The 90,034-nt window shown below is 61.6% G+C and carries 87 protein-coding genes and 1 pseudogene (1 of these 88 only partly in view); 61 read left to right on the forward strand and 27 right to left on the reverse strand.

Annotated features, from left to right (window positions below):
- The 4 genes in view from ctaD to EO99_RS0107015 are tightly spaced (at most 4 nt apart) and all read left to right on the forward strand, a layout consistent with a single transcriptional unit that may run on beyond the window.
- Positions 1-1,690 carry the 3' portion of a cytochrome c oxidase subunit I gene (ctaD, locus tag EO99_RS0107000; protein ID WP_029617929.1) on the forward strand. The gene continues 821 nt to the left of window position 1, outside the view, so the window shows 1,690 of its 2,511 coding nt (coding positions 822-2,511); the start codon falls outside the window, past its left edge; the stop codon is at positions 1,688-1,690.
- A 4-nt stretch (positions 1,691-1,694) separates the two neighbouring features.
- Positions 1,695-2,078: a hypothetical protein gene (locus tag EO99_RS0107005; RefSeq protein ID WP_029617930.1), complete on the forward strand. Its 384-nt coding sequence runs from the start codon at positions 1,695-1,697 to the stop codon at positions 2,076-2,078.
- Positions 2,075-2,710: a cytochrome c oxidase assembly protein gene (locus EO99_RS0107010; protein ID WP_029617931.1), complete on the forward strand. Its 636-nt coding sequence runs from the start codon at positions 2,075-2,077 to the stop codon at positions 2,708-2,710. Before EO99_RS0107005 ends, EO99_RS0107010 begins: the two co-directional genes overlap by 4 nt.
- Complete coding sequence (locus tag EO99_RS0107015; protein ID WP_037111210.1) at positions 2,707-3,762, forward strand: c-type cytochrome; 1,056 nt, start codon at positions 2,707-2,709, stop codon at positions 3,760-3,762. The genes EO99_RS0107010 and EO99_RS0107015 overlap by 4 nt, the downstream gene beginning before the upstream one ends.
- Before the next feature lie 199 nt (positions 3,763-3,961).
- Here EO99_RS0107015 and EO99_RS0107020 read toward each other — a convergent pair whose 3' ends face one another.
- On the reverse strand, positions 3,962-4,228 hold the full coding sequence (locus EO99_RS0107020; protein WP_029617933.1) for a hypothetical protein: 267 nt from the start codon (positions 4,226-4,228) through the stop codon (positions 3,962-3,964).
- 108 nt (positions 4,229-4,336) lie between these two features.
- Between EO99_RS0107020 and EO99_RS0107025 the strand changes: the two genes are divergently transcribed.
- From EO99_RS0107025 to glgX, 3 genes are all read left to right on the forward strand, one after another.
- On the forward strand, positions 4,337-4,597 hold the full coding sequence (locus tag EO99_RS0107025) for a hypothetical protein (RefSeq protein WP_235776779.1): 261 nt from the start codon (positions 4,337-4,339) through the stop codon (positions 4,595-4,597).
- 20 nt (positions 4,598-4,617) lie between these two features.
- On the forward strand, positions 4,618-4,821 hold the full coding sequence (locus tag EO99_RS0107030) for a hypothetical protein (RefSeq protein WP_162179296.1): 204 nt from the start codon (positions 4,618-4,620) through the stop codon (positions 4,819-4,821).
- 69 nt (positions 4,822-4,890) lie between these two features.
- The gene (gene glgX, locus EO99_RS0107035) at positions 4,891-6,969 is read left to right on the forward strand and encodes a glycogen debranching protein GlgX (RefSeq protein ID WP_029617936.1); all 2,079 of its coding nucleotides are present in this window, start codon (positions 4,891-4,893) and stop codon (positions 6,967-6,969) included.
- Between the two features lie 95 nt (positions 6,970-7,064).
- On the opposite strand, the gene glgA is transcribed toward glgX, so the two are convergent.
- Both glgA and EO99_RS25575 read right to left on the reverse strand, forming a co-directional pair.
- Positions 7,065-8,543, reverse strand: coding sequence for a glycogen synthase GlgA (gene glgA / locus EO99_RS0107040; RefSeq protein ID WP_051679737.1), 1,479 nt, complete (start codon positions 8,541-8,543; stop codon positions 7,065-7,067).
- 265 nt (positions 8,544-8,808) lie between these two features.
- Entirely contained in the window at positions 8,809-9,114 is a 306-nt protein-coding gene (locus EO99_RS25575; RefSeq protein ID WP_037111213.1) for a DUF2934 domain-containing protein, read from the reverse strand.
- 151 nt (positions 9,115-9,265) lie between these two features.
- On the opposite strand from EO99_RS25575, the gene EO99_RS0107045 reads away from it, so the two are divergent.
- Positions 9,266-9,490, forward strand: a complete 225-nt coding sequence (locus tag EO99_RS0107045; protein ID WP_029617938.1) for a hypothetical protein — start codon at positions 9,266-9,268, stop codon at positions 9,488-9,490.
- Positions 9,491-9,556: 66 nt separating this feature from the next.
- Here EO99_RS0107045 and EO99_RS0107050 read toward each other — a convergent pair whose 3' ends face one another.
- From EO99_RS0107050 to EO99_RS0107065, 4 genes are all read right to left on the reverse strand, one after another.
- The gene (locus EO99_RS0107050; protein WP_029617939.1) at positions 9,557-10,054 is read right to left on the reverse strand and encodes a YciE/YciF ferroxidase family protein; all 498 of its coding nucleotides are present in this window, start codon (positions 10,052-10,054) and stop codon (positions 9,557-9,559) included.
- Positions 10,055-10,144: 90 nt separating this feature from the next.
- Positions 10,145-10,330: a hypothetical protein gene (locus EO99_RS25580; RefSeq protein WP_037111218.1), complete on the reverse strand. Its 186-nt coding sequence runs from the start codon at positions 10,328-10,330 to the stop codon at positions 10,145-10,147.
- 28 nt (positions 10,331-10,358) lie between these two features.
- Complete coding sequence (locus EO99_RS26240) at positions 10,359-10,751, reverse strand: BON domain-containing protein (RefSeq protein WP_051679738.1); 393 nt, start codon at positions 10,749-10,751, stop codon at positions 10,359-10,361.
- A 61-nt stretch (positions 10,752-10,812) separates the two neighbouring features.
- Positions 10,813-11,397: a cysteine hydrolase family protein gene (locus EO99_RS0107065; RefSeq protein ID WP_029617941.1), complete on the reverse strand. Its 585-nt coding sequence runs from the start codon at positions 11,395-11,397 to the stop codon at positions 10,813-10,815.
- Between the two features lie 120 nt (positions 11,398-11,517).
- On the opposite strand from EO99_RS0107065, the gene EO99_RS0107070 reads away from it, so the two are divergent.
- Positions 11,518-11,850: a hypothetical protein gene (locus EO99_RS0107070; RefSeq protein ID WP_029617942.1), complete on the forward strand. Its 333-nt coding sequence runs from the start codon at positions 11,518-11,520 to the stop codon at positions 11,848-11,850.
- Here EO99_RS0107070 and EO99_RS0107075 read toward each other — a convergent pair whose 3' ends face one another.
- Both EO99_RS0107075 and EO99_RS0107080 read right to left on the reverse strand, forming a co-directional pair.
- On the reverse strand, positions 11,851-12,060 hold the full coding sequence (locus EO99_RS0107075; protein WP_139014996.1) for a hypothetical protein: 210 nt from the start codon (positions 12,058-12,060) through the stop codon (positions 11,851-11,853).
- 145 nt (positions 12,061-12,205) lie between these two features.
- Entirely contained in the window at positions 12,206-12,406 is a 201-nt protein-coding gene (locus tag EO99_RS0107080) for a hypothetical protein (RefSeq protein WP_029617944.1), read from the reverse strand.
- A gap of 118 nt (positions 12,407-12,524) precedes the next feature.
- On the opposite strand from EO99_RS0107080, the gene ku (EO99_RS0107085) reads away from it, so the two are divergent.
- Positions 12,525-13,328, forward strand: a complete 804-nt coding sequence (gene ku, locus EO99_RS0107085; RefSeq protein WP_029617945.1) for a non-homologous end joining protein Ku — start codon at positions 12,525-12,527, stop codon at positions 13,326-13,328.
- A gap of 3 nt (positions 13,329-13,331) precedes the next feature.
- Here the strand turns inward: ku (EO99_RS0107085) and ligD are convergent, their stop codons facing one another.
- Complete coding sequence (gene ligD / locus EO99_RS0107090; RefSeq protein WP_029617946.1) at positions 13,332-15,869, reverse strand: DNA ligase D; 2,538 nt, start codon at positions 15,867-15,869, stop codon at positions 13,332-13,334.
- A gap of 3 nt (positions 15,870-15,872) precedes the next feature.
- Positions 15,873-16,748 (reverse strand): non-homologous end joining protein Ku, encoded by an 876-nt coding sequence (gene ku, locus EO99_RS0107095; protein ID WP_029617947.1) that lies wholly within the window; start codon positions 16,746-16,748, stop codon positions 15,873-15,875.
- A 216-nt stretch (positions 16,749-16,964) separates the two neighbouring features.
- Here ku (EO99_RS0107095) and EO99_RS0107100 point away from each other — a divergent pair, with 216 nt between their 5' ends.
- The gene (locus EO99_RS0107100) at positions 16,965-17,426 is read left to right on the forward strand and encodes a sigma-70 family RNA polymerase sigma factor (RefSeq protein ID WP_081852002.1); all 462 of its coding nucleotides are present in this window, start codon (positions 16,965-16,967) and stop codon (positions 17,424-17,426) included.
- 28 nt (positions 17,427-17,454) lie between these two features.
- Positions 17,455-17,964 (forward strand): superoxide dismutase family protein, encoded by a 510-nt coding sequence (locus EO99_RS0107105; protein ID WP_037111221.1) that lies wholly within the window; start codon positions 17,455-17,457, stop codon positions 17,962-17,964.
- A gap of 21 nt (positions 17,965-17,985) precedes the next feature.
- Here EO99_RS0107105 and EO99_RS0107110 read toward each other — a convergent pair whose 3' ends face one another.
- The gene (locus tag EO99_RS0107110) at positions 17,986-18,708 is read right to left on the reverse strand and encodes a glutathione S-transferase (RefSeq protein ID WP_029617950.1); all 723 of its coding nucleotides are present in this window, start codon (positions 18,706-18,708) and stop codon (positions 17,986-17,988) included.
- A gap of 269 nt (positions 18,709-18,977) precedes the next feature.
- Here EO99_RS0107110 and EO99_RS0107115 point away from each other — a divergent pair, with 269 nt between their 5' ends.
- Positions 18,978-21,323: a glucose/quinate/shikimate family membrane-bound PQQ-dependent dehydrogenase gene (locus EO99_RS0107115; protein WP_029617951.1), complete on the forward strand. Its 2,346-nt coding sequence runs from the start codon at positions 18,978-18,980 to the stop codon at positions 21,321-21,323.
- Between the two features lie 60 nt (positions 21,324-21,383).
- On the opposite strand, the gene EO99_RS0107120 is transcribed toward EO99_RS0107115, so the two are convergent.
- The 3 genes from EO99_RS0107120 to EO99_RS0107130 form a co-directional block, all read right to left on the reverse strand.
- Positions 21,384-21,659, reverse strand: a complete 276-nt coding sequence (locus tag EO99_RS0107120) for a BON domain-containing protein (RefSeq protein WP_029617952.1) — start codon at positions 21,657-21,659, stop codon at positions 21,384-21,386.
- Positions 21,660-21,700: 41 nt separating this feature from the next.
- Positions 21,701-23,644 (reverse strand): hybrid sensor histidine kinase/response regulator, encoded by a 1,944-nt coding sequence (locus EO99_RS0107125; RefSeq protein ID WP_029617953.1) that lies wholly within the window; start codon positions 23,642-23,644, stop codon positions 21,701-21,703.
- A 129-nt stretch (positions 23,645-23,773) separates the two neighbouring features.
- Complete coding sequence (locus tag EO99_RS0107130) at positions 23,774-24,694, reverse strand: LysR family transcriptional regulator (protein WP_029617954.1); 921 nt, start codon at positions 24,692-24,694, stop codon at positions 23,774-23,776.
- A 171-nt stretch (positions 24,695-24,865) separates the two neighbouring features.
- Here EO99_RS0107130 and EO99_RS0107135 point away from each other — a divergent pair, with 171 nt between their 5' ends.
- The 11 genes from EO99_RS0107135 to EO99_RS0107185 all read left to right on the forward strand — a co-directional run bounded on the left by EO99_RS0107135 (position 24,866) and on the right by EO99_RS0107185 (position 36,224).
- Positions 24,866-26,071, forward strand: coding sequence for an ABC transporter substrate-binding protein (locus tag EO99_RS0107135; RefSeq protein WP_029617955.1), 1,206 nt, complete (start codon positions 24,866-24,868; stop codon positions 26,069-26,071).
- Between the two features lie 6 nt (positions 26,072-26,077).
- A complete protein-coding gene (locus EO99_RS0107140; RefSeq protein WP_029617956.1) occupies positions 26,078-26,860 on the forward strand; it encodes an ABC transporter ATP-binding protein in 783 nt (260 codons plus the stop codon).
- Position 26,861: 1 nt separating this feature from the next.
- Positions 26,862-27,563 (forward strand): ABC transporter ATP-binding protein, encoded by a 702-nt coding sequence (locus EO99_RS0107145; protein ID WP_029617957.1) that lies wholly within the window; start codon positions 26,862-26,864, stop codon positions 27,561-27,563.
- A 3-nt stretch (positions 27,564-27,566) separates the two neighbouring features.
- Positions 27,567-28,454, forward strand: coding sequence for a branched-chain amino acid ABC transporter permease (locus tag EO99_RS0107150; RefSeq protein ID WP_029617958.1), 888 nt, complete (start codon positions 27,567-27,569; stop codon positions 28,452-28,454).
- 106 nt (positions 28,455-28,560) lie between these two features.
- Positions 28,561-29,457 (forward strand): branched-chain amino acid ABC transporter permease, encoded by an 897-nt coding sequence (locus EO99_RS0107155; RefSeq protein WP_235776781.1) that lies wholly within the window; start codon positions 28,561-28,563, stop codon positions 29,455-29,457.
- Positions 29,458-29,554: 97 nt separating this feature from the next.
- Positions 29,555-31,150 carry a GMC family oxidoreductase gene (locus EO99_RS0107160; RefSeq protein ID WP_029617960.1) on the forward strand — a complete coding sequence of 532 codons (1,596 nt, stop codon included), beginning with the start codon at positions 29,555-29,557 and terminating at the stop codon, positions 31,148-31,150.
- A 15-nt stretch (positions 31,151-31,165) separates the two neighbouring features.
- Positions 31,166-32,245 carry an enoyl-CoA hydratase/isomerase family protein gene (locus tag EO99_RS0107165; RefSeq protein ID WP_029617961.1) on the forward strand — a complete coding sequence of 360 codons (1,080 nt, stop codon included), beginning with the start codon at positions 31,166-31,168 and terminating at the stop codon, positions 32,243-32,245.
- A 173-nt stretch (positions 32,246-32,418) separates the two neighbouring features.
- The gene (gene cysP / locus EO99_RS0107170; protein WP_029617962.1) at positions 32,419-33,405 is read left to right on the forward strand and encodes a thiosulfate ABC transporter substrate-binding protein CysP; all 987 of its coding nucleotides are present in this window, start codon (positions 32,419-32,421) and stop codon (positions 33,403-33,405) included.
- A gap of 75 nt (positions 33,406-33,480) precedes the next feature.
- Complete coding sequence (gene cysT, locus EO99_RS0107175) at positions 33,481-34,302, forward strand: sulfate ABC transporter permease subunit CysT (RefSeq protein ID WP_029617963.1); 822 nt, start codon at positions 33,481-33,483, stop codon at positions 34,300-34,302.
- A gap of 3 nt (positions 34,303-34,305) precedes the next feature.
- Positions 34,306-35,205, forward strand: coding sequence for a sulfate ABC transporter permease subunit CysW (gene cysW / locus EO99_RS0107180; RefSeq protein WP_029617964.1), 900 nt, complete (start codon positions 34,306-34,308; stop codon positions 35,203-35,205).
- Complete coding sequence (locus tag EO99_RS0107185; protein WP_029617965.1) at positions 35,202-36,224, forward strand: sulfate/molybdate ABC transporter ATP-binding protein; 1,023 nt, start codon at positions 35,202-35,204, stop codon at positions 36,222-36,224. Before cysW ends, EO99_RS0107185 begins: the two co-directional genes overlap by 4 nt.
- Positions 36,225-36,298: 74 nt before the next feature.
- Here EO99_RS0107185 and EO99_RS0107190 read toward each other — a convergent pair whose 3' ends face one another.
- Both EO99_RS0107190 and EO99_RS0107195 read right to left on the reverse strand, forming a co-directional pair.
- Positions 36,299-37,735 (reverse strand): NAD-dependent succinate-semialdehyde dehydrogenase, encoded by a 1,437-nt coding sequence (locus EO99_RS0107190; RefSeq protein WP_029617966.1) that lies wholly within the window; start codon positions 37,733-37,735, stop codon positions 36,299-36,301.
- 252 nt (positions 37,736-37,987) lie between these two features.
- The gene (locus EO99_RS0107195; protein WP_029617967.1) at positions 37,988-39,175 is read right to left on the reverse strand and encodes an acyl-CoA dehydrogenase; all 1,188 of its coding nucleotides are present in this window, start codon (positions 39,173-39,175) and stop codon (positions 37,988-37,990) included.
- Positions 39,176-39,271: 96 nt separating this feature from the next.
- On the opposite strand from EO99_RS0107195, the gene EO99_RS0107200 reads away from it, so the two are divergent.
- The 13 genes from EO99_RS0107200 to EO99_RS26245 all read left to right on the forward strand — a co-directional run bounded on the left by EO99_RS0107200 (position 39,272) and on the right by EO99_RS26245 (position 52,561).
- On the forward strand, positions 39,272-40,189 hold the full coding sequence (locus tag EO99_RS0107200) for a LysR family transcriptional regulator (protein WP_029617968.1): 918 nt from the start codon (positions 39,272-39,274) through the stop codon (positions 40,187-40,189).
- Between the two features lie 150 nt (positions 40,190-40,339).
- The gene (locus EO99_RS0107205) at positions 40,340-41,389 is read left to right on the forward strand and encodes a dipeptidase (protein ID WP_029617969.1); all 1,050 of its coding nucleotides are present in this window, start codon (positions 40,340-40,342) and stop codon (positions 41,387-41,389) included.
- 46 nt (positions 41,390-41,435) lie between these two features.
- Positions 41,436-43,046: an ABC transporter substrate-binding protein gene (locus EO99_RS0107210; protein WP_029617970.1), complete on the forward strand. Its 1,611-nt coding sequence runs from the start codon at positions 41,436-41,438 to the stop codon at positions 43,044-43,046.
- 65 nt (positions 43,047-43,111) lie between these two features.
- Positions 43,112-44,131: an ABC transporter permease gene (locus EO99_RS0107215; protein WP_408002863.1), complete on the forward strand. Its 1,020-nt coding sequence runs from the start codon at positions 43,112-43,114 to the stop codon at positions 44,129-44,131.
- A complete protein-coding gene (locus EO99_RS0107220) occupies positions 44,128-45,060 on the forward strand; it encodes an ABC transporter permease (protein ID WP_029617972.1) in 933 nt (310 codons plus the stop codon). Before EO99_RS0107215 ends, EO99_RS0107220 begins: the two co-directional genes overlap by 4 nt.
- The gene (locus EO99_RS0107225; RefSeq protein ID WP_029617973.1) at positions 45,057-45,902 is read left to right on the forward strand and encodes an ABC transporter ATP-binding protein; all 846 of its coding nucleotides are present in this window, start codon (positions 45,057-45,059) and stop codon (positions 45,900-45,902) included. Before EO99_RS0107220 ends, EO99_RS0107225 begins: the two co-directional genes overlap by 4 nt.
- Entirely contained in the window at positions 45,899-46,648 is a 750-nt protein-coding gene (locus tag EO99_RS0107230) for an ABC transporter ATP-binding protein (protein ID WP_029617974.1), read from the forward strand. The genes EO99_RS0107225 and EO99_RS0107230 overlap by 4 nt, the downstream gene beginning before the upstream one ends.
- Positions 46,649-46,749: 101 nt before the next feature.
- Positions 46,750-48,273, forward strand: coding sequence for an ABC transporter substrate-binding protein (locus EO99_RS0107235; RefSeq protein WP_029617975.1), 1,524 nt, complete (start codon positions 46,750-46,752; stop codon positions 48,271-48,273).
- Positions 48,274-48,286: 13 nt separating this feature from the next.
- Positions 48,287-49,234 carry an ABC transporter permease gene (locus EO99_RS0107240; RefSeq protein ID WP_029617976.1) on the forward strand — a complete coding sequence of 316 codons (948 nt, stop codon included), beginning with the start codon at positions 48,287-48,289 and terminating at the stop codon, positions 49,232-49,234.
- A complete protein-coding gene (locus tag EO99_RS0107245; protein ID WP_029617977.1) occupies positions 49,231-50,052 on the forward strand; it encodes an ABC transporter permease in 822 nt (273 codons plus the stop codon). Before EO99_RS0107240 ends, EO99_RS0107245 begins: the two co-directional genes overlap by 4 nt.
- Positions 50,053-50,075: 23 nt before the next feature.
- Positions 50,076-51,470 (forward strand): amidase, encoded by a 1,395-nt coding sequence (locus EO99_RS0107250; protein WP_029617978.1) that lies wholly within the window; start codon positions 50,076-50,078, stop codon positions 51,468-51,470.
- A gap of 255 nt (positions 51,471-51,725) precedes the next feature.
- Positions 51,726-52,061 carry a DUF883 family protein gene (locus EO99_RS0107255; protein ID WP_051679739.1) on the forward strand — a complete coding sequence of 112 codons (336 nt, stop codon included), beginning with the start codon at positions 51,726-51,728 and terminating at the stop codon, positions 52,059-52,061.
- Between the two features lie 5 nt (positions 52,062-52,066).
- Positions 52,067-52,561, forward strand: a complete 495-nt coding sequence (locus EO99_RS26245; RefSeq protein ID WP_162179298.1) for a hypothetical protein — start codon at positions 52,067-52,069, stop codon at positions 52,559-52,561.
- A gap of 4 nt (positions 52,562-52,565) precedes the next feature.
- On the opposite strand, the gene EO99_RS0107265 is transcribed toward EO99_RS26245, so the two are convergent.
- A complete protein-coding gene (locus tag EO99_RS0107265; protein WP_029617981.1) occupies positions 52,566-53,321 on the reverse strand; it encodes a Crp/Fnr family transcriptional regulator in 756 nt (251 codons plus the stop codon).
- A 137-nt stretch (positions 53,322-53,458) separates the two neighbouring features.
- Between EO99_RS0107265 and EO99_RS0107270 the strand changes: the two genes are divergently transcribed.
- The gene (locus tag EO99_RS0107270; RefSeq protein WP_268871293.1) at positions 53,459-53,812 is read left to right on the forward strand and encodes a response regulator; all 354 of its coding nucleotides are present in this window, start codon (positions 53,459-53,461) and stop codon (positions 53,810-53,812) included.
- Here the strand turns inward: EO99_RS0107270 and EO99_RS0107275 are convergent.
- Together EO99_RS0107275 and EO99_RS0107280 are read right to left on the reverse strand one after the other, a co-directional pair.
- On the reverse strand, positions 53,809-54,372 hold the full coding sequence (locus EO99_RS0107275; RefSeq protein WP_029617983.1) for an RNA polymerase sigma factor: 564 nt from the start codon (positions 54,370-54,372) through the stop codon (positions 53,809-53,811). The two genes, EO99_RS0107270 and EO99_RS0107275, sit on opposite strands and share 4 nt — an antisense overlap.
- On the reverse strand, positions 54,369-54,548 hold the full coding sequence (locus tag EO99_RS0107280; RefSeq protein ID WP_029617984.1) for a NepR family anti-sigma factor: 180 nt from the start codon (positions 54,546-54,548) through the stop codon (positions 54,369-54,371). The genes EO99_RS0107275 and EO99_RS0107280 overlap by 4 nt, the downstream gene beginning before the upstream one ends.
- Positions 54,549-54,717: 169 nt before the next feature.
- Between EO99_RS0107280 and EO99_RS0107285 the strand changes: the two genes are divergently transcribed.
- Positions 54,718-55,512: a response regulator gene (locus EO99_RS0107285; RefSeq protein WP_029617985.1), complete on the forward strand. Its 795-nt coding sequence runs from the start codon at positions 54,718-54,720 to the stop codon at positions 55,510-55,512.
- Between the two features lie 328 nt (positions 55,513-55,840).
- Positions 55,841-56,797, forward strand: coding sequence for an HWE histidine kinase domain-containing protein (locus EO99_RS0107290; protein ID WP_235776780.1), 957 nt, complete (start codon positions 55,841-55,843; stop codon positions 56,795-56,797).
- A gap of 284 nt (positions 56,798-57,081) precedes the next feature.
- Here the strand turns inward: EO99_RS0107290 and EO99_RS0107295 are convergent, their stop codons facing one another.
- The 3 genes from EO99_RS0107295 to EO99_RS0107305 form a co-directional block, all read right to left on the reverse strand.
- The gene (locus EO99_RS0107295; protein ID WP_029617987.1) at positions 57,082-57,996 is read right to left on the reverse strand and encodes an ABC transporter permease; all 915 of its coding nucleotides are present in this window, start codon (positions 57,994-57,996) and stop codon (positions 57,082-57,084) included.
- On the reverse strand, positions 57,989-58,999 hold the full coding sequence (locus EO99_RS0107300; RefSeq protein ID WP_029617988.1) for an ABC transporter permease: 1,011 nt from the start codon (positions 58,997-58,999) through the stop codon (positions 57,989-57,991). Before EO99_RS0107300 ends, EO99_RS0107295 begins: the two co-directional genes overlap by 8 nt.
- 153 nt (positions 59,000-59,152) lie before the next feature.
- Positions 59,153-60,862: a peptide ABC transporter substrate-binding protein gene (locus EO99_RS0107305; RefSeq protein WP_029617989.1), complete on the reverse strand. Its 1,710-nt coding sequence runs from the start codon at positions 60,860-60,862 to the stop codon at positions 59,153-59,155.
- Positions 60,863-61,186: 324 nt separating this feature from the next.
- Between EO99_RS0107305 and EO99_RS0107310 the strand changes: the two genes are divergently transcribed.
- From EO99_RS0107310 to EO99_RS0107365, 12 genes and pseudogenes are all read left to right on the forward strand, one after another.
- Positions 61,187-62,350, forward strand: coding sequence for a M20 aminoacylase family protein (locus tag EO99_RS0107310; protein WP_029617990.1), 1,164 nt, complete (start codon positions 61,187-61,189; stop codon positions 62,348-62,350).
- A 30-nt stretch (positions 62,351-62,380) separates the two neighbouring features.
- Positions 62,381-64,240 carry an ABC transporter ATP-binding protein gene (locus EO99_RS0107315; RefSeq protein WP_029617991.1) on the forward strand — a complete coding sequence of 620 codons (1,860 nt, stop codon included), beginning with the start codon at positions 62,381-62,383 and terminating at the stop codon, positions 64,238-64,240.
- A 99-nt stretch (positions 64,241-64,339) separates the two neighbouring features.
- Complete coding sequence (locus EO99_RS0107320) at positions 64,340-65,293, forward strand: sugar-binding transcriptional regulator (RefSeq protein WP_029617992.1); 954 nt, start codon at positions 64,340-64,342, stop codon at positions 65,291-65,293.
- A gap of 142 nt (positions 65,294-65,435) precedes the next feature.
- Complete coding sequence (locus tag EO99_RS0107325) at positions 65,436-66,749, forward strand: ABC transporter substrate-binding protein (RefSeq protein ID WP_029617993.1); 1,314 nt, start codon at positions 65,436-65,438, stop codon at positions 66,747-66,749.
- A gap of 138 nt (positions 66,750-66,887) precedes the next feature.
- The gene (locus EO99_RS0107330; protein ID WP_029617994.1) at positions 66,888-67,760 is read left to right on the forward strand and encodes a carbohydrate ABC transporter permease; all 873 of its coding nucleotides are present in this window, start codon (positions 66,888-66,890) and stop codon (positions 67,758-67,760) included.
- Positions 67,761-67,769: 9 nt separating this feature from the next.
- The gene (locus tag EO99_RS0107335) at positions 67,770-68,594 is read left to right on the forward strand and encodes a carbohydrate ABC transporter permease (protein WP_029617995.1); all 825 of its coding nucleotides are present in this window, start codon (positions 67,770-67,772) and stop codon (positions 68,592-68,594) included.
- An 11-nt stretch (positions 68,595-68,605) separates the two neighbouring features.
- Positions 68,606-69,604 (forward strand): ABC transporter ATP-binding protein, encoded by a 999-nt coding sequence (locus EO99_RS0107340; RefSeq protein ID WP_029617996.1) that lies wholly within the window; start codon positions 68,606-68,608, stop codon positions 69,602-69,604.
- Between the two features lie 19 nt (positions 69,605-69,623).
- Positions 69,624-71,105, forward strand: coding sequence for a mannitol dehydrogenase family protein (locus EO99_RS0107345; RefSeq protein WP_029617997.1), 1,482 nt, complete (start codon positions 69,624-69,626; stop codon positions 71,103-71,105).
- 13 nt (positions 71,106-71,118) lie between these two features.
- On the forward strand, positions 71,119-71,829 hold the full coding sequence (locus EO99_RS0107350; RefSeq protein ID WP_029617998.1) for an HAD family hydrolase: 711 nt from the start codon (positions 71,119-71,121) through the stop codon (positions 71,827-71,829).
- Positions 71,830-71,881: 52 nt separating this feature from the next.
- Positions 71,882-73,462 carry an FGGY-family carbohydrate kinase gene (locus tag EO99_RS0107355; protein WP_029617999.1) on the forward strand — a complete coding sequence of 527 codons (1,581 nt, stop codon included), beginning with the start codon at positions 71,882-71,884 and terminating at the stop codon, positions 73,460-73,462.
- A 57-nt stretch (positions 73,463-73,519) separates the two neighbouring features.
- Entirely contained in the window at positions 73,520-74,266 is a 747-nt protein-coding gene (locus EO99_RS0107360) for a sulfate transporter family protein (RefSeq protein WP_051679741.1), read from the forward strand.
- A gap of 86 nt (positions 74,267-74,352) precedes the next feature.
- Positions 74,353-74,823 (forward strand): annotated as a pseudogene (locus EO99_RS0107365) (DEAD/DEAH box helicase); the annotation flags it as partial.
- A gap of 785 nt (positions 74,824-75,608) precedes the next feature.
- Here EO99_RS0107365 and EO99_RS0107370 read toward each other — a convergent pair.
- Entirely contained in the window at positions 75,609-76,805 is a 1,197-nt protein-coding gene (locus EO99_RS0107370) for a hypothetical protein (RefSeq protein ID WP_029618002.1), read from the reverse strand.
- A 107-nt stretch (positions 76,806-76,912) separates the two neighbouring features.
- The gene (gene recQ / locus EO99_RS0107375) at positions 76,913-78,772 is read right to left on the reverse strand and encodes a DNA helicase RecQ (protein ID WP_029618003.1); all 1,860 of its coding nucleotides are present in this window, start codon (positions 78,770-78,772) and stop codon (positions 76,913-76,915) included.
- 166 nt (positions 78,773-78,938) lie between these two features.
- On the opposite strand from recQ, the gene EO99_RS27335 reads away from it, so the two are divergent.
- From EO99_RS27335 to EO99_RS0107390, 3 genes are all read left to right on the forward strand, one after another.
- Positions 78,939-79,118, forward strand: a complete 180-nt coding sequence (locus EO99_RS27335; protein WP_156034663.1) for a hypothetical protein — start codon at positions 78,939-78,941, stop codon at positions 79,116-79,118.
- Between the two features lie 13 nt (positions 79,119-79,131).
- The gene (locus tag EO99_RS0107380; protein WP_029618004.1) at positions 79,132-79,626 is read left to right on the forward strand and encodes a hypothetical protein; all 495 of its coding nucleotides are present in this window, start codon (positions 79,132-79,134) and stop codon (positions 79,624-79,626) included.
- A gap of 197 nt (positions 79,627-79,823) precedes the next feature.
- Positions 79,824-80,189 carry a hypothetical protein gene (locus tag EO99_RS0107390; RefSeq protein ID WP_029618005.1) on the forward strand — a complete coding sequence of 122 codons (366 nt, stop codon included), beginning with the start codon at positions 79,824-79,826 and terminating at the stop codon, positions 80,187-80,189.
- Positions 80,190-80,368: 179 nt separating this feature from the next.
- On the opposite strand, the gene EO99_RS0107395 is transcribed toward EO99_RS0107390, so the two are convergent.
- Together EO99_RS0107395 and EO99_RS0107400 are read right to left on the reverse strand one after the other, a co-directional pair.
- The gene (locus EO99_RS0107395; protein ID WP_051679742.1) at positions 80,369-81,049 is read right to left on the reverse strand and encodes a nucleotidyltransferase domain-containing protein; all 681 of its coding nucleotides are present in this window, start codon (positions 81,047-81,049) and stop codon (positions 80,369-80,371) included.
- Between the two features lie 26 nt (positions 81,050-81,075).
- On the reverse strand, positions 81,076-81,987 hold the full coding sequence (locus tag EO99_RS0107400) for a WYL domain-containing protein (RefSeq protein ID WP_029618007.1): 912 nt from the start codon (positions 81,985-81,987) through the stop codon (positions 81,076-81,078).
- A gap of 250 nt (positions 81,988-82,237) precedes the next feature.
- Between EO99_RS0107400 and EO99_RS0107405 the strand changes: the two genes are divergently transcribed.
- The 6 genes from EO99_RS0107405 (at position 82,238) to EO99_RS0107435 (ending at position 89,568) form a co-directional block, all read left to right on the forward strand.
- Complete coding sequence (locus EO99_RS0107405; protein WP_029618008.1) at positions 82,238-83,803, forward strand: adenylate/guanylate cyclase domain-containing protein; 1,566 nt, start codon at positions 82,238-82,240, stop codon at positions 83,801-83,803.
- The gene (locus EO99_RS27125) at positions 83,796-85,637 is read left to right on the forward strand and encodes a ThiF family adenylyltransferase (protein ID WP_081851997.1); all 1,842 of its coding nucleotides are present in this window, start codon (positions 83,796-83,798) and stop codon (positions 85,635-85,637) included. The genes EO99_RS0107405 and EO99_RS27125 overlap by 8 nt, the downstream gene beginning before the upstream one ends.
- A complete protein-coding gene (locus EO99_RS0107415) occupies positions 85,634-86,566 on the forward strand; it encodes a TIR domain-containing protein (RefSeq protein ID WP_029618010.1) in 933 nt (310 codons plus the stop codon). The genes EO99_RS27125 and EO99_RS0107415 overlap by 4 nt, the downstream gene beginning before the upstream one ends.
- Before the next feature lie 43 nt (positions 86,567-86,609).
- Positions 86,610-87,095, forward strand: a complete 486-nt coding sequence (locus EO99_RS0107420) for a hypothetical protein (protein WP_029618011.1) — start codon at positions 86,610-86,612, stop codon at positions 87,093-87,095.
- Between the two features lie 346 nt (positions 87,096-87,441).
- Complete coding sequence (locus EO99_RS0107430; protein ID WP_156034665.1) at positions 87,442-88,011, forward strand: hypothetical protein; 570 nt, start codon at positions 87,442-87,444, stop codon at positions 88,009-88,011.
- Between the two features lie 582 nt (positions 88,012-88,593).
- Complete coding sequence (locus EO99_RS0107435; RefSeq protein ID WP_037111240.1) at positions 88,594-89,568, forward strand: hypothetical protein; 975 nt, start codon at positions 88,594-88,596, stop codon at positions 89,566-89,568.
- Positions 89,569-90,034 lie beyond the last annotated feature (466 nt).

Genomic DNA, 90,034 nt, shown 5'->3' on the forward strand with positions numbered 1-90,034 from the left:
GGCCATCGCGCTGATGGCTATGATCGTTCCGACATTCGCGCAGCGGCCGATCGTCGGCTATTCCTGGATCGTGCTGGCGGCCGTGGGAACGGGCTTTCTCAGTTTCGGGCTCTGGGTCCACCACATGTTCGCGACCGGCCTGCCGCAGATCTCGCTCGCCTTCTTCTCGGCAGCCTCGGAGGCGGTGGTGATCCCGACCGGCGTGCAGATCTTCGTCTTCATCGCCACCATGCTGGCGGGTCGTGTGATCTTCTCGGTGCCCATGCTGTTTGGCGCCGGCGGGCTCGTCATCTTCGTGATCGGCGGGCTGACCGGCGTGATGGTGGCACTGGTGCCGTTCGACTGGCAGGCACACGACACCTATTTCATCGTCGCCCATCTGCATTACGTGCTGATCGGCGGCATGCTGTTTCCGGTCGCTGCGGGCATCTATTATTACTATCCGTTCGTGACCGGGCGGCGCTTGAGCGACGCCTGGGGCAAGGTCGCCTTCTGGCTGATGTTCACGGGCTTCAACATCGCCTTCTTCCCGATGCATTTTTCCGGGTTGCGCGGCATGCCGCGGCGGGTGTTCACCTATCCGGGCGACATCGGCTGGGACTGGTTCAACCTGATCTCGACGATCGGTGCCTTTATCTTCGCGACAGGCGTGCTGACCGTCGTCGCCGACATCTTCCGGCCCAAGACCAAGCTCGGTGACCTCAACCCCTGGAGGGCCGGCACGCTCGAGTGGACGAATGATCCCGAGGAAAACTGGGGGATGCGATCCGTCCCGATCATCACCAGCCGCTATCCGATCTGGGACCAGCCCAATCTGCAGAACGACATCGAGGCAGCACGTTTTTATCTGCCGGATGCCAAGTCGGGGCGCCGCGAGACGCTGGTGACCTCCGTTCTGGATGCCAAGCCGATCCAGTGTCTGCGGGTTGGAGGCACCTCGTATGTCACGATCATTGCAGCCGTTGCCCTCGGTGGGGTCTTCATCGCCCTGACGTTCCACTGGTGGGCGGTGACCATCGTCTGCGGCATTCTCACCCTCATGGCCATCCTCTACTGGCTCTGGACGGGGACGGCGGAGATTCCCGAGGCGCCAGATATGGATGTCGGGATGGGTGAGCGCCTGCCGATCTACGTGTCCGGTCCTGCCTCCGTCGGCTGGTGGGCGATGTTCATCACCATGGTCGGCGACGGCACCGCCTTTGCCAGCCTCATCTTCGGCTATTTCTTCTACTGGACCATCCACAGCGATTTCACCAATGGCCTCGAAGGGCCGGGGATGTTCTGGCCTCTGGTCGCCATCGGCCTCTTCCTGGTGTCCTGGGCTCTGATGCTGGCCGCGCGCTCCCTGAACCGGGCCGACAGGATCGGCGGGGCGCGGGCTGCGATTGTTGCCGCTTTCGTGGTGACGGTGGCCGCCTCCGTCGCGGGTCTCCTCGGTCCCTATGTCCACGGGATGCAGCCCACGGCTCACGTCTATCCGGCCACCGTCTGGATCATCGCCATCTGGACGGTCGTGCATGCGGGGGTCGGCTGCATCATGCAACTCTATTGCCTGGCCCGCAGCTTTGCCGGCATCATGACGGCGCGCTACGATCAGGACATCACCAATGTCATGCTCTATTGGCACTTCCTGACGATCACGGCGCTTGTCGCCTTTGGCGTCATCGGCCTGTTTCCGGTGGTGAGGTGAAGCCATGAAGCGTCTGTTGCCTGCGGAAGTCGAGACGCTGTGGACCTTGTTTACGGCCCCCGTGGTGTGGGCGGGGCACTTCGTCATCTGCTATGTCGCCGTCGCCATCTATTGCGAGAAGGCTCTCGTCTGGGACGTCGACTTCGACCACGTGCGGCTGGCGCTCGGCCTGTTCACGCTGCTGGCGCTGGCGATGATCGTGCTGTCGGCCTACCTTGCCTGGCGGCAGTGGGGCTTTGGATCGGGTGAGCCACCCCACTCCGGACCAACCGACCGCGACCGCCGCCGGTTCCAGGGTTTCGCCACACTGCTTCTCTCCGGCTTGAGCTTCGTCGCTGTGTTTTACACGGCGATCCCGCTGATCTTCATCGCGGGGTGCCACCTATGAAGAAGGCTGCCTTGGTCGCCGGACTGCTGCTGCTGGCGGTTCTCTGGCTGGGGATACTGGCGTTCGGGGAGCGGGATTCCTTCTCGATCCACATGATTGTCCATATGGGCGTGGTCGCCGGCGCGGCGCCGCTGATTGCGCTTGGCCTTTCCGGTTCGCGGTACGACCTGACGATCCGCTGGCCCTGGTTCACGCCGGTGCTGGCGTCCATGGTCGAGCTGGTCGCGGTCTGGGGCTGGCATCTCCCGGCGGCGCGCGCACTGGCGGAAGCATCCTGGCTGGTAACCGCGCTCGAGCAGGCGAGCTTTCTCGCCGCCGGCGTGCTGCTCTGGCTGTCGTGTCTCGGCGGAGCGCTCGACGGGCGGGAGGGGCGGCGGCTTGCCGGTACCTTTGGATTGCTGTTTACCTCCATGCACATGACCCTGCTCGGTGCGCTGCTGGCGCTCTCGCCCCGGCCGCTCTATGGCAGTGCCGATGTCTCCTGCTTCGGCGTGCCGCTGAGCGCCGCTGTTGACCAGCAGGCGGGCGGCGTGGTGATGTTGCTGGTCGGTGCCATCGTCTATCTTCTCGGCGGGGTTACCCTGCTCGCAACGACGCTGGAGCCATCCACCCCGTCTGGAGGTCGACCTTGATCATCCGCTGGAAATACCTGTTGGCGGCTCTCGTCGCGGCTCCCTTCCTGGCTCTTCTCATCGGCTGGTCCGGTATCATCGGTATCGGCGCCAGTTCCGGGCACTGGGCGGTGACCGACTGGTTCCTGCACTGGGTGATGCGCAATTCCGTCCGCACGGCTGCGCTCTCGGTCGAGGCTCCGCCGCTCGACGACCCCGCCCTGCTGCCGCCGGCGGCCGGGCACTACGAGATCGGTTGCGCCATGTGCCACGGATCTCCGGCACGCCCGCGCTCCGATGTTTCGCTGTCGATGCTGCCGTCGCCGCCCGACCTTCAGACGGTGGTGCCGTCCTGGACGGACGAGCAGCTGTTCCAGATCGTCCAGCACGGCGTGCGCTTTACCGGCATGCCGTCCTGGCCGACCCAGCAGCGGCCTGACGAGGTCTGGGCGATGGTCGCCTTCCTGCGCGAACTGCCAGAGATGGATGACGCCCGCTACTACCAGCTCTCGGGCCTTCATGAGCCTCCGATGGAAGGGGAAGTGGGAGGTCTGCCGCTCACCTGCGAGAGCTGTCACAGCCAGCAGAAGCTGACCTCCGGAAGCCTCATTCCCAACCTTGCCGGCCAGTCGGAAGCCTATCTGCTGGAAAGCCTGAAGGCCTACGTCAATTCCGAACGCGCAAGCGGAATCATGCAGGCGGCCATCGGCACGCTTGAGGAGGATTCCTTTGCGGAACTTGCCAGCTACTACGCGGGCCAGCAGCGCGCCGAGCGCCCGGCACCGTCAGTCGACCCGGCGCTGGTCGAACGGGGGAGGGTGCTGGCTGAACGGGGAAGACCGGAGGACAAGATCCCCGCGTGCCTGTCCTGCCACGAGAAGCCCGGTGCAAATCCGGTCTATCCGAAACTGTCGGGGCAGAGCGGTCCCTATCTCGAGCAACAGCTTCGCCTGTTTTCCGAAGGCGTGCGAGGCGGGACGTCGTACAGCCACCTGATGACCGAGGCGGCGAAAAATCTGCAAGAGGATGATATTGCGGCTGCGGCCGCATACTTCGCGCAGCGGCCCGATTGAGCCGCTGCCTTGTCGGCTTCAGATCGGCACGACCATCATGTAGCAAGCGGCGACAACCATCACCAGACCCGCTGCTTCGACCCATTCCCTGACCATGACTGCCTCCGTTGTTGGCCTGCTCCATGAACGGCCTCCGGGGGGATCATGTTCCACAGAATGGACATAAAGATGACACGTGCGCCTTAAATGTGAAGAAAGTTTAACCTTTGTCTGCGGCAGCCCTGGCCCGGGCCGCTTCCAGCACGGTCCGAAGCTCTCGCGCCGCGGCATTGGCAATGGCAAATCCGTCGCCCGGAATTACCCCCGGATCTTCCTCGTGATCCTTGTAGGTGGCGTCGTCGCGCAGTCGTGACAGGAACCGGTCCGTTGTGACCGCGCCGCCGATCATGGCGGCCAGCATGTCGATCATCAGCTCCCGGTGCGCGCTGAGGCGCCCTTCGAGCTCCTCTGTGGTCAGTGCGGTCATGGCTCTCTTCTCCCTCTGTACCCGTTTGGCAATAAATAGGCGCGTATCGGGAAAGGGAACAATGGCGGGGCGCCTAAGTTTACCGACCTGAAGAATGGAGTGATGTCCGTGAGTGACCCTGCGAAGTCCAGCGAACGACCGAGCGAGCGCGACGTCCGCGACAGGCTGATTCTCGCGCTTTACGCGCAGCTGAAGGCCGAGCGGCAGACGCGGGAAGCACTGGAATATGTGATCCGCAACGGCGCGCTTTCGCCGGAGGTGCTGGCGGCGGTGGCAGGCGACCCGGTACCCGTCACTTCTTCGGAGGATGTTGCGGCGGTGGAAAAGGTGGTTGCGCTGGACGCCAGGCGCCGGGCTTCCGCCGCATAGGATTAATGGAGACGATGAACATGATGCGCGTACTGCTTACGATTTCGATGGTCGCATTTCTGGCTGCCTGCAGCGAGGAGGGGAGCAGCACCAATGATCCGATCGACAACACGCCCATCGATACACAGGGCACAGCTCCCACGGATCGCGACCCGACACCGCAGACCGGAACCGGCGGCCAATCGCCCGTCGACGATTCCCCGACCGGCACCGAAAAACGATAAATCGCCTGCACCCGAAGGAACGAATGTTGCGCCGCCCCATTGTTAGTGGGTTCCGCACAGGGGTGACGCATGGATACCAAAAATAACAACTTCACGATCTCATCGGGTAGCTGGGAACAGCTCGGCGCGACCTATGATGGCGAGGGGACGAACTTCGCCCTGTTCTCGGCGCACGCCGAACGGGTGGAACTCTGCCTCTTCGACAGCAGCGGCAAGATCGAAATCGGTCGTCTCGAGCTTCCCGAGTACACCCACGAGGTCTGGCACGGCTATGTGCCCGGACTGAAGCCCGGCATGCTCTATGGCTACCGTGTCCATGGCCCGTTTGATCCGGAATCCGGCCACCGGTTCAACCCGAACAAGCTGCTGATCGATCCTTACGCAAAGGAACTGGTCGGCGAGGTCGAGTGGAACGAAGCCCATTTCGGATACGACCTCCAGCACGAAGACAAGGACCTGACGTTCGACGAACGTGACAGCGGACCGTTCACGCCGAAGGGCCGCGTCATAGATACCAATGGTCATGAGCAGAATACGGTTATCCGCCCCAACGTTCCTTGGCCGAAGACCATTGTCTATGAAACCCATGTGAAGGGGTTCACGCAGCTGAACCCGGCCATTCCCCTGGACCTCAGGGGAACGTTCGACGGCATGGGGCACAAGGCCAGCATCGACTACATCAAGAGCCTCGGCATCACCTCCGTCGAACTCATGCCGGTCCACTACTTCCCGGACGACCAGCACCTGCTCGAAAAGGGGCTGCATAATTTCTGGGGCTACAACACCCTCGGCTTCTTCGCGCCTGCGTCCCGCTACTACGGTCCGCGCGGCTACGACGGTTTCCGGGAGATGGTCCGGAACTACCATGATGCCGGCCTCGAGGTCATTCTGGATGTGGTCTATAACCACACGGCGGAAGGCAACGAGCTTGGTCCGACGCTCTCCTTCAAGGGCATCGACAACTTCTCCTATTACCGGACGCTGACCGACCAGCATCGCTACTACATCAATGACACGGGCACCGGGAATACCGTCAACACGTCGCATCCGCGCGTCCTGCAGATGGTTCTGGACTCGCTGCGCTACTGGGTCCAGCACATGGAGGTCGACGGTTTCCGCTTCGACCTCGGCACCATCCTCGGTCGGGAGCCGGAAGGCTTCGACGAGCGCGGCGGCTTCTTCGATGCGATCGCACAGGACCCGATCCTGTCGCGGGTCAAGCTGATCGGCGAGCCCTGGGACATCGGTCCGGGCGGTTACCAGGTCGGCGGTTTTCCGCCGGGCTGGGCCGAATGGAACGACAAGTATCGCGACACCATCCGCGACTACTGGAAGGGCGACAACGTCGCCAACGATTTTGCCGCGCGTCTGCTGGGCTCCGGCGACATCTATGACCTGCGCGGCCGGCGCCCGTGGGCGAGCGTCAACTTCGTTGCGGCCCATGACGGCTTCACGCTCAACGATCTCGTTTCCTACAACGAGAAGCACAACGACGCGAACGGCGAAGACAACAACGACGGCCACAACGACAACCGCAGCTACAACTACGGTGCAGAGGGCCCGACAGACGACGCGGAGATCAATGCCGTCCGCGAACGCCAGAAGCGCAATTTCCTGTCGACGCTCTTCCTGTCGCATGGCACGCCCATGCTGCTGGCCGGTGACGAGTTCGGCCGTAGCCAGATGGGCAACAACAACGGCTACTGTCAGGACAGCGAAATCTCCTGGGTTCAGTGGGAAGGCCTGCCGCCAAGCAACGAGGACCTTCGCGAGTTCACGCGGGCAATCATTGCGCTCAGGCAGTCTCAGCCGATCTTCCACCGTGACAGCTGGCGGGACGGCATGGAGGTGCACTGGTTCAACGCCGGCGGTGGCGAGCAGCTTCCGGAGCACTGGCAGGAAGGCGGCACCATCGGCCTGAACCTGACGCGTCCTGATCTCGATGAGCAGGAAGGCGTGTGGCACAACGTGCTCGTGCTGTTCAACCCGTTCGAGGGCTCAGTACCGTTCCATATCCCAAAGATCGGGGAAGGCAAATGGATACTGGAGCTGACGACAGCCGATCCCCTGCAGAGGGGTGACGAGGTCGAGCAGGATACGGACTTCGATCTGGAGGGGCGCACGCTCGTCATCCTGCGGCGAACCTGACACTCACTTGCTGCAAATCGAAAAAAAACCGGCCATGTGGCCGGTTTTTTTTGTGCGATGAACCAGGAAAAGGCGCCGCTACATGCCGTACTTGTTCAGAACGCCATCCGGCGTCCGCCATCGGCCGGCGCGTTTGCCGACTTCTTGGTGAGGCTGGCGTAGACCGCCGCATACTGCTGTGCGCTCCGCTCCCAGGAGAACTTCGCCTTCATTCCCTGGTTTTGCAATCTCGCCCATTGCTTCGGGTTTTCGTAGGCCTGAATCGCCCGCCGGAGCGCCATCCGCAGTCCGTCCGTGGTGACCGGGTGGAACTGGAACCCCGTCGCCACCCGTGCCGACATTGCCGCGTCGTTGGCGTCGATGATGGTTTCCGAGAGGCCGCCGGTGCGCGATACCACCGGGACGCAGCCGTAGCGGAGGGCATAGAGCTGAGTGAGGCCGCAGGGCTCAAAACGGGAAGGCTGGACGATCGCATCCGATCCCCCATGGATCAGGTGCGCCGTCGGCTCGTCGTAGCCGATGTGAACCGCCATCCGACCGGGGTGGCGACTTGCCACTTCCAGCAGTTGCCGCTCGATCGCGGGATCGCCGCGGCCGAAGACGATGACCTTGCCACCGCTCCAGATCACCTCGTCGGCAGTCTCCGCCAGCATGTCCATGCCCTTCTGCCAGGTGAGACGGCTCACCGCAGAAAAGATCGGGCCGTCGTCGTTGCCGTCGATGCCGAACCTTTCGGTCAGCACGGCGCGGTTCTCGCGCTTGCGACGGAGACTGGAGGAATTGTAGGTCGAGGGAAGATGAGGATCCGTGGCCGGATCCCAGATGTCGAGATCGATGCCGTTGACGATGCCGCGCAGCACGGAGACGCGCTCGTTGAGCACGCCGTCCATTCCCATCGCAAATCGGGGGGTGAGGATCTCGCGAGCATAGGTCGGGCTGACGGTGGTGATGGCGTCCGCCATCTGCAGCCCGCCCTTGAGGAAACTGATGTCGCCGAAATACTCCAGGCAATCGGTGGAATAGAGGTCGGTGCGCAGACCGAGCGCCGGCAGCAGGCCAGCCGAAAACTGTCCCTGAAAGGCGATGTTGTGGATCGTCAGGACGCTGGGGACGGAGAGGCCCATCTCGCGCATGTAGACCGAGGTCAGTGCTGACTGCCAATCATGCGTCTGGACCAGATCAGGCTGCCAGCCCGGCAAGGCGCCGGCCGCAATTTCCGCACCGGCGAGACTGAGCGCTGCAAACCGTTTCCAGTTGTCCGGATGGTCGTTACCCGCATCATCGACATAGGGGCCGCCGGGCCGATCGTAGAGTGTCGGCGCATCCAGGACCAGGAGATTGAGGCCATTCATCTGCACGTGCAAAAGGGTGGCGCGTTCTCCCAGCAGATCGTCGAAAACGAGAAGCGGCAAAGGGTTTGCCAGCTGTTTCATCACGGTGGGATAGCCAGGCAGAAGCGTGGTCGTCTCTACTCCCAGAGGCTCCAGGGCCTTCGGCAGGGACCCGGTGACGTCTGCGAGGCCGCCTGTCTTCACGAGCGGAAAAACTTCAGACGTTACGGAAAGCACCTTCATCGACAAAGCGCTCTGCCTCCTTCTCATGGTACGGACTGTGGTCTGTATGGCCCGGTCTTGGCGGGGAGAAACCCAGGGGACGGTGGCGTTCATCATGGCACCTTGCGTCATGTGGTCAATTCTTGGTTCAACCATCGACGTGGCGCCAACGTTCCAGCGCGAAGGCAGAATCGGCTCGTCGCTCACGTTTCAACATCCAGACAATGGGAAAATGCGTGAAGCCGCGGCAGATTGGCCACGGCTTTACGTTCAGGGGAAGTCGAAATCAGCTTCCGGCGGTCGGTTTGCCCGTGCGCTTGGCTGCGGACTTCTTTTCGCCGGAGCCTTTCGAGGAGGGCTTCTTGGCGGCCGCACCAGATGCAGGAGCCGCGTCGGCCGATGCCGACGGTTTCGTCTTGCCTGCTAGCTTGCCTGATTTTTCAGAAGGGGAAGTTGCTGTTTTCGAAGCGGCTGCGCCGTGTTCCTGCCTCGCCTGCTCCCAATGCTCGGCATCCCTGCCGGATGGGCGACCCTCTTGTTCCCAAAGGGCATACGCGCGCTGCCTGATCCATTCGTCTTCGTGTTCCGCCATACTCGTCTCCATTCGCCCGTTGGAAAACGGATAGAGGAAGGCGAAGTTCCAGCGGCTGACCAAATAATTCCGGGACACTCCAGACATTCGTCCGCCAGCCGGAACTTTCGCACAAAAGCCGCGTTCAGGGACCGAAGGGAGGACTAAAACCATGGACAAATATTGCGACATCGTACCCCATCCGGCGGGGTGGACGTATATCCTCAACGGGATCGAATCCGATTGCTCGTTTCATACCTATGAACTGGCCGTCGAGGCTGCGAAGATTCAGGTGATGCACGATGCCCGCAAGCGGGTGTTCCGTCTTCAGGGCCTGAACGGCGAGATGCTGCCGTTCGCGACCGCCATCACCAAAGAGGCTTCCCGGCTGGGATGACAAGAAGCCCGGCTCGAGCCGGGCTTCAAGGTGACAGGGCGGTGCAATGCACCGCCCTTATTGCATTCAGGCGGCCTTCTGGGCAGCCGAATTGACAGCGGTCTTCGCCAGGCCGGTCAGCTTCTCGTCGGTGGCGCTTTCTTCCGCAAGCGTCTCCTTCAGGAGCTTGGCGGCATCCTTCATCCCCAGCTGTTCGGCCCAGGCGCAAAGCGTGCCGTAGCGGCTGATCTCGTAGTGCTCCACAGCCTGGGCTGCAGCCAGGAGACCGGCGTCGAGAGCGGACGTGCCCTTGAACTCTTCCATGATCTCTTCGCCTTCGGAGATGATGCCTTCGATGGCGTCGCAGGTCTTGCCCTGGGCGCGCTTGCCGATGATTTCGAAGACCTGCTTGAGGCGATCGATCTGGCCCTCGGTTTCGTCCTTATGGGCCTTGAATGCTTCCTTCAGCTTCTCGTCCTGGGCGGCACGGGCCATTTTCGGCAGTGCCTTGAGGATCTGCCGCTCGGCGTAGTAGATGTCCTTGAGGGTCTCGTAGAACAGATCGTTGAGGGTCTTGTCAGCCATCATTACTCTCCTGATGTCACACTTTGGCGTGGGGTGTTTCCGGCGGGTCTAACGGGGCGGATGACAAAAAGTTCCGCCACCCGCGCCGCCTCAACGCTGATGAAATGTCGGCTCCCGACCACCTTCCGGCTTGTCGTAAAGCTGTTCCATCGCTTCCTTCTGTTCGACGACTTCCGTGGTGTTCAGACGCCGCCGGCGCATGAGCGCGTAGGCGATGATGCAGCCCAGCAGGACCGGACCCAAGGCCACCACGATGAACCATATTTTATCGGCCATTGGTTTTCCTTTCGTTGGGTTGGCAGCGTCAGCGCGCAGCCGAAACCGTCAGATTGTTGTTGCATCCGTTGACGCCATGAACGGTCCGGGCGCATTCTTCCGCCCGCTGCCGGTCGGCGTCGCTGGCAACCGTTCCAGCGAGCGTGACCTGGCCACGCTCCACCGAAACGACGATGCCGCTCGGATCAAGCATGGCATCCTGGGTCAACGCCTCGTTGACGGCCGTCTCAACCTGCCCGTCGGGTCGGTCGTCATAGTTGGCGGGAGCGGTTCCGCGGTGTTTCTGCTGGTCGGGTTCTTCCGCAAAGATGTTCGTCTCGCCCTGCATGTATCCGCTGGGGCGATTTTCGGCGGGCCCTTCCCAGCGTGGCCACTGAGAGGTTTCACCCGGGCGGCCCGTTTTCGGCTCTTCGTGTTTCATGGTGTTTCCTTTCTCGGATATGCCTTGTGAACAAAACAGTTCGCTGCCGGGAAAGGTTCCCCTAACGCCACCAGGCAAGCACTTCCTGGACCGTGGAAATGCGGATCTGGGTCGAGAAGCGGGTCCCGAAAACCGCAAGCGACGCGTCATGCGTCTGATCCGAGGTGCTGCACATGGCATCCCTCAGCAGAATGATCGAATATCCCAGATCCACCGCGCCCATGACGGCAGCCATGATACAGACGTCGGTTTCACCGCCGGAGATGACCAAAGTGCTGACCTCCTGTTTCTGCAGGAAAACGTGCAGCCGTCCGTCGAGCCAGGGGGAATAGATCGGCTTGTCGAAGACCATTGCAGGCGGCACCAGGGCACGCAGTTCCGGCAGGATGTCGACCATGTCGTCGCCCAGCGCCTGACGGGTCATCATCGGCCACTTCTCGTAGTAGGTCCGCCAGGTGCCCTGCACGTCGGCGCTGTCCACCGGCGGAACGAAACGGGTGAAAATCGTCTCCGCCGGATGTGTGGCGGCGAGGACCGCGACACCTTCGCGGACACGCTGCATCCACGGGACGTTCCACGGCGTATCCTCCGCGAACATGCGCTGCATGTCGACGCAAAGATGGCGGCAACGGGAGGGATCTTCCATCACGGGCTCCGATTGACTGTCGCCGTCCGAACCCGAAGTCGCCGGCAAAGTTCCGAGGGATGATGCACGGGAACTCCCTGCGCCGCCGGTGCGTTTGAGCGCTGAAGTATGGAGGTGAATGTGCAGGAAGAATTGCAGATCTACAGGCTGGTTCCCATCGCGTCGCCCGACGACCCGCATTGGGAAAACCGCCCCCCGCAGGGCGAGGTGATTGTCCGCGCCAGGAGCACCGGTGACGCGCGGCTTGTCGCAAACAGCGCAGAGCTTGATTTTACCGACGTGGATGCACTGCCGGCGGAGGGCACGTCCACCGACATGGCAAGTCCATTCCGGAGCGAAAAGCTCTATACGGTCATTCTTGACGACAGTGGAAAATATCCGAACGCCGGCGAGCGAGGCGTGGTCGAAGGGCTGGTCAGGGTGGACACGATCGTGTCGACGCAGCTCGACTGATCAGGAGTTCTGGGCCGGAAACTTGTCCGAGAGAGCCTTTTGCAGTTCCTGCGCCAGTTGCAGAAGTCTGTCCGGCACCGGTTCTTTTTCGATTTCGCTCAGCAGGACCGAGACTTCACGATTGACGCGCCGTCCGAAGCGAACGTCGACCTCTGCGTCATTCTCGATCTTCTTCGTCATCCTGACCTCTGACGACGTAGTATAGGCCATCGTCTACCCTCGTGCTGTCCGACTTTACATAGCCTCCATACAGCAAGACGGGGAACTTCGGAAATCCCGAAAAAGTCATGGGTGACAAAAAACGAAGGGTGGGCGCAAAATGCACCCACCCTTTTTCGTCAAAACGAGCGTATTCTCAGTCTTTCGGCGGCGGCTCGGTGCCTGTCGGAATGGAGGTGATGGTGGCGGCGACCGGGTCGCTGGCCGGGAAAGTGTCTTCCAGACCTTCGTCCAACTGCTCTTCCAGAGCCTCGGCATCCTGCTCCTTGCGGGCCGTCTGCTCGGTCTCATGCTTTTCGGCGGTCGGGTGAGGCGTCTGCTTTTGTTCTTCGGTCATGGCATTCTCCGTTCTTGGTTGGTTTGAAAACGCCGGCCCGACCTTGTTTGTTCCGGGTGCCTGCGGGAACCAATTTCTTCGTCTGCTCGTTGCCGCGACATTGATGGAGACTGATGCCGTGGCACCTCGTGCATTCTGGAAGGGCTATCTGAAGCTCTCGCTCGTGACCTGCCGGGTCACCATGACGCCTGCCGTCTCGGAAAGCGGCAAGGTCCGCTTCCATAACCTCAACCGGGAAACCCAGGCACGGGTGCTGAGCCAGTACGTGGATGCCGAGACGGGCGAAACGGTCGAGGACGAGGATCAGGTCAAGGGCTACGAGAAGGGCGAGGGCGACTACGTCCTCTTCGAGGATGAGGAGATAGAGGACGTCGGGCTCGAAAGCACGCGGACGATCGACATCGACACCTTCGTCCCCGTCGGTTCGATCGGCTGGGTCTGGTACGACCGTCCCCATTACCTAGCCCCCGACGACGAGGTGAGCGCCGAGGCATTCGCCGTCATCCGCGAGGCCATGGCCAAGTCGGAGACGGCGGGAATTGCACGGCTGGTGATGTACCGGCGCGAGCGGGCCGTTCTCCTGGTGCCGAAGGACAAGGGCATCGTCGTCTGGACGCTGCGTTACGGAGACGAGGTCCGGGACGCGAAGGATTATTTCGAAAATGTCGGCGAGGAAAAGCCGACGTCGCAGCATCTGACGATGATGAAGAAGCTGATCGACGAGCGGACCGAAGATTGGAAGCCGTCGATGGCGGACGATCCGGTCCAGGATCGGCTGCTCGACATCATCGCGCAACGCAAAAAGGGCAAGAAGATCAAGAAGCGTGCGGAGCCGAAACCCGACCAGCCCAGCAATGTGATCGACATCATGAGCGCCTTGAAGAAGAGCCTCGCGGCCGAGCGCAAGTCTTCGCCGAAGTAGGGCTTACCCCTTGCGCTTGCTGCGGGTCGCGACCTTCAGCTCGGCCTCCGCCTTGCGGAAATCTTCCCATGGGTCGCTCGCCTGCCGCTCCAGGCGGGCCGGCACATTGTTGACCGTGAAATAGGCGGGACCGATGGCGTCGGTCAGCTCCTCCCAGGCAATAGGCATGGAAACCGGTGCACCGGCGCGGGCGCGGGTGGAGTAGGGCGCAACCGCCGTGGCGCCGCGTCCATTGCGCAGGTAGTCGATCAAGATCTTGCCCTTGCGCTTCGACTTGGTGATGGTCGAGACGTAGCGATCGGGGCTGTCGCCCGCCATGCCGTCGGCCAGCGCCTTCATCGCCGCCTTCACGTCCGGCCACTCCGCCTTCGGCTTCACGGGCGCCACCACATGGACGCCCTTGCCGCCGGAGGTTTTCACGAAGCCGACGAGACCCAGCGCCTCGAAGCGTTCGCGCACCTCGCGGGCGGCGGCTATCACGTCCTGCCAGTTGGTCCCTTCACCCGGATCGAGGTCGATGTTGACCATGTCCGGCTTTTCCCAGTCGTCGACGGTGGAGCCCCAGGGATGGATTTCCAGCGTTCCGCCCTGCACGAGGCCGAGCAACCCATCCAGGTCGCGGATGATGACATCCGGTTCGTCCGGGCTTGCCGGATCCGTGGCGGTCAGGATCTTCTTGTTCATGCCTTTCCAGGCGTGCTTCTGGAAGAACAACTGCTTGCCCACACCATCGGGCCCGCGGACCAGCGAAAGGGGCCGGTTGACCACGAAAGGCGCCATCCGGCGCCAGACCTGGACATAGTAGTCGGCGAGTCCGGCCTTTGTCACGCCGGCATCCGGCCAGTAGACCCGATCAGGATGGGTCAGCGTGACAGTCCGCTTGGCCGGCTGTTCGGCATGCTCGTCCGCCGTCTTCATCGGGCCTCCCTCGCGCACGACATCCTTGGCCTGCTTGTCCTCCCGAAGCCCGCGGAATGCCGCGTGGCGGATATGGGAATCCGCCGTCCAGCCGCGAAACTCGACCTCCGCCACCCGTTCGGGCTTCAGAAATACCACGTCCTTCTTCTCGACCGCCGTCAGCTTTTCGTCGAAGGGGCTCTTGGCGACCTTCAGCGGATCGAGCTCGCGAAGGAGCGACTGCGCCACCTTGCTGCTGTAACCGGTGCCGACCCGACCGGCGTGCTGGAGCTTTCCGTCCTCGTAGTACCCCATGACCAGCGAGCCGATGGCCTTGTTCGAGACAGAGGAGGGGACATAGCCGGCGACCACGAACTCCTGTCGCGCCGAACACTTCGACTTGACCCAATCGCGCCCTCGGCCGCTGCGATAGGGCGCATCCGCGACCTTCGAGATGATGCCTTCCAGGCTGAGGCGGCACGCGTGCTTCAGCACAAGGCCGCCCTCGTCGGTGAAATGCTCGCTGTAGCGCAGCTGCTCGCCGCTTCCAGCCAGCAAGGCCTGCAGCGCCTCCTTGCGCTTCACCAGCGGAGCAGGGCTGAGGTCCGTGCCGTCGAGATAGAGGAGATCGAAGGCGAAGAAGACGAAGCGGTCGTTTCGCCCTTCGCTCAGGTCCTGCTGCAGCAGCGAGAAATCACTCGCCCCCGAGCCGCCGTTGACGACGATCTCGCCATCGATGAAAGCCTCCTTCGCCGACAGCTTTTCAATGGCCTGGACGATGTCCTTGCCGAACTTGTGGGTCCAGTCGAGGCCGGTGCGTGTCAGGAGGCTGACCTTGCCGTCCTGGAGACGAGCCTGCAGACGGTAGCCGTCGAGCTTGATCTCGTGCAGCCAGCGCTTGCCCGTCGGGGCCGCCTTGACCAGTGTCGCCAGCTGGGGAGGGATGAATTCCGGGAACGGCGCCTGCTTTGCGCCTTTCACGTCGGTAGGCTTGAGAGGCGCGGCGCCGTTCAGTTCCACGTCGGTCAGCGCTGCGCTGGACTTTGCGGCCGTCGGGCTCTTGCGTCGCCTGGGCTGCTTCTTGCCCTGAAGCTCCTCGATGACCCGGCCGCTCTTCACCGACTGCGGCATCTCCGTCAGGATATCCTCGTCGCTGTCCGCGCGTGCGAACGCGTCCTCGCTCTTGATCAGCAGCCAGTTCTCGCGCTTTTCGCCGCGACGGTTGGCCATCCGCACCAGATGCCAGCGGCCCTCCAGCTTCTCGCCCTTCAGCTCGAACTCCATATGGCCTTTTGCGTAGGCCTTGTGTGGATCTCCGATCGGCTCCCAGGTTCCTCTGTCCCAGAGAAGCACGGCGCCTGCGCCGTAGTTGCCGTCGGGAATGGTGCCCTCGAAGCCGCCGTAGTCCAGCGGGTGATCCTCCACATGAACCGCGAGGCGCTTTTCGCCCGGCACGAGGCTCGGGCCGCGGGTGACGGCCCAGCTCTTCAGCACACCGTCCATCTCGAGGCGGAAGTCGTAGTGCAGCCGGCGCGCCGCGTGCTTCTGGATGGCGAAGCTGTTGCCGCCCGCCTTCGCCTTTTTGCCTTTCGGCTCGGGCGAGGCCTCGAAGTTCCTTTTCTCGTTGTAGCTCTCCAGCGCCATGGGTCAGCCGGCCTTACGTTGCGGAGCAGGGGACTTCGCCTTTCGGACCGGCTTCTTGGCGGCGGTGGCCTTCTTGGTGGTTGCTGCCTTCTTGCCGCTCGACGCGCCGGAGCCGGCGCTTTCGCGCAGCGCATCCAGCAGGTTGGAAACCTTCTTTTCCGCCGGCTTCGGCTTCTTCGGCGGCTTGCGGCCTTCGATCTTCGCCTTGATCAGCTCTGCCAGTGCGTCCTCATAGCGGTCGTCGAATTCGGTCGGATCAAACTCGCCGCGCTTGGTCTTGATGATGTGTTCGGCCAGATCGAGCATTTCGCCTTCGATCTTGAACTCGGCAATGTCCGAAAAGATCTCCTTGGCCGGTCGAACCTCATGGTCATAGTTCAGCGTGCTGGCGATCAGCCCGTCTTCGCTCGGCCGGATCAGCAGGGTGCGCAGCCGCCGGAAGAGGACGGTTCTCGCCAGCGCCGCGACGCTCTTCTGTTCCAGTCCCTTGCGGATCAGGTTGAAGACTTCGGCGGACGCCTTGTCGACGGGCGCGAGGTAGTAGGGGCGGTCGAGGAAGATGGTGTCAACATCGCCACAGGAGATGAAGGTCTCCATCTCGAGCGTCTTGTCGCTCTGGGGAACGGCGGCCTTCACTTCATCCGGCTCCAGGATGACGTATTCGCCGCTTGCCACCTCGTAGCCCTTGACGATGTCGTCCTTCTCGACCTCGTGCCCGGTGTCGGCGTCGACCATCTGGCGATGGACGCGATTGCCGGTTTCGCGGTTGATGATGTGAAAGCTGACGCGATCCGACGTCGACGCCGCCGTGAAGAGCGCCACCTGACAGCTCAGTTCTCCAACCTTCAGATAGCCCTTCCAGTTTGCACGCGGTGCCACGGCTCATACTCCTCGAAAGCCCTATCAACAGGGGCTGGGGGAACTTTGTTCCGCAGCACCCGTTGCCGACTGACTTACGGTGAACAACTCTATTATCTTAGCGGAACCAAAGATGAGAAGCGTGCGTTTGCCACCGTCATTCCCGCCATCGACTTGGAGAGGTAGGCAACGGTGCCCGATTCCCAGCTGAACCGTGATCCTGCACGCGCAGACATAGTGAGGCTCATTCCCGCGCTTCGCGCGTTTGCCCGCACTTTCTGCAGGAACCCGACGGACGCCGACGATCTGGTGCAGGAAACCCTGATGAAGGGCCTCGCCAATCTCGACAAGTTTGAGCCTGGTACAAAGCTCAAGTCGTGGCTGTTCACGATCATGCGCAACACCTTCTATACGCGCTCCAAGGTGCTCGGACGAGAAGCGCCTGGGTCGGAGGAGGCCGTGTCGGGCGATACGCCGATGCCGGCAACGCAGGAAATGAGCGTGCGCGCCCAGGAAGTGGCGCGGGCGCTGCAGAAGCTGCCGCCGCATTATCGCGAGGTGCTGACGCTGGTCGCCATCCTCGGCGAAAGCTACGAGGCCGCGGCGGAGATCTGCGATTGCGCCGTCGGTACCATCAAGAGCCGTCTGAACAGGGCCCGTCACCAGATCCTGCAGGAGCTTGGTGAAGACGTTGCCTGAACCACCCCAGAGACCAAGGAGGAAACCCATGAAACTGCTAGCTTCAACGATGATTGCCTCGGCCCTTTTCGGCGGCATTGCCATGGCGCAGGACGCGACCACTGCAACGGCCAGTTTCGTGGGAGCCGATGGCTCTGAAAACGGCAACGCGACTTTGACGGAGGCTCCCGGGGGCGTGCTGATCGAAGTGGAAGTCAGCGGGCTGCCTGCCAGCCAATGGGTTGCCTTCCATGTCCATGAAACCGGGAGCTGCGACCATACGACCGGTCACGAGTCTGCAGGGGGACACTTCAACCCCGGCGACAAGGAGCATGGCTACAAATCAGCCAATGGTCCGCATGCCGGCGATATGCCGAACCAGTACGTTGGAACCGATGGTACGATGCGGGCGCAGGTGCTGCACACCTCCGTCACTCTGGATGATGCGGAGAACGGCATCCAGGGCAAGGCGCTGATGGTCCATGCCGGCGCCGATGATTACGAGAGCCAGCCTTCCGGGGATGCGGGCGAGAGACTGGCCTGCGGCGTCATCGAATAGCGATGCGTTCCGGAGCTGGCGTCAGTCCCGCTGATCCAGCTCCGGATAATGCCGGAATATTCCCATTTCATTGAACGGTATCCGCCGCTCCGACGCCAGGTAGTTACGGATTCCGGCGCGTTCGCCAATTCGGCCGTGGAGCGAGACGAGGAGCGGGATGTCCTCCTCGAAGTGCTTCATCGTGTTCGGGAAAGCATATCTCAGTCCCTCCATGACCTGGAACAGTGACAGGTCGACATAGCTCGCGCGGCTGCCGACGGCATGCTCCGTGCCGGCGGGATTGGCAGCCAGGACGGCTTCGAAGTAGCCCATGAACTTCGGCAGCCGCGACGACAGGAAACGGCTGCTGCGGGCCTTGGCCTCGTCCTTCTGGTCCTCGTAGTAGTCGTCGATGCCGAGCGGGTGATGGGTGTCGTGGATCTCGGTGACGAAATCGGTGATCGTCAGCTGCAGTCCGTGTGCAAAGAGGCGTTCGGCTTCTCCGGCAGGCACGAGATCCAGCCGGGGACCCAGGTAGGCCAGGATATTGGCAACATGGGATACGACAATATCGCCGTCCTTCAAAAACGGCGGCGCGAAGGGCATCTGATGGCCGTTCCGTCCCTCCAGGAATGCCGCTATCTTGCTGCTGCTGCCACTCATGCGCGCGACATCCTGATACTCGGCGCCAGCGTCTTCCAATGCCAGCCGCACGAATTCGCCACGGCCCTGAATGCCGTCCCAATAATAAAGTTCGTAGCTCACGTGTCACCTTTTCCAGCTAAATCATCTTAGGGACATCCGGCAGAGGTTGTCGGTCAATCGCCGTCTTCCTGACAAGGCTCGATACTGAAGACCGTCGCCCAAATTGCCAACTGCTGCACAACCTTCTCTTTCCGGCTTGGTTCCAGTTGTATGGCATTGCAGAAATTGATCGTCGACGTGGAACCTTTGTTTTGCTTCGGCGTTTCGGAATGGGGGAGCGTGGCCTTAAGCTGCGCCCTGTGACTGAAGCCGGAACAGGATTTTTATCAATGGCTATTATGATTACGGCGATATTGTTCGCTCTCATCGGCATTGCGCTGGGGGCGGGCGGTACGCAGCTGCTGATGCTTGGCGGCAGCGCCTACTATCTTTTGGCGGGGATCGGTTTTCTCGCAACGGCAGTGCTGCTGTACATGCGCCAGTCTGCCGCTCTCGTGGTTTACGCAATTGTTGTCATCGGCTCCCTCATCTGGGCCGTATGGGAAGTCGGTCTCGACTGGTGGCAGCTCGGCCCGCGCGGCGGCGTCGTCATCGTGCTCGGCCTCTGGATGCTGACGCCCTGGATCCGCAAGCCGCTCGGCTTCCAAAGCCCGACGGGCGCGCGCTACTCAGCCAGTGCAACTCCCCTGGCTGTCGTGCTTGGCATTTCCGTGCTGGTCGCCGTCATTTCCATGTTCACCAACAGCACCGATCTGGAAGGCCAACTGTCGGAGGAGCAGGTTGCTGCTGCGCCGAACCTTGGGGGCAATGTGCCGCCGGGTGAATGGCACCAGTATGGTCGCACGCCATTTGGCCAGCGCTATTCGCCGCTCGATCAGGTCAATGTCGAAAACGTCGACGAGCTCGAAGAAGTCTGGCGCTACCAGACGGGCGACGTGAAGCTTCCGGAGGACGTCGGCGAGACGACCTACCAGGTGACACCGCTCAAGGTCGGCAACAGCCTCTATCTCTGCACGCCGCACAACTGGGCCATCTCCGTCAACGCGACGACGGGCGAGGAGCAGTGGAAGTTCGATCCCAATGCCGGTCTGAACCCGGATCGCCAGCATCAGACCTGCCGTGGCGTAACATATTATGTGGATCCGGCTGCACAGCCAGGTGCCGCTTGCGCACAGCGTGTCTACCTGCCCACCTCCGACGCCCGTCTCATCGCTCTGGATGCGACGAACGGCGAGGTCTGCACCTCGTTTGCGGACCAGGGAACGCTGCAGCTCGAAGCCAAGATGCCGTACAACCCGGCTGGCTACTACTACTCCACCTCGCCACCGGTCATCGCTGCCGGCAAGATCATCATCGGCGGTGCGGTCAACGACAACTATTCGATCCGTTCGCCTTCGGGCGTGATCCGCGCCTTCGACGTGAACACCGGCGAGCTCGTCTGGAACTGGGATTCCGGCAATCCGACGCAGACCGAACCGCTTCCCGAGGGGGAAACCTATAGCGCCAACTCCCCCAACAGCTGGTCGATCTTCAGCGTCGACGAGGATCTGGGGCTCGTCTACATCCCGCTCGGCAACCAGGTCCCCGACCAGCTCGGGATGGGACGCAGCGAAGCCGTCGAGAAGTATTCCTCGTCGATCGTTGCCCTCGACATCAACACCGGGGTGGACCGCTGGGTCCAGCAGACGGTCCACCACGACCTCTGGGACATGGACGTTCCAGCCCAGCCGGTTCTTCTCGACCTGACGCAGGACGATGGAACCTCCGTGCCGGCGCTGGTGGGGCCGACGAAGCAGGGCGACATCTACGTGCTCGATCGCCGCAACGGCAATCCGCTTCTCCCGATCACGGAGCAGCCGGCCCCGGGCGGCGCCATTCCTGAAGACTTCACATCCCCGACCCAGCCGGTCACGGCGCTGACGTTCCGCCCCGAGCGGCTCGAGGGCCGCGACATGTGGGGCGTGACCATGTTCGACCAGATGGTCTGCCGCATCCGGTTGAAGCAGCTGAAGTACGACGGCATGTACACGCCGCCGTCGCTTGAAGGGACGCTGGTCTATCCGGGCAACTTCGGCACCTTCAACTGGGGTTCGGTTGCCGTCGATCCCGAGCGGATGGTGATGTTCGGCATGCCGACCTATCTCGCCTTCACCTCAAGACTCATCCCGCGTGCGGAAGTGCCGGCGCGTGAAGAGGGGCAGACGGGCTCGGAGCAGGGCGTCAACCAGAACGAAGGCGCACCCTATGCCGTAGAGATGGGGCCATTCCTCGGCCCGCTGCAGATCCCCTGCCAGGCCCCGCCTTGGGGTTATGTGGCCGGTGCAGATCTTCGTACTGGCGAGATTGCCTACAAGCAGAAGAACGGCACGGTCTACGACATGACCCCGCTGCCGCTGCCGTTCAAGCTCGGCGTGCCCGGGATCGGCGGTCCGATGATCACCAAGGGTGGCGTGGCCTTCCTCGGTGCGGCCGTCGACAACTACCTGCGCGCCTATAACCTCACCACCGGAGAGCAGCTTTGGGAAAGCCGTCTTCCGGCCGGGGGGCAGGCAACACCCATGACCTACGCCGTGGAAGATGGTCGCCAGTTCGTGGTGATGGTTGCCGGCGGACACGGTTCGGTCGGCACCAAGCCGGGCGATTATGTGATCGCCTACTCTCTGCCGCGGCAGTAAATCAGAAAGGGCCCGGATCGATCGATCCGGGCCCTTTCTCCATGGTCCTCGTGGCTAAGATCAGGCGACCTTGCCGGTCGTTACCTCGTTTCGCACATCCGTCACGCCGGCAATGCTGCGGGCCACTTCTTCCGCCCGCGCGACTTCACTCTCGTACATGACCGACCCCAGCAGCACGATCGTCGTGCCTTCTGCGACGACCCTGATGCCCGTTGCATCGACACCGCCGACGGAGCCGAGCGCGTCCGAAACGGCGCCCTCCAGCTGTGCCTCCGGTGGGAATTCCTTCTCCACGACCGGCGGTTCTTCGTGAAAGCTCTGGTGCTTGAATACCATGACACTCTTCTCCAACGTCAACTTCGGGTCTAACGCGCGGCTCAGAGGTTTTGTTCAAGCGAGTTGCGCGCGGCCAGGACGATCGCCGTCTCGAGTTGGTCCTGGGTAAACGGCTTCGACAGCATCGGCCATTTCCGACCATTTCCCGCGGGCAGTTCCGCGTAGCCCGTGGCGAGAACAATCGGAAGGCTTGGCCATGCCACCCGGATTTCCTCGGCAAGTTCCGCACCGGTCATGCGCGGCATGGAGTGATCGGTGATGACGAGATCGACCTCTCTGCCGCTGCGAAGGACATCCAGGGCATCCTTGCCGTTGTAAGCCTCGATCACCGTGTGACCGAGATCCTCCAGCATCAGACTGGTGTTCATCAAGACAAGGGCGTCGTCGTCGACGGCAAGCACCGTCAGCGGACCTTGCTGCAGATCGGGCTCGTTCTGGGCCACGGGCTCCGCTGCCGGTTCTGCCTGCAGCTCAGCTTCGGTCACGGGCAGGACCAGGGAAATCGTCGTCCCTTCGCCGGCGCGGCTCTCGATCATCAACCGTCCTCCCGATTGCTCGGCCAGGCCCTGGACCATCGACAGGCCGAGGCCCGTTCCCTTGCCGACGCCTTTCGTCGTGAAGAAGGGAGTGGTCGCCTGTTGGACCGTCTCCTCGTCCATGCCCTGTCCCGTATCGCTGACGGAGAGGCGGACGTAGCCGAGCCCTGTTCCGCCCTCCGCTGATTCATCCATGTGATCGGCATGCACCGTGATGCGACCGCCTTCCGGCATCGCGTCGCGGGCGTTCACGATGAGGTTGAGAAGCGCGGTTTCCAGTTGCAGCGGATCGGTCGATACGGGTGGAAGCCTGTCGGGGAAGCGGGTCTCGAGCAAGATTTCGGCCCCCACCGCGCGCTGGATGAATTCCATCATGCCGTCAACCACCTGAGCGACGTCGACGGCGCTCATGTTGAGGTTCTGCTTGCGAGAATAGGTGAGCATGCGTTGGACAAGGGAAACGCCCCGCTCGGCCCCCTGGATCGCATTGTCCAGGAGAGGTGCCATGGACGGATCGTCAGGCAGTTTCTTCTTGAGGATCTCCAGGCTCCCCAGGACAGCCATCAGCAGGTTGTTGAAATCATGGGCGATGCCGCCGGTCAGCTGGCCGATCGCTTCCATCTTCTGGGCCTGGAAGAGGTCCTCGCGCGCCTGGTTCAGCGCCTGCTGTGCCTCGACCTTCTCCGTGATGTCGCGCGTCACCTTTGCGAACCCGATCAGATTGCCCGATGTGTCGCGGATGGCGTCGATTATTACATGCGCCCAGAAGCGCGTTCCGTCCTTTCGCTGGCGGATGCCCTCCTTTTCGAAGCGCCCCTCCCGCCTTGCGATCTCAAGCCCTTTTTCGGGCTGACCTGCAGCCCGGTCTTCCTCGACGTAGAAGCGGGAGAAATGCGAACCGACGACCTCGCTGCTTTCATATCCCTTGATGCGGCGGGCGCCGGAATTCCAGCTGGTGATATAGCCGTCCGGGTCGAGCATGTAGATGGCGTAATCGCTGACGCCCTGCACGAGCAACTGGAACTGCTGCTCGCTGTCGCGCAGTTGCAGTTCAGCGGCCTTGCGCTCGGTGAGGTCGCGGGTGACTTTCGCGAAACCCAGTATCCCGCCTGACGGGCTCCGGATCGGATCGATGATGACGTGAGCCCAGAACCGGCTTCCGTCCTTACGGACCCGCCAACCCTCGTTCTCGAAGCGGCCTTCCGTCTGGGCAAGCCGCAGCGCTCTGGCGGGAAGACCCGTGGCGCGGTCTTCGTCGGTATAGAAGCGGGAAAAATGCTCGCCGATGATTTCCGCGGCCTGGTATCCCTTGAAGCGTTGGGCGCCGGGATTCCAGCTGCTGACCCTTCCATCAGGGTCGAGCATATAGATCGCGTAGTCGGTAATGGCATCGACGAGTAGCCTGTACCGTTCCTCTTCCGTCAAGGCGACCTCTGACAGACTTTCCATAAGCTAAATTCCCCCCTGCCGAAGCCGGCAGTCAACCATATAGAATTTAGGGGAGCCGATTTTGTTCCCAAAGCCTGCGCTGCTTTCCTGAATTATCGCGTGATTCCAACGGGAACTATGTGTTGTGGCTCAGTTGCCGCTCGGCTTTCGCAGGAAGGCCTCCTGGTTGTCGCGAACGGCGGCATAGATGAAATCCGCCACCAGCCGGACCCGTGGTACGTCGCTGAGGTCGCGGTGGCGGACGAGCCAGTAATTGCGCGTCAGCGTCACCTCCTCCGGCAGCAGGATCTGCAGATCCGGCTGCGCCCGGGCAATGAAATGCGGCAGAACACAGAGGCCGAGCCCGTTCTTGGTCGCCGTCAGCTGGGCGAAGATGCTCGAGCTCTGGAAGTGCGGCTTCAGGCCGGGATGCACGTCACCCAGGTAATCCAGGCCCGGTGCGAAGATCATGTCTTCGATGTAGCCGATGAACGGGTGATCCAGCAGGTCGCTGCGGCAGCGGATCGGCGGGGCCTTTGCCAGATAATCCTTCGACCCGTAGACGTTCAGGACGTAGTCGCTGATCTTCTCGGTGTTGTAGGGGCCGCCCTTGGGGGGATCGAGCGTCACGGCGATGTCCGCCTCCTTGCGCGACAGAGACATGATCTGCTGGATCGTCACCAGTTCGAGCGCGATATTGGGGTGCCGGGCCTGGAAGGCGCCGAGGCGGTGGCTGAAGAAGAAGTTGGCAAACCCTTCCGGTGCGCTCAGGCGGATGACGCCCCGTTGCGCCGTCGCGCCGGTGGCGATGTCGGCCTGCAGGCGGTCCGTCTCCGCCTCCATCTTTTCGGCCGTCTCGATGAAGCGCTGGCCGATGGCGGTCAGCACATAGCCGCGCGGATTGCGTTCGAAGAGCTTCACCTTCAGCGCGAACTCCAGACGGTCGATGCGGCGCGAGACCGTTGCATGGCTGGAGCGCAGGTGGCGCGCGGCGGTCGACAGCTGGCCCGTCCGTGCCACCGCGAGGAAGTACTGAAGGTCGTCCCAGGTGAAGTTCGGATTGGCTGTCATGCGATCTTTCTGTTCAAATATGCACAGAGGCTGTTTGCAATTAGTTGCCAGAATTGCCTTGCGTCAACCGCCGAATTCCGGAACCATGCGATGTGGAACGGTCGTCTTGAGGAGGGCGGCCTCCCAAAATTGAACAGACTCGCACTCTGACATTCTCTGGGAGGAGAAATCATGCGAACGAACCTTATTGCGTCGCTTGCAATTTTGCTGGCGGGGAGCACGGCTGCGCTGGCGCAAAGCGCGTCCGATGAAAAAGTGAAGATCGGCATCCTGAACGACCAGTCCGGCGTCTACGCCGACTTCGGGGGCAAGTCCTCCGTCGAGGCCGCCAAGATGGCCGTCGAGGATTTCGGGGGCAAGGTCCTCGACGTGCCGGTGGAGATCGTCGACGCCGATCACCAGAACAAGCCCGACATCGCCTCCAACATTGCCCGCCAGTGGTACGACACCGAGCAGGTGGACGCGATCATGGAGCTGACGACCTCGTCGGTGGCACTCGCCGTTCAGGCGCTGAGCAAGGAAAAACAGAAGATCAACATCGTCACCGGTGCTGCCACCACGGAGCTGACCGGCAAGCAGTGCAGCCCCTACGGCTTCCACTGGGCCTATGACACCCATGCTCTGGCTGTCGGAACCGGCGGTGCGCTGGTGAAGCAGGGCGGCGACAGCTGGTTCTTCCTGACCGCCGACTACGCCTTCGGCTATTCGCTGGAAGAGCAGACGAGCACCTACGTCAAGTCGGCCGGCGGCAACGTCCTGGGCTCGGTGCGCCATCCGCTGGCGTCCAACGACTTCTCGTCGTTCCTGCTGCAGGCGCAGTCGTCCGGGGCGAAGGTCATCGGGCTTGCCAATGCCGGTCTCGACACGGCAAACGCCATCAAGCAGGCGGCCGAGTTCGGCATCACCGCCGGTGGCCAGAACCTGGCGGCACTGCTCTTCACGCTGGCGGAAGTCCACGGTCTCGGGGTCGAGGCGGCACAGGGGCTGACGCTGACCGAAGGTTACTACTGGAACCTCGACGACCAGAGCCGCGAGTTCGGCAAGCGCTTCTTCGAACGTACCGGATCGATGCCGAACATGGTTCATGCCGGCACCTATTCGGCGGTGATGCAGTATCTGAAGGCGGTCGAGAAGGCAGGAACCGACGGAACGGAGGAGGTTGCCAAGGCGCTGCATGAAATGCCCGTGGATGACTTCTTTGCCCGCAACGGCACCGTCGGCGCGAACGGCCGGATGATTCACGACATGTATCTGCTGCAGGTCAAAAAGCCGGGCGAAAGCGACGAACCCTGGGACTACTTCAACGTGCTCTCCACGATCCCGGGCAGCGAAGCCTACATCGATCCCGCCAAGAGCGGTTGCGAGCTGGTGCAGTAAGCCCTCATGGCGCAGCCTGCAGTCCAGTCCCCTAACGAGTCGCGGGTGGTGCTTTCCGCCCGCGGCCTCACCAAGACCTTCGGCGCCTTCGCGGCCGTCAAGGATGTCGATCTCGATGTCCGCGATGCGCAGGTGCATGCGCTGATCGGCCCGAACGGTGCCGGCAAGACCACCGTCTTCAACCTTTTGACGAAGTTCCTGCAGCCCTCGGCCGGCAGCATCAACCTTCTCGGAACGGACATCACCCGTACGGCGCCCGACAAGGTCGCCCGCATGGGGCTCGTCCGCTCCTTCCAGATCTCCGCCGTCTTTCCGCACCTCTCGGTGCTCGACAACGTCCGCACCGCCCTGCAACGACCCAACAATCTCTCCACGCAGTTCTGGCTGCCGGTGTCGTCGCTCGACCGGTTGAACGGACGGGCGGAAGAACTCCTGACGGCCGTCGGGCTGATCAAGGAACGCAATACGATCGCCGCCGACCTTTCCTACGGGCGAAAGCGCGTGCTGGAGATTGCCACCACCCTGGCGCTCGATCCGAAGGTGCTTTTGCTCGACGAGCCGATGGCCGGCATGGGCCAGGAGGATATCGGCAATGTCTCCAACATCATCCGCGAGGTCGCCAAGGAACGCGCCGTGCTGATGGTGGAGCACAATCTCTCCGTCGTCTCCGACATCTGCCACCACGTCACGGTCCTGCAGCGCGGCGAAATCCTCGCCGAAGGCGATTACGCCACGGTGAGCCAGGACCCGCGGGTTCGAACCGCCTATATGGGCGAGGAAGAGGCCTGAGATGACACCATTGCTTCAGGTTTCCGGTCTCAACGCCTGGTACGGCGAAAGCCATGTGCTGCAGGGCGTCGACATGACCATCGAAGAAGGTGAGATGATCACCATTCTCGGCCGCAACGGCGTCGGCAAGACCACGACGCTGCGCACGATCATGGGCATCCTGCGTGAGCGCAAGGGCCAGATCACCTTCGACGGCAAGGACATGATGAACGTGCCGCTGCACCGGACCGCCCACGTCGGGATCGGTTTCGTGCCGGAGGAACGCGGCATATTCGCCACGCTGACGGTGGAGGAAAATCTCATGCTGCCGCCGGTGGTGGCCGGCAACGGCATGTCGCTCGACGAGATCTACGACCTTTTCCCCAATCTCCTGGAGCGGCGCAGCAGCCCCGGCACCAAGCTTTCCGGCGGCGAGCAGCAGATGCTGGCGATCGCGCGCATCCTGCGTACCGGCGTTCGGCTGCTGATCCTCGACGAACCGACTGAAGGGCTCGCTCCGGTCATCGTCCAGCGCATCGGCCAGGTGCTGAAGACGTTGAAGGAGCGGGGCATGACGGTGCTGCTCGTGGAGCAGAACTTCCGCTTCGCAAGCCGCGTCGCCGACCGTTTCTACCTGATGGATCATGGGCAGATGGTGGCCGATTTCCCGGTGGCGCAACTGCCGGAGCGCATGGATACGTTGCACAAAGTGTTGGGGGTCTGAACGATGACGATGATCTTCGGTATCCCGATCCAGGCGCTTCTCGGCCAGCTGCTGATCGGCCTGATCAATGGCTCCTTCTATGCGCTCCTGAGCCTTGGCCTTGCGGTCATCTTCGGCCTCTTGCGGGTCATCAACTTCGCCCATGGCGCGCAGTACATGCTCGGGGCCTTCGTGGCGCTGCTGCTGCTGCAATACTTCGGCATCAACTACTGGCTGGCGCTCTTCGTCGCGCCGGCGATTGTCGGGATCGTGGGCGCCGTGGTTGAGCGCACCATGCTGAGCCGCCTCTACAAGCTCGACGCGCTCTACGGCCTGCTCTTCACCTTCGGCCTGGCGCTGACGATCGAGGGCACCTTCCGCTATCTCTATGGTTCGGCCGGACAGCCCTATTCGGTCCCGTCGCTTCTCGCCGGCGGCACCAATCTCGGCTTCATGTTCCTGCCGATCTACCGCGGCTGGGTGGTGGTGATCTCGCTCATCGTCTGCATCGGTACCTGGCTGCTGATCGAGAAGACGAAGCTCGGCTCCTACCTTCGCGCCGCGACGGAAAACGCCGTCCTCGTGCAGGCCTTCGGCGTCAACGTGCCGCTGCTGCTGACGCTCACCTATGGCCTCGGAGCTGCCCTTGCCGCCTTCGCCGGCGTGCTCGCCGCGCCGATCTACCAGGTGTCGCCGCTGATGGGCACCAACCTCATCATCGTCGTCTTCGCGGTCGTCGTGGTGGGCGGCATGGGCTCCATCATGGGCGCCATCGTCACCGGCTACATGCTGGGCATCGCCGAGGGACTGACCAAGGTCTTCTACCCGGAGGCCTCCAACATCGTCATCTTCGTGATCATGGCGATCGTGCTGTTGATCCGGCCGGCGGGCCTCTTTGGACGGGATGCATGAGATGAGCGACGCTGTTCACACCACGAAACAGAAGGCGGAGATCGCGCAGTCGCGCAAGACGTCGACGAGCTACGCCGTCTTCCTTCTGGCCGGGCTTGCGCTGCTGATGATCGCGCCGATGTTCTTCTACCCGATCTTCCTGATGAAGCTCCTGTGCTTTGCGCTGTTTGCCTGCGCCTTCAACCTGCTGCTCGGCTATACGGGGCTTCTCTCCTTCGGCCATGCGACCTTCTTCGGCGGGGCGGCCTATTTCACGGCGCATGCGGTCAAGGTCTGGGGCTGGACGCCCGAGCTTGGGGTGCTGCTCGGCGTCGTCGGGGCGGCCTTTCTGGGGCTGGTGATGGGTGTGGTGGCGATCCGCCGCCAGGGCATCTATTTCGCGATGATCACGCTGGCCCTGTCGCAGATGTTCTTCTTCTTCTGCCTGCAGTCGGAGTTCACGCAGGGCGAGGACGGCATCCAGCAGGTGCCGCGCGGCCATCTGTTCGGCTTGATCGACCTCTCCGTCTCGACCAACATGTACTACTTCGTGCTGGCGGTCTTCGTGATCGGCATGGTGGTCATCTGGCGCTTCATCAACTCGCCGTTTGGAATGATCCTCAAGTCGATCCGGGAAAACGAGGCGCGCGCGACTTCGCTCGGCTATTCGGTGGCCCGCTACAAGCTCGGCGCCTTCGTGATGTCGGCAGCGCTTGCCGGTCTGGCCGGTGGGCTGAAGTCGCTGGTGTTCCAGTTCGCAACGCTCACGGATGTCGCATGGCAGATGTCGGGCGAGGTGATCCTGATGACGTTGCTCGGCGGCATCGGCACGCTGATCGGTCCGATCTTCGGCGCCGGACTGGTGGTGACGCTGCAGAACTATCTGGCGACCTCCGACTTCCCGGTCACCATCATCACCGGCGTCGTCTTCATGGTCTGCGTGCTCGTCTTCCGGCGCGGCATCATCGGCGAATTCTACGCCTCCCGCTTCGGCCGCATGCTCGGGTTCGAGCACCGGCACTAGCAGCCGGCGAATGCCGGAGCGGGTGCGCCTTGCACAATCGAGGCAGTCCGGATCGCAGACGGTCGTCTGCGGCGGCGGTCGGCCTTTGGAGACGGACATGGATCGATACGACTACATCGTGGTGGGGGCGGGCAGCGCCGGTTGCGTGCTGGCCAACCGCTTGTCGGCCGACGCCCGAAACCGCGTCCTGCTTCTGGAAGCGGGCGGTACCGACAACTATCACTGGGTGCATATCCCCGTCGGCTATCTCTACTGCATCAACAATCCGCGCACCGACTGGTGCTTTGTGACGGAGAAGGAGGATGGGCTGAACGGCCGAGCGCTTTCCTATCCGCGCGGCAAGCTTCTCGGCGGCTGTTCCTCGATCAACGGCATGATCTACATGCGCGGCCAGGCCCGCGACTACGACCTGTGGCGGCAGATGGGCTGCGAGGGCTGGGGCTGGGACGACGTGCTGCCCTATTTCATCAAGTCCCAGGATCACCACGGCGGCGGCGACGAAATGCATGGCAGCGGCGGCGAATGGCGGGTGGAGAAATCGCGCGTCCGCTGGGCCGTGCTCGACGCCTTCCAGAAGGCAGCCGAAGAAGCGGGCATTCCGATCACCGAAGATTTCAACCGCGGCTCCAACGAGGGGTCCAGTTATTTCGAGGTCAACCAGCGGTCCGGCATCCGCTGGAACACCACCAAGGCCTTCCTGCGTCCGGCGCGCAACCGGCCCAACCTCACCGTGCTGACGAAGGCGCAGGCGCGCCGGCTGATCGTCGAGGACGGCGAGGTTCGCGGCGTCGAGTTCCAGCACAAGGGCGTTGTCAAACAAGCCTATGCGGCGCGCGAAACCGTCCTCAGCGCCGGGTCGATCGGCTCGCCGCAGATCCTGGAGCTCTCCGGCATCGGTCGCGGCGACGTGCTGCAGCAGGCCGGCATCGAGGTTGTCCGGGAGGTGAAGGGGGTGGGCGAAAACCTGCAGGACCACCTGCAGCTTCGCATGGTCTACAAGGTGACGGGGGTGCCGACGCTGAACGAGAAGGCCTCGCGACTGCTGGGCAAGGCAGCGATCGGTCTCGAATATGCGTTGCGACGGTCCGGCCCGATGTCGATGGCGCCGAGCCAGCTCGGCATCTTCACCCGCTCGGGCCCGGACAAGGAGACGCCGGACCTGCAGTATCACATCCAGCCGGTGTCCTTGGAGAAGTTCGGCGATCCCGTCCACGGCTTTCCGGCGATGACGGCAAGTGTGTGCAACCTGCGGCCGGACAGCCGCGGATCGGTGCATGTGAAGAGCAGCGATTTTGCCGCCGCACCCGCCATCCGGCCGAACTATCTGTCGACACCCTCGGACCGGGACGTGGCCGTGCGGGCGATCCGGCTGACCCGCAGGATCGTCTCGGAGCCCTCCTTCGCGCGCTATCATCCGGAGGAATACAAGCCGGGGCCAAGCTATGAGACCGACGAGGATCTGGAGCGGGCGGCGGGCGAGATCGGCACCACCATCTTCCATCCTGTCGGGACGGTACGCATGGGCGCGGATCCCGACAGCGTCGTCGATCCGAGGCTGCGGCTGCGGGCGCTCGGGCGGCTCAGGGTCGCGGACGCCTCGATCATGCCGAATATCGTTTCCGGCAACACCAATTCGCCGACTATCATGATCGCCGAGAAGGCGGCGGAAATGATTCTGGCCGACAACCGGTGACAGGGGAGGCCCGCCATGCAGGGACCGACGATGAGCAGCGACGACGTCATCCTTGACCGCGTGGGCTCTGCGGCGGTCATCCGCCTCAACCGGCCGAAGGCGCTCAACAGCATCAACCTTTCCATGGTCCGCGCCATCCGCGCGGCGCTGGATGATGCCGCGGAGGATGTGTCCGTCTCCTGCGTCGTCCTGACCGGGGAGGGGGATCGTGGGCTCTGCGCCGGCGGCGATATCCGCGTGCTGTTCGAGATGGGCAAGGCGGACGACACGGAGGCGACGCGCTTCTGGCGCGAGGAGTTTCCGCTGAACTATGCCATCGCGCATTATCCCAAGCCCTATGTGGCGCTGATGGACGGCATCACCATGGGCGGCGGCGTCGGGCTTGCATCGCACGGCCGGCACCGGGTGGTGACGGAGCGGACGCGTCTGGCGATGCCGGAAACGGGGATAGGCTATTTCCCCGACGTCGGGACAAGCTGGCTTTTGCCGAAGGCGCCGGGCAAGGTCGGAACCTGGATGGGTCTGACGGGCCTGGAGGTGACGGCCGCGGATGCGATCTTCGCCGGGCTCGCCGATCTCTCCGTTCCCTCCGACGAACTGCCGAAGCTCGTCCAGGCACTGGGGGCGCTTGCCGCAGACGCCGACGATGCGGCGGTGGAAGCCGTCCTCCAGTCGTTTGCAGTCTCGCCGGGTGAGAGCGAGTTGCAGCGGAACCACGCCGTGATCGACCGCTGCTTCGCCCACGACAACGTCGAGGACATCCTCGCCGCGCTGGACGCGGAAGGGGGCGAATTCGCAGGCCGGACGCGCGAGGCCATCCTCAAGCGTTCGCCGACCAGCCTCAAGCTGACCCTGCGCCTGCTGCGGGCCGGTCGCGACAGTTCCGGGCTGGTGGAGTGCCTGGAGCGGGAATTCGCCGCCGGCGTCGAGATCCTGCGCCACCACGACTTCTACGAAGGGGTGCGTGCGGCGATCATCGACAAGGACCGCGATCCGAAATGGTCGCCGGCAAGCTTGCAGGAGGTCGGTCGCGAGGCCGTCGACCTCTACTTCGCCGGCCGTCACGGAACGCTGTTTCCCGACCATCGGCTCTAGGACAAATTTTCGCCCGGTCGGGTCCGTTTCCGGTGGCAGCGGGAGAAATGTCGCTGAAGCCACTGCAAATTGAACGGAATTTCTAAAGCGATCACACAAACGGGTCGCTGGTTTCTCGCGGGCGGAGGCATCTGCCGCTAGTTTCTGGGCATCAACGAATTCCGGAGACTTTCATGAACCGCCTCCTGCTCCTCGGCACCGCTGTTGCCGCTCTCTTCGCCGCGCCGGCCTTCGCGCAGTCGCCGACCACGCTTCTGAACGCGTCCTACGATATCGCGCGCGAAATCTTCGCGGCCGAAAACGAGGCCTTCATCAAGGCCCATCCGGGCGTCACCATCGACCAGTCGCATGCCGGCACGTCCAAGCAGGCGCGCGCCATCGTCGAGGGCCTTGAGGCGGATGTCGTGACCTTCAACCAGGTCACCGACATCGAATTCCTGGTGAAGCAGGGCTTTGTCTCGGACGACTGGCAGCAGGATTTCCCGAATGCCGCGTCGCCCTTCTATTCCTTCCCGTCGTTCCTGGTGCGCGAAGGCAATCCGAAGAACATCAAGGACTGGAACGATCTGGCCCGCGACGACGTCCAGGTGATCTTCCCCAACCCGAAGACATCCGGCAACGCCCGCTACACCTATCTCGCAGCGGTCGCCTACGCCAAGGAAGCCTTCAATGGCGACGAGGAGCAGGTCGAGGAATTCGTCGCCAAGATCTTCGACAACGTACCGGTCTTCGACACCGGAGGACGTGCCGCGACGACGACCTTCGTCGAGCGCGAGCTCGGCGACGTGATCGTCACCTTCGAGGCGGAAACCCGCGCGATCGCCAAGCAGTATGGCAAGGACAAGTTCGACACGCTGGTGCCGTCGGTCAGCCTGCTGGCGGAATTCCCGGTCGCGGTGGTCGACAAGGTGGTCGACAAGCGCGGCTCGCGTGACCTCGCCAAGACCTATCTCGACTTCCTCTACACGGAAGAAGGCCAGCGGATCGCGGCCGAATTCGGCCACCGCGTTCACAACGAAACGGTGTCGGCCGAGTTCAAGGACCAGTTCCCGGAGATCCGTCTGGTGAACGTCGATGACGTCTTCGGCGGCTGGGACAAGATCCAGGAAGAACACTTCGCTTCCGGCGGCACGCTCGACAAGCTTTACGGCAGCCGCTAAGTCTTCGTTATCACCACTGCGATCCCGACGGCTTCCTCGCCGTCGGGTTTTGTGTGCAAGGACAGGGGACCTCGCTTGAGACGCAATGTTCTGCCAGGGCTGTCGCTGTCGCTCGGTGTCACGCTTTTCTATGTCGGCCTGATCGTCGTGCTGCCGCTCGCGGCCCTGATCTTCAAGGCTGCCAGCCTCGGCCCGAGCGACTACTGGGCCATCATCTCCTCGCCGCGTGCCGTCGCAAGCTACCGGGTGACGGTGCTGTCGGCGCTGGGAGCGACCGCCTTCAACCTCGTCTTCGGCCTGGCGCTCGCCTGGGTGCTGACGCGCTACAAGTTTCCCGGCTGGCGGATCGTCGATGCGATCGTCGATCTGCCCTTTGCCCTGCCGACCGCTGTCGCCGGCATTTCGCTGACGGCGCTGTTTGCGACGAACGGCTGGTTCGGCTCGATCCTCTCCGACCTCGGCATCCGGGTCGCCTACACGCCGCTCGGCATCATGGTGGCGATGTGCTTCACCAGCCTGCCGTTCATCGTGCGGACCGTGCAGCCGGTGCTGGAGGATTTGGATCCGGCACTCGAGGAGGCCGCGCAATCGCTGGGGGGATCGGACTGGACGATCTTCCGCAAGGTGATCCTGCCGCTTCTGGCGCCAGCCCTGCTGGCGGGACTTTCCCTGTCGTTTGCCCGCTCGCTGGGTGAGTTCGGCGCCATCATCTTCATCGCCGGCAACCAGCCGATGTCGACGGAGATCACGGCGCTCCTCGTCTTCATCCGGCTGGAGGAATATGATTATCAGGCGGCCGCGGCGATCGCCTCCGTGCTGCTGATCACCGCCTTCCTGATGCTCGCCATCACCAATATCCTGCAGTCGCGTGCCCTGCGCTATACGATGAAGGGCTGACCCATGTCCGCTGTACAATCATCCCGTCGCAAGCCGCCGCGCGTCGGTGACAATCCGATTTTCCGGCGCCTGATGATCGGCATCGTGCTGGTCCTCGGTGCGCTGCTGGTTCTCGCGCCGCTCATCGTTATCGGCTTCGAGGCCTTCTCCGAAGGGTGGCGGGTCTATGCCTCGACGCTTGCCGATCCCGACACGCGCCACGCAATCTTCCTGACCGTCGTCACGGCCCTGATCGCCGTGCCGATCAACACCATCTTCGGGGTCGCTGCCGCCTGGGCGATCACCAAGTTCGATTTTCCCGGCCGCCGCCTGTTGCTGGTGGTGATCGAGATCCCGTTCTCGATCTCGCCGATCGTTGCCGGTGTCGCCTATCTCTTCGTCTATGGCCTGCAGGGCTTCTTCGGGCCGATGTTCGAGGCCTATGACATCAAGGTGCTCTTTGCCCTCCCGGGCATCGTTCTCGCCTCAATGTTCGTCACGGCACCCTTCGTGGCGCGCGAGCTCATCCCGCTGATGCAGGCGCAGGGGCGGGATCTCGAGGAAGCGGCAACCTCCCTCGGTGCCTCGGGCTGGCGGACCTTCTTCTCGGTGACGCTGCCCAACATCAAATGGGCGCTGCTCTACGGCGTCGTGCTCTGCAATGCCCGCGTCATGGGCGAGTTCGGCGCCGTCTCCGTCGTCTCCGGCAATATCCGCGGTCAGACGAACACGCTGCCGCTGCACATCGAGCTTCTCTATCACGACTACCAGGCGGCCGGCGCCTTCGCCTCGGCGTCGATCCTGGCCATCATCGCCGTCATCACCATCATCGCCAAGGTGGCGCTGGAGCGACAGGGAGCCGGCCGCGTCCGCCGTCCCGCGCTCTCCACCCCGGCCATTCCTGCTGCGGAGCCCAAGCCATGAAGATCCGCCTCGACCACGTGGTCAAGACCTTCGACACCTTCCGTGCCGTACGCGACGTCTCGCTGGAGATCGAGAGCGGCGAACTGGTGGCGCTGCTCGGTCCCTCCGGCTCCGGCAAGACCACCATCCTGCGGATGGTGGCCGGTCTCGAGTTTGCCGACGGCGGCCATATCTATTTCGGAGACCAGGACGCCACCGACATCCCGGTGCGCGATCGCGGCGTCGGCTTCGTCTTCCAGCACTATGCGCTCTTCCCGCACATGACGGTGCAGGAGAACATCGCCTTCGGCATGAAGGTCTCGAAGGTGAAGCGCGAGAAGTCTGCGATCGCGGCGCGGGTCGACGATCTGCTGCGGCTCGTCCAGCTGGAAGGGCTCGGGGACCGCTTTCCGGCACAGATTTCCGGAGGGCAGCGGCAGCGCGTCGCGCTTGCGCGGGCGCTGGCGGTCGATCCGAAGGTACTGCTGCTCGACGAACCCTTCGGCGCGCTGGATGCCGCGGTCCGGCGCGATCTGCGCCGCTGGCTGCGCGAGATCCACGACGAGCTCGGCATCACCACGCTGTTCGTCACCCACGACCAGGAGGAGGCGCTCGATCTCGCCGACCGGGTGGTGATCCTCAATCAGGGACAGGTCGTGCAGCAGGGGACGCCGGAGCAAGTCTGCCGCGAACCGGGTTCGGCCTTCGTGACGCGCTTTCTCGGGGATACCAACAGGATCTCGGCCGAGGTGCGCGGCGGTGTGGCCTATGCCGACGGTGCGGCGATTGCGGCCGACGGCGTCGCGAACGGCGCGGCGGAAGTCTACGCCCGTCCCGGCGATCTCGCCTGGTCGGAGACCGGACCCGGGATTGCCGCATCGGTCACCCGCGTGCTGGATCGCCCGGGCGGACGCCGGGTCATCGCCATCACCACCACCGGCGAGCACCTGGAGTTCGACGTCGAGCCGGAGCTTGCGGTGCGAGCCGGCCAGCAGGGCTATGTGACGCTGCGGCGCGCCCAGGTGTTTGCCGCCGGCTGACCCGCCCTTTGTGACCAAAAGAGAAGCCGGCGGAGAGGACCCCGCCGGCTTCTTGCGTCTCTGATTTCGGCTCTTTAGTTCATCTGGGTGACGAAACGGGTTTCGAGGTAGGCCTCGACCGCTTCCGAACCACCTTCCGTGCCGTAGCCGGAATCCTTGATGCCGCCGAAGGGCACTTCCGGGATCGCCAGGCCGTTGTGGTTGATCGTCAGCATGCCGGCTTCCATCTGGCGGCTCAGGGCATGGGCCGTCTTCACCGATCCGGTGAATGCGTAGGAGGCAAGGCCGAAGGGCAGGCGATTGGCTTCGCCGATCGCGTCATCGAGATCGGAGAAGCGGTTGATGATGGCGAGCGGGCCGAAGGGCTCCTCGTTCATCATCTTCGCCGAGGTCGGCACGTCGGTCATCACCGTCGGCTCAAAGAAATAGCCCTTGTTGCCGATGCGCTTGCCGCCGGTGCGCAGTTCAGCACCCTTGGAGACGGCATCGTGGATCATGTCTTCCATGGCCGGAATGCGGCGCTCGTTGGCGAGCGGCCCCATGGTGACGCCGTCTTCCAGGCCGTTGCCGACCTTGATCGCCTGCGACGCCTTGATGAAGCCTTCGACGAAGCGGTCGGCGATGCCATCCTGCACGAGGAAGCGCGTCGGCGCCACGCAGACCTGTCCGGCGTTGCGGAACTTCGCGCCGGCCGTCACTTCGATCGCCTTCTCCAGGTCGGCGTCGTTGAAGATGATCGCCGGGGCATGGCCGCCGAGCTCCATCGTCGCACGCTTCATGTGCTTGCCGGCGAGCGCTGCGAGATGCTTGCCGATCGGGGTCGAGCCGGTAAACGAGATCTTGCGGATCACCGGATGCGGGATCAGGTATTCGGAGATCTCGGCCGGGATGCCGTAGACGAGGTTGACGACGCCTGCCGGAACGCCGGCATCGGCGAAGGCGCGGATCAGCTCGGCCGGGGAAGCTGGGGTCTCCTCCGGTGCCTTGACGATGATCGAGCAGCCGGTGCAGAGCGCGGCCGACAGCTTGCGGACGATCTGGTTGATCGGGAAGTTCCAGGGCGTGAAGGCGGCGACCGGGCCGATCGGCAGTTTCACCGTCATCTGCGAGACGCCGCTGAAGCGCGAGGGAATGATCTGGCCGTAGGTGCGGCGGCCTTCTTCCGCAAACCAGTCGATGGTGTCGGCGGCACCGAGGATCTCGCCCTTGGACTGCGCCAGCGGCTTGCCCTGCTCGCGCGTCATCAAATAGGCGATGGTGTCGGCACGCTCGCGCAGGAGGTCGGCGGCCTTGCGCATGATCTTGGAGCGTTCCAGCGGCGAGGTTTCGCGCCAGACCTTGAAGCCCTTGTCGGCCGCTTCCAGTGCGAGATCGAGATCGGCGATGCGGGCATGGGCGATCTTGCCGATCACTTCTTCCGTTGCGGGATCGGAGACCGGCAGCGTCTCGCCGCCGATGGCATCGCGCCAGGTGCCGTTGATGAAGAGCTGGACGTCGGGATAGGAATGCATGGCATTGCACCTTCATATTTAGAAGCCGCCGCCGGAACCGGCGCGGACAGGATATCAGCGCTGGCCAGGTCCGGGAGGAGGACGGGACCGGCGCTCACGGGAGGCGGGACGGCTGATGCCGTCGATCCGGCTTCAGCCCGAGACGGAGATTCCGTCACCGCCTCTACATAGGGTTTCTTGGTTACCGATCCAAGACGGTGTGCCGCCAAGCGATAAACCGGCAGCCTTGGTGCTGCCGGCCCGCGGATAGTCTCAGAAGAAGGCCTGGATGCCGGTCTGGGCACGGCCGAGGATCAGGGCGTGGACGTCGTGCGTGCCCTCGTAGGTGTTGACCGTCTCCAGGTTCTGCGCGTGGCGCATGACGTGGTATTCGATCTGGATGCCGTTGCCGCCGTGCATGTCGCGGGCCTGGCGGGCAATGTCGAGCGCCTTGCCGCAATTGTTGCGCTTGACGATCGAGACCATCTCCGGCGCCATGCGGTGCTCATCCATCAGGCGGCCGACCCTGAGCGAGGCCTGCAGGCCCAGCGCAATCTCGGTCTGCATGTCGGCGAGCTTCTTCTGGTAGAGCTGCATGCCGGCCAAAGGCTTGCCGAACTGTTTGCGGTCGAGTCCGTATTGGCGTGCCCGGAACCAGCAGTCTTCCGCCGCTCCCATGACGCCCCAGGAGATGCCGTAGCGGGCGCGGTTGAGGCAGCCGAAGGGGCCTTTCAAACCGGAGACGTTCGGAAGCAGGGCTTCCTCGCCGACCTCGACGCCTTCCATGACGATCTCGCCGGTGACGGAGGCGCGCAGCGACAGCTTGCCGCCGATCTTCGGGGCCGACAGTCCCTTCATGCCCTTTTCGAGCACGAAGCCGCGGATCTCGTTGTTGTGCGCCTCGGATTTCGCCCAGACGACGAAGACGTCGGCGATCGGCGCGTTGGAAATCCAGGTCTTGTTGCCGCTGAGGCGATAGCCGCCTTCGGTCTTTTCGGCGCGCGTCTTCATGCCGCCCGGATCGGAGCCGGCATCCGGCTCGGTCAGCCCGAAGCAGCCAATCAGTTCGCCGGAGACGAGACCCGGCAGATATTTGTCCTTCTGCTCCTCGGAGCCATAGGCGAAGATCGGATAGATCACGAGCGAGGACTGCACGCTCATCATCGAACGATAGCCGGAGTCGATGCGCTCCACTTCGCGGGCGACGAGGCCATAGGCGACGTAGCCGGCGTCGGCTGCGCCATATTTCTCCGGCAGCGTGACGCCGAGCAGACCGGCCTGGCCCATCAGGCGGAAGAGTTCCGGCGAGGTGGTCTCGTTCAGGTAGGCTTCCTGCACCCGGGGCAGGAGTTCGGACTTGCCGAAGGCGGCCGCGGCGTCGCGGATCATCCGCTCCTCGTCCGTCAGTTGGTCTTCGAGAAGAAAGGGATCTTCCCAGGAAAATGCCGCGCGTGCGCTCACAATCGTACCTCCGGTTTCATCTCTGGATTATCCGCGAGCCGAGGCCCCGCATCAAGCCGCGTTTACTCATCCTGCCATGATTGATAGTAATAGGCCATGATCAGTCTCAGCCGCCGCCTGCTGCCCTCCACCGCTGCCCTTGCCGCCTTTGAATCGGTGGCGCGGCTGCGCAGTTTTTCGGCTGCCGCGGAGGAGCTGTCCCTGACGCAAGGGGCCATCAGCCGGCAGGTTTCCGGGCTCGAGGAGCAGATCGGCGTGCTGCTGTTCGAGCGCACCAGCCGTGGCGTGGTGCTGACTTCTGCCGGTGCAGACTACGCAAAGGCCGTTGGCGCGGCGCTGTCGCAGATTCGCTCCGCCTCGCTCCAGGCCATGACCAAACGGCATAGCGACACGCTCAACCTCGCCATCCTGCCGACCTTCGGGACACGCTGGCTGATGCCGCGGATCCCGGGTTTCGTCGCGCGGCATCCGGAAATCACGCTGAACTTCGCGACCCGCATCGGGATCTTCGACTTCGATCGCGACGGCATCGACATGGCGATCCACATCGGACAGGCCGACTGGCCGGGCGCCGATTGCACCTTCCTGATGGAGGAGATGGTGGCGCCGGTGTGCAGTCCCGGCTTTCTCACCGATCATCCGATCGAAAGGCCGGAGGACATGCTGGCGCTGCCGCTCCTGCACATGGCCTCGCGTCCTGGCGCCTGGAGCCACTGGTTCCAGAGCCTCGGCCTGTCCGGCGCCAGTTCGCAAGGGATGCGGTTCGAGCAGTTCTCCAGCGTCGGGCAGGCCTGCGCGGCGGGGCTGGGGGTGGCGCTGATGCCGCTCTTCCTTGTCGACTCGGAACTGGCAAGCGGGCAGATCGTGCAGGCCTATGCTCATCAGGTGCGGTCGCCCAGCGCCTATTATGCGGTGGCGCCGCTGACGAAGACGGATTTCCGGCCCGTGGTTGCCTTCCGGTCCTGGCTGCTGGAGGAGGTGGAGCGCTATCGGGGCGAGGTCATGGCCTGGTAGGAGGGCGTTGCCTTCGTTTTGCACGCTGAAGAAGGCTGCCTAGAAATGCCGCAGGAGGAGGTGATTTCCCTCTTGCGGTCGGCGAAGCGGGCGCTAGGATCGCGCCATCAATCACTTCAGGCGCTTCCCACCCACATTTAGGACCTGCCCATGGAACTGGTGTTCGACGGCCATAACGACGTGCTCCTGCGGCTCTGGCGGACAATGAAGGCGGGAGGCGATCCGGTCGCCGAATTCATGAACGGCACGACCGAGGGCCATATCGACGCGCCGCGTGCCAGGAAGGGCGGGCTGGCGGGCGGGTTCTGCGCCATCTACATCCCATCCGGCGAACTGATCCTCAAGGAGCCGGACGAGAGCGGCCACTATGTCACGCCGCTGTCCGACCCTCTGCCGCTTGGGCCGTCGCTGGAGGTCGCCCTGGAAAAGGCGGCGATCGCGCTTCGCCTGGAGCGGGCGGGCGGATGGCGCCTCTGCCGCTCGACGGCGGATGTCCGGGCCGCAATGGACGAAGGCGTCTTCGCCGCCGTCCTGCACATGGAGGGCTGCGAGGCGCTCGACGCGGACCTCGACAACCTCGAAGTCTTCTACGCGGCCGGCCTGCGGTCGCTCGGGCCGGTCTGGAGCCGCCACAACATCTTCGGCCACGGCGTGCCCTTTGCCTACCCAATGTCGCCGGATACGGGGCCGGGGCTGACGGACGCGGGCTTCGAGCTGGTGCGGGCCTGCAACCGCCTCGGCATCCTGATCGATCTCGCTCATATCACGGAAAAGGGCTTCTGGGACGTGGCGAACACCACCGACCAGCCGCTGGTCGCCAGCCATTCCAACGTCCATGCGCTGACGCCGGTGGCGCGCAATCTGACGGACAGGCAGCTCGATGCGATAAAGGAGAGCGGCGGCCTCGTCGGTCTCAACTACGCCGTGACGATGCTGCGTCCGGATGGTCGCGACAATGTCGAGACGCCGCTTTCCGACATGGTCCGGCACACGGATTATCTCGTGGAACGGCTCGGGATCGACCATGTCGCGCTCGGCTCGGACTTCGACGGAGCCTCGATCCCAGAGGAGATAAGTGACGCTGCGGGCAATCAAAATCTGGTTGCGGCGCTCCGGGACGCGGGATACGCTGACGAAGACTTGAGGAAGATCTGCCGGGAGAATTGGCTGAGGATCATGGCGTCTGCCTGGCACGAATAGCTGGCGGCTAAAACAACAAGCAAACCACCAACAGGGGAATAAAAAAATGATCAATCTGCTGAACAAACGCGCGCGTCTGCTGGCATCCGGTGCAGCCTTTTCGCTGATCCTGGCTGTCGCACCGCAGGCCTCTGCCGAGACCCCGCCCGATACGCTGGTGATCGCCTGGGCGATCGACGACATCATCTCGCTCGATCCGGGCGAGGCCTTCGAAATCTCGGCCGGCGAGATCATGGGCAATGCCTATGACAATCTGGTCAATCTCGACATCAACGACACGTCGAAGGTGACGCCCGGCATTGCCGCCAGCTGGACCGTGTCGGACGATGCGCTGACCTATACCTTCACGCTGAAGCCGGACCTGACCTTCGCCTCCGGCAATCCGATCACAGCCGAAGACGTCGCCTACAGCTTCGAGCGCGCCGTGAAGCTCGATCTGTCGCCGGCCTTCATCCTGACCCAGTTCGGCCTGACGGCGGAAAACGTCACCGAAAAGGCCAAGGCCACCGATGCCTCGACCTTCGTCCTGACAGTCGACAAGGCCTATGCGCCAAGCTTCGTGCTGAACTGCCTGACGGCCAACGTCGCGTCCATCGTTGACAAGACGCTGCTCATGGAGCACGTGGCAGAGAATGATTTCGGCAACGGCTGGCTGAAGACGAATTACGCCGGCTCCGGCCCGTTCAAGATGATGCAGTGGCGCGCCAACGAGATCCTCGTCCTGGAACGCAACGACAACTACTACGGCGAGAAGGCGAAGCTGAAGCGGGCCATCTACCGTCACATGAAGGAAAGCTCCGGCCAGCGGCTGGCGCTGGAAGCCGGCGACATCGACGTTGCGCGCAACCTCGAGCCCGGTGACTTGGAAGCCATCTCCGGCAATGCCGATATCGCGACGGATTCCGCTCCCAAGGGCACCGTCTATTACTTCAGCCTCAACCAGAAGAACGAGAATCTGGCGAAGCCCGAAGTGCGCGAAGCGCTGAAGTATCTCGTCGACTACGACGCAATCGGCGCGACCTTCATCAAGGGGATCGGCGAAATCCACCAGACCTTGCTGCCGAAGGGCATGCTCGGATCGCTCGACAGCAATCCCTACAACCTGAATGTCGAGAAGGCGAAGGAGCTGCTGGCCAAGGCCGGTCTGGCCGACGGCTTCTCGGTCACCATGGACGTGCGCAACACGCAGCCGGTCACCAGCATTGCCGAATCCGTGCAGCAGACCTTTGCGCAGGGGGGCGTCAAACTCGACATCATCCCCGGCGATGGTAAGCAGACGCTGACCAAATACCGCGCCCGCAACCATGACATCTACATCGGCCAGTGGGGCACGGACTACTGGGATCCCCATTCCAACGCCGACACATTCGCGGCCAATGCGGACAATGCCGATGACGCTGCCGCCAAGCCGCTGGCATGGCGCAACGCCTGGGATATCCCGGAGCTGACGCAGCAGACGGCGGCAGCCCTCCTGGAACGCGACGAGACCAAGCGTGCCGACATGTACAAGGACCTGCAGCAGCAGGTGCTCGAAACGGGTCCTTTCGTGATCGTCTTCCAGCAGACGGAAGTGGCGGCGCACCGTGCCAACGTCGAAGGCTACAACCTCGGCCCGACCTTCGACACCAATCTGCTCGCGCCGGTCTCCAAGGAATAGCCTGAGGGGACACGTCCTTGGCTCTTACTGATACATCCGCAGTCACCCGCCGCAACAAGCGGCGGGTGCATCCCGTTGCGTCTGCGCTCCTGCGCTTTCTGGTCATGGCGGTGACGACCCTTTTCGGTCTCCTCGCCGTCACCTTCTTCATCGGCCGGGTCATCCCCATCGATCCGGTGCTGGCCATCGTCGGCGACCGGGCGCCGCAGCACGTGGTGGAGCGCATCCGGCTCGACCTCGGCCTCGACCTGCCGCTCTACCAGCAGTTCTACATCTACCTGAAGCAGGTGCTGTCGGGTGATTTCGGGACCTCGGTGCTGACCACCAATCCGGTTCTGACGGATATCCTGCGGGTCTTTCCGGCGACCATCGAACTTGCCACGATCGGCACGATCATCGGGGCGGTTCTCGGCATCCCGCTCGGCGTCCTGGCCGCCGTCAAGCGCGGCAGCATCGCCGACCAGGTGGTGCGGGTGATCGGGCTTGTCGGCTATTCCGTGCCGATCTTCTGGCTCGGGCTGCTGGCACTGGTGCTGTTCTACGCCAAGCTCGGCTGGGTCGCCTATCCCGGCCGGATGGACATCGTCTACGAATATACCTTCACGCCAAACTCGGGCTTCTACCTGGTCGATGCCATCCTGCAGCGGGAATGGGCCGTCGTCTGGGACCTCTTCCGGCACATCATCCTGCCCGGATCGCTGCTCGGCTATTTCTCGCTCGCCTACATCAGCCGCATGACACGCTCCTTCATGCTGAACGAGCTTGCCCAAGAGTATATCGTTGCGGCGCGCGCCAAGGGCCTGTCGGAGACGCGCATCATCTGGTTCCATGCGCTGCGCAATGCCGCCGTGCCGCTGGTGACGGTGATTGCACTCTCCTACGCCGGCCTTCTGGAGGGCTCGGTGCTGACCGAGACCATCTTCTCGTGGCCGGGGCTCGGGCTCTACATCACCAATTCGCTGCAGAACGCCGACATGAACGCGGTGCTCGGCGGCACGGTGGTCATCGGCGCCGTCTTCGTCGCCATCAATCTCCTGTCCGATCTTCTCTACCGGACGCTCGATCCGAGGACGCGCAGCCGATGAGCATCACGGAACCCGCTCCCAAGCCCTACAGCCGGGACTGGCTCCTGTCGGACCGTCCGGCATCGCGCCGCCAGGCGAGCCTCGGCCGCGCCTATGTCGTTTGGCGCCGGTTTTCCGAAAACCGGCTGGCGCTGCTCGGTCTGGTCATCATCCTTGCCCTGATCCTGACGGCGGCCTTTGCCGACGTGCTGGCGCCGCACAATCCGCTGCAGGGCGACCTGCGCAATGCCCGCCTCCTGCCACCGGGCGCGGAGGGCTATATCCTCGGAACGGACGACCAGGGGCGGGACATCCTCTCGCGGCTGATCCACGGCTCACGGCTGACGCTTCTCGTCGTCGTGCTCGTCGCCATCATCGCCGCGCCCGTCGGACTGATCGTCGGCACCATCTCCGGTTATGCCGGCGGCTGGGTCGACGCCGTGCTGATGCGGATCACCGATATCTTCCTCGCGTTCCCGAAGCTGGTTCTGGCACTGGCGCTGGTGGCAGCGCTCGGTCCGGGCATCGAGAACGCCATCCTCGCCATCGCCGTCACCTCCTGGCCGCCCTATGCCCGCATCGCGCGGGCCGAGACCATGACCTTCCGGAATTCGGAGTTCATCTCCGCGGTGCAGCTGATGGGGGCCTCGCCGTTTCGCATCGTGCTCAGGCACGTCATGCCGCTCTGCCTGTCGTCGCTGATCGTGCGCGTGACGCTCGACATGGCGGGCATCATCCTGACGGCCGCCGGTCTCGGTTTCCTCGGACTTGGTGCTCAGCCGCCGCTGCCGGAGTGGGGCGCGATGATCGCTTCGGGTCGCCGCTTCATCCTCGATCAGTGGTGGGTCGCCGCCATGCCGGGGTTTGCCATCCTGATCGTCAGCCTCGGCTTCAACCTGCTCGGCGACGGCCTGCGCGATGCGCTCGATCCCAAGGAGGCCGGGCAATGACGGCTCCAGACAAGACGCTGCTGACGGTCGACGACCTGCGCGTCCGCTTCCCGACCCGAACCGGCATGGTGGAGGCCGTGCGCGGCGTTTCCTTCACGCTCGGCCGCGAACGGCTCGGCATCGTCGGCGAATCCGGTTCCGGCAAGTCGCAGACGGGCCGCGCCATCATGGGGCTGACGCCCTCGCAGGCCCAGGTGACGGCCAGGACGCTGCGCTTCGGCGACCGCGATCTCCTGACCATGCCAGCGAAGGACAGGCGCATGCTGCGCGGCAAGCGCCTGGCGATGATCCTGCAGGACCCGAAGTACTCGCTGAACCCGGTGATGACCATCGGCCGGCAGATCGTCGAGACGCTGAAGACCCATGAATCCATCGGCAGAAGCGAGGCGCGAACGCGGGTTCTCGCCATGCTGGAGGCCGTCCAGATCAGCGATCCGGAACGGGTCTTCGATCTCTATCCGCACGAGGTCTCCGGCGGCATGGGCCAGCGCGCGATGATCGCCATGATGCTGGTTTGCGGACCCGACCTCCTGATCGCCGACGAGCCGACATCGGCGCTCGACGTCACCGTGCAGCTGGAGGTGCTCGACATCCTCGACAGACTGGTCTCGGAGCGCGGCATGGGGCTGATCTTCATCTCCCACGATCTGCGCCTCGTCTCGACCTTCTGCGACCGTGTGCTGGTGATGTATGCAGGCAAGGTGGTGGAGGAGCTTTCCGCCGCCAACCTGCACGACGCGCAACATCCCTATACGCAGGGGCTCCTGAACTGCCTGCCGCAGATCGGCGGCAACCGCCATCCGCTGCCGGTCCTCGAACGCAAGCCGGAGTGGACGCTGTGACGACGGCTCTCTCGATCGACAACATGCTCGTGCTCTACGAGGACTTCGCGGCGCTGAACCACGTCAGCCTGGACGTGGCCCAGGGCGAATCCTTCGGCATCGTCGGAGAGTCCGGCTCGGGGAAATCGACGCTGTTGCGCGCCATCACCGGGCTTGCCGGCTTCCAGGAGGGCAGCCTCACCGTCAACGGCCGGTCCTACGGCGGGCGCCAGCGCGACAAGGAGTTCTACCGGACCGTCCAGATGGTCTTCCAGGATCCTTACGGTTCGCTGCACCCGCGGCAGACGGTGGACCGGCTGCTGCTGGAGCCGCTGATCATCCATGGCTTCGACAACGTCGATGCCCGCATCGCGAGGGCTCTCGACGAGGTCGGGCTCGGTTCCGGCTTCCGCTTCCGCTATTCGCACCAGCTTTCGGGCGGCCAACGCCAGCGAGTGGCGATCGCAAGGGCGCTGATCGTCGAGCCGACGATCATGTTGCTCGACGAGCCGACGTCGGCACTCGACGCCTCAATCCAGGCCGAGATCCTCAACCTTCTGGAGCAGGCCCGGCGCGACCGGGATCTGACCTTCGTCATGGTCAGCCATGATCTCGGCGTCATCAGCCACATGTGCGAGCGGCTGGCGGTGATGAAGACCGGCGAGGTGGTCGAGACGGTGCCCGTCGAGGCACTGGAAAAGCGGCAGTTCTCGGCTGAATACACGCGCCAGCTGCTGGTCGCCAGCGAAGGTTTTCGCCGCGACTAGCGCTCCGTGCGATGCAATAGATTTCCATTGTGCATCTGCAATATCGCCGTAAACTGACACGTCATCATCCGGTCACGCACATAACAAGGGGAACATCGGCTATGCGGAAAAAGGGTTTCTTGTGGGCGGCGTCGCGGCATGCCCTGATCGGTGCGGCGGTCGCCCTGGGTGCGGGTTTGTCAGCGGTCCATGCCATGGCCGCGCCGAAGACCGACGTCAGCATCGGCATGGCCATCGAGCCGGCCGGGCTGGATCCGACGGCTGCGGCCCCGGTCGCGATCGGCCAGGTGACCTGGCAGAACATCTTCGAGGGGCTGACCACAATCGACCGGAACGGCGAGGTGCAGCCACAGCTCGCCGAGAGCTGGGAGATCTCCGACGACGGCAAGACCTATACCTTCAAGCTCCGCCCGGACGTCACCTTCCACAATGGTGTCGCCTTCGACAGCGCGGTCGCCAAGTTTGCAATCGACCGGGCCCGCGGCAGCGATTCCGTCAATCCGCAGAAGCGCTACTTCGCATCGATCGAGGCCGTGGAGACACCGGATCCGTCGACGCTGGTGCTGAAGCTTAAGCAGCCGGCCGGCAGCCTGCTCTACTGGCTAGGGTGGCCTTCTTCCGTGATGGTCGAACCTCAATCGGCGGATGACAACAAGACGACGCCGGTCGGCACCGGGCCGTTCAAATTCGTCAACTGGGCGAAGGGCGCCAGCGTGCAGCTGGAAAGAAACCCGGACTACTGGAACGAGGAAGGGGCGGCCATGCTGGAGGCGGCAACCTTCCGCTTCATCAATGATCCGCAGGCGCAGGCGGCGGCGCTGCAGGCTGGCGATGTCGATGCCTTCCCGGAATTCGGCGCGCCGGAACTCATGTCCTCCTTCGAAAATCACGAAACCCTGGAAACCGTCATCGGCAATACGGAGCTGAAGGTCGTCGCCGGAATGAACAATGCGCGAGAGCCATTTTCCGACAAGCGGGTTCGGCAGGCGCTGATGATGGCCGTCGACCGGTCGATGATCGTCGACGGGGCATGGTCGGGCTTTGGGACGCCGATCGGCAGCCACTATACCCCGAACGACCGCGGCTACCAGGACATGACCGGCGTCTATCCCTATGATCCCGAGAAGGCCAAGGCGCTTTTGGCGGAAGCTGGCTACCCTGACGGCTTCTCCTTCACCATCAAGGCGCCGCAGATGGCCTATGCGCAGCGCACCTCGCAGATCCTGCAGGCCCTGTTTGCGCAAATTGGTGTGACGATGGAGATCGAGACGACCGAATTTCCGGCCAAATGGGTGGCGGATGTGCTCAAGGCGTCCGACTATGACATGACGATCGTCGCCCATGCCGAGCCCATGGACATCGACATCTATGCGCGCGATCCCTACTACTTCAACTACAAGAACCCGGCCTTCAACGATGTCCTGCAGCGGATCGAGGCGACATCCGATCCCGCCGAGCAGGAAGCGCTCTACGGCGAGGCGCAGAAAATTCTGGCCGAAGACGTTCCGGCGCTCTTCCTGTTCGTCATGCCGAAGCTCGGCGTCTGGAACAAGAAGCTGAACGGTCTCTGGGAAAACGAGCCGATCCCGTCCAATGTGCTGAGCGAGGTGCATTGGGAAGAGTAGGGGCCGCGTCGTCTTGATCGCCATCCTCACCCGCCAGGTTGCAAGCCTGCTCGTCACGCTGCTGGTGGTTTCGCTGCTGATCTTCACGGTCATGGATCTCCTGCCGGGCGATCCGGCGGCAATCATGCTGGGCACGTCTGCAACGCCCGAGACACTGGCTGCCCTGCGGATGCAGATGGGCCTCGACCAACCGCTTCCGGTCCGCTACCTCGCCTGGCTGGCGGGGGTGTTCCAGGGCGATCTCGGCCAGTCCTACACCTATGGCGTACCGGTCGCGGGACTGATGGCGGAGCGGCTCTGGGTGACGCTGCCGCTGGCGCTCATGGCCGTCACGCTGTCCATCGCCATCGCGGTTCCGCTCGGCGTGCAGGCGGCATACAGGCACAACGGGCCGTTCGACCTGCTCGCCGGTGCCATCTCCTATGTCAGTATCGCGGTGCCGGCGTTCTGGGTCGGGCTCCTCCTGATCATCCTGTTCTCGACGACGCTCGGCTGGATGCCCGCCGGCGGGTTTCCGGGCTGGGACGCGGGCCTCCTCGCTGGGTTTCAGGCCCTGCTCCTGCCGGCGGTGGCGCTCGCCCTGCCGCAGGCCGGCGTCCTCACACGCGTCTCGCGGGCCGCGGTGCTGGAGGTGATGAACGAGGATTTCGTCCGCACCGCGCGGGCAAAGGGCTTGGGCGAGCGCGGTGCGGTGTGGCGGCATGCGCTGCCCAACGCACTGATCCCGGTCGTCACCATGATCGGGCTGCAGTTCACCTTCCTGATCGCCGGGGCGGTGCTTGTCGAGAACGTCTTCAACCTGCCGGGGCTGGGTCGGCTCGCCTACCAGTCGCTCGCGCAGCGCGACATCATCGTCATGCAGGACGTCGTGCTGTTCTTTTCGGCCCTGGTGATCGTGATGAACTTTGTCGTCGACCTCGCCTATCTCGCCCTCGATCCGAGACTGAGGGTTCCCGCGTGAACGCAAGGGTCCTCCGCCGCCCGGTGTTGCTGATCGGCGCCGTGATCACGCTGGCGTTGCTCGCGGTGGCCCTGACGTCCCTGCTATGGACGCCGTTGCCGCCATCGCAGATGAACATCGTCCAGCGACTGAAGCCGCCGCTCGACGCAGGCCTCCTCGGCACGGATCAGTTCGGCCGCGACATCGCGTCGATGCTGATGGCAGGCGCCTGGAATTCCCTGTCGATCTCTTTCGCGGCCGTCGCGATCGGAGCTTTCGCCGGCACGGTCGTCGGCACCACCGCCGCCATGTGGCGCGGCCTGTTCGAACTCTGCGTCATGCGGCTCTGCGACATCGTCTTTGCCGTCCCGCCGATCCTTTCGGCGATGGTGCTCGGCGCCTTCATCGGCGCTGGCCGCTTCACGGTGGTCATCGCCATCGCGGTGTTCATGGTGCCGGTTTTTGCTCGGCTGACGCTGGCAGCTTCGCGGCAGATCTGGGCGCGCGACTATGTGGCTGCGGCGATCGGCATTGGTCGTTCCAAAACCAAGATCACGCTCTTCCACATCCTGCCCAACATCGCCAACCAGATCGTCGTCCAGGTGGCGATCCAGCTCGGCCTTGCCATCCTGACGGAGGCGGGCCTGTCCTTCCTGGGCCTGGGGCTGTCACCGCCCGCGCCAAGCTGGGGCCGGATGCTCGCAGACAGCCAGACTTTCTTCGGCCAGGCGCCCTGGCTGGCGATCCTGCCGGGGCTGGCGATCGCCCTTGCGGTGCTGGGCCTCAACATGCTGGGCGACGGCCTTCGCGATATGCTCGACCCTAGAAACGACACCTGATTTTTTTGAAAAAGACCTTTGCCATGAACGATCTCCTGAAACTGACCATCCGCGAAATTCTCGGGCTTTATCGAGAGAGAGGCCTCTCACCGGCGGAATACTGGCAGGCGGTGGAGGCCCGTATTGCGGCTGCCGAGCCCCGGGTGCAGGCGCTCTACCTCTATGACCCGGAGGGCGCGCGGTCGCAGGCGGAGGCGTCGACGCGGCGCTGGGCGAGGGGCGAGCCACTGGGGCCGCTCGACGGGATCCCGGTGACCGTCAAGGAACTGATCGCCACAAGGGGCGATCCGGTACCGATGGGGACAAGAGCCGTGGATCTGGTGCCTGCCGCGGAGGACGCACCGGCCGCCGCCCGGCTGCGGGAAGACGGGGCGATCATCTTTGCCAAGACCACCTGTCCGGACTACGGCATGCTGTCCTCCGGCCTGTCGAGCTTCCATCCCCTGACCCGCAATCCCTGGGACCTCAGCCAGAACCCCGGCGGTTCCAGCGCCGGTGCGTCGGCTGCTGCCGCGGCCTGTTTCGGGCCGCTTCACATCGGCACCGACATCGGCGGCTCGGTTCGCCTCCCGGCCGGCTGGACCGGCATCTTCGGCTTCAAGCCGAGCCATGGGCGCATTCCGGTCGATCCCTACTATCTGGGCCGCTGTGCAGGCCCGATGACGCGCACAGTCGAGGATGCAGCCGTTTCCATGCCGACGCTCTCGCGTCCGGACTGGCGCGACGGAACGGCGCTGGAGCCAAATGATTTCGAGTGGCTGGACCTCGATCTCGACATGAAGGGCATGAAGGTCGGCCTGATGATGGATGCCGGAACCGGGCTTTCCGTGGATGCGGATGTCGAACGGGCGGTTCTGTCCGCTGCCAGACGCTTCGAGGACGCCGGCGCCGTGGTGGTGCCGGTTGCGCCGGTGCTGACACGGGAAATGCTCGACGGGCTGGACGTGTTCTGGCGCGCGCGCTTCTGGGGCCAGATCGAAAAGCTGCCCGACGCGCGCAAGGCGATGATCCTTCCCTACATCTTCCAGTGGGCGGAGGGTGGCAGGAGCGTGTCCGGCGTCGAGGCGGTGCGAGGGTTCGACCGAACGATCGAGATGCGCCGAGCCTGCAGCAAACTGTTTTCGGAGGTTGATGCAGTCCTGTCGCCGACCAATCCGATCGTCTCCTATCCGGCGGAATGGGCGTCGCCGACGAATGATCCTTCGCTACCGTTCGAACATATCGCCTTCACGGTGCCCTGGAACATGTCGGAACAGCCGGCTGCATCGATCAATTGCGGCTTTTCCACCTCCGGCATGCCCATCGGGCTGCAGATCGTCGGACCACGCTTTGGCGACCTTCTGGTCCTGAAGCTCGCACATGCCTTCGAGGAGTGGAGCGGCGGAGTGACGGCATGGCCGGAGCTTGCAAACGAGTGAGATCAAGATGAACCGAACTGGGGTCGGAGCCTTGGAACAAAATCGCGGCGGAAGTGTTAACTGCTTGCAGCGGGCAGGCTGCGGCCATTGCCATGTCGAAAACGGAGATTGCATCATGCACGATATCCTGCCTCGGCTCGTCGGCACCCTATCCCCGTGATTGCCCTGCTCTCGTGGTTCAACTTCCTTTGACCTAGCTCAAGATTTGCCCAGATCCGATCAATACTCTGATCGCGACCAAAACAGGAGAACGATATGGCACCGGTAAACGCCCCAAACGAACCCGCCCGCGCGGCAGCTTCCTCGACGAAGGACGTCGAGATCCAGATCCAGCAGTTGCGTGAAGACATCGCGGCCCTGGCCCGCAGCGTTGCCGCTGTCGGTTCGGAGAAGGCTGACGACTACCGTCTTCGCGTCCGCAAGGCCACGAACGACGCAACCGACGCGTCCATGCAGATGGTCGAGGCCGCCCGCGAACATGCGCTGTCGATGGAGAAGGATCTGGAGCGCAAGATCCGGACGAACCCGCTGCAGTCGGTTGCCATGGCTGCCGGCGTCGGCTTCCTGATCGCGATGCTGGCTCGTCGCTGATGCTGATGCTGACCAGACTGGCGCCGCTTCTGGCCTCGTTCGCCTCCGTGGACGTGGGGCTGTTCATCAACCGCCTGCGTCGCAACCTGGTGATCTATGCTCTGGTGCTGCTGTTCAGCCTGACGGCCTATTTCGCATTGGTCGCAGCCGGTGCAGTGGTGCTCGCTGAAGAACTCGGCGCGGCCGGTGCTCTGCTTGCGGTTGCCGGCGGTGCACTGTTCCTGGCGCTGGTACTTCTCCTGGCTGCGCGTCTCGGCGCCCGGGCCGAGGAGAAACGGCGGCGGGAAACGGCGGCCAGCAGCGGCAGCAAAGCCTTGCTGGCGACGGCTGCTGTTTCGTTCCTGCCGATCGTTCTGAAGTCGCGCCCGCTTGCAGTCCTGGCGGTCGCTGGTGGGCTCGGCTTTCTCGCCATGCGCAACATGGACGGGATTGTCGCGATGCTTCAGCAGCGCCCCCGCCAGGGTCCGCCTCCGGGTCCTGGCATCGACAATCGACTATAGTTGATCAGATGAACGGCCGTTCGCTTTCCGCGGGCGGCCGCCATCCCGCGACCCGATAAAGCCCTTCCTGATCGATGACCTGGGTGCCCCGGTCACGCCAGCGGATCAATCCGCCGTCGATGAGTTTTCGCAGTGTCTTGTTGGTGTGGACGAGAGACAGCCCCAGCGTATCGGCGACATGTTGTTGGGTGAGCGGCAACTGGTGGTCGCCGGTGTTTCCCTCCATCGCCGCCCGGCTGCGGGTATCCAGAAAAGCCAGAAGATAGGCCGCCCGTTCGCGGGCACTTCGCCGCCCGACGCTCAACAGGTGTTCGTCGAGCATCGATTCCTCGCGCGAGGCGATCCAGGTGATGTCGAATGCCAGTGAGGGGTGGTCGCGGAAGAGGGTGTGGAACTTCTCCCGCTCGAAGGTACAGAGTGTCACGCGCGTCAGCGCCTCGACCGAGTGCTGCATTTCCGCCATCACATTGCCCTGCAGCCCGATCATGTCGCCTGGGAGAACATAGTTCAGGATCTGGCGCCGGCCGTCTTCCAGGATCTTGTACCGGAACCCCCAGCCGCTGAGCACCGTGTAGAGAGACGGATTCTGCTCTCCCTCGACGATGATCGACATCCCGGGCTCCGCGAGCATCTCCGCGATCTTGAAGCGCGATACGAACGCCAGTTCCTCGGAGTTGAAGTCGCGGAAGGTCTGCCGCCGTCGTAGCGGGCAGTGCTGACAGGGTATGCGTGGCGGCGCGATCGGTTTCGGATGGGCCATGAGACTCACAAACTGTGGGGCGCGTGCGTTTAGCGCAATTGCCCTACCGTTACTGTGTCTTTTTTAAATGACCAGTTCTGATGGCCCTGTACTAGAGAGTTTTACGAAAGGAATTTCCGATTTCCACGCGCCTTCAAATTCTCGTCGTTGATCGAGAATATCTCATCGCCATGGAAGCAGAGCGGATTCTCACAGATACCTTGCCCTGCACCGTTCATCTTGCCATGCCGCACGACTATGTCGCAACGATCGAAGCGGGGCACTTCGATGTGGTGGTGGTTGATGCGGGTGTGGTGGAAAACGGCGGGACAGATATCATCAGGCGCCTGCGGCAATCGGAAACAGCCGTGATCTTCACGACGCTGACCAATGATTCCATGGACAGGGTTCCCGAGTTCAAGGGTTTCGCCAGTGTGGCGAAACCGTTTGTCGATGAGGAACTGCTTTCAGCCGTCACGATGGCGGTGAAGCTCCCGGAGCTGGATATCTAGCTTCCGAACGCCCGCGATGTGATGGCGGCATGGCCGGCATCCGGGCCGAAGTCGCCTTCTCCCGAAACTCCGAGAAGCTCCTGAAGGCGCGTGCGCGCGCGGCTGACGCGGCTCTTGATGGTGCCGACTGCGCAGCCGCAGATCGTCGCCGCTTCCTCGTAGGCAAATCCGGCTGCGCCGACGAGGATAATCGCCTCGCGCTGGTCGTCGGGGAGCTTGTCGAGGGCCTTGCGGAAGTCCTGCAGGTCGAGCCGCCCATACTGTTCGGGATGGACCGAGAAGCGCTCGCTGAACAGTCCGTCCGTGTCCTGAACCTCGCGACCGCGTTTGCGCATCTGGCTGTAGAACTCGTTGCGAAGGATCGTGAACAGCCATGCCCGCATGTTGGTGCCGGCCGTGAAGCTTGTCTGATTGGCCCAGGCCTTCATGATGGTGTCCTGCACGAGGTCGTCAGCCTTGTCGTGGCGCCCCGTCAAGGACACTGCGAAGGCTCGAAGATTGGGCAAGGATGCGAGAAGGTCGCGCTTGAAGCCGCGATCGTCGTTCTCGGTCATCGTCATTTTGATTTCACCGAATTGCTGCTGCGTTCGGCTTCATCGAGCTTCTCGAGAAGGTCCATGAAGCGGTCAGGAATCCCTTCTTCTTGCACCGCGTCATAAAATTCGCGGAGCTTTCTGGAAATCGAGGCGTTTGGCGGCATCGATCCGGGTTTGATTTCATGATGTGAGATGGTCATGTCCTGCTTTTTTCTGGTTTCGTCACTCATCACGCGGGCAGCCTGTTGCGAATTCATCACGACAGAATGCGCCGATAGAAAAAAAGTTCCACCTCTTGCGGAACTTTTTTTCCAGCCCCACGTTCCCTACCTGTCAATTTGCCCGCCGGGCATCAGGGGAGAATACTGAATGTCACTGACCACACGCGTTGCGTCTCACCTTCCATACTTGCGTCGATATGCTCGAGCAGTTACCGGATCCCAGACATCTGGAGATGCCTATGTAGCTGCGGTTCTGGAAGCACTGATCGCGGATGTTTCCATATTTCCTGAAACGTCCAAGGACCGTGTCTCGCTCTACAAACTCTTCGTTGCAATCTTTGGTTCCACCGCCATCGAGATCCGTCCGATCGATTCCCCTTTCGCATGGGAACAGCGCGCGGCGGCCAATCTTTCGTCCCTTCCTTCGATGGCGCGCCATGCCTTCCTTCTGATCTCCGTCGAGGGGTTCACAATCGAGGAAACGGCCGAGGTGCTCGACGTCAGCGTCGAGAGGGCCACGCAGTTGCTGGATGAGGCCTCCAAGGAAATTTCCCGCCAGGTGGCGACAGAGATCATGATCATCGAAGACGAACCGCTGATCGCGCTCGACATCGAGCAGATGGTCCAAGAGCTCGGCCACCGGGTAACGGGCATCGCGCGGACCCACAAGGAAGCCGTGCAGCTGTTCCAGACGACCAGCCCCAAGATGGTGCTGGCGGATATCCAGCTTGCCGACGGCAGCTCGGGCATCGATGCCGTCAACGAGATCCTGAAGGCTTCCACAGTGCCGGTGATCTTCATTACCGCATTCCCGGAGCGCCTGCTGACCGGCGAGCGGCCGGAGCCCGCATTCCTCGTCACGAAGCCTTTCAACCCGGACATGGTGAAGGCTCTCATCAGCCAGGCGCTGTTCTTCAACGACTCGGTGAAGGCAGCGGCCTGACACCGGGAAAAGGTGCCAACGGGGGGAGACCACGTTCCGTGGTGATCCCCGCATCCGGAGACGATCATGCTCTTCCCCTGTTGATCCCCCGCCATTATTGATAGTTGCAGGCCGTAATGTGCAGATCTCGCGTGTTTCCTGTTAAATCCCGCTGATTGTATCGAGCTGTCTTTGGCTGGTTGTTGGGCTCGCTGTGACTCTTTATAAGAAGCCCCATAGGCATTAGGAAAAATCGCACGATTGCCGGTTTTTCTTGCTCGAACGGAACGGAGTGAACACATTGGTGCATCCGCTGACATGGCAGCACGCTAGTCAGAGCGATGGCAGGTTGCGTGAGTTCCTTATGCCGGCGCTGGTCGATCTTGGTGCCAGCATCATCATCCAGGATGCGCGACAGCAGTACCTATTGGTTACGAACCTTCCCGACGTCTGGGCTCAAGACAACCTGGAGGCTCCTTCCGACGAGATCATCTTCGGCACCGATGTGGCCGCACGTCTTGCCGCACTGAAGGCCGACATGACGGAGCCCGGGCGCAAGGGGCAGCTCGAGGTTATGGTCGGAGCGGAGCAATTCTTCGAGTTTCGCGTCCAGGCGATCGAGTGCGCAGATGGCGGGGTCCATCTGGTGACGACGATCGTCGATCGTTCGGAGGAGCGGCATCGCGAGCGTCTTTTGCGTGCCCTGCTTCGCGAGGTCAGCCATCGGTCAAAGAACCTGCTGGCGATCATCCAGAGCATTGCCCTCCAGACGGCTCGTCATTCCGGCTCGCTCGATCTTTTCCTGCACAAATTCCGGGGGCGGCTCTATTCGCTGTCGCAGTCCCAGGATCTGATCACCGATTCCAGCTGGCGCGGCGCCTATTTCTTCGAACTCGTCCAGCAGCAGACCCAGAAATATCTGCCGGAGAACAGGGAGCTCGTGAAGGTGAGCGGCGACAACCTGCTGCTCAGCCCCAATGCCTCCCTGCACCTCGGGCTTGCCCTGCACGAACTGATCGTGAATGCGGTCAGCCATGGCTCGCTGCTGCGCAATGGCCTGCCGGTCGAGGTCTCCTGCGTCCGCAAGCATACGGACGGGCAGGACACGGTCGAGATGGTGTGGCATGAGCCGCTACAGAGGGCGCTGAGGCCCGTCGATGATGCGGACGAGCTGAAGGCTCATTTCGGGAGCACGGTTCTGGAACGCGTGGTGCCGGCTTCCGTCAACGGCAAGGCGCAATATGTGATCGCCCACGACCGCATCGCCTACCATCTGGCGTTTCCGCTGGATGCCGGCGGGCAATAGCTTAGAGACGTCTCCCCCGCAGTCTGACAGATCCCCAAAACTGAATTGGCCCGGTTTCTTGCGAAACCGGGCCAGCTCATCTCTTCGAGGGGGACTGAAGAGTAATGCCTGGAAGCTTAGTAGGGCGGGGGACGGGGGGTGCTTCCAGACGTGGATATAACGAGGTCATCGTTTTTTCGTTCCAAGAAAAAATCCGAAAGCAAGAAAATTGCGATGCTGTCGCCAGACGGCGGCGAAGGAGCGCAAATTTGGGGCGCCGTCGTCGGACGGCGCCCGTGCAGGTTCTAGCGCTTCAGGGTGCGGGGATCGAGCGCGTCGCGGATCGCGTCACCCATATAGTTGACGCTGAGCACGGTGAGCGAGATCGCCAGGCCCGGCCACAGGACGCGTGACGGGGTCAGCTGCAGGAAGTTGGCGCCGTCGAAGAGAAGGCGCCCCCAGGTGGGAAAGTCCGACGGGAATCCGAGGCCGAGAAAGCTCAGGGCCGACTCGGTGATGATTGCCGAGGCGATGCCGAGAGTGGCGGAGACCATGATCGAACTCATCACGTTCGGCAGGATGTGCCGGATGATGATCCGGTATTCCCGCATGCCGCTGCTTTTGGCAGCCACGATGAACTCCTGGCTCTTCACCGCCAGCACGTCGCCGCGCACGATGCGCGCCGTGTGCATCCAGCTGGTGATGCCGATGACGAAGACGATCAGGATGAAGATCCCCGTCTCCGGACCGAAGGCGGCCCGCAGGGTGTCGCGAAACAGCATGATGATCACCAGCAGCAGCGGCAGAAGCGGCAACGCCAGAAAGAGGTCGGTGACCCGCATCAGCGGCCCGTCGAGCCTGCGGATATAGCCGGAGAGGACTCCCACCAACGTTCCCAGGAAGAGCGCCAGCAGCATGGCCGTGATGCCGACCGCCAGCGAAATCCTGCCACCGGCAAGAACCTGCGCCAGCATGTCCTTGCCGAGGTTGTCGGTGCCGAACGGGTGCGCCAGCGACGGCCACTGGTTCTTGTCGCGGATGTTGATGGCGTTCGGCGCCACCGTGTGGATGAAGGGGCCGACATAGACGGCCACGACGATGAAGGTGAAGACGACCAGGCCGACGACACCGCCCTTGTGGGCGCGGAACTGGCGCCACATGTCGCCCATGGCGGATCGGGCGGGTGAGGCTGGCGCGGCATTGATGGTGACATCAGTCATAGCGGATCCTCGGGTCGAGAATGCCATAGAGCACATCGGCAATCAGGTTGAAGAGGACGATCAGCACGGCAAAGATGAACGTCAGGGTCTGCACCAGCGGGATGTCGGCGCCCTGGACCGCGACGATCAGCAGCTGGCCGAGGCCGTTCACCCGGAAGATCTGCTCGGTGATGATCGCGCCGGAGAAGATCGTCGGAACGCCGAGCGCAATCACCGTCACCACCGGGATCAGGCTGTTGCGCAGGACGTGCACGAGAAGCACGGCCTTTTCCTTCACGCCCTTGGCGCGGGCGGTGCGGACATAATCCTGATGGAGGTTGTCCAGCATGGAGGCGCGCACGAAACGGGTGATCTGCGAGGCGTTGTAGAGCGCCAGCACCGCCACGGGCATCGCCATCTGGCGGATCTGCGCCATCAGGCTGGAGAAGTCGTTGACCACGAGATTGGTGTCATAGACCGACGGGAACCATTGCAGGTAGGACGAGAAGATGACGATCAGCAGGACGCCGGTGAAGAAGGTCGGGACGGAGTAGCCGACCATCGAGACGAAGGTGCCGATCTGGTCGAAGATGGAATACTGCTTGTAGGCCGAGATCACGCCGATCGGGACCGCCAGCAGGATGCCGAACAGGTAGGCGAGGCCGACGACCCAGAGCGTTTGCGGCATGCGCTGGACGATCAGGTCGACCACCGGGCTGCGGGTGGCCCAGGAGAGGATTCGCATCCGCTCGCCGTCCCCGAACTGCCAGCCGGTCAGGCTTTCCAGGATGTTGAGCGGCTCGTTGATGAAGAACTGCTGCAGCCATTTCAGGTAGCGGATGAGGAAGGGCTGATCCAGGCCGAGCGAAGCCCGGATCTGTTCGCGCACTTCCGGCGGAATGGTGAGGGGCAGGTCGCCGGTCGGGTCGCTCGGAGCGAGATCGAGCAAGGCGAAGATGACGAAGCTTATGACCAGCAGGGTCGGGATTGCAAAAAACAATCGCCGCAGTGTGTATGTGAACATCGAAGCTCCCCAGACTGCAGCGCCGCGCCCGCGGGACGGGTGTTCGCCAGTTCTGCAGGTTTCTGAAACTGCGACCATCGCCGGCAGGACCGGCGATGTGCCAGCGCGGAGAAAGAGTTCCCGGGCCCGCGTGTGGCAGGCCCGGGACACTCGTTACTTGGCGCGATACCAGTCGGCGATGTTCCAGACCTGGGAGTCCCAGGAGTTCATGCGAACGCCCTGGAGGGAGTTGGCGAAGGAGGACTGGTCGCCACGGTGCACGAGTGCGATGTGTGCACCTTCCTCGGTCAGCATGTCGTTGAGCTGCTTGGAAAGTTCGGCACGCTTCTCGAGGTCGGCGGTTCTGGAGAGTTCGCCGACCAGCGCGTCGTATTCAGGGTTGCAGTAGCGCGGGATGTTCTGGCCCTGCCAGCCGTTTGCGGGGCTCGGCATCTTGTCGCACAGCCATTCGGCCAGGTATTTCTCCGGGTCGGTTCCGTCGAAGTTGTTGGTGTACATCTCGACGTCTGCATAGAACTTCTGGAAGGTGTCGGGGCTTGCCGGATCACCGCCGAAGAAGACCGACGCACTGGCGTTGCGCAGTTCGGCATCGACGCCGATCTCCGCCCACATGGCCTTGACCAGTTCCTGGGTCGCCTGGCGCACCGAGTTGGTGGACGTGGCATAGAGGTAGGAGAGGCGGACACCGTCCTTTTCGCGGATGCCGTCGCTGCCCCGTTCCCAGCCGGCTTCGTCGAGCAGCTTGTTGGCGGCTTCGATGTCCTGCGTCAGGCACCAGCTGTCGTTCTTGGTGGAGGCGACTGTTTCCGGCGCAGGAACGATATTGCAGGTCGGCCTGCCGGACTGGCCGTAGCCGGCCTCGACGATGATGTCGCGGTCGATGGCCAGCGACAGGGCACGGCGGACGGCCGGATCGCTCAGCGACGGATGCGGACCGGCTTCGGCCGTCGAGCGCTTGTCACCCAGTGCCGGATCGGCGTTGAAGTGGTTGAGGTTGATGCGCTCGACCTGGGTGCCGAAGGAGATCTCCAGCCTGCCCTTGCCGGCGGCCATCATCGCTGCCAGCACTTCCGGCTCGACCTGGGCGTTCCAGGCGTAGTCGTATTCGCCGGTTTCGAGAACGGCGCGGGCCGCGGATGCCGCATCGCCGCCGCCCTTGAGCGTGGCCGAGGCGAAGGCCGGCTTGGCCGGATCGCGATAGTTCGGGTTGGCTTCGAAGGTGATCACGTCGTTGGGCTTGAAGTCCTTGACGACAAACGGGCCGGTGCCGATCGGGCCGAAGTTGGCCGAGGTGCAACCCGGAGCGGCTGCGCCGAGGCAATCCTTGAACTGGGCGGCCTGGATGACCGGCGACTGGGCGCCGACGAAAGCGCTGTAGGGGTAAGGCTTCGCTTCACTGAAGGTGATCTTCACCGTCAGCGGGTCGACGGCCTCGACGTTGGTGATGCCCTCGTATTGTGCCGCCTGGGCGCAACCGCCGTTGGGGTCGGTGCAATACTTCCAGGTGAAGACGACGTCTTCGGCGGTGAAGTCGGTGCCGTCCGACCATTTGAGATCGGGCTTCAGCTTCCAGGTCAGGCTCAGCATGTCCTCTGAAAAGCCACCGTTTTCGAGGGTTGGAAGCTCGGTCACCAGCCATGGCACGAGTTCACCCGTTTCATCGTAGCGCGCCAGCGGTTCGATGACCATCGACGAGGCAAAAACCTCCTTGGTACCACCCGAGAGGTAGGGATTCATGGTCGATACGGCCTGCCAGAACAGGATCTTCAGGTCGCCGTCAGTGCCCCGCTCGGCGTATGCCATGGAGCTCGAAAGCGCCATGCAGGCTACTGTTCCTGCAAGCAGGATCTTGAACTTCTTCATGCTGCTGTCCCCTTATATTTCTTGTTTAGGGTTGTGTATGCCCGCCGCCAGTTTCTCTTCGGGCGGCGCCAAGGATCTACGAACTGAATTTTAGTAATTCATTGTTTTCGCAGAGTATTTCTTCCCTGTCCTCCTTGAGATGAAGCTGATGGTTACACAGTTAGCCCGGCACTCCCAGTTGTGCCTGACCAAATTTTAGGCCATCTAAGCATAGGCCTATTTTTCGTTCAAGCGGGAAAATTGAAGCTTGCAAAATGTCTCCGCGGCGGCGCAGTATCGGCTCAACCAGAGTGGGAACGACAACAAGAACAACGAGGTTATCGCATGCCAGTGCTCAATCGTGCCGCCGAAATGCAGGAGGAAGTTGCCGGATGGAGACGTCATCTCCACGAGCATCCGGAAATTCTGTACGATGTGCATGAAACCGCGAAATTCGTCGCGGACAAGCTGACGTCCTTCGGCTGCGACATCGTCGAAACCGGCATCGGCCGCACCGGCGTCGTGGCGATCATCAAGGGCCGGCAAGGGGATGGCCCGACGGTCGGCTTCCGCGCCGACATGGATGCCCTGCCGATCTTGGAGACCAGCGGCAAGGAGTGGGCCTCGAAGACCCCCGGCAAGGCCCATTCCTGCGGCCATGACGGTCATACGGCCATGCTGCTCGGCGCCGCGCAGTATCTTGCCGAGACCCGCAACTTCAAGGGGTCCGTCGCGGTGATCTTCCAGCCGGCGGAAGAAGGGGGCGCGGGGGCGCTTGCCATGATCGAGGACGGCTTCATCGAGAAGCATTCGATCAGTCAGGTCTACGGCATGCACAATTCGCCTGGACTGCCGCTCGGAGAATTCGCCATCCGCAAGGGATCGGTGATGGCGGCGGCCGATACCTTCGAGATCATCGTCAACGGCCGGGGCAGCCATGCCGCGCAGCCGCATCTCTCCGTCGATCCCGTGCTGACCGCGGGCCATATCGTGGTCGCGCTGCAGTCCATCGTGTCGCGTCAGACCGATCCGCTGAAATCGCTGGTGGTGACCGTCGCGTCGATCCACGGCGGCGACGCCAACAATGTCATCCCGGACACGGTCAAGATGGGGGGCACGGTGCGCACGCTGCTGCCGGAAACCCGCGATTTCGCCGAGAAGCGGCTGAAGGAAGTGGTGCAGGCAACCGCGCTGGCGCACGGAGCGACCGCGGAGGTCAACTATCGCCGCGGCTATCCGGTGACCTTCAACCACGATTCGGAAACCGACTTCGCCGCCGCGGTGGCCGGAAAGGTGGCCGGGCCGAAGGCGGTGGACATGACGATGGCGCCGCACATGGGGGCCGAGGACTTCTCCTACATGCTGGAGCGCCGGCCGGGCGCCTTCATCTTCATCGGCAACGGCGATACCGCGAGCCTCCACAACCCCGCCTATGACTTCAACGACGAAGCCCTGCCTTACGGCATCAGCTACTGGGTTACGCTGGCCGAAACGGCGCTTGCCGCCTGAGCGTCTCAATCCTTGAAGAGGGAGAATGCCATGTCGCTTTCTGAAACGGCAATGGAAGGGGCGGGCGCAACGGTGGCATCCGCCGTCGAACCGGTGCTGTCGGTCCGCGATCTCACCACATCCTTCCGGGTGGAGGACGAGTGGCGGTCGGTGGTGCGCAAGATCTCCTTCGACGTCGCGCCGCGGGAGACGGTCGCCATCGTCGGCGAATCGGGGTCGGGCAAGAGCGTCACCTCGCTGTCGATCATGCGCCTGCTGCCGAAGGGGTCGAGCCGGATCGAGGGCAGCGTCAAGCTGATGGGCCGCGAACTGCTTACCCTGCCGGACGAGCAGATGCGGCAGGTGCGCGGCAACGAGATCTCGATGATCTTCCAGGAGCCGATGACCTCGCTCAACCCGATCTTCCCGATCGGCAAGCAGATCGCCGAAGCGCTGACCGTCCACCAGGACATCAGCAAGGCGGAGGCCCGGGCGGAGGTGGTGCGGCTTCTGGAAAAGGTTCGCATCCCGAACGCCAAGAGCCGCTTCGACGAGTATCCGCACCAGTTCTCCGGCGGCATGCGCCAGCGCGTGATGATTGCCATGGCGCTCGCATCGAAGCCGAAGCTTCTGATCGCAGACGAGCCGACCACGGCGCTCGACGTGACGATCCAGGGGCAGATCCTCGATCTCATCAAGACACTGCAGGACGAGGAGGGCATGTCCGTCCTCTTCATCACCCACGACATGGGCGTGGTTGCCGAAGTCGCCGACCGGACGATCGTGATGTATCGCGGGGAGGGCGTCGAAAGCGGCCCGACCGAGGAGATCTTCCATCGTGGCCGGCATCCCTATACCCGAGCCCTGCTGTCGGCAGTGCCGAGGCTCGGATCGATGGGCGACCGCAAGCTGCCGTTGCGGTTCCCGAGCATCGACATCGGCACCGGCGAGCAGTTCGAGCTGCAGGACGTCACGGATACGGTCGCCAAGGGCAAAACGCCGATCCTCGACGTCCGCGATCTGACCACCCGCTTCGACATCCACACGGGCCTTCTCGGCCGCAAGAGCGGCGCCGTCCATGCGGTGGAGAAGGTTTCGTTCCAGGTGTTCGAAGGCGAGACGCTGGCGCTGGTCGGCGAATCGGGCTGCGGAAAATCGACCACCGGCCGTTCGGTCACGCGGCTGATCAACCCGACGAGCGGCAATGTCACGATCGACGGCTATAACGTCATGCAGCTCGACAAGACGAGCCTGCGGGCCATGCGGCGCTCGATCCAGATGGTCTTCCAGGACCCCTTCGCCAGCCTCAATCCGCGCATGAGCATCGGTTCGGCCGTGATGGAGCCCTATCTGGAGCACAAGCTCGGGACGAAGAACCAGGCGCGCGAGAAGGCCGCCGATCTTCTGGTGAAGGTCGGGCTTTCGCCCGACATGATGCGGCGGTTCCCGCACGAGTTCTCCGGCGGCCAGCGGCAGCGCATCGCGATTGCCCGGGCCCTGATGCTCGATCCGAAGGTCATCGTCGCCGACGAGGCGGTTTCGGCGCTCGACGTGTCGATCAAGGCGCAGGTCTGCAACCTGCTCCTCGATCTGCAGCAGAGCCTGAAGCTCGCCTATCTCTTCATCAGCCATGACATGGCCGTCGTCGAGCGGGTCAGTCACCGTGTTGCGGTGATGTATCTCGGAGAGATCGTCGAGATCGGCCCGCGCGCCGCCGTCTTCGAAAACCCGCAGCATCCCTATACGAAGAAGCTGATGGCGGCGGTGCCGATCCCCGACCCATCGCGGCGCGGGATCAAGCGCAACATGGTGATCGAGGAGATCAAGAGCCCGATCCGCCCTGTCGACTACATCCCGCCCGTGCGCGAGTACCGGGAAGTGTCGTCAGGCCACCTCGTGCAGGTGGCCTGACCGGGAGGCGTCGCCGCGCCCGGGCTGTCATGCCCGCCGCCGATCGTTTGACAGGTGGCGGCGAAGCATGGCAGCAACGACGCCGGAGGAAATGCACTCATGGCGAAACGGTCCGATTCACACGGGCGGCTTGACGATGCGGCGCGCGCCGGCTGGCTCTATTATGTCGCCGGGCGAACGCAGGACGAGATCGCTGCGGCCATGGGCATCTCGCGCCAGTCGGCGCAGCGCCTCGTGTCGCTTGCGGTGGCCGAGCGGCTGATCAAGGTCCGGCTCGACCATCCGATTGCCGCGTGCCTGGAGCTCGGGGAAGGGCTTCGCGCAAAATACGGGTTGCGCCAGGTGGAGGTCGTGCCGAGCGATCCGGCGGCCGGGTCCACCACCGTCGGGCTTGCCGAAGCCGGGGCTGCGGAAATCGAGCGATGGTTGAAGCGCTCCGATCCGATCGTGCTTGCGGTGGGCACCGGCCGGACGCTGAAGGCGGCTGTCGACCAGCTGTCGCCGATGGAGTGTCCGCAACACCGGATCGTCTCGCTCACCGGCAACATCGGCCCGGACGGCTCGGCCGCCTATTACAACGTGATCTTCTCGATGGCCGACGCCATCAAGTCGCGGCATTTCCCGATGCCGCTGCCGGTGCTGTGCTCCTCCGCCGAGGAACGTGACACGCTGCACGACCAGGCGCTGGTGCGCTCGACCCTGGCGCTCGGTGCCCAGGCGGACGTCACCTTCGTCGGGATCGGCGAGCTCGGGCCGGAGGGGCCGCTCTGCATCGACGGTTTCCTGGCCAAGGACGAGATGATGACGCTCGTGGAAGGCGGTGCTGCCGGGGAGATCTGCGGCTGGATGTTCGACCATGACGGGAAGCTCCTGTCCGGTTCCATCAACGACCGCGTCGCCAGCGTTCCCATTCCCTCCAGCGACGCATCCTGCGTCATCGGGCTTGCTCAGGGACGGCGAAAGCTGAGGGCGATCGCCGCTGCATTGAAGGGGCGGTTGATCAACGGTCTGATCACCGACGAAGCGACAGCTGAGCAATTGCTCCGCGGCTGAGCATAAATTTCACCAGTATTCACAACGGCTTGACGGATTTCGCTGCAGCGCAGCGATGATTTTCCGTTGACTTGCCCTAGGTGAAGGTGAGTAATTGCCCATGAGCAAAGCGAATGCTCGTGCCATCTTCGGGAGGAAGATCATGACTTACAAGACGATTCTGCTGGGCGCCTGCTCAGCGCTGGCCATGTCCAGCATGGCTTCGGCCGAAACCCTCACCATTGCCACCGTGAACAACGGCGACATGATCCGGATGCAGGGTCTGACGGAGGATTTCACCTCCAAGAACCCCGACATCGAGCTCGAGTGGGTGACGCTCGAGGAAAACGTGCTGCGTGAGCGCGTCACGACGGACATCGCCACGTCCGGCGGCCAGTACGACATCATGACCATCGGCAACTATGAAGTGCCGATCTGGGCCAAGCAGGGCTGGCTCACCGAACTGGCCGACCTCGGCGACGACTATGACGTCGACGATCTGCTGCCTTCCATTCGCGGCGGCCTGACGGTCGAGGACAAGCTCTATGCTGCGCCGTTCTACGGCGAGTCCGCAATGATCATGTACCGCAAGGACCTGTTCGAGAAGGCTGGTCTGGAAATGCCGGAAAACCCGACCTGGGAATTCATCGGCGACGCTGCACGCAAGATCACGGACCGCTCCGCCGACATCAACGGCATCTGCCTGCGCGGCAAGGCCGGCTGGGGCGAGAACATGGCCTTCATCACCGCGCTGACCAATTCCTACGGCGGTCGCTGGTTCGACGAGAACTGGCAGCCGCAGTTCGACCAGCCCGAGTGGAAGGAAGCGCTTCAGTTCTACGTCGACCTGATGAAGGATGCCGGTCCTTCCGGCGCCTCCTCCAACGGTTTCAACGAGAACCTGACGCTCTTCCAGCAGGGCAAGTGCGGCATGTGGATCGACGCCACCGTTGCTGCTTCCTTCGTCTCCAACCCGGACGATTCCACCGTGGCCGACAAGGTCGACTATGCGCTCTTCCCGTCCAAGGAAGGTGTCGACAATCACGGCAACTGGCTGTGGTCGTGGAATCTTGCCATTCCGGCAAGCTCGCAGAAGGCTGAAGCTGCGCAGAAGTTCATCGCCTGGGCAACCAGCGAAGACTACGCCAAGCTGGTCGCGTCCAAGGAAGGCTGGGCCAACGTTCCTCCGGGCACCCGCACTTCGCTCTACGAAAGCGCGGAATACAAGGAAGCTGCTGCTTTCGCAGAGCCTACCCTTGCTGCCATGAATGCGGCCGACATCACCAAGCCGACAGTCGAGCCCGTCCCGTATACGGGTGGCCAGTTCGTCGCGATCCCTGAATTCCAGGCGATCGGCACGAATGTCGGACAGCTGTTCTCGGCCGTCGTTGCCGGGCAGTCCTCGGTCGAGGATGCGCTCGCTCAGGCACAGTCCGCCACGGTCCGCGAGATGACGCGCGCCGGCTACATCAAGTAGGCTCCTCCCGAGCAAGCAAGAACCTGCCCGGCCCTGGTGCCGGGCGGGCTTCCCCAAAAAACCTTTTTCCACCATGTGACGATGGCGGGGTCATGCCCCAGCCGCTGGCGGATGCGCTGATCCTAAGGGAGCGTGAAGATGGCGACGCACAACACCAAGGCCCTTGCCCGTCTGATGATGGCGCCGTCCGTCGTCCTCCTGCTGGTGTGGATGATCGTTCCCCTGTCGATGACGCTGTGGTTCTCGTTCCAGAACTACAATCTGCTGAGCCCGGGCAATGTCAGCTTTGCCGGCTTCTTCAATTACAGATACTTCTATTCCGATCCGGCCTTCTTCCAGTCCATCTGGAATACGCTGATGATCGTCGGCGGCGTCCTGCTGATCACCGTGATCGGCGGCACCTTCCTCGCCCTTCTCCTCGACCAGCCGATCTTCGGCCAGGGCATCGTCCGCATCCTGGTGATCTCGCCCTTCTTCGTCATGCCGCCGGTCGCAGCGCTGGTCTGGAAGAACATGATCATGCATCCGGGCTACGGCGTCTTTGCCGATATCAGCCGGCTGTTCGGCACGACGCCAATCGACTGGTTCGCGCAGTATCCGCTGCTGTCGATCGTGATCATCGTCGCCTGGCAATGGCTGCCGTTCGCGACCCTCATCCTGCTGACCGCACTTCAGTCGCTCGACAGCGAGCAGCGGGAAGCCGCTGAAATGGACGGGGCGAGCTTCATCTCCCGCTTCATCTACCTGACGCTGCCACATCTGGCCCGGGCGATGACTGTCGTGATCCTGATCCAGACGATCTTCCTGCTCGGCGTCTATGCGGAAATCCTCGTCACCACCAACGGCGGCCCGGGATATGCCTCCACCAACCTGCCATTCCTCATCTACCGGACGGCCTTGCTCGGCTACGACGTGGGGGGCGCCTCGGCAGGCGGCATCATCGCCATCATCCTCGCCAATATCGTCGCCATCTTCCTGATGCGCGCCGTCGGCAAGAATCTGGACCGATAGGGGAAGACCATGGCACGCGCCGTCACCAACCGACACAAGGTCATCGCCACCATCGCCGCATGGCTCATCGCCTTCGTGATCTTCTTCCCGATCCTCTATACGCTGCTCACCAGCATCAAGACGGAATCGGAGGCGATCGCGGGCTTCAGCCTGATCCCGTCGGGCACCTTCGAGAACTACATCACCGTGCAGACACGGAACGGCTACTTCAAGCCGTTCATGAACTCCGTCGTCCTGTCGGTGGGGTCGACGATCCTCGCGCTGATCATCGCGGTTCCGGCCGCCTGGGCCATGGCGTTCTCGCCGACGAAGTGGACCAAAGAGATCCTCATGTGGATGCTCTCCACGAAGATGATGCCGGCCGTGGCTGTGCTGGTGCCGATCTACCTGCTGTTTCGCGACTTCGGCCTGCTCGACACGCGCATCGGGCTGATGGTCATGCTGACGCTGATCAATCTGCCGATCGTCGTCTGGATGCTCTACACCTATTTCCGCGAGATCCCCGGCGAGATCCTGGAGGCGGCGCGGATGGACGGGGCAGGGCTCTGGCAGGAGATCGTCTACGTGCTGACGCCGATGGCCTTGCCGGGCATCGCCTCGACCTTTCTTCTCAACATCATTCTGGCCTGGAACGAGAGCTTCTGGACGATCCGCCTGACGGCAGTCGATGCAGCACCCCTGACGGCCTTCATCGCCTCCTTCTCCAGTCCGCAGGGACTGTTCTGGGCCAAGCTCTCGGCGGCATCCACCATGGCGATTGCGCCGATCCTCATTCTCGGCTGGTTCAGCCAGAAGCAACTCGTTCGCGGCCTGACCTTCGGCGCGGTTAAGTAAGGAAGACGAAGATGGGCAGCATCACGCTCAACAAGGTGTCGAAGTCCTTCGGCGAGGCCAAGGTCATCCCGTCGATCGACCTCGAGATCCAGGACGGCGAATTCGTGGTCTTCGTCGGCCCGTCCGGCTGCGGAAAGTCGACGCTGCTGCGGCTGATCGCGGGCCTGGAGGATGTCAGCGGCGGGTCGATCCTGATCGACGGCCAGGACGTGACCGGCAAGGCGCCGGCGCAGCGGCGCCTCGCCATGGTCTTTCAGTCCTATGCGCTCTATCCGCATATGAGCGTACGCAAGAACATCGCCTTCCCGTTGAAGATGGCGAAGATGGACAAGGCGGCGATCGACCAGAAGGTCGCCGATGCCGCCGGCATTCTCAATCTCACCGACTATCTGGAGCGTCGGCCGTCGCAGCTCTCGGGCGGCCAGCGCCAGCGCGTGGCGATCGGCCGGGCGATCGTGCGCGAGCCGACGGCCTTCCTCTTCGACGAGCCGCTTTCCAACCTCGACGCGTCGCTTCGCGGCACCATGCGCCTGGAGATCAGCCAGCTGCACAACCAGCTGAAGACGACGATGGTCTATGTGACGCACGACCAGGTCGAAGCCATGACCATGGCCGACAAGATCGTCGTGCTGAACCGGGGCAATATCGAGCAGGTCGGTTCGCCGCTCGATCTCTACTCGTCGCCGCGCAATCTCTTCGTCGCCGGCTTCATCGGCTCGCCGAAGATGAACCTGATCGAGGGAGATTACGCCCGCTCGAAGAGCGCCAAGACTGTTGGTATCCGGCCGGAGCATCTCGTGCTGTCGCATGAGAGCGGGCTCTGGACCGGCAAGGTCACGGTCGCCGAGCATCTCGGATCCGACACGTTCCTGCATGTCGAGGTCGAGGGCATCGGCCAGATCAATGCGCGCGCCGATGGCGAGTTCGGGGCCCGCCATGGCGACCGGATCTTCCTGACGCCGACCGAAACGAAGCTTCATCGCTTCGATGACAAGGGCCTGGCGATTTAACGTCGGAGTGGAGCCAGCAATGACCATCAAACTTTCGTCTGCCGCGCTGGGTGAAATCGCCCATACCGCTGCCGTTCCGGCCTATGATCCGATCATGCTGTCGCCCGGCATCCTGCACTTCGGCGTCGGCAATTTCCATCGCGCCCACCAGGCGGTGTATCTCGACGACCTCTTCAACAAGGGCCATGGCCTCGACTGGGCGATCGTCGGCGCCGGCGTCATGCCGTCCGATGCGACCATGCGCGAGAAGCTTGCCGCCCAGGATTTCCTGACGACCGTCGTCGAGCAGGACAACAACCGCACGGCCGCCCGCGTCACGGCGCCGATGATCGACATCATCGCGCCGGGAGAGACGGAAACCATCATCGCGGCACTCGCCGACCCGCGCATCCGCATCGTCTCGATGACGATCACCGAGGGCGGCTATTTCGTCGATGCCGCCGGTGCCTTCAATCCCGGACATCCGGCAATCTTCGACGACGGCCAGAACCCGGACAGCCCCAAGACGGTGTTCGGGCTGATCGTCGCCGGCCTGAAGCGCCGCAAGGCGAATGGCGTGGCGCCTTTCACGATCATGTCCTGCGACAACATTCCCGGCAACGGCGAGGTAACGGAGAATGCCGTCGTCGGCCTGGCTGCGCTGTCGGACCCGGCTTTCGCCGAATGGATCGCCGAGAACGTGGCTTTCCCGAACTCCATGGTGGACCGCATCACGCCGGCCACCGGCCCACGCGAGATCGATTTTCTGCGCGACACCTTCGGGATCGAGGACAGCTGGCCTGTCTTCTGCGAAGAGTTCAAGCAGTGGGTGATGGAAGACAATTTCCCGGCCGGGCGTCCGGCGCTGGAAGAGGTCGGGGTGCAGTTCGTTCCCGACGTCGCGCCCTATGAGCACATGAAGATCCGCATCCTCAACGGCGGCCATGCGGCGATCGCCTATCCGGCGGCGCTTCTCGACATCCATTTCGTACACGAGGCGATGGAGCACCCGCTGATCCGCGCCTTCCTGGAAAAGCTCGAGAAGGAAGAGATCATCCCGATCGTGCCGCCGGTGCCGGATACCGATCTCAACGAATACTACGACCTGATCGAGCGGCGGTTCGCCAACCCGAAGATCGGCGACACCATTCCGCGCCTGGCGCAGGACGGCTCGAACCGGCAGCCCAAGTTCATCCTGCCGTCGACGGCGGACCGTCTCGCGGCGGGCAAGGATATTGTCGGCCTGTCGCTGGTCTCCGCCCTCTGGTGCCGCTACTTCGAAGGCACGACGGACAGCGGCAAGGCGATCGTCTTCAACGACACCAGTGCGGAAAAACTGCAGGCTGCCGCCAAACTGGCGCGGGACAACCCGGAAGCCTTCCTTGTGTTCGACGAGATCTTCGGCGAGGTTGGCAAGTCCGAACTCTTCCGCCAGCGCTTCTCCGATGCCTTGAAGACGCTCTGGAGCGAGGGGACGGCGCGGACACTGGAGCTCTATCTCCAGAATTCTCTGGTCAGGTAACGGGGTCAACGGCGTGGCTGATATGGCACGACCACTGGTGATTTTCGATTGCGACGGCGTCCTCGTGGACAGCGAACCGCTGTCCGTCAGCGTCCTGGTCGAAGCCCTTAACCGCAAGGGCGTCGATATCAGCGAGGACGAAGCCTATGCACGCTTTCTCGGCCGCAGCCTTTCCACTGTTTCGCAGATCCTCCACGACGATTTCGACCACAGCATCGACGATGCCTTTCTGGACGACCTGCGCCATCATCTCTTCGCGCGCTTCCGTCTGGAACTGAAGCCGGTGCCAGGGGTGGCGCAGGCGCTCGACGCACTCGAATGGCCGCGCTGCGTGGCCTCCTCCAGCCAGCCGGAGCGCATCCGCCTGTCGCTTTCGCTGACCGGCCTGCTGGACCGCTTCGAACCGCATATCTTCAGCGCCTCCATGGTGTCGCACGGAAAGCCTGCGCCGGATCTCTTCCTGCATGCCGCAAAGGCCATGGGTGCGGAGCCCTCCGCCTGCATCGTCGTCGAGGACAGTCCGGCAGGGATCGAGGCGGCGCAGCGTGCCGGAATGACTGTCTTTGCCTTCGTCGGGGGATCGCATGCGGGTGCGCCCGGATACCGCGAGCGGGTGGACAGTCTGGCACCGGACGTCGTGTTTGACGCCATGCCGGATTTGATACACCTTGTCCGCAAACACATTGAGGGCTCCGAAGGCCGTCTCCCGCAGCGCGCGGTCTAGTCCGCGGGATGCACACCTTGAGGGCGCCCCTGCGGGCGGGGAACATATCCTGATGCGAGATCACGTCGTTGCGGTCGATATCGGCACGGCCAGCGCCCGCGCCGGCGTCTTCGATCGCGAAGGCCGCCTTCTGGCAAAGGCCAAGCACCCGATCGCCATGCAGCGGCTGCGCGAAAACCATGCGGAGCACGATTCCGAGGACATCTGGGGTGCGGCCTGCAAGGCCGTGCGCGCGGCTTTGGCGGAATCCGGCATTGCGGCCGACCGCGTCGCGGCGGTCGGGTTCGACGCCACCTGTTCGCTGGTGGCGCGCGATGCGGAGGGACGCCCGCTCACCGTCTCGACCGGTGGGGACAACCGCTTCGACACGATCGTCTGGCTCGATCATCGGGCCATCGCCGAGGCTGAGGAGATTTCCGCCACCGGACATCCCGCGCTTCTCTATTCCGGCGGATCGCTCTCGCCGGAAATGGAGATGCCGAAGCTGATGTGGCTGAAGCGGCATCTGCCGGAGACATGGCGGCGGGCAGGTTATTTCTTCGATCTTGCGGACTTCATGACCTGGAAGGCGACGGGATCGGCCGCCCGCTCCCGCTGCACGCTGACGGCCAAGTGGAACTATCTTTCGCACGAGACGCCGGGCTGGCAGCAGGATTTCCTGGCGCAGGCGGGGCTCGAGGATCTTCTCGAGCGGGGTGGTCTCCCGCATGAGACGATGGCGGCCGGAGAGAGCATCGGTTGTCTCACCCCCGAAGCCGCGTCAGATCTCGGGCTCGACACCGGCTGCCAGGTGGCGGCCGGGCTGATCGATGCCTATGCGGGCGCCTTCGGCGTCCTGGGTGGCGTGGCTGACGGTGGCGCTTTGGAAAAGAGCGTTGCCCTGATCGGCGGCACATCGAGCTGCATCGTCTCCTTCGCCGCCGATCCCAAGCCCGGCCGCAGCCTCTGGGGCCCCTATTACGAGGCGGTCCTGCCCGGTCACTGGCTGGTGGAGGGTGGCCAGTCGGCGACGGGGGCGCTGCTCGACCACATCGTGCGCATGCATGCCGCCGGCGGCGAGCCGACACCGGAGCTGCACGGCCGGATCATCGCGCGCGTCCAGCAGTTGCGGGCGGAGCAGGGGGCGGAGCTTGCGGGCGGCCTGCATGTGCTGCCGGACTTCCACGGCAACCGCTCGCCGCTGGCCGATCCGCATGCGGCGGGTGTGGTCAGCGGGCTCACCCTCGATACCTCCTTCGACGGCCTCTGCCGGCTCTACTGGAGAAGCTGCGTCGCCATAGCGCTCGGCATCCGCCACATCCTGGAGACCATGGACGGCTATGGCTACCGGTTCGAGACCCTGCATGTGACCGGCGGGCACGTCCACAATCCGCTGCTCCTGGAGCTCTATGCCGATGTCACCGGCTGCCGCGTGGTCGTTCCCGAGACGCAGGACGCCGTGCTGCTCGGTACCGCCATGACGGCCGCGGCTGCAGGCGGCATCCATGAGAGCCTGGCTTCTGCTGGACAGGCGATGGCCGCGAAGGCTCGGGCGCGGCACGCCGATCTTGGGACAAGCCGCTCCTACGATCGCGATTATCGGCGCTTCCTCGCGATGGTGCGGCATCGCGCCGAACTGCTGTCGATCTCCTGACCGCTTGCTCTCTCCCGGTCGCATGCCTACATCCGCTGAGCCTTGCAGGAGATGCCGATGATCATTGAAGCCGCCCGCCGTTCGCTCCTCAACCTCTTTGCCCCGGAGACGCGCGCCGTCTTCTGGAAGGTTCTCGGGCTGACCATCCTGGTGCTCGTCGGCCTGTGGCTGGCGCTCCGCCAGACATTCGCCGCGGTCATCTGGCCCTGGTTTGCCGTCTATCTGCCGGATGTGCCGGACTGGGCCGGCTGGCTGACGCTGATCGCCGCCATCCTTGCCGGTGTGGGGCTGGCGCTGCTGCTCGCCCTGCTGATTGCGCCGATTACCGCCCTGATCGCCGGTCTCTTCCTCGACGACGTCGCCGAGGTGGTGGAGAAGCGGGATTACCCGACGGACGTGCCAGGCACACCGATGCCGCTCGGCCAGGCGATCATCGGCTCGCTGAAGTTCCTCGGCGTCGTCATCATCGGCAACATCATCGCCCTGCTGCTGCTGTTCATTCCCGGCATCAACCTCGTCGCCTTCTTCCTCGTCAACGGCTACCTGCTCGGACGGGAGTTCTTCGAATTCGCGGCCATGCGCTTCCGGTCGCCGCCGGAGGCGCGCGCCTTCCGGTCGAAGCATCGCGGCACCGTGTTTCTCGCCGGCCTGCTGATCGCCGGCTTCCTGGCGATCCCGATCGTCAACCTGCTGACGCCGCTCTTTGCGGCCGGGCTGATGGTGCATCTCCACAAGCTGATCTCGCAGCGTGACACGGCCTTCCGGATCGACACTGGGACCAAGTCGGCGATCAGCGGCCGATGAGCTGTTGAAGGCAGTCCTTATGGCTCCCTTCAGCCGGCCGGATGCGGTATGGGAGGGAGACTGCATCCTCCCAAGAAAGCCGCATCATGCCGCACTCCAGTAACATCAGCGCAGCGCTGTTCGATGGCGAGCAGCCGAAGGATCCACGGGCAATCCTGAAGCAGGTCTATGGATATGATGCCTTCCGGGGAAAGCAGGCGGCGGTCATCGAACGGGTGGTCGCAGGCGGCGATGCGGTGGTCCTCTTTCCCACCGGCGCCGGTAAGTCGCTCTGCTTCCAGATCCCGGCGCTTGCCCGCGAGGGCGTCGGCATCGTCGTCTCGCCGCTGATCGCGCTGATGCGTGACCAGGTGGAGGCGCTGAAGCAGCTCGGTGTGCGTGCCGCGGCGCTGAATTCCTCGCTCTCTCCGGAGGAATACTCGGAGGTGCGCCGGTCGCTTTCGGACGGCGCACTCGACCTTCTCTATGTCACGCCGGAGAGGATCACGACCGCCGGGTTCAAGGACATGATCCGCTCGACGAAGATCGCGCTGTTTGCCATCGATGAGGCCCACTGTTTTCCCGTATTCACGGTTTCGTACCTAAAACAAAAGGTATCAGCGACTCATTGATGCCGCAACCCTTTCGGCGGGATGAGACCGTTCTGTTAGGGAGTTTCATCTCCAAAGCATCCGCCGACTAGGCGGATACCGAATTGTGTATACGAGCCGTTCGGACAGCGACCGCAAGAGTCTGGCAGTCCGTTCGGCACGGATACAAAAGAATCCGGGCTTCAGCCCGTCCGCTTCATCTCGCAAAGCGAGATGCCTGGCTTTAGCTTTGAAGGTGGCTGCATCAATAGAACTGATCGCGGAGTCAGGGGACTTCCGACGCGGAAGCTAGCGAGCAAATGCTCGAAGCAGCTATAATCTGCTCTGTTGGTAGTGAACGAGAAATTCTAGTAAAAGATTGGGTGCATCGCTGCAGCGCTTTAAAGCCGTCAGAACTGCTTGCAACCTCTGCGACTTAGCCAACAACGCAGCACATTTCGTTGCGTGTTTGGAGGCTGGTGGGTAGAGCCCGCACATTCGAAAACAGCCGGATACGAAAGACGTAGACTGCAATGATAACGAAAATTGAACGCTGATAATTTAGCTGCTATTTCAATCAGCGGTACGGCCTCCAAATAAAAAGGAGGCAAATGCCTCCTTTTTATTTGATTAGTACATATATTACACGCCGACTTCGTTGCTTTTTTTAATCATAACATCGCACCTTGTTAACACGAACCGCCTCACTTGGCTGCTGGAGAATTCGTGTGCTTCTAATGGCACTATCAACATAGCCAATTTGACGTCCAGTTTCAAGAGGTTGAACTATCCGGTTTTAAAAATTTAAAACACTCATACTCTTTATTTGGTGCCATATTTTTGATGTCGTCAATGACAGCGCTTTCGTTGTAGCGTAAAATAGTTGGCATCTGGGCTGCGTTTTTCATTGACTGAACCCTCACTTCGCCCTTGGGATCACTTTTCATCCTATTTACTAGGGTCACTGTAAACGATCGGCAAAATCGTTTCGATGTGTAAGATGCGGGGATCTCAAAACGAAACCACGCCCAGTACTTGAAGGTAAAGCTTTTCTGAGTTCGACCAACCGTAAAATTCTCCTTGAGGCTGCCTTCATTTGAATCTGTAATGTTTACAGGACCATTCCGGATCTTCTCGTCGCCGTCTACAACCAGTGAAACTACTTGTCCAATAACAGGCGGTCGGTTGTTTTCGTCAAACTCATCTGGCGTGATTTGAAAGTTTGTATCATCCCTTGCTTCGACGTCGCCAAATAAGTTGACCAATGTCGTGTGCACGGTCACATATGCCCTATACGCGCCGTAGGCGGCGCTGTACTCTACAACTGTTATCTTCCTCTGCGTGTTAGAGCTGACGAAACCAATTTTTTTGATTTCCTCGCTGAGGTGGTCGAGAGCTGAGCTTCTCAAATCCGGGTCGGCTTCAACCTTTGCTGCGAAGAGGAAGCCAACGCGATCCTTGAACTCCTCATGTTGCGGCAAACGCATCGAAACAAGGGCGACGGCGAAGCCAATCACTGTAAAGAAAGCCACATTCACGCTCCAGGAGACGTAGAAGTCATCCGTAACAAACGCAGCGCCATACTGCATGGTCCTATACATCGCCCACGTGACGAGCAATGTGAACACCCATAATCTCATAACTGTCAGAAAACGCGGATCACTTGCGTCGATGCGAAGGAAGTTTATTTCGGTCCCGTTTATCTTAGTTAATTTCCTTACGATGTATTTGTTAAGCTTGTAATTGATTGCGCAGAATACAAGAAAGAGGATCAACCTAGCGACGAGCTCGTAACCCGGCACTTTAGGTTCGTAGGTTTGCTCAATGATCCCCATCCCCAGGTTGTAAATGACAAATGCGGAAAGTGAGCGCGATGCCTTGTTGAAAAGACAAGCGACAAGGATGCAGACGCATGTCAAATCAATGATGTCAGGTAGAAAAATGTTGAGAGTTTCTAATGAAAACGCCATGGCTGTCCCCAATCTTGCCGGTAGACACCGATTAAAGCGTATGTATTAAGTAAGCTTGAAGCAGCAACTAGAGCAATTAACCTCATTCGAAGGTGCTGTTTTTGCTGTCATGCGGCCGCGATAATATCCGTGAATTTCTCCCCGTACCGAGCGTATTTGGTCGCCCCGACCCCGGAAATCGCCAACATTTCTTTTTCCGTCCGTGGGCGAATGGTCGCAAACGCAATGAGTGTCGTATCCGGGAAGACGACATAGGGCGCGACACCCATCTCCTTCGAAATAGCCAATCGCTCAGCTCGCAGCGCCTGGAATAGTTTCTCGTCCTCGATGGACATCCGAGTCCGGGCCGCCGACGCGACAGGCTTTCCTCGTTCTCGTTTCCGGACAGCATCGATTGTGTCTCGACGAAGGACTACCGAAACCTCTTTCTTGAAAACTCCGTGGGCGGACGGTTCCAGCTTCAGCGCTCCGTACTCATCATGAGCAACCCGTATGAAACCAAGCGCAAGAAGCTGCCGGAAGACGGATTGCCACGCGTGAACCGTCAATTCCTTGCCGACACCGAAAACCGCCAGCTCGTCATGTCCGAACTTCTGCGTCCGCTCTGTGACCTTACCTAGCAAGACGTCGATAACATGGGCAGCGCCGAAACGTTCGCTCGTTCTGTAGACCGCCGCCAGCGCCTTAATGGAAGCATCACTACCATCCCAAGTCTCAACAGGGTTGTTGCAGGTATCGCAATTCCCGCAGCGGGTAGGGGCCGTTTCACCAAAGTGAGCGAGAATGGCCTTTCGCCGACAGCCAGCTGTCTCGCAGACACCTAACAAAGCGCTAAGCTTCGCTCGCTCGATCCGTTTGATCTCGTCCGTAGCGTCGCCTTCGTCAATCATTCGTTGGCGTTGAACGATGTCCTGCATGCCATATACCATGAAGGCTTCAGAGGGGAGTCCGTCGCGTCCTGCTCGACCCGTCTCCTGGTAATAGCCTTCGAGAGATGATGGCAGGTCCAAGTGAGCGACATATCGCACGTTTGGTTTATTGATGCCCATTCCAAACGCGACGGTAGCGACCAGGCAGAGGTCTTCCTCCATCCGGAATGCGTCTTGGTTGTCAGCCTTCACTCCCGGGTCCATTCCCGCGTGGTACGCGCGCGCCTTGATACCCTGCTTGCTGAGCCACTCCGCCGTTTCCTCAACCTTCCGTCGGGACAGACAGTAGACGATGCCGCTGGAACCGTGGTGACCCTGAAGGAAGCGAAGAAGCTGCGACCGGGCGTTGTCACGCTCGGCGATGCGGTAGGTGATGTTCGGACGGTCGAAGCTGTCGATGAACACAGCCGCATCGTCAAGCTGGAGCTGACGGATGATATCGGCCCGAGTATGTGGATCAGCTGTCGCGGTGAGAGCGATCCTGGGCACCCCAGGGTACAGTTCTTTCAGCTTTCCAAGCCCGAGATAGTCTTTGCGAAAATTGTGGCCCCAGCTACTGACGCAGTGGCATTCATCTATTGCGATCAAGGAAATCGGAACATTACCGAATAGATCGGCAAAACCTGGGAGAACGACACGCTCGGGCGTCACGTAGATCAGTTTCAGCTTTCCGGCGCGAAGCTTCGACCTGACTGCACGCGACTCTTCTTCCGATTGCTGAGACCACAGGCACTCAGCTTCAACACCCAGCGCTTTCAGTTCTTCAACCTGGTCTCTCATCAGCGCAACGAGTGGTGAGACGACCACGGTCACACCAGGAAGGCACATGCCTGGCAACTGAAAACAGAGTGACTTGCCCTTGCCGGTCGGGAAGAGCACGAGCGCGTCATTACCAGCTAAAATATGGCGGATGACATCTGCCTGCTTCCCGCGAAAGTCCGGATAGCCCCAGATGCGTCGAAGAGCGTCGAGGGGGGCCTCGATCAGTTTTCGGTCGAAAAGCGCGTTGACGGGAGATTGTTGACTGGATGCGTGCATTGATTGGCGGTGTGTTCTCGAATGGGAGGACTTCGCAGGTAGCCGAGCGACCTGTTTAGAGTACAGTCAGGAAAGGCTGCTATGCGTTTGCGTGGTGTATCACGATTCGAGGCTGGCCTTGCTGCGGATTAGTGCCATGCAGAAAAATTGAGGGTACGAGGCTCCCATGGCAGATACCGCAAGATCAACTGTGGGCTGGTACGAGGTCGGCTTTGCCGAAGGGGCTAAAGCAGGCCGCCGCGCGGACATGAAGGCCCGTGAAGCGTGTTTCGATCCGCCGCGTCTCTCGGTGCCGATAAACCCCAAATCCTGCCGCTTGGCAGGGGCCGACTTCCTTCCACCCTGAGACGGAAATATCGATGGCCTACAACAGAGCCGATTTTCCAAGACTGAAAGCCAGCTTGAGTGAAACTTTGACCGACGACATCGGCGACCCGTTGTCCTGCTTATTGCACGAGACCCCGCACTCGAATGATTTGCTGAACCTAAGTTTTGGCGATGCCGAGCACGAGTTTTATCATGTTGCGGAAGCCTGCAACATTGCCAGTGTCATCGCTTCAATCAAACGCATCCTTAGCCTGCCTCGGTCGAATCTTGCTTGCGAGGAGATGGCCGAGGTGCTCCTACTGCGTCTTGATGTGCTCAGGGAGTACATTTGCACAGCTATCAAACGATCCCAATCCGTCCAATATGCGGAAACCGAGGCTGACCGGGTAATTCGCCGTTGGGCCGGTTTTCTGAAGCATCCAAATGACTTAGTTTCGCACAAAGTTGTTTCTCTGATCTGGACGTTTCCTTTGACCCTCCCGCTATCGAGATTGACTGCGCCTTCCTCGCCAACTGGGACAGTTTGAAATCAGCGAGCGAGATCAAAGGAAATCCGAGTTGGCGCACCGGATGGTCATCGTGCGCTTGCCAAGGATCGCAAAGATTGAAACCTTCTTCAAATCTTCGGCCGATCATCTCAAACACCTCATCGCGACCAACTCGAAGGATGGAAGGGCCGTCTAACACGCGCAATCGTAAACGTACGGCGACTCTGGAGCTTTAAGTGACGGACACTGCGAAATCGGACAACGATTGGTATGAGATCGGCTTTGCCGAAGGGGCAGAGGCAGGCGGTTCGGACATGATTGTTCAGGAACACAATTTCGGACCGCTGGAAGATGCGCTGGCCATGGGGCATGCCATGCTGAACGGCAGCTACGCTGTTCTTCGTCGTCGCCAGATAGATTTCCAGGCATTTGAAGACATTCAGGCTTGGCTAAGCGGTGTTGTTTCCGGGATCGAATCTGTAGGCGCTCGGGTGGGACTGCAAACTAGCATTGAGTACCCTCACTCCAGTCCCGACGGTGGAGTTGTCACATACATCTTCGTGACACGCGATTTCGGCCCGTGGGAGGACCCTCCAAACTAGTTCTCAACGCATGTATCAAGCTACAATCTTGGTGGTGCAGCCCGCTGAGTGCCGCTTTCCAGCCTGGAACCTCGCGCACGCTGATTTCACGCGGGTCGAACGCTACAGGTTTGCCAAACCTCCACAACTTCGAGAGGTCGCTGTTTCAATCGCGCCGCTCGACCCAGGCTGATATCGGATCAACCATAAGGGGGGGCTTCCTCGTCATCGAGGCTTTTCATCAATTGCACGCCTACATAATTGCCCGTTTCCGCAAACTGCCGCCGCCACGCAGCTTCACCAGCTTCCGGTCCGAGCGGTGGGCGAAACCCCTCAAGCTCTAGGAACGCTTCCAAAGCGTGAATTGTCTTGTCGGAAAAATGGCCGTGCCTGGCTGCAATCAGCAATTCAGTGTTAGGGAACGTCGAGAATGCCGACAGCTTATCAGGGGCGAATGTAGGAGCGCCGCGCATCACTGATCTGGCTATAAGGATTGTCCGAACTGCCCATGCTATCCGCTTCGCCGCTAATTTCGCAGATAGGGCCACGTGGTTGTGTACCAAAAACCACCCCATGTCAGAGCCGTGCGATATTTCTGACAGATAGGAAGCTTTTTGTTTGAATGACTTTCGAAGAGTAGCAAGAACATCGTTTGGATCGAGGACGCTTTTTGCTTCCCGGATGAGGTGATACACAAACAAGTCCCCAAGGGCCGCTTTGTCTTTGAGGCTCGCAAGTGGGGCGTATGTCATGGAGTGGTGACCGTCTGTTACGTGATAACCACGCTCTTCATTGGTGACCATTATCAAATCTTTGTCGGAACCTTCGCCTTGGTCGCCTCGGGCCCAGCTTCCATACAGGAATATTGCTTCGATAGTCATTTACAACGCACGTGTCGGAAGAGGTCTCATTTCCGTAGCGCCCGCTGAATTGCCTGCTCCGACAATTGGCGAAACGATTGCCTGGCTTGGTCGACATCAGCCCGGTTCAACAATACGAGCTGCTGTTTTGCCGGGGACAGCTTGCCCGCCGCCACATCAAGGTTGTGCTCGGACATGATGTAAAATGCCATCGACAACCGGATTGGCAGGAGAAGTGTATTGTCAGTCATCCCAAACTCTGCCGCGACCCCTCTCTGCTGAACAGGGGGAAGTTCAGGGTTGGGGCTGATCGCCAAATCTATAGTGTGCACCCATTCGTAGTCGAGATCGCTGCTTGGTGGCGTGCCCGCAATCTTCTCCACCATATCAATGCGATTAAGATTGTAGTCGCGAAAGTTCTGGTGATCAGCGGAATAGGCTCGGGTGTACCAACGGCCCGAGTTGTAGAACAGCGCGTGTGGAGCGATTACGCGTGCTGCGTCAGCAGTTGCCGTCAGAGAGTGATAGCCAATTTTGATTTGGGTGTGATCCCGTATCGCATTTAGCACCTCCAGAAGAATAAGGGTGCTGATAGGTCGCCTTTTCAGCGTCGTTACATCGATAGGCGGCAGCTCATCGAACCAGGTCTCGTCTTTGTTCATCCATCCGCGATCAATTGCGACCAGTTGAAGCAGAAACCTTTGCGAGCTGCGTTCGATCAACGCCGGGCGATAGTCAGCAGTCCTGACGTAGCTCTTTTGCCCACGGTCATAAACCATGTTCCCCGGAGCAATCCGCTCATAATGACCGATATCTGAAGAGGCTTGTTGCACCGAGATGTCGAAGGTCTCTCCGATATCGCCGCGATTGACCCGCCCGTTCCAGAAAAGCCTGAAGTCAATGAATTCCAGACGCTTCCTCAATGGCCACTTTTGGGCAGGATCATCCGGGTTTTCCACAGAGACTCTCACATTTTCTGTTATAGTTAATAATTTGTGCGTCGTATTTCTTGACGTGACGCCTATCTATACCCAATATAAGTCTCAGCATGCAGGGAGGTCAATGCGCTCGTGTCACTTTGCCACTAGGTGGGTGACAGAGCGCAATATCTGCCGACACCCATATCGGCACAAAAGTAGGATTTGAAGCACTGCTCCGCTGACACGCGGAGCAGTGAAGTAGTTTGTTGCCGTAGGATAGGGGAATGACATGCCATGGAATCTTACCCGCTCTGCCGAGCGCATCCGCAAAGCGCTTGAGACTGTTCCTGTAACTGGGGTCGGTGTCGAGAATTTCGAGGCTAGAGCGAAACAGTTTCGCGATCCTCTTCTGCGCTTGCAGCGAAACACCGCCGTTCTGGTCCACGGAGCACACGTCTATATCCAGCTGACCGGATACAATAGCGTGCTGCAGGACGTTCAACGCGAGTCTGTTGCGAGAAATCGCCGAGCGCTTCAGTTTCTTCATACGCACTATGCGGCGTGTGACAGCATTATCCGCGACTTTAGTGCTCAGCGTGTCGATTTCCATGGTTCGCGGCTCCACGCAGTCGTCGTTGCGCCTGCCGGGCCCGAGAATGAAGGTCTTCGTGTAGCAAGGGCGGTGGAAATGGCGCAGGCCATTGCCCGCTTGGTCGAGGTGACTGGTGAACGTGTGCACCGGGGAGAATTCAAAACCGAAACTCGGATCGGCATCGACACCGGCATGGCTGTCGCAGTTAACTCAGGACGTGGATCGGAACCCGAACCGCTTTTTCTCGGCAATCCTGCGAACTATGCAGCCAAGCTTGCAGCGGGCAGCGAGCCCGGCATCTATCTCAGCGACCGTGCTCGTCAACTGGTCGGTCTCCAAACCCTCGGAACCCTTAAACTTCAGAAGAACAGGATTTTCGACGTTCGCAACATTTCCTTGGGAAGCAGCTCTTCCGGTTCGCTAACGGTTTCCGATGCTCGAATTCAGACGCTTTCGAACGAAGTGAAGTATTCCGCTGAGGCCTACTTCCGTGATGCCGACTTCGTCTTCCACCAGCACACTCCGCCGCTGTGGACTATCGACTACTCCTTGCTTATGCCCTCGAACAGCATTCACATGCGGCTCGTCTCCTTGTTTGCCGACATCGACGGGTTCACCGCTTACGTCAGCAACTGTATTGCCACAGGGAAGGTGGGACAACTGGTCTCGAACCTTCATGCCATTCGGTACGAGTCAGCCGCGACGCTGAAACACGACTATAAGGGAAAGAAGGTCCGGTTCATTGGTGATTGCCTGCACGGCATCATCGCCGAAGGAACGGCCTATGAAACCGACGATCCGCGCTCAGTCTTGACCAGCCTTCAGCTTGCTGCTGGGCTGAGGTCGAGCTTCAATCTCTGCAAGGAGATTCTGCCAGGAATCGATAATCTTGGTTTGGCCATCGGTGTTGAGCTGGGCTCAACACCCGTTACCCGTCTTGGCCTTCGTGGTGAAATGTCCGTCAGATGTGTGACGAGCAAAGCGGTCTCGGATTCTGAAGACCTTCAGTCTGAGTGCAACGGCCGTGAGACGATGGTTGGTGGCAAAGCCCTGGCGTTGTTGCCCGGCCATCTGCGGGAGCAGTTTTCGTCGACAGGGAAAATCGTAGACCTGAACGTTCAACGGCTAGAGAAGTTGGTCAGTGGAGCGGCGGTAATACCGAAGGCTGTGCCTGCAGTTGCGGCATCTTCCGCAGCTTGGGCAGCCAGCGCGTCTTCGAGCGCCGGAGCGGTCCGGAATAGCGGGGGCAATCGGAATGCCTGATGTCGCCGCTACCTTCATGGAGGGCTTCGAGCAAGGCATCCTTGCTGATATCGAAGCGCGATTGGCAGTGAGATGCGGTGGTGTACCGACCCGTCTCTGTGATGCCGATCTCAAATGCTACATTGAAAGGCCTTTCGTCGCTGGTTGGCGGGTCCCGGTGCTGTTTGGCGACAATACGGTTCGGCGTATCGATGTCCTTCTCACCCCCTGGTTCCCGAGCATTTCCGCACGGACGGCGTTGGTCGATCACCCTGGACGGCTAACTTGGCCGCATGTCGAAGGCGACGGTGTCTTGTGTCTACTTTCTAATTCCCATGACGCGGACCTCGATGATCCGGTTAATGTCATCGATCACTTAATAGCTCGCTCATGCAAGTTGATCGATGATCTCCTTCATGGCGAAATAATTGAGCGAGACTTCAAAGAAGAGTTTTTGACGTATTGGAATTACGATCTCAACGATCCACGCCGTGTTTACAGCCTTGTCAGCCCAGAGGGTCCAACCAGGGGTATTTTTGCGTGGCATGGTGGCAGCTTCAGCGTCGTCGGTGAAACCGAGGAGCAACTGATGGCATGGCTCAAACGCCGCTTTGAAGGTATCAGCGACCGCCAACTCGAAATCGAGAAGGCTTGTTTTCTCTGGCTGGAAAGTCCTCCACTCCCGTCTGAGTATCCGCATTCAGGTGCCTCATTGATGGAACTGGCCACGAGGGCCGGTCCAGCAGGCGTCACCATGCTCCAGCGCGCGGGAAACGCCGACCGCTCATCGTTGACCACAGTGATTGGCTCGGAAGGTAGGGCGGGACCAGGGTTGATTGCGTTGCGCACTGTCGGGTCGAAAGCAAAACCTGATCGGCGAACGCGTGAGCGGGGTTTCAGGGAAGGAAACGTTCCCGAAGAGATAGCGCTTGGCCGACTTTTGGCGACAGCCACAATCGCACGCAACAAAGTGATGCGTGCTGATGCTCTCTGGGTTCATGGTCGAGGCAGGGACACGCGTTCCGAGCAACTTAGCGCGGCGTCGGCCGTGGTGTTCGGATGCGGGTCGGTCGGCAGTACCGTGGCTACCATGCTTCTCCGTGCAGGGGTTGGTACTGTAATAATTTCCGATCCTGACGATCTCGAATGGGCGAACGTTTCCAGGCACGAACTTGGTGGTGCGGCGGTAGGACTGAAGAAATCAATCGAACTGGCGCGAAGGCTCCAGCGGGACTTTCCGCATGCTTCGGTAACCGGCTATGACAACACCGCGCAGAGCGCCATCCACGGGGACGTCTCTTGGCTTTCGGATGCCGACATCGTCATCTCCGCCACCGGCAGTGGGCAGGCTGATAAAGCTCTGAATGATTGGCATAAAAAGTGCGGGAGGCTGATACCTGTCGTTTATGGATGGACGGAACCATTTGGCATTGCAGGCCATGCCGTCGCGATAGGGGCGTCGGGCGCTTGCCTGTCGTCGATTGTGAACAACCTCGGTTTGTCGACGTTCGAGCTTACAAAGTTTGACGCCGCTTTTGTCACCGAGGAGCCTGCCTGCGGTATGCACTACGCGCCTTATGGCGCAATAGAACTTGGGTTCGTCAACAATCTGGTCGCAGAACTCGCCGTGGATTGCCTGTTGGGAAGGGTTGTCGAGTCGACACACCGGATGTGGGCTGGCCGACAGAATCTTCTTCACGAGAGCGATGGAACTTGGTCGAAAGAAGCACTTCAGCTCCTCTCCGGCAACGCTCAGGGCGGTGCGCTGTTGAGCCGAGACTTGCCCGCCTGCACGTGCTGCTCGAAAGACACAGCCCATCCCCAGTCGCTAAAGCTCCCGGGAGTACGGTCATGAGCAAATTGAAAACGATTCAGCCGGAGGTCTTTGACCGCTTTTTGGGTGACCACGGAAAAATCCGGGCAATCGAAGCGCTTAAGGATCAGCGTATCGTTCGTGGAAGCGTCGGTGCTGCAGAAGAACTATTCGCTCGGGGTGAGATGAAGACGTTTATGCCGGGGGATTTTCTTATAACCGAGAACGGCTGGTCCAATTCGCTATATCTCCTCCTTGCCGGAGCAGTGAAGGTGGTGGTCAAAGGCAACGAGATAACCACCCGTGTTGCTGGCCAGCATGTTGGTGACATGGCGATGATTGATCCTGGCAAGGCTCGATCAGCGGACGTCGTCGCGACTTCCCCGACGGTCGCATTGATTGTTCAGGAGCCTGATTTCACGGCCGTAGCGCAAAATCATTCCGATCTCTGGCGTCAGATCGCCAAGGAACTAGGCGAGAGGCTCCGCGAGCGTTCAAAGAAAATCCGTCAAGCCAATACGGTGCCCCACGTCTTTATCGCATGCGCATCGGAATCAGTCCCTGTTGCTGACGCCTTCGCTGCGAGGCTTGAAGCGGAGGGGGTGAATGTACGAAAATGGACTGAAGGGGTTTTCAAACTCAACGATCACTCCATGGAAAGTCTGGAGGTACAGCTGGACCTGATGGACTTCGCACTCGCGATTTTCAGCCCTGACGACAAAGTCAGAAGTCGCAAGAAAGAGCAGTCTGCACCTCGGGACAATACTGTTTTTGAACTCGGTCTTTTCGCCGGGAAGATCGGTCGCGACCGCTCTTTTTTCGTCGTCCCCAAAGGGGTTCGTGTAAAAGTACCCTCAGATTTGGCCGGGATTACGTCGGCACGATACACAGGTGACACAATCACAGGCTTCGACGTAGAAGAGGCCAGTCAGCAAATAATTGAACGTGTCAACGACAAAGGCTGCCGGTAGGCGCGCCGCTGTCAGTGTGAAGGCACGCGGGGACGAGAATACTATGATTCAGGATCGGCCGACGCGTATGAGGGATTTTGGCGAACGGGTTTTGCTTCCTTCCACGCCCTTTTCGATTTCTTGGGAAATGGTGCCTGAGTTTGTTCGGTTGTCGCTTATGCCAGTGTTCGGCATTCAACCGGTGACCGCCGCAATGTTCGAAGCCGCCGGTCAGCAAGCGCTGGGCCACGTGCCCACAGAAGGTGAGATTGCATATTTCCGAGAAAGCGGCACGCAATTTCAGATGGTACAGGTTGTTTTCAGCTTGGCATGGTGGGATTCGGTCGACCAGGGAGTGGAGGCGGTGCCATTTTCCATATCGATTTTGCCTGCCTCAAAGAGGGGGAAAGTTACCTCGATTGGTTGCAGCCGACGGCATACGACCGGCCTGAGTTTCGGGAAGCATGGCATCGGTTTGGAACTGAGGCCCAGCCGGGTATCGAAACCATTGAAGAGACCGGGACCGAATAGCCAGGTTTTGTGGCCATGAACACAGCTGACAGCGAGGCTATCGAACGGTGGTAGGACTATGGACGAACATGATAGCAGAGGTAAATCTTTCAGCGAGCATAAACGGGCTTTTTACGCCGTTTAGGAGCGTCCCAACCGCTCTCCAACGGTTTTGTCTACCTATGTTCTTCCATCGCGAGGATGATGTCTATGACCTGGCATATTCGGGATCCTCATTGCTCTTTCGGCACCGGGGCCGCAATTTCCAATTGGCAACGAAGCATCAACTGCGTGCTGGAAATGATACCTTCAGTCCGGCAGACACTTGCCTTCTCGTAGAAGGGGAGCGCGGACATGTTGGCTTGTCTCCGAACGGAGCCTCGCGGGTGAAGGTTGAAGGTGACGATCTTCTGCCACAAGATATTGTGCTGCTTGAGTATGAGAATTCGCGCGGCGAGCATAATTTGCAGCCTCGGTTCCTGCAGCTCGATCTAGATCAAACCGGCACCTTATCGGAAGTGGAGGCCGCTTCGATAAGGTTGCTCTTCACCATCGGGTATCCGACGAAATCGCAGGGCTATGAGCCGGATTTCGATGAGGATTTCAATGCGATCAGTCTCCGCGTGATCTCACGGCTCGCTAAGCTGATCTTCGATGAGCACAAGATCAGGCCGAGTTATGAAGAGAGCCGGACGTCAATCACCGTCAGCGAGCGGTATCAAGGAGACATTGGCGATCCGGATGGTTGGAGTGGTGCGCCGGTCTTCTTTCTTTGGGGGGACGACAATCGGGAGCATCATCTAGGGTTTGCTGGCATGGTCACCCATGCCAATTCCGCCGGGAGTTTCATGATCTACCGAGCCGAGGACATACGGGCCTTCGTAAATGGCGCGATTGATACGCCATATCCGGCCGCTACAGAGCAAGTGACTGATGCTGTTCCTAGTGTCCGATAAGGCATGTTATCGGACAGTAGGCCGCTTTCTAAGCCCATACGATGATTTTGAAGCTAGATGAGGATAGCTTCCGCCGGATGCCACAGAGTTCGCTCCCTTTGCCGCCAGCGGTGGTCAACCGTAGATCTGAGTATTTTCGAGCCAACTTTCCGGATGCGGCCATACGGATCTCCAACGTTCTTACGGGAAATGAGGAAGTACAGGCATTCCAAAACAACGAATTCATACGCATGCATAGCTCTACACTTAGTAAGGTCTGATTCTTCCATTCTGTGATGCGTAAAATGGTCTCCGGTAAGCTCCGTACGGCGTCAAAGGGATACGGACTCGCTCTAGATCGAATATTCGAAAGCCGGTCGGCGAAGACAATTGGCCTTTTGGGTACCATGATAGGGGTGGGAACAGGAGGTTGGCAAACTTACCTCTGGCTGTTTGGGGCACCTTAGCTACGGGAGCACATACAGAACAGGGGCACGAGTCTGCTTTGCATTGCCATGGCCGCCTGGTGATCCCAGCGTTGCCCTGAGCTCGTCATCGCTCTGTATGTGAGGGTTGCCCCATTTAAACCAAACCGAGGTCCGGATGCGAATAGCTGATATGATGCGGCCTGAGGGCCATGTGTTTCTCAAAAGCGAATGGGCCCCCATCAGCGACTACTGGCCCGCAGTGTCCTTCACCAAGAGGTCAGTCGGTCTTGAACTCGGACAGCGATTTGTGCCTGGTCGCGATATTCTCATCTATGTCGGAACGACAAGTGAATTGACGAGCGATCGGGCCCACAGGAGCTGTCTTCTTTCGGCGGTCGTACCCGAGCCCAACCGCCTTCACGAGACAAGGAAAATCATTCCCGCTCAGAGCTGGGCGTGGTCGATGAAGGACAATGGCGCTCGTTGGCCTCATTCGTTAGCCATTGTCCAAGCCGCAAGTATCTTGGGACCGCCATTCCCATCCGCGCGAGACCTCGCCCCGAAAGCCTACGCGTCCTTCGCAGAAATGGAAAACAGGGGGCGGTTTGTCGAGGCAATAGGTGGTGAGCGCGACGCGGTCATGGGCCTGGAAGTGACCCCCTTGCACCTGAACCTCGCGCCGGACGTCCTCGCCTATCTCGGCCTGCGGGCCAGTTTACACGTGGACATCCCCAAGTCGGTGAAACAAGAATCCTTTCGAATGGCGACGCTCATCATCGACAGGGTGAAGAGAGGGGGCGAGGTGTCTGTTCGAACCAATCCAATTCGCTCCGCGCCAAATATCTCGGAGTTGTCGGCCTTGCTCACACGTCTTTGGCAAGACCGTCAGGGGGGCGACTGCGCGTTGTGCGGTGCGCCACTTCACGCAGCGACCGAGAACTCGATGATGAAGGCTTCGGCCGATCGCATTGACAGCACCAACGGTGCTTACGATGAATCCAATGTTCAGATCACGCACCTGGCGTGCAACTATGCGAAAAACGAATGGGGACTAGAGCACTTTGAGGAGTGGATTGCAGCACTTAGGGGCGTGGATGTAGACAAGAACTCCGTGGCAATACAACGAGCGGTCAGCGCCGGGACCCAATGAGATCTCCGACGCGTTATCCTAGAACCGATATCCCCTTGTGGAAGGTAAGGCCCTGTAGCAACAGGGCTGGTTGACACCGTCGGCTACCAGTAGCCGACTCCGACTCCGACTCCGACTCCGACTTCGACTTCGACTTCGACATCGAGCGAGATCGAGCGAGAGCGCACGCGAGGTACGGCCGATGTTCAAGCGGTCGTTTGCTTTATTGTCTGGCAAGCGGTTCGACAGAATGCCCGATTTGTTCGCCTAGGTGTGAGCACCATGCTGCTCGCGACGGAGCAAGGTCAAAGGCCATCACAGGCACATGGAAATGCACTCAAGAGGTCTGGTCGATTTCCCTGACCAGCGGGAAGCACACCTCGACTCCATGTGGCGCAGCATGCTAGCCCCAAAAACGGGCTGCCTGAGGGTTCAGCTCATGTGGATTGTTCCGGTTGACCTGCCACTGCGAATTTCCTCCAGAATG

It is taken from the genome of Pseudorhizobium marinum (assembly GCF_000705355.1).
GTDB classification, from domain to species: domain Bacteria; phylum Pseudomonadota; class Alphaproteobacteria; order Rhizobiales; family Rhizobiaceae; genus Neorhizobium; species Neorhizobium pelagicum.

What these genes read in the sequence shown, in the direction of transcription:
- EO99_RS0107005 (WP_029617930.1), top strand. Translation starts at nt 1,695, where the DNA reads ATGAAGCGTCTGTTGCCTGCGGAAGTCGAGACGCTGTGGACCTTGTTT.
- EO99_RS0107010 (WP_029617931.1), top strand. Translation starts at nt 2,075, where the DNA reads ATGAAGAAGGCTGCCTTGGTCGCCGGACTGCTGCTGCTGGCGGTTCTC.
- EO99_RS0107020 (WP_029617933.1), bottom strand. Translation starts at nt 4,228, where the DNA reads ATGACCGCACTGACCACAGAGGAGCTCGAAGGGCGCCTCAGCGCGCAC.
- EO99_RS0107030 (WP_162179296.1), top strand. Translation starts at nt 4,618, where the DNA reads ATGATGCGCGTACTGCTTACGATTTCGATGGTCGCATTTCTGGCTGCC.
- glgX (WP_029617936.1), top strand. Translation starts at nt 4,891, where the DNA reads ATGGATACCAAAAATAACAACTTCACGATCTCATCGGGTAGCTGGGAA.
- glgA (WP_051679737.1), bottom strand. Translation starts at nt 8,543, where the DNA reads ATGAAGGTGCTTTCCGTAACGTCTGAAGTTTTTCCGCTCGTGAAGACA.
- EO99_RS25575 (WP_037111213.1), bottom strand. Translation starts at nt 9,114, where the DNA reads ATGGCGGAACACGAAGACGAATGGATCAGGCAGCGCGCGTATGCCCTT.
- EO99_RS0107045 (WP_029617938.1), top strand. Translation starts at nt 9,266, where the DNA reads ATGGACAAATATTGCGACATCGTACCCCATCCGGCGGGGTGGACGTAT.
- EO99_RS0107050 (WP_029617939.1), bottom strand. Translation starts at nt 10,054, where the DNA reads ATGGCTGACAAGACCCTCAACGATCTGTTCTACGAGACCCTCAAGGAC.
- EO99_RS25580 (WP_037111218.1), bottom strand. Translation starts at nt 10,330, where the DNA reads ATGGCCGATAAAATATGGTTCATCGTGGTGGCCTTGGGTCCGGTCCTG.
- EO99_RS26240 (WP_051679738.1), bottom strand. Translation starts at nt 10,751, where the DNA reads ATGAAACACGAAGAGCCGAAAACGGGCCGCCCGGGTGAAACCTCTCAG.
- EO99_RS0107065 (WP_029617941.1), bottom strand. Translation starts at nt 11,397, where the DNA reads ATGGAAGATCCCTCCCGTTGCCGCCATCTTTGCGTCGACATGCAGCGC.
- EO99_RS0107075 (WP_139014996.1), bottom strand. Translation starts at nt 12,060, where the DNA reads ATGGCCTATACTACGTCGTCAGAGGTCAGGATGACGAAGAAGATCGAG.
- EO99_RS0107080 (WP_029617944.1), bottom strand. Translation starts at nt 12,406, where the DNA reads ATGACCGAAGAACAAAAGCAGACGCCTCACCCGACCGCCGAAAAGCAT.
- ligD (WP_029617946.1), bottom strand. Translation starts at nt 15,869, where the DNA reads ATGGCGCTGGAGAGCTACAACGAGAAAAGGAACTTCGAGGCCTCGCCC.
- EO99_RS0107105 (WP_037111221.1), top strand. Translation starts at nt 17,455, where the DNA reads ATGAAACTGCTAGCTTCAACGATGATTGCCTCGGCCCTTTTCGGCGGC.
- EO99_RS0107115 (WP_029617951.1), top strand. Translation starts at nt 18,978, where the DNA reads ATGGCTATTATGATTACGGCGATATTGTTCGCTCTCATCGGCATTGCG.
- EO99_RS0107120 (WP_029617952.1), bottom strand. Translation starts at nt 21,659, where the DNA reads ATGGTATTCAAGCACCAGAGCTTTCACGAAGAACCGCCGGTCGTGGAG.
- EO99_RS0107125 (WP_029617953.1), bottom strand. Translation starts at nt 23,644, where the DNA reads ATGGAAAGTCTGTCAGAGGTCGCCTTGACGGAAGAGGAACGGTACAGG.
- EO99_RS0107130 (WP_029617954.1), bottom strand. Translation starts at nt 24,694, where the DNA reads ATGACAGCCAATCCGAACTTCACCTGGGACGACCTTCAGTACTTCCTC.
- EO99_RS0107135 (WP_029617955.1), top strand. Translation starts at nt 24,866, where the DNA reads ATGCGAACGAACCTTATTGCGTCGCTTGCAATTTTGCTGGCGGGGAGC.
- EO99_RS0107140 (WP_029617956.1), top strand. Translation starts at nt 26,078, where the DNA reads ATGGCGCAGCCTGCAGTCCAGTCCCCTAACGAGTCGCGGGTGGTGCTT.
- EO99_RS0107145 (WP_029617957.1), top strand. Translation starts at nt 26,862, where the DNA reads ATGACACCATTGCTTCAGGTTTCCGGTCTCAACGCCTGGTACGGCGAA.
- EO99_RS0107150 (WP_029617958.1), top strand. Translation starts at nt 27,567, where the DNA reads ATGACGATGATCTTCGGTATCCCGATCCAGGCGCTTCTCGGCCAGCTG.
- EO99_RS0107155 (WP_235776781.1), top strand. Translation starts at nt 28,561, where the DNA reads ATGATCGCGCCGATGTTCTTCTACCCGATCTTCCTGATGAAGCTCCTG.
- EO99_RS0107160 (WP_029617960.1), top strand. Translation starts at nt 29,555, where the DNA reads ATGGATCGATACGACTACATCGTGGTGGGGGCGGGCAGCGCCGGTTGC.
- EO99_RS0107165 (WP_029617961.1), top strand. Translation starts at nt 31,166, where the DNA reads ATGCAGGGACCGACGATGAGCAGCGACGACGTCATCCTTGACCGCGTG.
- cysP (WP_029617962.1), top strand. Translation starts at nt 32,419, where the DNA reads ATGAACCGCCTCCTGCTCCTCGGCACCGCTGTTGCCGCTCTCTTCGCC.
- cysW (WP_029617964.1), top strand. Translation starts at nt 34,306, where the DNA reads ATGTCCGCTGTACAATCATCCCGTCGCAAGCCGCCGCGCGTCGGTGAC.
- EO99_RS0107185 (WP_029617965.1), top strand. Translation starts at nt 35,202, where the DNA reads ATGAAGATCCGCCTCGACCACGTGGTCAAGACCTTCGACACCTTCCGT.
- EO99_RS0107190 (WP_029617966.1), bottom strand. Translation starts at nt 37,735, where the DNA reads ATGCATTCCTATCCCGACGTCCAGCTCTTCATCAACGGCACCTGGCGC.
- EO99_RS0107200 (WP_029617968.1), top strand. Translation starts at nt 39,272, where the DNA reads ATGATCAGTCTCAGCCGCCGCCTGCTGCCCTCCACCGCTGCCCTTGCC.
- EO99_RS0107205 (WP_029617969.1), top strand. Translation starts at nt 40,340, where the DNA reads ATGGAACTGGTGTTCGACGGCCATAACGACGTGCTCCTGCGGCTCTGG.
- EO99_RS0107210 (WP_029617970.1), top strand. Translation starts at nt 41,436, where the DNA reads ATGATCAATCTGCTGAACAAACGCGCGCGTCTGCTGGCATCCGGTGCA.
- EO99_RS0107220 (WP_029617972.1), top strand. Translation starts at nt 44,128, where the DNA reads ATGAGCATCACGGAACCCGCTCCCAAGCCCTACAGCCGGGACTGGCTC.
- EO99_RS0107225 (WP_029617973.1), top strand. Translation starts at nt 45,057, where the DNA reads ATGACGGCTCCAGACAAGACGCTGCTGACGGTCGACGACCTGCGCGTC.
- EO99_RS0107235 (WP_029617975.1), top strand. Translation starts at nt 46,750, where the DNA reads ATGCGGAAAAAGGGTTTCTTGTGGGCGGCGTCGCGGCATGCCCTGATC.
- EO99_RS0107250 (WP_029617978.1), top strand. Translation starts at nt 50,076, where the DNA reads ATGAACGATCTCCTGAAACTGACCATCCGCGAAATTCTCGGGCTTTAT.
- EO99_RS0107255 (WP_051679739.1), top strand. Translation starts at nt 51,726, where the DNA reads ATGGCACCGGTAAACGCCCCAAACGAACCCGCCCGCGCGGCAGCTTCC.
- EO99_RS26245 (WP_162179298.1), top strand. Translation starts at nt 52,067, where the DNA reads ATGCTGACCAGACTGGCGCCGCTTCTGGCCTCGTTCGCCTCCGTGGAC.
- EO99_RS0107265 (WP_029617981.1), bottom strand. Translation starts at nt 53,321, where the DNA reads ATGGCCCATCCGAAACCGATCGCGCCGCCACGCATACCCTGTCAGCAC.
- EO99_RS0107275 (WP_029617983.1), bottom strand. Translation starts at nt 54,372, where the DNA reads ATGACGATGACCGAGAACGACGATCGCGGCTTCAAGCGCGACCTTCTC.
- EO99_RS0107280 (WP_029617984.1), bottom strand. Translation starts at nt 54,548, where the DNA reads ATGACCATCTCACATCATGAAATCAAACCCGGATCGATGCCGCCAAAC.
- EO99_RS0107285 (WP_029617985.1), top strand. Translation starts at nt 54,718, where the DNA reads ATGTCACTGACCACACGCGTTGCGTCTCACCTTCCATACTTGCGTCGA.
- EO99_RS0107295 (WP_029617987.1), bottom strand. Translation starts at nt 57,996, where the DNA reads ATGACTGATGTCACCATCAATGCCGCGCCAGCCTCACCCGCCCGATCC.
- EO99_RS0107300 (WP_029617988.1), bottom strand. Translation starts at nt 58,999, where the DNA reads ATGTTCACATACACACTGCGGCGATTGTTTTTTGCAATCCCGACCCTG.
- EO99_RS0107305 (WP_029617989.1), bottom strand. Translation starts at nt 60,862, where the DNA reads ATGAAGAAGTTCAAGATCCTGCTTGCAGGAACAGTAGCCTGCATGGCG.
- EO99_RS0107310 (WP_029617990.1), top strand. Translation starts at nt 61,187, where the DNA reads ATGCCAGTGCTCAATCGTGCCGCCGAAATGCAGGAGGAAGTTGCCGGA.
- EO99_RS0107315 (WP_029617991.1), top strand. Translation starts at nt 62,381, where the DNA reads ATGTCGCTTTCTGAAACGGCAATGGAAGGGGCGGGCGCAACGGTGGCA.
- EO99_RS0107320 (WP_029617992.1), top strand. Translation starts at nt 64,340, where the DNA reads ATGGCGAAACGGTCCGATTCACACGGGCGGCTTGACGATGCGGCGCGC.
- EO99_RS0107325 (WP_029617993.1), top strand. Translation starts at nt 65,436, where the DNA reads ATGACTTACAAGACGATTCTGCTGGGCGCCTGCTCAGCGCTGGCCATG.
- EO99_RS0107330 (WP_029617994.1), top strand. Translation starts at nt 66,888, where the DNA reads ATGGCGACGCACAACACCAAGGCCCTTGCCCGTCTGATGATGGCGCCG.
- EO99_RS0107335 (WP_029617995.1), top strand. Translation starts at nt 67,770, where the DNA reads ATGGCACGCGCCGTCACCAACCGACACAAGGTCATCGCCACCATCGCC.
- EO99_RS0107340 (WP_029617996.1), top strand. Translation starts at nt 68,606, where the DNA reads ATGGGCAGCATCACGCTCAACAAGGTGTCGAAGTCCTTCGGCGAGGCC.
- EO99_RS0107345 (WP_029617997.1), top strand. Translation starts at nt 69,624, where the DNA reads ATGACCATCAAACTTTCGTCTGCCGCGCTGGGTGAAATCGCCCATACC.
- EO99_RS0107355 (WP_029617999.1), top strand. Translation starts at nt 71,882, where the DNA reads ATGCGAGATCACGTCGTTGCGGTCGATATCGGCACGGCCAGCGCCCGC.
- EO99_RS0107360 (WP_051679741.1), top strand. Translation starts at nt 73,520, where the DNA reads ATGATCATTGAAGCCGCCCGCCGTTCGCTCCTCAACCTCTTTGCCCCG.
- EO99_RS0107370 (WP_029618002.1), bottom strand. Translation starts at nt 76,805, where the DNA reads ATGGCGTTTTCATTAGAAACTCTCAACATTTTTCTACCTGACATCATT.
- recQ (WP_029618003.1), bottom strand. Translation starts at nt 78,772, where the DNA reads ATGCACGCATCCAGTCAACAATCTCCCGTCAACGCGCTTTTCGACCGA.
- EO99_RS27335 (WP_156034663.1), top strand. Translation starts at nt 78,939, where the DNA reads ATGGCAGATACCGCAAGATCAACTGTGGGCTGGTACGAGGTCGGCTTT.
- EO99_RS0107380 (WP_029618004.1), top strand. Translation starts at nt 79,132, where the DNA reads ATGGCCTACAACAGAGCCGATTTTCCAAGACTGAAAGCCAGCTTGAGT.
- EO99_RS0107395 (WP_051679742.1), bottom strand. Translation starts at nt 81,049, where the DNA reads ATGACTATCGAAGCAATATTCCTGTATGGAAGCTGGGCCCGAGGCGAC.
- EO99_RS0107405 (WP_029618008.1), top strand. Translation starts at nt 82,238, where the DNA reads ATGCCATGGAATCTTACCCGCTCTGCCGAGCGCATCCGCAAAGCGCTT.
- EO99_RS27125 (WP_081851997.1), top strand. Translation starts at nt 83,796, where the DNA reads ATGCCTGATGTCGCCGCTACCTTCATGGAGGGCTTCGAGCAAGGCATC.
- EO99_RS0107415 (WP_029618010.1), top strand. Translation starts at nt 85,634, where the DNA reads ATGAGCAAATTGAAAACGATTCAGCCGGAGGTCTTTGACCGCTTTTTG.
- EO99_RS0107420 (WP_029618011.1), top strand. Translation starts at nt 86,610, where the DNA reads ATGATTCAGGATCGGCCGACGCGTATGAGGGATTTTGGCGAACGGGTT.
- EO99_RS0107435 (WP_037111240.1), top strand. Translation starts at nt 88,594, where the DNA reads ATGCGAATAGCTGATATGATGCGGCCTGAGGGCCATGTGTTTCTCAAA.